At 63.5% G+C, this 114,277-nt stretch carries 101 protein-coding genes and 1 pseudogene (1 of these 102 cut by a window edge); 52 read left to right on the top strand and 50 right to left on the bottom strand.

Annotated features, from left to right (window positions below; all coding sequences use genetic code 11):
* Positions 1 to 530 carry the 5' end (the start) of a fructose-1,6-bisphosphatase gene (locus AB4Y32_RS26005; RefSeq protein WP_368724108.1) on the bottom strand. 649 nt of this gene lie to the left of the window's left edge, so the window shows 530 of its 1,179 coding nt (coding positions 1-530); the start codon lies at positions 528 to 530; its stop codon lies off the left edge, out of view.
* Positions 531 to 663: 133 nt separating this feature from the next.
* Here AB4Y32_RS26005 and AB4Y32_RS26000 point away from each other — a divergent pair, with 133 nt between their 5' ends.
* The 5 genes from AB4Y32_RS26000 (at position 664) to AB4Y32_RS25980 (ending at position 5,866) form a co-directional block, all read left to right on the top strand.
* Entirely contained in the window at positions 664 to 1,635 is a 972-nt protein-coding gene (locus tag AB4Y32_RS26000; protein ID WP_368724107.1) for a LysR substrate-binding domain-containing protein, read from the top strand.
* A gap of 193 nt (positions 1,636 to 1,828) precedes the next feature.
* Entirely contained in the window at positions 1,829 to 2,851 is a 1,023-nt protein-coding gene (locus AB4Y32_RS25995; protein ID WP_368724106.1) for a beta-ribofuranosylaminobenzene 5'-phosphate synthase family protein, read from the top strand.
* A gap of 23 nt (positions 2,852 to 2,874) precedes the next feature.
* Complete coding sequence (locus AB4Y32_RS25990) at positions 2,875 to 3,795, top strand: NAD(P)-dependent methylenetetrahydromethanopterin dehydrogenase (RefSeq protein WP_368724105.1); 921 nt, start codon at positions 2,875 to 2,877, stop codon at positions 3,793 to 3,795.
* A 78-nt stretch (positions 3,796 to 3,873) separates the two neighbouring features.
* Complete coding sequence (mch, locus tag AB4Y32_RS25985; protein WP_368724104.1) at positions 3,874 to 4,902, top strand: methenyltetrahydromethanopterin cyclohydrolase; 1,029 nt, start codon at positions 3,874 to 3,876, stop codon at positions 4,900 to 4,902.
* Positions 4,903 to 4,912: 10 nt separating this feature from the next.
* Positions 4,913 to 5,866, top strand: a complete 954-nt coding sequence (locus AB4Y32_RS25980) for a RimK family alpha-L-glutamate ligase (protein WP_368724103.1) — start codon at positions 4,913 to 4,915, stop codon at positions 5,864 to 5,866.
* Between the two features lie 93 nt (positions 5,867 to 5,959).
* On the opposite strand, the gene AB4Y32_RS25975 is transcribed toward AB4Y32_RS25980, so the two are convergent.
* Positions 5,960 to 6,373, bottom strand: coding sequence for a dihydroneopterin aldolase (locus AB4Y32_RS25975; protein ID WP_368724102.1), 414 nt, complete (start codon positions 6,371 to 6,373; stop codon positions 5,960 to 5,962).
* A gap of 194 nt (positions 6,374 to 6,567) precedes the next feature.
* On the opposite strand from AB4Y32_RS25975, the gene AB4Y32_RS25970 reads away from it, so the two are divergent.
* From AB4Y32_RS25970 to AB4Y32_RS25955, 4 genes and pseudogenes are all read left to right on the top strand, one after another.
* Positions 6,568 to 7,179, top strand: coding sequence for a flavoprotein (locus AB4Y32_RS25970; protein WP_368724101.1), 612 nt, complete (start codon positions 6,568 to 6,570; stop codon positions 7,177 to 7,179).
* Positions 7,179 to 7,376 (top strand): annotated as a pseudogene (locus AB4Y32_RS25965) (DUF6513 domain-containing protein); the annotation flags it as partial. The gene AB4Y32_RS25970 and the pseudogene AB4Y32_RS25965, both read left to right, overlap by 1 nt.
* 98 nt (positions 7,377 to 7,474) lie before the next feature.
* Positions 7,475 to 8,068 (top strand): DUF447 domain-containing protein, encoded by a 594-nt coding sequence (locus tag AB4Y32_RS25960; protein WP_368724100.1) that lies wholly within the window; start codon positions 7,475 to 7,477, stop codon positions 8,066 to 8,068.
* Entirely contained in the window at positions 8,065 to 8,835 is a 771-nt protein-coding gene (locus tag AB4Y32_RS25955; protein WP_368724099.1) for a (5-formylfuran-3-yl)methyl phosphate synthase, read from the top strand. Before AB4Y32_RS25960 ends, AB4Y32_RS25955 begins: the two co-directional genes overlap by 4 nt.
* Here AB4Y32_RS25955 and AB4Y32_RS25950 read toward each other — a convergent pair.
* The 3 genes from AB4Y32_RS25950 to AB4Y32_RS25940 are packed head-to-tail and all read right to left on the bottom strand — an operon-like array spanning position 8,817 to position 11,499.
* Positions 8,817 to 9,407 carry an amino acid kinase family protein gene (locus AB4Y32_RS25950; protein ID WP_368724098.1) on the bottom strand — a complete coding sequence of 197 codons (591 nt, stop codon included), beginning with the start codon at positions 9,405 to 9,407 and terminating at the stop codon, positions 8,817 to 8,819. The genes AB4Y32_RS25955 and AB4Y32_RS25950 overlap by 19 nt on opposite strands.
* 30 nt (positions 9,408 to 9,437) lie before the next feature.
* Positions 9,438 to 10,499, bottom strand: coding sequence for a hydantoinase/oxoprolinase family protein (locus tag AB4Y32_RS25945; RefSeq protein ID WP_368724097.1), 1,062 nt, complete (start codon positions 10,497 to 10,499; stop codon positions 9,438 to 9,440).
* Positions 10,489 to 11,499: an ATP-grasp domain-containing protein gene (locus tag AB4Y32_RS25940; protein ID WP_368724096.1), complete on the bottom strand. Its 1,011-nt coding sequence runs from the start codon at positions 11,497 to 11,499 to the stop codon at positions 10,489 to 10,491. Before AB4Y32_RS25940 ends, AB4Y32_RS25945 begins: the two co-directional genes overlap by 11 nt.
* A gap of 267 nt (positions 11,500 to 11,766) precedes the next feature.
* Between AB4Y32_RS25940 and AB4Y32_RS25935 the strand changes: the two genes are divergently transcribed.
* Genes AB4Y32_RS25935 through AB4Y32_RS25920 form a run of 4 tightly spaced genes read left to right on the top strand, consistent with a single transcriptional unit; the run spans position 11,767 to position 16,596 of the window.
* Positions 11,767 to 13,104 carry a formylmethanofuran dehydrogenase gene (locus AB4Y32_RS25935; protein WP_368724095.1) on the top strand — a complete coding sequence of 446 codons (1,338 nt, stop codon included), beginning with the start codon at positions 11,767 to 11,769 and terminating at the stop codon, positions 13,102 to 13,104.
* Positions 13,101 to 14,792 carry a formylmethanofuran dehydrogenase subunit A gene (locus tag AB4Y32_RS25930; RefSeq protein ID WP_368724094.1) on the top strand — a complete coding sequence of 564 codons (1,692 nt, stop codon included), beginning with the start codon at positions 13,101 to 13,103 and terminating at the stop codon, positions 14,790 to 14,792. The genes AB4Y32_RS25935 and AB4Y32_RS25930 overlap by 4 nt, the downstream gene beginning before the upstream one ends.
* Positions 14,789 to 15,775 carry a formylmethanofuran--tetrahydromethanopterin N-formyltransferase gene (fhcD, locus tag AB4Y32_RS25925; RefSeq protein ID WP_368724093.1) on the top strand — a complete coding sequence of 329 codons (987 nt, stop codon included), beginning with the start codon at positions 14,789 to 14,791 and terminating at the stop codon, positions 15,773 to 15,775. The genes AB4Y32_RS25930 and fhcD overlap by 4 nt, the downstream gene beginning before the upstream one ends.
* Positions 15,772 to 16,596: a formylmethanofuran dehydrogenase subunit C gene (locus AB4Y32_RS25920; protein ID WP_368724092.1), complete on the top strand. Its 825-nt coding sequence runs from the start codon at positions 15,772 to 15,774 to the stop codon at positions 16,594 to 16,596. Before fhcD ends, AB4Y32_RS25920 begins: the two co-directional genes overlap by 4 nt.
* On the opposite strand, the gene AB4Y32_RS25915 is transcribed toward AB4Y32_RS25920, so the two are convergent.
* Positions 16,593 to 17,516, bottom strand: coding sequence for a LysR family transcriptional regulator (locus tag AB4Y32_RS25915; RefSeq protein WP_368724091.1), 924 nt, complete (start codon positions 17,514 to 17,516; stop codon positions 16,593 to 16,595). The two genes, AB4Y32_RS25920 and AB4Y32_RS25915, sit on opposite strands and share 4 nt — an antisense overlap.
* Positions 17,517 to 17,783: 267 nt before the next feature.
* Here AB4Y32_RS25915 and glyA point away from each other — a divergent pair, with 267 nt between their 5' ends.
* The 7 genes from glyA to AB4Y32_RS25880 all read left to right on the top strand — a co-directional run bounded on the left by glyA (position 17,784) and on the right by AB4Y32_RS25880 (position 27,586).
* A complete protein-coding gene (glyA, locus tag AB4Y32_RS25910; protein WP_368724090.1) occupies positions 17,784 to 19,106 on the top strand; it encodes a serine hydroxymethyltransferase in 1,323 nt (440 codons plus the stop codon).
* A gap of 55 nt (positions 19,107 to 19,161) precedes the next feature.
* Positions 19,162 to 20,430: an aminotransferase class V-fold PLP-dependent enzyme gene (locus tag AB4Y32_RS25905; protein ID WP_368724089.1), complete on the top strand. Its 1,269-nt coding sequence runs from the start codon at positions 19,162 to 19,164 to the stop codon at positions 20,428 to 20,430.
* A 78-nt stretch (positions 20,431 to 20,508) separates the two neighbouring features.
* The gene (locus AB4Y32_RS25900) at positions 20,509 to 21,465 is read left to right on the top strand and encodes a D-2-hydroxyacid dehydrogenase (protein WP_368724088.1); all 957 of its coding nucleotides are present in this window, start codon (positions 20,509 to 20,511) and stop codon (positions 21,463 to 21,465) included.
* A gap of 86 nt (positions 21,466 to 21,551) precedes the next feature.
* The gene (locus tag AB4Y32_RS25895) at positions 21,552 to 22,739 is read left to right on the top strand and encodes a malate--CoA ligase subunit beta (protein WP_368724087.1); all 1,188 of its coding nucleotides are present in this window, start codon (positions 21,552 to 21,554) and stop codon (positions 22,737 to 22,739) included.
* 11 nt (positions 22,740 to 22,750) lie between these two features.
* Positions 22,751 to 23,656, top strand: coding sequence for a succinate--CoA ligase subunit alpha (gene sucD, locus AB4Y32_RS25890; protein WP_368724086.1), 906 nt, complete (start codon positions 22,751 to 22,753; stop codon positions 23,654 to 23,656).
* A complete protein-coding gene (locus tag AB4Y32_RS25885) occupies positions 23,634 to 26,546 on the top strand; it encodes a phosphoenolpyruvate carboxylase (protein WP_368724085.1) in 2,913 nt (970 codons plus the stop codon). Before sucD ends, AB4Y32_RS25885 begins: the two co-directional genes overlap by 23 nt.
* A gap of 59 nt (positions 26,547 to 26,605) precedes the next feature.
* On the top strand, positions 26,606 to 27,586 hold the full coding sequence (locus tag AB4Y32_RS25880; RefSeq protein WP_368724084.1) for a CoA ester lyase: 981 nt from the start codon (positions 26,606 to 26,608) through the stop codon (positions 27,584 to 27,586).
* 54 nt (positions 27,587 to 27,640) lie between these two features.
* Here the strand turns inward: AB4Y32_RS25880 and AB4Y32_RS25875 are convergent, their stop codons facing one another.
* The 18 genes from AB4Y32_RS25875 to AB4Y32_RS25790 all read right to left on the bottom strand — a co-directional run bounded on the left by AB4Y32_RS25875 (position 27,641) and on the right by AB4Y32_RS25790 (position 47,318).
* Complete coding sequence (locus AB4Y32_RS25875; protein WP_368724083.1) at positions 27,641 to 29,092, bottom strand: aspartate aminotransferase family protein; 1,452 nt, start codon at positions 29,090 to 29,092, stop codon at positions 27,641 to 27,643.
* Between the two features lie 28 nt (positions 29,093 to 29,120).
* On the bottom strand, positions 29,121 to 30,020 hold the full coding sequence (gene folD, locus AB4Y32_RS25870; RefSeq protein WP_368724082.1) for a bifunctional methylenetetrahydrofolate dehydrogenase/methenyltetrahydrofolate cyclohydrolase FolD: 900 nt from the start codon (positions 30,018 to 30,020) through the stop codon (positions 29,121 to 29,123).
* A complete protein-coding gene (locus AB4Y32_RS25865) occupies positions 30,017 to 31,384 on the bottom strand; it encodes an FMN-binding glutamate synthase family protein (RefSeq protein WP_368724081.1) in 1,368 nt (455 codons plus the stop codon). Before AB4Y32_RS25865 ends, folD begins: the two co-directional genes overlap by 4 nt.
* Positions 31,385 to 31,398: 14 nt before the next feature.
* Positions 31,399 to 32,097 (bottom strand): protein glxC, encoded by a 699-nt coding sequence (locus tag AB4Y32_RS25860; RefSeq protein WP_368724080.1) that lies wholly within the window; start codon positions 32,095 to 32,097, stop codon positions 31,399 to 31,401.
* A complete protein-coding gene (locus AB4Y32_RS25855) occupies positions 32,085 to 32,993 on the bottom strand; it encodes an amidophosphoribosyltransferase (protein WP_368724079.1) in 909 nt (302 codons plus the stop codon). The genes AB4Y32_RS25860 and AB4Y32_RS25855 overlap by 13 nt, the downstream gene beginning before the upstream one ends.
* 50 nt (positions 32,994 to 33,043) lie before the next feature.
* On the bottom strand, positions 33,044 to 34,372 hold the full coding sequence (gene glnT / locus AB4Y32_RS25850; protein ID WP_368724078.1) for a type III glutamate--ammonia ligase: 1,329 nt from the start codon (positions 34,370 to 34,372) through the stop codon (positions 33,044 to 33,046).
* Between the two features lie 80 nt (positions 34,373 to 34,452).
* Positions 34,453 to 35,127, bottom strand: a complete 675-nt coding sequence (locus AB4Y32_RS25845; RefSeq protein ID WP_368724077.1) for a hypothetical protein — start codon at positions 35,125 to 35,127, stop codon at positions 34,453 to 34,455.
* Complete coding sequence (locus AB4Y32_RS25840; RefSeq protein ID WP_368724076.1) at positions 35,124 to 38,090, bottom strand: FAD-dependent oxidoreductase; 2,967 nt, start codon at positions 38,088 to 38,090, stop codon at positions 35,124 to 35,126. Before AB4Y32_RS25840 ends, AB4Y32_RS25845 begins: the two co-directional genes overlap by 4 nt.
* Positions 38,091 to 38,351, bottom strand: a complete 261-nt coding sequence (locus AB4Y32_RS25835) for a sarcosine oxidase subunit delta (protein ID WP_368724075.1) — start codon at positions 38,349 to 38,351, stop codon at positions 38,091 to 38,093. It abuts the gene before it with no gap.
* Between the two features lie 11 nt (positions 38,352 to 38,362).
* The gene (locus tag AB4Y32_RS25830) at positions 38,363 to 39,550 is read right to left on the bottom strand and encodes an FAD-dependent oxidoreductase (protein WP_368724074.1); all 1,188 of its coding nucleotides are present in this window, start codon (positions 39,548 to 39,550) and stop codon (positions 38,363 to 38,365) included.
* 125 nt (positions 39,551 to 39,675) lie between these two features.
* Complete coding sequence (gene purU, locus AB4Y32_RS25825) at positions 39,676 to 40,539, bottom strand: formyltetrahydrofolate deformylase (protein WP_368724073.1); 864 nt, start codon at positions 40,537 to 40,539, stop codon at positions 39,676 to 39,678.
* 330 nt (positions 40,540 to 40,869) lie between these two features.
* Positions 40,870 to 41,514 (bottom strand): helix-turn-helix domain-containing protein, encoded by a 645-nt coding sequence (locus AB4Y32_RS25820; protein ID WP_368724072.1) that lies wholly within the window; start codon positions 41,512 to 41,514, stop codon positions 40,870 to 40,872.
* A gap of 137 nt (positions 41,515 to 41,651) precedes the next feature.
* Positions 41,652 to 42,311: a two-component system response regulator NarL gene (narL, locus tag AB4Y32_RS25815; protein ID WP_368724071.1), complete on the bottom strand. Its 660-nt coding sequence runs from the start codon at positions 42,309 to 42,311 to the stop codon at positions 41,652 to 41,654.
* A gap of 93 nt (positions 42,312 to 42,404) precedes the next feature.
* On the bottom strand, positions 42,405 to 42,650 hold the full coding sequence (locus AB4Y32_RS25810) for a hypothetical protein (protein WP_152758927.1): 246 nt from the start codon (positions 42,648 to 42,650) through the stop codon (positions 42,405 to 42,407).
* Positions 42,651 to 42,719: 69 nt separating this feature from the next.
* Positions 42,720 to 43,148, bottom strand: a complete 429-nt coding sequence (locus AB4Y32_RS25805; protein WP_368724070.1) for a hypothetical protein — start codon at positions 43,146 to 43,148, stop codon at positions 42,720 to 42,722.
* Between the two features lie 153 nt (positions 43,149 to 43,301).
* Positions 43,302 to 43,487, bottom strand: coding sequence for a hypothetical protein (locus AB4Y32_RS25800; RefSeq protein WP_439899844.1), 186 nt, complete (start codon positions 43,485 to 43,487; stop codon positions 43,302 to 43,304).
* Between the two features lie 776 nt (positions 43,488 to 44,263).
* Entirely contained in the window at positions 44,264 to 45,448 is a 1,185-nt protein-coding gene (locus AB4Y32_RS25795; protein WP_368724068.1) for an N-formylglutamate amidohydrolase, read from the bottom strand.
* Positions 45,449 to 45,515: 67 nt separating this feature from the next.
* Entirely contained in the window at positions 45,516 to 47,318 is a 1,803-nt protein-coding gene (locus AB4Y32_RS25790) for an alkaline phosphatase (RefSeq protein WP_368724067.1), read from the bottom strand.
* A gap of 589 nt (positions 47,319 to 47,907) precedes the next feature.
* Between AB4Y32_RS25790 and AB4Y32_RS25785 the strand changes: the two genes are divergently transcribed.
* Positions 47,908 to 48,597: an oxidoreductase gene (locus AB4Y32_RS25785; protein ID WP_368724066.1), complete on the top strand. Its 690-nt coding sequence runs from the start codon at positions 47,908 to 47,910 to the stop codon at positions 48,595 to 48,597.
* A 196-nt stretch (positions 48,598 to 48,793) separates the two neighbouring features.
* On the opposite strand, the gene AB4Y32_RS25780 is transcribed toward AB4Y32_RS25785, so the two are convergent.
* The 10 genes from AB4Y32_RS25780 to AB4Y32_RS25735 all read right to left on the bottom strand — a co-directional run bounded on the left by AB4Y32_RS25780 (position 48,794) and on the right by AB4Y32_RS25735 (position 62,885).
* On the bottom strand, positions 48,794 to 49,717 hold the full coding sequence (locus tag AB4Y32_RS25780) for a LysR substrate-binding domain-containing protein (RefSeq protein ID WP_368724065.1): 924 nt from the start codon (positions 49,715 to 49,717) through the stop codon (positions 48,794 to 48,796).
* 29 nt (positions 49,718 to 49,746) lie between these two features.
* Positions 49,747 to 50,472 (bottom strand): amino acid ABC transporter ATP-binding protein, encoded by a 726-nt coding sequence (locus tag AB4Y32_RS25775; RefSeq protein WP_368724064.1) that lies wholly within the window; start codon positions 50,470 to 50,472, stop codon positions 49,747 to 49,749.
* Between the two features lie 99 nt (positions 50,473 to 50,571).
* A complete protein-coding gene (locus AB4Y32_RS25770) occupies positions 50,572 to 51,645 on the bottom strand; it encodes an ABC transporter ATP-binding protein (protein ID WP_368724063.1) in 1,074 nt (357 codons plus the stop codon).
* A 38-nt stretch (positions 51,646 to 51,683) separates the two neighbouring features.
* Positions 51,684 to 52,526, bottom strand: a complete 843-nt coding sequence (locus tag AB4Y32_RS25765; protein ID WP_368724062.1) for an ABC transporter permease — start codon at positions 52,524 to 52,526, stop codon at positions 51,684 to 51,686.
* Positions 52,523 to 53,449, bottom strand: coding sequence for an ABC transporter permease (locus AB4Y32_RS25760; protein ID WP_368724061.1), 927 nt, complete (start codon positions 53,447 to 53,449; stop codon positions 52,523 to 52,525). The genes AB4Y32_RS25765 and AB4Y32_RS25760 overlap by 4 nt, the downstream gene beginning before the upstream one ends.
* A 5-nt stretch (positions 53,450 to 53,454) precedes the next feature.
* On the bottom strand, positions 53,455 to 54,552 hold the full coding sequence (locus AB4Y32_RS25755) for a PotD/PotF family extracellular solute-binding protein (RefSeq protein WP_368724060.1): 1,098 nt from the start codon (positions 54,550 to 54,552) through the stop codon (positions 53,455 to 53,457).
* Positions 54,553 to 54,666: 114 nt separating this feature from the next.
* Positions 54,667 to 56,172 carry an aldehyde dehydrogenase family protein gene (locus tag AB4Y32_RS25750; RefSeq protein WP_368724059.1) on the bottom strand — a complete coding sequence of 502 codons (1,506 nt, stop codon included), beginning with the start codon at positions 56,170 to 56,172 and terminating at the stop codon, positions 54,667 to 54,669.
* Positions 56,169 to 57,860 (bottom strand): 5-guanidino-2-oxopentanoate decarboxylase, encoded by a 1,692-nt coding sequence (locus AB4Y32_RS25745; protein WP_368724058.1) that lies wholly within the window; start codon positions 57,858 to 57,860, stop codon positions 56,169 to 56,171. Before AB4Y32_RS25745 ends, AB4Y32_RS25750 begins: the two co-directional genes overlap by 4 nt.
* Before the next feature lie 544 nt (positions 57,861 to 58,404).
* Positions 58,405 to 60,066 (bottom strand): Na/Pi cotransporter family protein, encoded by a 1,662-nt coding sequence (locus tag AB4Y32_RS25740; protein ID WP_368724057.1) that lies wholly within the window; start codon positions 60,064 to 60,066, stop codon positions 58,405 to 58,407.
* A 428-nt stretch (positions 60,067 to 60,494) separates the two neighbouring features.
* Positions 60,495 to 62,885 (bottom strand): PAS domain S-box protein, encoded by a 2,391-nt coding sequence (locus AB4Y32_RS25735; RefSeq protein ID WP_368724056.1) that lies wholly within the window; start codon positions 62,883 to 62,885, stop codon positions 60,495 to 60,497.
* Between AB4Y32_RS25735 and AB4Y32_RS25730 the strand changes: the two genes are divergently transcribed.
* Positions 62,865 to 63,068 (top strand): hypothetical protein, encoded by a 204-nt coding sequence (locus AB4Y32_RS25730; protein WP_368724055.1) that lies wholly within the window; start codon positions 62,865 to 62,867, stop codon positions 63,066 to 63,068. The genes AB4Y32_RS25735 and AB4Y32_RS25730 overlap by 21 nt on opposite strands.
* A gap of 159 nt (positions 63,069 to 63,227) precedes the next feature.
* Positions 63,228 to 63,443 carry a hypothetical protein gene (locus tag AB4Y32_RS25725; RefSeq protein WP_368724054.1) on the top strand — a complete coding sequence of 72 codons (216 nt, stop codon included), beginning with the start codon at positions 63,228 to 63,230 and terminating at the stop codon, positions 63,441 to 63,443.
* A gap of 466 nt (positions 63,444 to 63,909) precedes the next feature.
* Here the strand turns inward: AB4Y32_RS25725 and AB4Y32_RS25720 are convergent, their stop codons facing one another.
* The 5 genes from AB4Y32_RS25720 to bufA1 are packed head-to-tail and all read right to left on the bottom strand — an operon-like array spanning position 63,910 to position 66,648.
* On the bottom strand, positions 63,910 to 64,134 hold the full coding sequence (locus AB4Y32_RS25720; protein ID WP_368724053.1) for a GDCCVxC domain-containing (seleno)protein: 225 nt from the start codon (positions 64,132 to 64,134) through the stop codon (positions 63,910 to 63,912).
* A 22-nt stretch (positions 64,135 to 64,156) separates the two neighbouring features.
* Entirely contained in the window at positions 64,157 to 64,651 is a 495-nt protein-coding gene (locus tag AB4Y32_RS25715; RefSeq protein ID WP_368724052.1) for a DoxX family protein, read from the bottom strand.
* Positions 64,648 to 65,460, bottom strand: a complete 813-nt coding sequence (locus AB4Y32_RS25710; protein ID WP_368724051.1) for a DUF2063 domain-containing protein — start codon at positions 65,458 to 65,460, stop codon at positions 64,648 to 64,650. Before AB4Y32_RS25710 ends, AB4Y32_RS25715 begins: the two co-directional genes overlap by 4 nt.
* On the bottom strand, positions 65,432 to 66,322 hold the full coding sequence (bufB, locus tag AB4Y32_RS25705; protein ID WP_368724050.1) for an MNIO family bufferin maturase: 891 nt from the start codon (positions 66,320 to 66,322) through the stop codon (positions 65,432 to 65,434). Before bufB ends, AB4Y32_RS25710 begins: the two co-directional genes overlap by 29 nt.
* Positions 66,323 to 66,336: 14 nt before the next feature.
* Positions 66,337 to 66,648, bottom strand: a complete 312-nt coding sequence (gene bufA1, locus AB4Y32_RS25700) for a BufA1 family periplasmic bufferin-type metallophore (protein ID WP_368724049.1) — start codon at positions 66,646 to 66,648, stop codon at positions 66,337 to 66,339.
* Between the two features lie 127 nt (positions 66,649 to 66,775).
* Between bufA1 and AB4Y32_RS25695 the strand changes: the two genes are divergently transcribed.
* On the top strand, positions 66,776 to 67,432 hold the full coding sequence (locus AB4Y32_RS25695; protein WP_439899842.1) for a sigma-70 family RNA polymerase sigma factor: 657 nt from the start codon (positions 66,776 to 66,778) through the stop codon (positions 67,430 to 67,432).
* Positions 67,429 to 68,088 (top strand): NrsF family protein, encoded by a 660-nt coding sequence (locus AB4Y32_RS25690; protein WP_368724048.1) that lies wholly within the window; start codon positions 67,429 to 67,431, stop codon positions 68,086 to 68,088. Before AB4Y32_RS25695 ends, AB4Y32_RS25690 begins: the two co-directional genes overlap by 4 nt.
* Positions 68,089 to 68,573: 485 nt before the next feature.
* Here the strand turns inward: AB4Y32_RS25690 and AB4Y32_RS25685 are convergent, their stop codons facing one another.
* Both AB4Y32_RS25685 and AB4Y32_RS25680 read right to left on the bottom strand, forming a co-directional pair.
* Positions 68,574 to 68,873, bottom strand: a complete 300-nt coding sequence (locus tag AB4Y32_RS25685) for a hypothetical protein (protein WP_368724047.1) — start codon at positions 68,871 to 68,873, stop codon at positions 68,574 to 68,576.
* Between the two features lie 390 nt (positions 68,874 to 69,263).
* A complete protein-coding gene (locus tag AB4Y32_RS25680; RefSeq protein ID WP_368724046.1) occupies positions 69,264 to 70,505 on the bottom strand; it encodes a cystathionine gamma-synthase family protein in 1,242 nt (413 codons plus the stop codon).
* A 410-nt stretch (positions 70,506 to 70,915) separates the two neighbouring features.
* Between AB4Y32_RS25680 and AB4Y32_RS25675 the strand changes: the two genes are divergently transcribed.
* The 5 genes from AB4Y32_RS25675 to AB4Y32_RS25655 all read left to right on the top strand — a co-directional run bounded on the left by AB4Y32_RS25675 (position 70,916) and on the right by AB4Y32_RS25655 (position 77,408).
* The gene (locus AB4Y32_RS25675; protein ID WP_368724045.1) at positions 70,916 to 72,760 is read left to right on the top strand and encodes an assimilatory sulfite reductase (NADPH) flavoprotein subunit; all 1,845 of its coding nucleotides are present in this window, start codon (positions 70,916 to 70,918) and stop codon (positions 72,758 to 72,760) included.
* Between the two features lie 8 nt (positions 72,761 to 72,768).
* Complete coding sequence (locus tag AB4Y32_RS25670) at positions 72,769 to 74,502, top strand: NADPH-dependent assimilatory sulfite reductase hemoprotein subunit (RefSeq protein WP_368724044.1); 1,734 nt, start codon at positions 72,769 to 72,771, stop codon at positions 74,500 to 74,502.
* A gap of 64 nt (positions 74,503 to 74,566) precedes the next feature.
* Positions 74,567 to 75,778 (top strand): class I SAM-dependent methyltransferase, encoded by a 1,212-nt coding sequence (locus AB4Y32_RS25665; protein WP_368724043.1) that lies wholly within the window; start codon positions 74,567 to 74,569, stop codon positions 75,776 to 75,778.
* A 61-nt stretch (positions 75,779 to 75,839) separates the two neighbouring features.
* Positions 75,840 to 76,478, top strand: a complete 639-nt coding sequence (locus AB4Y32_RS25660) for a peroxiredoxin (RefSeq protein WP_368724042.1) — start codon at positions 75,840 to 75,842, stop codon at positions 76,476 to 76,478.
* A 204-nt stretch (positions 76,479 to 76,682) separates the two neighbouring features.
* Positions 76,683 to 77,408 (top strand): phosphonate utilization associated transcriptional regulator, encoded by a 726-nt coding sequence (locus AB4Y32_RS25655; protein WP_368724041.1) that lies wholly within the window; start codon positions 76,683 to 76,685, stop codon positions 77,406 to 77,408.
* Positions 77,409 to 77,541: 133 nt separating this feature from the next.
* Here AB4Y32_RS25655 and AB4Y32_RS25650 read toward each other — a convergent pair whose 3' ends face one another.
* The 4 genes from AB4Y32_RS25650 to AB4Y32_RS25635 form a co-directional block, all read right to left on the bottom strand.
* Positions 77,542 to 78,672, bottom strand: coding sequence for a 2-aminoethylphosphonate--pyruvate transaminase (locus AB4Y32_RS25650; protein WP_368724040.1), 1,131 nt, complete (start codon positions 78,670 to 78,672; stop codon positions 77,542 to 77,544).
* A 34-nt stretch (positions 78,673 to 78,706) separates the two neighbouring features.
* Entirely contained in the window at positions 78,707 to 80,437 is a 1,731-nt protein-coding gene (locus AB4Y32_RS25645) for a putative 2-aminoethylphosphonate ABC transporter permease subunit (protein ID WP_368724039.1), read from the bottom strand.
* Positions 80,434 to 81,525 (bottom strand): putative 2-aminoethylphosphonate ABC transporter ATP-binding protein, encoded by a 1,092-nt coding sequence (locus AB4Y32_RS25640; protein ID WP_368724038.1) that lies wholly within the window; start codon positions 81,523 to 81,525, stop codon positions 80,434 to 80,436. Before AB4Y32_RS25640 ends, AB4Y32_RS25645 begins: the two co-directional genes overlap by 4 nt.
* Positions 81,526 to 81,637: 112 nt before the next feature.
* Entirely contained in the window at positions 81,638 to 82,693 is a 1,056-nt protein-coding gene (locus AB4Y32_RS25635; RefSeq protein WP_368724037.1) for a putative 2-aminoethylphosphonate ABC transporter substrate-binding protein, read from the bottom strand.
* 248 nt (positions 82,694 to 82,941) lie between these two features.
* Here AB4Y32_RS25635 and phnA point away from each other — a divergent pair, with 248 nt between their 5' ends.
* The 3 genes from phnA to ald are packed head-to-tail and all read left to right on the top strand — an operon-like array spanning position 82,942 to position 86,830.
* On the top strand, positions 82,942 to 84,183 hold the full coding sequence (gene phnA / locus AB4Y32_RS25630; RefSeq protein WP_368724036.1) for a phosphonoacetate hydrolase: 1,242 nt from the start codon (positions 82,942 to 82,944) through the stop codon (positions 84,181 to 84,183).
* Positions 84,184 to 84,196: 13 nt separating this feature from the next.
* Positions 84,197 to 85,654: a phosphonoacetaldehyde dehydrogenase gene (gene phnY / locus AB4Y32_RS25625; protein WP_368724035.1), complete on the top strand. Its 1,458-nt coding sequence runs from the start codon at positions 84,197 to 84,199 to the stop codon at positions 85,652 to 85,654.
* A 57-nt stretch (positions 85,655 to 85,711) separates the two neighbouring features.
* Positions 85,712 to 86,830, top strand: a complete 1,119-nt coding sequence (ald, locus tag AB4Y32_RS25620) for an alanine dehydrogenase (RefSeq protein ID WP_368724034.1) — start codon at positions 85,712 to 85,714, stop codon at positions 86,828 to 86,830.
* 111 nt (positions 86,831 to 86,941) lie between these two features.
* Here the strand turns inward: ald and AB4Y32_RS25615 are convergent, their stop codons facing one another.
* Positions 86,942 to 87,373, bottom strand: coding sequence for a CBS domain-containing protein (locus AB4Y32_RS25615; RefSeq protein ID WP_368724033.1), 432 nt, complete (start codon positions 87,371 to 87,373; stop codon positions 86,942 to 86,944).
* A 522-nt stretch (positions 87,374 to 87,895) separates the two neighbouring features.
* Here AB4Y32_RS25615 and AB4Y32_RS25610 point away from each other — a divergent pair.
* The 9 genes from AB4Y32_RS25610 to AB4Y32_RS25570 all read left to right on the top strand — a co-directional run bounded on the left by AB4Y32_RS25610 (position 87,896) and on the right by AB4Y32_RS25570 (position 97,098).
* Complete coding sequence (locus tag AB4Y32_RS25610) at positions 87,896 to 88,621, top strand: ABC transporter permease (protein ID WP_368724032.1); 726 nt, start codon at positions 87,896 to 87,898, stop codon at positions 88,619 to 88,621.
* Positions 88,622 to 88,623: 2 nt separating this feature from the next.
* Positions 88,624 to 89,742: an ABC transporter ATP-binding protein gene (locus AB4Y32_RS25605; protein ID WP_368724031.1), complete on the top strand. Its 1,119-nt coding sequence runs from the start codon at positions 88,624 to 88,626 to the stop codon at positions 89,740 to 89,742.
* Positions 89,739 to 90,470 carry an ABC transporter permease gene (locus AB4Y32_RS25600; RefSeq protein ID WP_368724030.1) on the top strand — a complete coding sequence of 244 codons (732 nt, stop codon included), beginning with the start codon at positions 89,739 to 89,741 and terminating at the stop codon, positions 90,468 to 90,470. The genes AB4Y32_RS25605 and AB4Y32_RS25600 overlap by 4 nt, the downstream gene beginning before the upstream one ends.
* Before the next feature lie 36 nt (positions 90,471 to 90,506).
* Positions 90,507 to 91,403 (top strand): glycine betaine ABC transporter substrate-binding protein, encoded by an 897-nt coding sequence (locus AB4Y32_RS25595; RefSeq protein WP_368724029.1) that lies wholly within the window; start codon positions 90,507 to 90,509, stop codon positions 91,401 to 91,403.
* Positions 91,404 to 91,439: 36 nt separating this feature from the next.
* A complete protein-coding gene (locus tag AB4Y32_RS25590; RefSeq protein WP_368724028.1) occupies positions 91,440 to 92,318 on the top strand; it encodes a nitrilase-related carbon-nitrogen hydrolase in 879 nt (292 codons plus the stop codon).
* 13 nt (positions 92,319 to 92,331) lie between these two features.
* Positions 92,332 to 93,522, top strand: a complete 1,191-nt coding sequence (locus tag AB4Y32_RS25585) for an acyl-CoA dehydrogenase family protein (protein ID WP_368724027.1) — start codon at positions 92,332 to 92,334, stop codon at positions 93,520 to 93,522.
* Positions 93,523 to 93,540: 18 nt separating this feature from the next.
* Positions 93,541 to 95,130 (top strand): class I adenylate-forming enzyme family protein, encoded by a 1,590-nt coding sequence (locus AB4Y32_RS25580; protein ID WP_368724026.1) that lies wholly within the window; start codon positions 93,541 to 93,543, stop codon positions 95,128 to 95,130.
* A 2-nt stretch (positions 95,131 to 95,132) separates the two neighbouring features.
* Entirely contained in the window at positions 95,133 to 95,933 is an 801-nt protein-coding gene (locus AB4Y32_RS25575; protein WP_368724025.1) for a crotonase/enoyl-CoA hydratase family protein, read from the top strand.
* A gap of 61 nt (positions 95,934 to 95,994) precedes the next feature.
* Entirely contained in the window at positions 95,995 to 97,098 is a 1,104-nt protein-coding gene (locus AB4Y32_RS25570) for a GlxA family transcriptional regulator (protein WP_368724024.1), read from the top strand.
* 77 nt (positions 97,099 to 97,175) lie between these two features.
* Here the strand turns inward: AB4Y32_RS25570 and AB4Y32_RS25565 are convergent, their stop codons facing one another.
* A complete protein-coding gene (locus tag AB4Y32_RS25565; RefSeq protein ID WP_368724023.1) occupies positions 97,176 to 97,844 on the bottom strand; it encodes a helix-turn-helix domain-containing protein in 669 nt (222 codons plus the stop codon).
* 102 nt (positions 97,845 to 97,946) lie between these two features.
* On the opposite strand from AB4Y32_RS25565, the gene AB4Y32_RS25560 reads away from it, so the two are divergent.
* From AB4Y32_RS25560 to AB4Y32_RS25545, 4 genes are read left to right on the top strand one after another with little or no spacing between them, the layout of a single operon-like run.
* The gene (locus AB4Y32_RS25560) at positions 97,947 to 99,233 is read left to right on the top strand and encodes an MFS transporter (protein ID WP_368724022.1); all 1,287 of its coding nucleotides are present in this window, start codon (positions 97,947 to 97,949) and stop codon (positions 99,231 to 99,233) included.
* 28 nt (positions 99,234 to 99,261) lie between these two features.
* Positions 99,262 to 100,788, top strand: a complete 1,527-nt coding sequence (locus tag AB4Y32_RS25555) for an amidase (RefSeq protein WP_368724021.1) — start codon at positions 99,262 to 99,264, stop codon at positions 100,786 to 100,788.
* An 18-nt stretch (positions 100,789 to 100,806) separates the two neighbouring features.
* A complete protein-coding gene (locus AB4Y32_RS25550; RefSeq protein ID WP_368724020.1) occupies positions 100,807 to 101,160 on the top strand; it encodes a RidA family protein in 354 nt (117 codons plus the stop codon).
* Positions 101,161 to 101,185: 25 nt separating this feature from the next.
* Complete coding sequence (locus tag AB4Y32_RS25545; protein ID WP_368724019.1) at positions 101,186 to 102,418, top strand: NAD(P)/FAD-dependent oxidoreductase; 1,233 nt, start codon at positions 101,186 to 101,188, stop codon at positions 102,416 to 102,418.
* Positions 102,419 to 102,514: 96 nt separating this feature from the next.
* Here AB4Y32_RS25545 and AB4Y32_RS25540 read toward each other — a convergent pair whose 3' ends face one another.
* The 3 genes from AB4Y32_RS25540 to AB4Y32_RS25530 all read right to left on the bottom strand — a co-directional run bounded on the left by AB4Y32_RS25540 (position 102,515) and on the right by AB4Y32_RS25530 (position 106,481).
* Positions 102,515 to 104,920, bottom strand: coding sequence for a phosphoketolase (locus AB4Y32_RS25540; RefSeq protein ID WP_368724018.1), 2,406 nt, complete (start codon positions 104,918 to 104,920; stop codon positions 102,515 to 102,517).
* A gap of 199 nt (positions 104,921 to 105,119) precedes the next feature.
* Entirely contained in the window at positions 105,120 to 105,395 is a 276-nt protein-coding gene (locus AB4Y32_RS25535) for a hypothetical protein (protein WP_368724017.1), read from the bottom strand.
* A 30-nt stretch (positions 105,396 to 105,425) separates the two neighbouring features.
* Positions 105,426 to 106,481: a LacI family DNA-binding transcriptional regulator gene (locus AB4Y32_RS25530; RefSeq protein ID WP_368724016.1), complete on the bottom strand. Its 1,056-nt coding sequence runs from the start codon at positions 106,479 to 106,481 to the stop codon at positions 105,426 to 105,428.
* Between the two features lie 207 nt (positions 106,482 to 106,688).
* On the opposite strand from AB4Y32_RS25530, the gene AB4Y32_RS25525 reads away from it, so the two are divergent.
* From AB4Y32_RS25525 to AB4Y32_RS25500, 6 genes are all read left to right on the top strand, one after another.
* The gene (locus AB4Y32_RS25525) at positions 106,689 to 107,711 is read left to right on the top strand and encodes a TRAP transporter substrate-binding protein (protein WP_368724015.1); all 1,023 of its coding nucleotides are present in this window, start codon (positions 106,689 to 106,691) and stop codon (positions 107,709 to 107,711) included.
* Between the two features lie 93 nt (positions 107,712 to 107,804).
* On the top strand, positions 107,805 to 109,715 hold the full coding sequence (locus AB4Y32_RS25520; RefSeq protein ID WP_439899843.1) for a TRAP transporter large permease: 1,911 nt from the start codon (positions 107,805 to 107,807) through the stop codon (positions 109,713 to 109,715).
* Between the two features lie 91 nt (positions 109,716 to 109,806).
* The gene (locus tag AB4Y32_RS25515) at positions 109,807 to 110,346 is read left to right on the top strand and encodes a VOC family protein (RefSeq protein WP_368724013.1); all 540 of its coding nucleotides are present in this window, start codon (positions 109,807 to 109,809) and stop codon (positions 110,344 to 110,346) included.
* On the top strand, positions 110,343 to 111,629 hold the full coding sequence (locus AB4Y32_RS25510) for a ribulose-bisphosphate carboxylase large subunit family protein (protein ID WP_368724012.1): 1,287 nt from the start codon (positions 110,343 to 110,345) through the stop codon (positions 111,627 to 111,629). Before AB4Y32_RS25515 ends, AB4Y32_RS25510 begins: the two co-directional genes overlap by 4 nt.
* A complete protein-coding gene (locus AB4Y32_RS25505; protein ID WP_368724011.1) occupies positions 111,626 to 112,942 on the top strand; it encodes a four-carbon acid sugar kinase family protein in 1,317 nt (438 codons plus the stop codon). The genes AB4Y32_RS25510 and AB4Y32_RS25505 overlap by 4 nt, the downstream gene beginning before the upstream one ends.
* Before the next feature lie 223 nt (positions 112,943 to 113,165).
* Entirely contained in the window at positions 113,166 to 114,041 is an 876-nt protein-coding gene (locus AB4Y32_RS25500) for a hypothetical protein (RefSeq protein ID WP_368724010.1), read from the top strand.
* Positions 114,042 to 114,277 lie beyond the last annotated feature (236 nt).

Raw genomic sequence — 114,277 nt, 5'->3', positions numbered from 1 at the left:
CTTGCGGCACCCGCATGCCGAAGCGAGAAAACGGTGCCGAGCGCGTCGTTCGACTCTGCATTCGCTGCGCCGTCGAGCAGGTCGGCAAAGAGCACATAGCGGCCCGCCGACGTCGCGCGCGCGGATTCGACACCAGGCGAGACCATGCCCGCGATCTCTGCACTGCGTTCGCATGTCACGGCCAGCACGTCCTGTGCAGCGGCATTGAGCGCCGTGTGATTCGAACGCGAGTGTACTGCACGGACGTCCTGCTGTCCGGCGATCGCACCCTGCGCGATGCGCTCGGCGATGAGCTTCACCGCCTGCGCGACTTCGTCGATCACGGCGCAAAGCCCGGCAGCGTCCGCGGCGTGCACGACCCCTGGCGCCTGCGAGCGGCGAGGAGCCAGATGCGCGGCGAGGAAACCCGACAGCGTCGGTTGGATAGCGCTCCCAGCGGCTGCGAATTCGTCGTTGTAGCGCTCGCCGCAGCGATCGTTCGCGACGCCGACGGGGAGCGCCTGTTCGCCTGGTTCAATTCGTGCATTCATCCTGACCTCGATCGTCCGTTGCTTGCGATGACGGCTGACAACCACAGTAAGCCAGCCAACTCCCGAGAGAAATTCAGATATTTTTATTTGCGCTTTAAGCGACGCTTATCTGTCGCTGGATGGAGTGCCGATCATGCTCAACCTGCTTCGCAACCTCACGCTGCGCCAGTTGCAAATCTTCTCGGCGGCTTCTCAATACGAGAGCTTCGCCCGCGCCGCGGACGATCTGCATCTGACACAGCCCGCCGTCTCCATGCAGATCAAGCAGCTCGAAGAGGCGATCGGGTTGCCGCTTTTCGAGCGCATCGGACGGCGAATCACGCTCACCGAGGCGGGCGCGACGCTGTCGCATCACGCGAAGCGGATTCTGGGCGACATCAGGGACGCCGAAGATGCGATGCGCTCGCTCTCATCGGCCGATAGCGGAACCGTCTCCATCGGTCTCGTCAGTTCGGCGCGATACTTCGTCCCTCGCCAGATCGCGCGCTATGCGGAGCGCCATCCGAAAGTCGATATCCGCTTCCTGATCGGCAAACGCGATGTGCTGCTGCGCCAGTTGCAGGACAACGCAATCGATCTCGCCGTGATGGGACGACCGCCCGTCGACTTCGACGCGCACTGCGAACCGCTCGCGTACAACCCGCATGTGATTGCCGCGAGCGTGACCCATCCGTTCGTCGATGCAGCGTGCTTCGACTTGCACGAATTGCGCCATGACACGTTTCTGATGCGCGACCCTGGCTCCGACTCGGCCGTCGTCGCGACCGAGATGTTCCAGCATCATCTCTTCACACCGGCCCGCACGCTGGCACTCGACAGCCACGAGACCGTCAAGCAGGCTGTGATGGCCGGCATGGGCGTGAGCGTGCTGCCGCTGCACACGCTGCGGCTCGAACTGCTCGCGCGCGAGGTGTCGGTTCTGCGCGTGAACGGCACGCCCATCGATCGCGTCTGGCACGTCGTCCACATGAACGCCAGGCAGCTGTCGCCGACCTGCTCGGCCTTCCGGCGTTTTCTGATCGAGAAAACGGGCGCATGGCTCGAAGGCCAATTCGCGGAGCTCACGCCACCCGCGCACGCTGCGAGTCCGTTCGTGCAGACATGAAGCAGAATGTCACCGATTCTGCACAAGGTCCGACTGCACACTTCCCTTCGCGACGGATGTTCTTCTGGAAGCGCACACTGCGCGTGCACACGGTCTTGCAGGCGCACATCGTTGCGTGCGTCACGTATGGCATGACGCTTGCGTTTCAGATGTCCGAGAAAGATGACCCGTCTTGGGATTGGGGAACGCGCATATGAGCCGATATGGCATCGCTGATTCGACGGCGAAGCACACCAGCATCGTCACCGTGAATGCTCCCGGACGCTTGCATCTGGGATTCCTCGATCCGGGCGCGTCGCTCGGCCGACGCTTCGGCAGTCTCGGGCTCGTGATCGACGGCATCAGCACGACACTCGACGCGCGCCTTTCCTCGGACGATGAGGATCACTACACGGCCGTGCCTTCTGCGCGCGATGAGTTGCCGCGCGTTCAAGCCCACATCGAAACGCTGCGCGATCTGACGGGCATCGATGCACCCGTCGATGTGCGATTGCGGCGCACGTTGCCCACTCATGCGGGCCTCGGGTCCGGCACGCAACTGGCGCTCACCGTCGGCCATGCGTTCGCCCGCCTGCATGGTCTCGACATGAGTGCAGCGCAGCTCGCGCCCGCTCTCGCGCGCGGCGCGCGTTCGGGTGTGGGTATCGCCGGGTTCGAGCGCGGAGGACTGATCGTCGATGGCGGTCCACGCGGGCCTGGTGTCTTGCCGCCTGTGCTGTCCCGCTTCGACTTCCCGTCTGCGTGGCGCGTGATGCTCGTCTTCGACGATTCACGCACGGGGCTCTCAGGGCCGGCGGAACGCGAGGCGCTCGCCGCGTTGCCGCCGTTTCCGCAGGCGCTCGCTGCGCACGCGTGTCACCTGACCCTGATGCAGATTCTGCCCGCCGTCGCCGAACATGAGTTCGCGCCATTCGCGCAGGGCGTGAGCGCGCTGCAGGACGGCATCGGCCGCTACTTCGCGAAGTCGCAAGGCGGCATCTACACGAGCCCCGATGTCGGACGCGTACTCGACTGGATCAGCGCGCGCTATTGCGCGGGCGTCGGTCAGAGTTCGTGGGGACCGACGGGCTTCGCGATCATGGAATCGCAGGAAGAAGCAGAACACGCGTTGCGCTCAGCGCGTGACGCGAAAGCGAGTGGGGCCGGGCTGCGAGTCGAGATAGTCAGTGGACTCAACTCGGGCGCCACCGTCAGCTGGGCGTCCGCCCAGGATTGATCCATCCTGTTTGCCGAGGAAACATGGAACGCCAACACATTCTCCACATGTTCACGCCTGGACGGCAGATGAGCCCATTCGACGTGAACATGGCCATCGATGCCGGATACCAGGTCGTCGTGCCGTATACGGGTGTCGATGTAAAGATGATCGGTCCGCTCACCCAGGACGCGATTTTCTCGCGCGGCCCCAAGGGCGTCGCGCACACGGGCATCTTTATCGGCGGACGCGAGGTGATGCTCGCGACGGACATGCTGCGCCTGTCTCGCGAAGCGATGATGCCGCCGTTCGAAATCTCCGTGTTTGCCGACCCCAGCGGATCGTTCACGACGGCAGCCGCACTCGTCGCGAGCGTCGAATGGCAACTGCGCAGCGCCTTCGATACCGGCCTCGACGGCAAGCGCGTTCTCGTGTTCGGCGGAACGGGTCCCGTCGGCCTGATCGCGGGCTTGCTCGCTGTACAGGCGGGCGCGCGCGTGACGCTGGCGAGCAGCCGTGGGCTCGCCGCCGCGCGCGACGCATGTGAGCGCGCCGGGGCGCATTTCGGCGCCGCACTCGAAGGCGCCGATGCGAGCACGGCGGACGCGCTCGATTCGACCTTGAAGTCCATCGACGTCGTCTTCGCGACGGCCGCCGCCGGTGTCGAAGTGATGAGCGCTCAGCAGGTGAACCGCGCGGCGCGCCTGCTCGTCGCCGCGGATGTCAACGCGGTGCCGCCCGCAGGCATCGCAGGCGTCGGCGTGATGGACAACGGAAAGCGCATCGGTCAGCACGGCGCGCTCGGCATCGGCGCGCTCGCGATCGGCAACGTCAAATATGAAGTGCAGCAGCGGCTTTTCATGCAGATGCTCGCGTCGAAGCAAAAGATCTATCTGGGCTTCGAGGATGCGCTCGAGATGGCCCGGCGCGTCGTCACCGAACGTTCGTCGCTCGCTGCGGCTTGATGTCGACATGGCGCCCGCCGTCGTCGTCGCCGCGCGCGGCGACTATCACATCCATCGACACCATCAGGAAGCCAGGCCATGCAGACCTCCTCCTCCCTCGCTGAAGTAGCGCCAAGTTCGTCTTTTCTGAGCGTCAATACGCTCGTGCGGCCATTGATCGCCAGTCTGCTCGAACGGCAGGCGGAACTGGGCATCGAGGTCCGGCGCGACGAACGCGGCGTCACGATCGTCGATGCGGGCATCGATGCATCGGGCAGCGTCGCCGCGGGCATCGCGATCGGCGAGATCTGCATGGGCGGTCTTGGCCGCGTCGCGCTGCGTACCGCCGCGTCACGCAACGCGGCCGACGAATGGCCGACGTTCGTCGAAATTGCCAGTGCGCAACCCGTTCTCGCTTGCCTCGCGTCGCAATACGCGGGCTGGAGTCTCGCGGCGAGCAAGGACGAAACGGGCGGCAAGCAGTTCTTCGCGCTCGGCTCGGGACCGGCGCGCGCGCTCGCCTGCAAGGAACCGCTTTTCGACGAACTGGATTACCGCGACGTCGTGGCCACGGGCTGTCTCGTGCTCGAAGTGGACCGTATGCCGCCCGCCGTCGTCATCGACAAGATCTTGCGCGACTGCAAGTTGCAGCCGCGCAATCTCACGTTGATCCTTACGCCGACCGCGAGCCGTGCGGGCACCACGCAAGTGGTGGCGCGTGCGCTCGAAGTCGCGCTGCACAAGGCGCACGAACTCGGCTTCGCGCTCGACGGCATTCGCGAGGGCTGCGCGAGCGCGCCGCTGCCGCCGCCCGCGCAAGACCCCGTCGATGCGATGGGCCGCACCAATGACGCGATCCTGTACGGTGGCCGTGTCCATCTCACCGTGACGGGCGGCGACGACGCCGCGCGAGATCTCGCGCGACGCCTGCCCTCATTGGCATCGAAAGACTTTGGCCGCCCGTTCGCGGAGGTATTCAAGGAATACGAATACGACTTCTACAAGATCGATCCCGCGCTCTTTGCGCCTGCCGAAGTGTGGGTGAGCAATCTCAGCACAGGCCGAACCTTCCACGCGGGTGCTACGCGCTTCGATCTTCTGCGTCCGCTGTGGCTCGATGAAGTCTGAGAGGTTTGACATGACAGGCACCCCGCTCGCTGTCGCGATCATGACGGATGAGACCGGCTGGCATACGTCGCGCCTCAAGCGGGCGTTGCGTGAGCGTGGCGCGCTTGGCCGCTGCGTCGATCTGGCCGACTGCCGCTTCGACACTACGCACGCGCCGCATGGCCTCGCGATACCCGGCTACGGACGCGGACTGCCCGATGCCGTCATCGTGCGCGGCATCGCGGGCGGCACGTTCGAGCAGGTCACCGTGCGGCTGGGCATCCTGCACGCGCTTCGGGAACTCGGCGTGCCCGTCTACAACGACGCGCGCGCGATCGAACGCAGCGTCGACAAGTCGATGACCACGTTTTTGCTGCATCGCGCGGGCATTCCGACGCCGCCAACCTGGGTCAGCGAATCCGCGCCGTTCGCGCAACGCGTGCTGATGCGAGAATGCGCGAAAGGCCACGACATCGTAATGAAGCCGCTATTCGGCTCGCAAGGAAAAGGCATTGCGCGAGTCGGCGCAAGCAGCGAAGGTTGTGAACCGCTGCCTGCATTGAACGCGTATGGGCAGCTTGCGTATCTGCAGCGTTTCGTCAGGCCCGTCAGCGAGCCCGGCTATGACTGGCGCGTGATGGTGATCGGCGGGAAGGCCGTGACCGCGATGCGCCGGATCAGCGAACATTGGGTGCATAACGTCGCGCAAGGCGGACGTTGCGAAGCGGCAGCGCTCAGCGAACCGCTCGCCACGCTCGCCCAACGCGCGAGCGCCGCGCTCGGACTCGACTATGCGGGCGTCGATCTCATTCCATGCGACGACAATCCACTAGGCGCGACCGTCATCGAAGTCAACGGTGTGGCTGCCTGGCGCGGGCTGCAGTCGGTGACGCCGTTCGATATCGCCAGCCGCATCGTCGACGATCTGCTGAGCCGGCGCATGGCGCTCGTGCAAGGCACAGGCAACGTCAAGGAAGTCGCATGATGCCCGACACGGACATCGATACGATCGCTGACGCCTGGGCGAGCGCATCGAACGCGCAGTGAGCATGTCGCTGCTTCCTCTCGTGCGTTGACGTCACGGCCAGCGCACAGTCCGTTCGATCGTCACGCCCACCGCCTTCACGTTGGCAAACTTGCGAGGCTTCGCCAGCGAAACGCGAACCCAATGCGCGCCGAAGTCGACGAGCAGCATCTGCGCGATCGTTTCCGCCAACGCCTCCAGCAATTGCAGCTTGTGCGTCGCGAGCAGCGATTGCAGCGCCGTGTGCACCTTGCTGTAGTCGATGGTATCGCCGATGCGATCCGTGTCGCACGCGTGACTGTGCGGCACGCCTGCCCACAGGTCGATCCGCACCGGCTGCAGATTGGTCAGCTCGTCCGGGTCGATGCCGATGACCGTATCGCCCTCGAAGCCTTCGATAAAGATCACATCCATTTCGGACGCAGCGAGATGTGGCCGCTCAAGCACGTTTTTGTCGATGACGTTCATCTGGGTTCCTTATGGTCGGTTCGTCGGTCGCTGTCATGCAAGAAGCGGCCCAGGCATGAATGTCGCAAGCGATCGGTGTAAATGCACTCGCACGAGCCCATGCGCATTGCGCGCACGGGCCGCAGCCCGGCAGTCGGCTGATCGAGAGGCGTCGCATTCTGTATCGCAAACTGAACAACCTGGCTGCATGATCGATGATGACGACGACGACCCACATCCTCCATACCGATACCGATGATGCCCCCGTCTCTGCCCGCTTCGCGTGGGCGATCACAGGCTCCGGACACGGGCTGGCCGAATCGCTTGACATCGCGGCCACGCTGCTGCCCCACGTCGATCTGTTCCTGTCGCGCGCGGCAGAAGAAGTGCTGCCGTTGTACAAGCTCGATCTCGCGCAACTCAAGGCGCGCTTTCGCGTGTTCCGCAATAACAGCGCGAGCGCCGTCCCCGTCGGCATGCTGTATGACGAGGGCCGCTATCACACGGTCGTCGTCGCGCCCGCCACCAGCAACACAGTCGCCAAATGCGCGTTCGGCATTGCCGACACGTTGCCGACCAACATGTTCGCCCAGGCCGGCAAGCTCGGCATCCCGGGCATCGTGTTCGCTTGCGACACAGAGCCCGTCGTCGTCACGAAGAGTCCGCTCGACTGGGTGGAACTGCGGCCACGCAATATCGAACTCGATAACGTCGAGCGATTGGCGCAGATCGACCATTGCCGTGTCGTGCGCTCGCTCGACGAATTGCGCGCGTCGCTCGACGCGCGCGTTGCCGAAAACCACATGACGTGCTGTGCGAGCGCCTGATGGAACACACCGTCTTTCTCACCGGCCGCCTCGCCCAGCCCGCGCTCGAACGCGTGCTGCACAGCCTCGCGCCCACGCCATTCAGTTGGGAGATACGCGAAATCGGCCTGCAGGTCGCGGCGCTCATGACGGCGGACATGATCCGCCGCCGCGTCGCAGCGCCGCTCGCGGCCGATCGCATGATCGTTCCCGGACGCGGGGGCAGCCACTCGAATGGGGATGCGCAACCCCGCGCGACGCAACCAACCTGCTCATGCAATGCGCCCGGCACCACTCGCAGAAAGGAAGCCTGACGATGATCCACGAAACCGTAGTCACGACGGTAACGCCCGACGGCACGCCGCACATCGCGCCGATGGGCGTACGCCATGAAGGCGACACGTTCATCCTGATGCCGTTTCTGCCGTCGGCCACCTACGACAACGTTGTGTTGACGGGCTGCGCCGTCGTCAACTTCACGACAGACGTCAGCGTGTTCGCCGGCTGTGTCACAGGCCGCCGCGCGTGGCCGACAGTCCCTGTCCACAACGTGCCGTGCGTGCGGCTCGACGATACGCTCGCACACGCCGAGCTGCGCCTCGTCTCGATCAATGGCGACCCGCGGCGCCCGACGCTCGTCATGCAATGCGTCGCGATGTGCACGAATGCGCCGTTTACCGGCTTCAACCGCGCGCAGGCCGCTGTGATCGAAGGGGCGGTCCTGGTCAGCCGGCTCGCGATGTTGCCGCGCGAGAAGATCGAGTCGGAAATTGCTTACCTTTCCATCGCCATCGGCAAGACGGCCGGTCCGTGCGAACAGCAGGCGTGGCAATGGCTAATGGAGGCAGTGAACGTCTTTTACGCGAGATCGGCTGCGGCCGCTCGAGTCTCAACCGAGGAGGCCTTATGATCCGTATGCTCGCCAGTGTGCGCAACCTCGACGAAGCGCGCGACGCCGCCAGAGCCGGCGCCGATCTGATCGATCTGAAAGAGCCGGCGGCGGGCGCGCTCGGCGCCGTTTCCGCGCCCCGGATCGCGCATCTCGTGCAGTCGCTGCGCGCGGAATATCCACACCTGCCCATCAGCGCGGCCATCGGCGATCTGCCGCCTGGAGATGACGCGTCGCTGGAATTTCGCGCGTCACAGGCGGGACGTTGCGGCGTCGACTATGTGAAGGCAGGCGTACCCGCCGATAGCGCTTCATTCGATACCGCATGCCGAACCCTCGCGTATATGCGCGGCCTTCACTGGAACATGGTGCCCGTTCTGCTGGTCGACAATGGCCTCGATCTGCGGCTGGTCGAACACGCGTGCGAACTGCGTTTTGCAGGGGTGGTGGTCGATACGGCCAGCAAGAAGCGCGGGAATCTCTTTCAATGCGTGCCGCTTGCCGTGCTCGACAGCATGGTGCAGATCGCGCGCGTGCACGACGTGATGGCGGGGCTGGCGGGCGCGCTGCTCGGCAAGCATGTACCGTTGATCCGCGCGCTGAGTCCCGACATCGCCGGTTTCCGCACGGCACTGTGCGATGGCCCGCGCACCGGCCGGCTCGATGCCGCACGCGTGCGCGATCTGCGTGCGCTCCTCGCAGGGTCGACACGTATGGCAAACCCCGCGACAAATCCAGCCACCAACGATCCGGGCGTCGAAGTCGCCGCTCAGTCCGCGGTTGCATGAAGCAGCCGGTCGCGTACGCGCAACGCGTCGCTCCTGTTGACGAGATCGACGGGATACGACGCGTCGCGGGTGAAGCCGGCAAATGACGCGTCGACGATGCCGAGCGCCGCGTATTCGTCGATCGAACACGCGGGTTCGATCTCGCACGACTTCACGATCACCAGACGCTCTGCATTCAGCCGGTTCGCGAGCCATGCAGCGAGGCTGTCGGAGGTCACGTCCCAGCTGGTCAGCCGGTTGGCTTCCTGGAATAGCAGATCGAGCGGCGCCCACACGGCGGCGCGGCCCGCGTGCAACGCGGCGCGAATCTGCGCGTCCGTCGCGGCGATCACGAGACGCCGGCACAGGCCCCGCATCATTACCGCGTATTGCGCCATCCCCAGCACGGCCATGTTGTGCGCGGCGACGTCGTCGAAACCCCAGATGTCCTGATGCTCGCGTGTCTGATCCGCGAATCCGCCACCGCCCGGCACGATCACGACCCGTCCGCGGCCGAACTCGCTCAGATGCGCGAGCCATTCTCCCAGCAATGGATCGCGGCTCAGACTGCCGCCAATCTTGACCACCCACATAGGCGCTCCGTGTGCGCAAGTGCTGAGATTTCAAACGGCCGCGTCGGCAGTGCGACGTTCGTCCGCACGCAGCAGCGCGACAGCCACGGCGGGCGCGCAGACCTGTGCCCAACGAGCGGCCGTCTCGTCGGCTTCCGTGAGCGACGCAAACGTAATCACGTCGCGCCCGAACTGGGTCGCCAGTTCATCCGCGAGGAATGCGCCGCAGCCTGCCGATACGAGCACGACGTCATGCGCGAGGCCGACGCGTCCGAGCACTTGCGCGAGATTCGTCGACAGATGCGCAAGCTGCGCGTTGCGCCATTCGCGGGCGAAGCTGTCCCAATCCGCCATCGACGCGTCGCGTGCATCGCGCCCGATCATCCGTGCAAGACGCTGGCAGCTCGCGATGGGGTCCTTCGCGGCACCGTCGGCGGCGGGATGCTGGTCGTGCAGCGGATCGAGTTCGCCTGTCAGCCGGTAGACATCGGCCGTCGTCGCGAAAAGTTCATTCATCACGTTGTGAGGCTCGCCACGAAAGCGGATGCGCTGCGAGAGCGCGCACAACGGCGTGCGCACAACGCCCTGATAAACGAGTTCACGGGATCTGAGCCGCGCCGCGTCGTCCTTCCCGCGCGAGACGAGCACGCCGTCGCGGACCGCGATGAAATCCGTGGTGGTGCTGCCGATATCGACGAGCACGGCGGCAGGCACGCGCGCCGCGATCAATGCCGCCGTCGCATGCCAGTTCGCGGACGCAACATCGGCCCAATGGTCCGCGACGGTTTCGTATGGCTGCCATCCCGAGCGCCCCGCGTAGAACGACGCACGCTGACCGAAACGGCTTGCAAATCTCTGCGCCAGCGCGGCCACACCTGCCTCGCGGTTGGCGAAAACGTCCGCCATTTCGCCGCTCATCGTCACCGCATGTTCGGCGTCGCCGTGATCGGTCCAGCGTTGCGCCGCTGCGTCGAATACGGCATCCAGATTCGCGACGCCTTGCCAGAGCGGACAGGCCCATTGCCTCACCTCGCACACGCGCCCCGCCTCGACGCGCGCCGCCTTCACATGCGCGCCGCCGATGTCCCAGCCGATCACGAGGTCACGCGGCATAGCGTCTCCGATCGAAGTCATCGCCCAGTCCGAAATGTTCCGCGACCACGCTCGCGGCGATGTTGGTATCGAGGAGGTCGGCAAGCGCCGGGTAGGCGCACGTCACCCGCGGATTGATCTCGATCACGATCGGCCCGCGTTGCGGATGCCACACCAGATCGATGCCGACGAACCCCGCGAGCCCTGGCAGCGCGCGCGCCACACGCGCGGCGAGCGACCTGAACGCCGACGCTTTTTCGCTCGACAACGAAACGGCGTTCGCCGTCAGTCCTTCGTAGGCGACCTGTCCATCGCATATGCCGATATGTTGCCGGTTGATGCCGATAAGCTCGGCATGACCGCGCGTGCAAAGCAGCGAAAGACTGAGCGCCTCGCCGCTGATCCACTCTTCGAGCGTGACGCGCTCGCGCGCCGCGACACGGCGCAGGAATACATATTCGGCCATCCGATAGTCGTGAAAGAGAAGAGTATCGACGGCACCCGCGCCATCGTCGGGTTTGACGACCCAGGCGCTTGCGTTGCACGCGACTTCGAGGGGCGCCTCCACCGACCACGCGCGCGGCGTCGCGATGCCAGCCAGCGCAAGATAGCGTGCCGTGCGTCCCTTGCTGCTCGCGATATGCAGCGTCGCCGCGTCGCAGCCGATCCATCGTGAAGGCTCGACGGCCTCGCACAGCGTGCTCAACACGCCGTCCGTCTCGGGCGCGATCACCCATACGGCGTCGTGACGGCGCGCTTCGGCTGCGAGAAAGCGCGATAGCGGTATCGCAAACGGCGCGGGACACCAATCGATTGCGAGCGCCGCGTCCGTCGCGTCGTGCGCTTCATCATGGCCTGCAACGCAGGTCAGCGCGACATGGCCGGAGCGCGCCAGATCGCGCGCAACGGCATCGCGCATCGCCCTGCCCTGCATCCGCAGTTCCACTGACACGCATCGATCGGCGTAACGATCGGCATAACCATTGCCGCTGAGATATTCGTACAACAGGATCTTCTTCATCGCTCGCTTCCCGTGCAGGTCAATGCGCCTCGCGTTCGGCACATTCATGTTCCATGCCACCGGTCGGCGCGCTGCGTGCGTGCCATGGCGCTCGTGCTGACCTCGCCCTTCGCGATCACACGACGCGTGACAGTCTGCATCGCACGCGGCGCAAAACACATCGCATTCGAGCTATGCATCCATGTCGCCGGAATCGCGCTGGCTGATGCAATCGAAGGCACGATGCCGCTTCAACGCCGATGGCATATGAGTTGCTGATAGGCGGCCATGACCTCGATCAGTTCTCCTACCTCCTGGACGTGTCCGTTCTGCCCGCTTTTATGCGATCGGCTTTCGATCGGCGCGGACGCGACGTTGACGCTGAACGGCACCGACTGTCCGCGTGCCACGCGCTCGCTTGCGCAGTTCGGCACACGTCCTGCTCACGTGCAGCCGGTGCGCGACGGCAAGCGCGTGGCTCTCGACGATGCGATCCGCGTCGCGGCCCAATGGCTCGCCGTAGCCAGGCAGCCGTTGTTCGCGGGCATGGCCACCGATGTGGCAGGCACGCGCGCGCTGTATCGGCTCGCTAACGCAAGCGCTGCCATCATCGATCATGCACATGGCCGCTCGTTGATGCGTGCGCTGACGGCGATGCAGGATCGTGGCGCGTTCACGACTACGCTATCCGAAGTGCGCGCGCGCTCGGACCTGATCGTCTGTTTCGCGTCGACACCCACGGCGAGATACCCGGACTTCTTCAAGCGCTGCGGGATCGGCGTAAAGCCTGCCGATGCAACGGGTCCAACGCAACGCGACGTGATATTCGTCGGCTGCGATGTCGATGCGGACCTCGCACGCATCGCGCAGCCAGCGACGGTTTCGCAACGCGCGATTCCGTCGCAAGGCGATCTGTATGAGACCGTTGCGCTTCTGAACACGCAAATCGATTGGCTTCTGAAAGACAGGCCGATGCCGGGCAACGCGTGCGCGCTCGAATCATTAGCCGCTCAGATGCTTGCGGCGCGTTACGTCACGCTCGTCTGGAATACGGCCGATCTGCCCGGCGATCATGCGGCACTGCTGGTCGAAGCACTGGACCGTCTCACGAAGTCGATCAACGTCAAGACGCGCGCAGGCACGCTCGCGCTTGGCGGAGACGACGGCGCGGCCACCGTCAACCAGACGCTGACGTGGATGTCGGGTCTGCCGTTACGCACGGGCATTCATCGGAGCGGCCTCGAACACGATCCGCATCGCTATGACACGGCACGGCTGCTGGACGAGCGTGCCGTCGATACGCTCGTGTGGATCGCCAGTTTCAACGCCGATCTGCCGCCGCCGCAGACCGACATGCCGACGATCGTGCTCGGTCATCCCCGCCTCGCGTCGGTGTGCGCGGATCGCCACGGGCCCACGCTGTTCATTCCCGTGTCGACACCGGGCATCGGTTCCGCCGGTCATCTGTTCCGCGCGGACGGCGGTGTCGTACTGCCGCTCGTGCCCATTTATGACGATACGTTGCCCACTGTCGCGCACGTCGCCGGACAGATCGCCCGAGCCCACGCCGCGCTGCATTCCACAGCGCGATCGGTGCCACTAGTGCCAAAGGAGCCCGCCCGATGAGCACGTTCCGCTTGCGCGGTGGCCGCGTGTTCGACCCCGCTTCATGCATCGAAGGGCAGATCAAGGACATCTGCGTGCGCGACGGCAAGATCGTCGATTTGCATGAACAGGAGCCCGTCGATTGCGAATACGACGCGTCGGGCATGATCGTCATGGCGGGCGGCATCGACATGCACTCGCATATCGGCGGCGGCAAGGTGAATCTCGCACGCCTGCTGATGCCGGAAGATCATCGCGGCCGCATCGCGTCCGACAATGCGCTCGAACTTGCCTCGTGCGGCGACTGCACGCCGGGCACGCTCGCAACGGGCTACCGATACGCAGAGATGGGCTATACGGCCGCGTTCGAGCCGGCGATGATCGCGTCGAACGCGCGTCATACGCACCTCGAAATGGGTGACACGCCGATCATCGACCACGGCGCCTATGTGATGCTCGGCAACGACGACCTGTTCCTGCGCATGCTGGCCGGAAACGCCGACTACGAGCGCATGCGCGATTACGTCGGCTGGTCGATCAACGCGAGCCGCGCGCTCGGCGTGAAGGTCGTCAACCCTGGTGGCATCTCGGCGTTCAAGTTCAACCAGCGCAGCCTCGATGTCGACGAACATCACGCGCACTACGGAGTCACGCCACGCGACGTGCTGCGTGTGCTCTCTCGCGCGCTCACCGACCTCGGCGTGCCGCATCCGTTGCATGTTCATGCGAGCAATCTCGGCGTGCCTGGCAATATCGACTCGACGCTCGCCACCATCGACGCGCTCGAAGGTCTTCCCGGCCATCTCACGCACATCCAGTTCCACAGCTACGGCAACGACGGGCCGAGGAAGTTTTCGTCGGCGGCACATCGCATCGCCGAGGCTGTCAACGCGAATCCCAACATCTCGATCGACGTCGGCCAGATCATGTTCGGTCAGACGGTGACGGCGTCGGGCGACACGATGAAGCAGGTCAGACAGGCCGCGTTCGCATCGCCGCGCAAGTGGATTGCGGGCGATATCGAATGCGATGCGGGCTGTGGCATTGTGCCGTTTCGCTACCGCGAGACGAGCTATGTCAACGCGCTGCAATGGACGATCGGCCTTGAACTGTTCCTGCTGGTGAAGAACCCGTGGCAGATCACGCTCACGACCGATCATCCGAACGGCGGTCCCTTCACCAGCTACCCGCATCTGATCCGCCTGCTGATGGACAAATCGTTCCGCGACGAACAACTGGCGAAGCTCCATCCCGATGTCGCGACGCAATCGCCGCTTGCGAGCCTCACACGCGAACTCGATCTCAACGAAATCGCGATCCTGACACGCGCCGCCCCCGCCCGCCTGCTGGGCCTCGCCGATCGCGGGCGGCTCGACGCGGGCGCGGCCGCCGATATCGCCGTGTACCGCGAGCATCCCGACCGCGAAGCGATGTTCCGCACGCCCGCCTTCGTGTTCAAGGACGGCGAACTGGTCGCGCGCGAAGGCCGCATCGTCGCGACGCCCGTGGGCGGCACCCATTACGTCGAGCCCGAGTTCGATCGCTCGATCGAAAAGGTGATCGAAGACTACGGCGACGCCTATCTCGCGACCAACCTTCGGCGCGCGCCCATCAGCCGCGATGAACTGTGCCTGTGCGGCAACGGCGGACGTCTGCTGCCCGCCGCGTGCGGCATGCACCGACAACCGCGTGCGGAGTCTGCGTCATGAGCATCGCGTCATCAGACACGGCATCCGTTGCCGAACGGCCGGCTGCGCCGCGCATCGTTCGGGGCATCTCGATCGACGACACGTTCGCTGAAGCATTTCCGATGAAGGCGACGCGCCTCATCGTGACGGCGCGCAATGCCGCTTGGGCGCGCAACGCGGCCATCGCGGCAACCGGCTTTGCGACATCGGTGATTGCATGCGGATGCGAGGCGGGCATCGAGCGCGAGTTGCCGCCCGACGAGACACCCGATGGACGGCCCGGCGTCGCCCTGCTGCTCTTTTCGATGTCCGGCAAGGAACTCGCGAAACAGGTCGAGCGACGCGTCGGACAGTGCGTGCTGACGTGCCCGACGACGGCTGTGTTCGGCGGTATCGCGGATGGCGAGCCCATTGCGCTCGGCAAGAATCTGCGCTTCTTCGGTGACGGCTGGCAGATCGCGAAGCTGATCGACGGGAAGCGCTTCTGGCGCGTTCCTGTGATGGATGGCGAATTCGTCGCGGAGGAAACGACGTCCGTCGTCAAGGGCGTGGGTGGCGGCAATCTGCTCTTCCTTGCGCGCGATACGGACGCCGCGCTCGTGGCTGCGCAAACCGCCGTGCAGGCGATGCGCAACGTGCCGAACGTGATCCTTCCGTTTCCTGGCGGCGTCGTGCGCTCGGGGTCGAAGGTCGGTTCGAAGTACGCGGCATTGCCCGCTTCGACCAACGACGCCTTCTGCCCCGGCCTCGCCGAACTCGCGCAACGCACGGAACTCGACCCGGACGTGCGCAGCGTGCTCGAAATCGTGATCGACGGATTGAGCGAGCCGGACGTGGCCGAGGCCATGCGCGTCGGCATCGACGCCGCGACGGGCGCAGAGGCCGGCGTAGAAAACGGTCTGGTGCGGATTTCCGCAGGCAACTACGGCGGCAAGCTCGGGCCGTTTCACTTCCATCTGCATCAGTTGTGCGATCAGTTGCCGGAGCCGCCGGAGGGCCGATGAAGCGCATCACGTTACGTCTGAAGCACGCACCCGCGTTGCGCATCGATGCACGCGAGCTTCTGCCCGCACGGCTCGTGCAGCTCGATGCAGGCGCAATCAGTGCGATCACGCTTTGGCACGGCGCAGAGCGGATCAGCGTCGGAGACCTGTTCGCGGTCGATATCGGCGAAACGAAGCGCGACGCCGCGCAACTTGTGTTCGAAGGCGATATGCAGCGCTTCGACCGGCTCGGCTCGCGCATGGATGCGGGCCATATCCTCGTCGATGGCAATGCGGGCGACTATGCAGGCACGCAGATGAGTGCGGGGACGATCATCGTCGAAGGTCATTGCGGGAGCTTCGCGGCCTGCGAACTGTCGGGCGGGCGTATCGAGATTCGCGGCAATACGGGCGATTTCGCGGGCGCCGCGCTGCCGGGCGACATGGACGGCATGCGCGGCGGCACGCTCGTGATTCACGGCGACGCGGGCGCGCGACTCGGCGACCGCATGCGTCGCGGAACGGTCATGGTCTTCGGTTCGACGGGCGCGTTCGTCGCGTCACGGATGGTCGCGGGCACCATCGCCATTGCGGGCGGCATCGGCGAACATCCGGCTTACGGGATGCGGCGCGGCGCCCTGCTGCTGCTCGACCCCGGCTGGTCCCCGACCCGGCGCTTCGCGGAAAACAGCAGCGATATCGACGTGTTCTGGCGGCTCCTCGTGCCGACGCTCGCGCGCGAGGGCGGTGCTTTTGCGATGCTGTCGCGCGATCAAGCGCCCCGGCGGCTGCGCGGCGATGTATCGGTTCAGGGCAAGGGAGAAATTCTGTTGCCCGGCTAAGCCTCCATCAATACCTGCTCGCCCGCCTCGTGCGCGCCGCTCACCAGGCTATCCCTGAACGCGGACGCGGCAGCAGAAAGCTGCTTGCTCTCGCGATGCACCAGGTACAGATACCGTACGATCGGAAAGTGCTCGACGTCGAGCACCTTGAGCCGCAGCGTTTCGAGTTCGGCCATGATCGTCGCGAGCGGAACGACTGACAGACCCATGCCCGCCTGCACGGCCCATTTGACGGCCTCGTTGCTGCTCACTTCCATACCCGGACGAAAACTGATGCGGTGTTCGGCAAAGAAGCGCTCCATCGCGCGGCGCGTGCCGGAACCGGACTCGCGCACGAGGAACGTCTCGCGTTCCAGCGCATCGAGCGCGATACGGCGCTCGCGCACGAGCGCGTGATCGGGCGGCGCGATCATCACGAGCGGATTCTTCGCCACACGCATGGCAGCGAGCCCTTGGCCTTCGGGCGGAAGCCCCATGATCGCGAGATCCGTCTGGTTGCTCGCGAGTTCGTTCAGCACGCACTCCCTGTTGCCGACCGACAGGCTCACCCTCACGCCCGGAAACGCGCGCGTGAACTTCGCGATCAACTGAAGCGCAAGCGGGTTGGCCGTGCCGCTCACCAGCGACACCTTCAGCTTGCCCTGCTTCATGTCGCGCAACTGGTCGAGTGATTCTTCGAGGACGGACAACTGCTGCTGGAGCAGCCGCGTATGGCTGTACAGCTCCTTGCCCGCCGCGGTCAGGAAGACGCGCCGCCCGATCTGCTCGAACAGCGGCATGCCGATGCTCGTTTCGAGCTGCTTCAGTTGTGACGAAACGCCGGGTTGCGTCAGGTGAAGCTCCTCGGCTGCGCGCGAAAAGCTCAGGTGGCGCGCGCTCGCTTCGAACACCCGTAGCTGACGCAAAGTCAGGTGCAGCATCTCGCTCTCTACCCTCCCGAACGCTCGGCCAAAACGACTTGATTTCACGCCTCAACTGTATCAGCCGGGTCTACGTCCGCAATGCCCAAGAGGAGGTACTCCGCGAGGCGCCACGCCCGTCCCGCAAGGCTCACAAACGAGGTTATGGGTCGGATAAGTAACCCGAATGAGTGTTTTGCGCGGCACGCCTCTACCATCGTTTCAACAGGAATGCAAAACGGACGAAACACAATCGGACGAACACACGGACGAAAGAGAGAGGTTCAAATGTTCAGCTACAAAAGCACGCTCGCCTTCACCGACCCGGAATTGAGCCATGCCATCGCAGCGGAAACGCAGCGTCAACAGGACCATATCGAACTGATCGCATCGGAAAACTACACGTCGCCCGCCGTGCTCGAAGCACAGGGATCGCAGCTGACCAACAAGTATGCGGAGGGCTATCCGGGTCGCCGTTATTACGGCGGATGCGAACACGTCGACGTCGTCGAGCAGCTCGCAATCGACCGCGCGAAGCAGCTGTTCAACGCCGAATATGCGAACGTGCAGCCGCATTCGGGATCGCAGGCGAATCAGGCCGTGTATCTGTCCGCGCTGAAACCCGGCGACACCATTCTCGGCATGTCGCTCGCGCACGGTGGACACCTCACGCATGGCGCGTCCGTGAACGTCAGCGGCAAGCTGTTCAACGCCGTTTCGTACGGCCTCAATCCCGATACGGAAGAAATCGACTACGAGGATGTGCAGAAACTCGCGCAGACGCATCGGCCGCGCATGATCGTCGCGGGCGCGTCCGCGTACTCGCTCGTGATCGACTGGCAGCGTTTTCGCACAATCGCCGACAGCGTGGGCGCGACCCTGCTCGTCGATATGGCGCACTATGCAGGGCTCGTCGCGGCGGGGCTTTACCCGAGCCCGGTCGGCATCGCGGACTATGTGACAACCACCACGCACAAGACGCTGCGCGGCCCGCGCGGCGGCCTGATTCTCGCCGGCGCGCAGCGAGCGAAGGCAATCGATTCGACGATCTTCCCCGGCATCCAGGGCGGCCCGCTGATGCATGTGATCGCGGGCAAGGCCGCCGCGTTGCGCGAAGCGATGACCGACGACTTCCGCGAATACCAGCAACAGGTGCTCGTCAACGCGCGGACCATCGCGCAGACGCTCCAGCAACGCGGCTTGCGGATCGTGTCGGGGCGCACCGATTCCCATGTGTTCCTCGTCGATCTGCGCGCGAAGAACGTGACGGGCAAAGAGGCGGAAGCCGCGCTTGGCCGCGCGTTCATCACGGTCAACAAGAACGCGATTCCGAACGATCCGCAAAAGCCCTTCGTCACGAGCGGCGTGCGCATCGGCTCGCCCGCCATCACGTCGCGCGGCCTGCGCGAAGCGGAAGCAGAACAGCTCGCGCATCTGATCGCCGATGTGCTCGACGCGCCGGGCAACGATCTCATGATCCGCCGCACAGCCGACGCCGTGCTCGCGCTCACCGCGAAGTTCCCCGTCTATCGCGACGCACCCGACGCGCTGCGCCACGACGCGCCCGCATCGCTGGACGACAGCGCGGCCGCAAGTCACACGGCCCGCTGAAATACGCAAGCCCTTCGAACGGATTCTCAAAGCCCATCACTCAAGGAGACAAACCATGTCGAATACTTCAGCCACGCGCATCCCCGGACGCAACATCCTCGCCGTCCCCGGCCCGACGAATATTCCCGACGCCGTGCTGCGCGCGATGGTCGTGTCGATGGAAGATCACCGCTCGACGAAATTTCCCGAACTCGCGCATGGACTGCTCTCCGATCTGAAGAAGATCTATCGGACAGACGAAGGCCAGCCGTTCATTTTCCCGTCGTCGGGCACGGGCGCATGGGAGGCGGCCCTCACGAACACGCTGTCGCCCGGCGACCGGCTGCTCGTGCCGCGCTTCGGCCAGTTCAGCCATCTGTGGGCCGACATGGCGCAGCGCCTCGGCTTCGATGTCGAGATTCTCGATGTCGACTGGGGCGAAGGCGTGCCCGTCGAACGGATCGCGGAGATTCTGAAGGCGGACCGCCAGCACACGATCAAGGGCATTCTCGCGTGTCACAACGAAACGGCAACGGGTGTGACGAGCGATATCGGCGCGCTGCGCCGCGCGATGGATGACACCCGTCATCCCGCGTTGCTGTTCGTCGATGGCGTGAGTTCGATTGGCTGCATCGACTTCCGCATGGACGAATGGGGCGTCGATCTGGCCGTGACGGGCTCGCAGAAAGGCCTCATGCTGCCTGCGGGCCTCGGCATCCTGTGCGTGAGCCAGAAGGCGCTGATGACAATCGGGCACGCGAAATCGCGCCGCTGCTACTTCGATCTCGCCGACATGGTGCGCGCCAACGCAACGGGCTACTTCCCGTACACGCCCGCCCTTTCGCTGATGTACGGGCTGCGCGCCGCGCTCGATCTGCTGTTCCAGGAAGGACTCGAAAACGTCTTCGCGCGGCATCACTATCTCGCGTCGGGCGTGCGCGCCGCCGTCACGGAGGGCTGGGGACTCGACGTGTGCGCGAAGGCGCCGAAGTGGCATTCGGATACGGTGTCCGCGATCGTCGTGCCGGAAGGGTTCAACGCCGCGCAGGTGATCGACACGGCGTATCGCCGCTACAACCTCGCGCTCGGCGCGGGGCTTTCAAAGGTCGCGGGCAAGGTGTTCCGCATCGGCCACCTTGGCGACCTCAACGAATTGATGCTCACGAGCGCGATCGCGGGCGCGGAAATGGCGATGCTCGATGCCGGTATCGACGTGCGTCCGGGCAGCGGCGTCGGCGCGGCCGGACAGTACTGGCGCACGCATGCGCCGGGCGCGCAGGCAGCGGCACAGCCTGCAACGCAGCCGGCCGCACAGCCCGCCGTGCGCCGCGTCGCCGCTGCCTGACGGCAGCGACCGCGGCGATCCGATGCACATGCGTCGGGTCGCGACTCTTCCCGCTCACATCACGGCACCCACGACATCATGCAACACGACATCGTCTTTCTCGACCGTTCCACGCTGAATGCCGACGTCCGGCGCCCGACGTTCGCGCATCGCTGGGTCCAGTACGCATCGACCTCGGAACACGAGGTCGCGCAGCGGCTCGAAGGCGCCAGCATTGCGATCACCAACAAGGTGCCGCTGCGGGCCAACGTGCTCGACAGGCACCCGTCGATCAGGATGATCGCGGTGGCGGCGACGGGCTACGACTGTGTCGATACGACGTACTGTCGCGAGCGCGGCATCGCCGTCGCGAACATTCGCGGCTATGCGACCCACACGGTGCCCGAGCACACGTTCGCGCTGATCCTCGCATTGCGGCGCAACCTGCTCGCCTACCGCAGCGACGTGCAGCGCGGACGCTGGCAAACGACGAAGCAGTTCTGCTTCTTCGATCACCCGATCCGCGATCTGCACGGCTCGACGCTCGGCATCATCGGCGGCGGCGCGCTCGGTCAGGGCACGGCTGAGATCGCGCGCGGCTTCGGCATGCGTGTGATCTTCGCCGCCCACGACTCAAAGCGCGCGCGCACGCCCGGTCTCGACTACGTGCCGCTCGACACGCTGCTGCGCACGTCCGACGTGATCTCGCTGCACACGCCACTCACGCCCAGCACACGCAATCTGATCGGACTGGACGAGTTGCGCATCATGAAGCGCGACTGTCTGCTGATCAATACGGCGCGCGGCGGGCTCGTCTGCGAGGCCTCGCTGGTCACGGCGCTCAAGGAAGGGCTGATTGCCGGGGCAGGCTTCGACGTGCTGAGTCAGGAGCCGCCCGTCGCGGGCAATCCGCTGCTCGAACTCGATCTGCCCAACTTCATCCTCACACCCCACGTTGCGTGGGCCTCCGACGACGCGATGCAGTCGCTCGCCGACCAGCTCATCGAGAACATCGAGGCATTCGCGCGCGGCGAGGCTCGCAATCTCGTGATCTGACGGCCACGGAGCCACGCAGGAACACGCAACGGAAAACAGCAACGGAAACGAGCAACGGAAACGAGCAATACCACGGAGACATCGACATGGACATTCACGAGTATCAGGCCAAGGATCTGCTGGCTGGCTTCGGCGTGCCGATCCAGCGCGGCGCGGTCGCCTACACGCCGGATCAGGCGGTCTATTGCGCGACGGAACTCGGCGGCTGGCACTGGGCCGTCAAGGCGCAGATCCATTCGGGCGCGCGCGGCAAGGCGGGCGGCATCAAGCTGTGCGAGACCTATCACGACGTGCACGAAGCGGCGACCTCGCTGTTCGGCAAGCATCTGGTGACGGCGCAAACGGGACCGGAAGGCAAGGTCGTCGAGCGTGTGTACGTCGAAGTCGCGGAGAAGTTCGAACGCGAGATCTATCTCGGCATCGTGCTCGACCGGAAGGCGGAACGCGTGCGCGTCATCGCTTCGTCGCAGGGCGGCATGGATATCGAAGAGGTCGTGCGGACGAACCCGGAAGCCGTGCTTCAAACGGTGGTCGAGCCCGCAGTCGGCTTGCAGCTCTTCCAGGCGCGTGAGCTCGCTTTCGGCCTTGGCCTGAGCATCAAGCAGGTGAGCCGCGCCGTCTCCGCGATCATGGGCGCGTATCGCGCGTTTCGCGATCTCGACGCGACGATGGTCGAAATCAATCCGCTCGTCGTGACGGCTGACGATCGCGTGATCGCCCTCGACGCCAAGGTCTCGTTCGACGACAACGGCCTGTTCCGCCACCCGCACGTGTCGGAGATGCGCGACGCGGCGCAGGAAGATCCGCGCGAAGCGGAAGCCGCGCAGTTCGGCCTGAACTACGTCGGGCTCGACGGCGACATCGGCTGCATCATCAACGGCGCCGGCCTCGCGATGGCGACCATGGACACGATCAAGTACGCAGGCGGCGAGCCGGCCAACTTCCTCGACGTCGGCGGCGGCGCGTCGCCCGAGCGCGTGGCGGCCGCGTTTCGCCTCGTACTGTCCGACCAGAACGTGTCGGCCGTGCTCGTCAATATCTTCGCCGGCATCAATCGCTGCGACTGGGTCGCCGAGGGCGTCGTGCTGGCGGCACGCGGGCTGAGAGTGCCCCTCGTCGTGCGGCTCGCGGGTACGAACGTCGAAGAGGGACGACGCATCATCAAGGAAAGCGGCCTGCCCATCATCGCGGCTCAATCGCTGCTGGAGGCGGCGCAAAAGGCCGTCGAGGCCGCCAAGGCGCATCGCGCACGCCAGGCCGGCAATCACAGATAAGGAGAACGGACATGAGCATCCTGATCGACGAAACCACCCGTGTGATCGTGCAAGGCTTCACGGGCGACAAGGCATCGTTCCACGCGAAAGAGATGATTGCGTACGGAACCAACGTGGTCGGCGGCGTGACGCCGGGCAAAGGCGGGCATCGGCATCTCGAGCGCCCCGTATTCGACACCGTGAAAGACGCCGTGCGCGAAACGGGCGCGACGGCAAGCCTCGTGTTCGTGCCGCCGCCCTATTGCGCCGATGCGATCATGGAAGCCGCCGACGCAGGGCTGAAGCTCGTCTGCGTCATTACGGACGGCATTCCGGCTCAGGACATGATGCGCGTCAAGCGCTATCTGCTGCGCTATCCGAAGGAAACCCGCACGATGGTGGTCGGCCCGAACTGCGCGGGCATCATCAGCGCCGGACGCGCGATGCTCGGCATCATGCCGGGGCACATCTACGGGCGCGGCAATATCGGCATCGTGTCGCGCTCGGGCACGCTCGGCTACGAAGCCGCCGCGCAGCTCAACGCGCTCGGCCTCGGCGTCACGACGAGCGTGGGCATCGGCGGCGATCCCATCAACGGCAGCTCGTTCCTCGATCATCTGAAGCTGTTCGAGCAGGACCCGGAGACCGAGGCCGTCGTGATGATCGGCGAGATCGGCGGACCGCAGGAAGCGGAAGCCGCGAAGTGGGTCAGCGAGCATATGACGAAGCCCGTCGTCGGCTATGTGGCCGGTCTCACGGCGCCGAAGGGACGGCGCATGGGGCACGCGGGCGCGATCATCTCGGCAGCGGGCGACAGTGCGGCCGAGAAAGCGGAAATCATGAAGTCCTACGGCCTCTCAGTTGCGCCCAGCGCATCCGAGCTGGGTTCCACCGTTGCCTCCGTGCTCGAAGACAATGTCGCGCGCCGCGTTGCCTGACTGGGGCTACGGCATCGACACACAGCCCGACTCGCCGCGCGTCGAGGCTGTGCGCCCCCTCCATGCGGGCAGGCACGCCGACGCCGACGGGCTGCACAAGCTCTCGGCTGCGTCGGCGTCGCTGCCCACGCTCAGCGCGGACGACTATGAACACGCCGTGATCGACCTGCTGTCGGAACTGTTGCGCGACATTGCGCGCGTCCGTCAGCCTGAAGTCGAACGCACGCTGCGCGGCGAGTCCGCGCACGAATCGATGAGCGAGCTGATGCGCGAGCGGATGGACGACCGCACCGCGCGCGTCGTGCTGCGGCGCATGCTGCAGGCACAGGGCATGTGGTTCCAGCTGCTCAGCATCGCCGAGCAGAGCACCGCAATGCGCCGGCGCCGCGAGATCGAAATCGATGGTGGCTATGACCGGCTGCCCGATTCGTTCGCGCGCGTGATTGCCGAAGTCGCCGGCGCGGGCGTTCCCGCCGGCGAAGTGCGCGACGCGCTCAGTCATATGAAAGTGCGCCCCGTGCTGACGGCCCACCCGACGGAAGCGAAGCGCGTCACGGTGCTCGAAATCCACCGGCGCATCTACCGGCGCCTGATGGAACTCGAATCGCCGCGCTGGACGCCTCGCGAACGCTACACGCTGATCCTCGCGCTCAGGAACGATATCGAGCTGTTGTGGATGAGCGGCGAGTTGCGGCTCGAAAAGCCCACGGTTGCGCAGGAAGTCGCGTGGGGCCTGCACTTCTTCGGCGAGACGCTGTTCGAAGCCGTGCCGCTGCTGTTCGACAAGCTGCAGGGCGCGCTCGAGCGCCACTATCCGGGCGAGCGCTTCGACATGCCGCGCTTCTTCCAGTTCGGTTCGTGGATAGGCGGGGACCGCGACGGCAATCCGTTCGTCGATGACGGCGTCACGCGTGCGACGCTGCACGAGAACCGGCTGGCGTGTCTGAAGCGCTATCGGCTGCGTCTCGCCGAACTGGCGCAGATGCTGAGCATCACATCCGAGGCGCTGCCCGTGCCGGACAGTTTCCATGAGGCACTGGCGCGCGCGCTGATGGCGAGCGGCGAACCCACGTCGATTGCATCACGCAACCCGGGCGAACTGTTCCGCCAATATCTGACGTGCATCTTGCGCCGCCTCGATGCGACGCTCGCCAACGCGAGCCGTCCTGCCGATGGCGCGCCCGTTCAGGGCGGCTACACGAGCGCCGACGAGCTTGCGGCCGACCTGCTCGTCATCGAGCAGACGCTCTTCGCGACGCAAAGCGGTCAACTCGCGCGGATGCTCATACGGCCGTTGCGGCACGAAGTGGAGACGTTCCGCTTCAGCACCGTGCAGCTCGACCTGCGTCAGAACACGACGATCATCGAGCAAACGCTGCGCGCGTTGTGGCGCGCGACCTGCGGCACGTCCGGCGAGCCGCCCGCGAGCGATTCGCTTGAATGGAAAGCGTGGCTCCTCAGCGAACTCGGTCAACCATCGGACAGCGAAGCGGAACGCGAGCGCCGTTTCCAGTCGCTGCCGCCCGAAGAGGCACAGACGCTGCAGATTTTCCGCACCGTGCGGGAGATGCGCCAGCAGGTGGATCGCAACGCGTTCGGCGCGTTCATCCTGAGCATGACGCATCGGGCGAGCGATGTGCTCGGCGTCTATCTGCTTGCGAAGGAAGCCGGTCTCTTTTCCGACGCAGCGGGAACGGAAAGCTGCACGCTGCCCGTCGTGCCGTTGCTCGAAACCATCGACGACCTGCGCCGCGCGCCTGAAATCCTGCGCGAACTGCTGGCCGTGCCGATGGTCCGCCGCAGCATCCGCGCGCAAGGCGGCGTGCAGGAGATCATGATCGGCTACTCGGATTCGAACAAGGATGGCGGATTCTTCGCGAGCAACTGGGAGCTGTCGAAGGCGCAGACGAAGATCAAGCGGCTCGGCGACGAACTCGGCATCGCGATCGCGTTCTTCCATGGACGCGGCGGTTCCGTGAGCCGGGGCGGCATCCCTGCCGGCCGCGCGATTGCCGCATTGCCCGCCGGTTCCGTCAACGGACGTTTTCGCGTGACCGAACAGGGCGAAGTGGTGTCGTTCAAATACGCGAATCGCGGCACGGCGCAGTATCACGTCGAGTTGCTGGCGTCGAGCGTGCTCGAACACACGCTGAAGTCCGAACGCGAAGAAGCGCTGCTGCCCAAGGGCGAATTCGACGAGGCGATGGAAGCGCTCTCTGGCGCGTCGCGGGCCGCGTACGCGAAGTTCATCGAGCAGCCCGGCATGCTCGCGTATTTCCAGGCGGCGAGCCCGCTCGAAGAACTGTCGATGCTCAACATGGGCTCGCGCCCTGCCCGCCGCTTCGGTGCAAAGAGCTTGCAGGATCTGCGCGCGATTCCGTGGGTGTTCGCCTGGGCGCAGAACCGTCACGCGCTGACGGGCTGGTACGGCGTGGGCAGCGCGATCGAAGGCTTTCTTTCCGTGCGTCAGGACCGCGGACTCGATCTGCTGCGGCGGATGTTCGACGAATCGCGGCTGTTCCGGCTCGTCATCGACGAAGTAGAAAAGACGCTGGCCCAGGTGAACCTCGACATTGCGCGCGAATACGCGAGCCTCGTACGGGACGAGCAGATTCGCGACAGGATCTTCGCGCAGATCGAAGCCGAATACCGGCTCACCGTGAAGATGGTGAATCGGGTGACGGGTTCGTCGGGAGTGGGCACGCGCTTTCCTAAGTTCAGCGCCCGCCTCGAGCGGCGCCTGCCCGCCATCGACCTCGTCAGCCGCCAGCAGATCGAACTGCTTCGCCTCTACCGTTCGGCGCAGACGGAACGGCAGCGGCGCGCGTACCAGGTGCCGCTGCTGCTGTCGATCAACTGCATCGCATCGGGGTTCGGCGCGACGGGCTGAACGCCCGTTGCCCGTCGTCGATACCCGCCCTCCATAACGTGCCCATAGGAGAAACCCATATGAGCTTCACCGCCATCGAGCCGGCCAAAGCGCGGCTGCATCGTTCCGAACTGGCCGTCCCCGGCTCGAATACCGCGATGTTCGAAAAGGCCGCGCGCTCGGCCGCCGACATCGTCTTCCTCGACTGCGAAGACGCCGTCGCGCCGGACGACAAGGAGCAGGCGCGCAAGAACATCATCGAAGGGCTCAACGAGATCGACTGGGGAACCAGGACGATGATGGTTCGCATCAACGGTCTCGATACGCACTACATGTATCGCGACGTGGTCGATATCGTCGAGGCATGTCCGCGTCTCGACATGATCCTGATTCCAAAGGTCGGCGTGGCCGCGGACGTCTACGCCGTCGACATGCTCGTCACGCAGATCGAAGCCGCGCGCGGGCGCGCGAGGCGCATCGGCTTCGAAGTGCTGATCGAAACGGCGCTCGGCATGGCGAACGTCGAGAGCATCGCGCAATCGAGCCGGCGTCTGGAGGCGATGTCGTTCGGCGTCGCGGACTATGCGGCATCGACACGCGCGCGCACGACGGTAATCGGCGGCGTGAATCGCGACTACGGCGTGCTCACCGACAGGAACGAGCGCGGCGAGCGCGATTACTTCTGGAGCGATCAATGGCATGCCGCGCAAACGCGCATGATGGTCGCATGCCGCGCTTATGGGCTGCGTCCCATCGACGGTCCGTTCGGCGACTTCAGCGATCCCGACGGCTACGATGCAGCCGCGCGCCGCGCAGCCGTGCTGGGCTACGAGGGCAAGTGGGCGATCCATCCGTCGCAGATTGAACTCGCCAATCGCGTGTTCACGCCCGCCGAAGCCGAAGTCACCAAGGCGCGCCGCATCATGGATGCGATGGCGCAAGCCGCGAAGGAAGGCAAAGGCGCCGTGTCGCTGGATGGCCGCCTGATCGACGCCGCAAGTATCCGCATGGCTGAGGCGTTGCTCGCGACGGCCGATGCGATCGGCAATAACAAGCGCTAGTGGTCGTGAAAAGGGCGGCCTGCGGGCCGCCCTTTTCTATTTTCAATCGACGCATCAGCCAAAAGCCAGCGCCATCGCCTCACGCTCCTGACACAGGTAGTCGCCATGCACCTGATCCCAGCTCGACAGAATCGCATCGGCGGCCCGATCCGCGTCGTGTTCCGTCGTGGCCCATGAGATGACCGACAGGCGCATCACGGCACGTCCCTGCCAAAGCGCCGCCCGCACGTCGCAGATGCCCTGCGCCTGGATGCGCGCAATCGTGCGCAACGTCAGTTCGTCCGCGAGCGGGTCGTCGTAGGCCGAGCCGAAGCGCACCATCATCTGGTTCAGTTCGACCTCGTTGAGCAGCGCGACACCCGGTCCCAAAGCAAGTCGCCGCGCGATGCGGCACGCCAGCGCGCAATGTCGTCCGATCATCGCCGCGATCCCTTGCCGGCCGAGCGTACGAAGCAGCGCCCACAACACAAAGCCGCGCGCGCGTCGCGAAAGCTCGGGCGTGTAGTGGACCGGGTCGCGCACGCCGTCGTCCGCTTCAGGCAGATAGCTCGCGCGAATCGACATCGCGCGTCGGTGCGCGTCTGCGTCGCGCACGAACGCGCAGCCCGTTTCGTAGGGCGCCTGCAGCCACTTGTGCGCGTCGGCCGCCCATGAGTCGGCGCCTTCGATGCCTGCGGCAAGATGCATGCGCTCAGGGCACGCCCTGACCCATAAGCCGAGCGCAGCATCGACGTGAACCCATCCGCCTCGTCCATGCGCGCACGCCGCGATTTCGCCGACGGGATCGAACGCGCCCGTCATCATGTGTGCCGCCTGGGCAATGACGATGAGCGGCCCCGACTGCTGCGCGAGCGCGTCGCGCAACGCGGATACCTGCATCCGGCCCGCCTCGTCGGCTGCGACCTCGATTACGCGCCGCTCGCCGATGCCCAGATAGCGCAGCGCGGCCAGCACGCTCGCGTGCACGCCTTCGCCGACATACACGGAGATGGGCGGCGCGCCGCACAGTCCGTCGGCTTCGACGTCCCAGCCTACGCAACGGAGCACGGCATCGCGCGCGGCCGCGAGGCAGACAAAGTTGCTCATGGTCGCGCCCGTGGTGAAACCGACCGAGCACTCGCGCGGCAGGTCCAGCACGTCGACGAGCCAGGACGCGGCCACCTGCTCCGCGACAGCCGCGGCCGGCGCGCCATGCGCCGTCGCGGCGTTTTGCCCCCAGATGCTCGTGAGCCAGTCCGCCGCGACGCCGGCGGGATGAGAACCGCCCGCGACCCAGCCGAAAAAGCGCGGCCCCGCCGTGCCGAGCAAGCCTGGCTCCGCGATGGCCGCGAGCCGCGCGATCACGGCATCGGCGGGCTCGCCTTCTTCGGGCATCGGCCCGCCGAACGCCGCGCTCAGTTCGCCGAAGCTGGCCGTGGGACACGTCGGGCGCGCTGCGCGCGCGTCATGGAACGCGAGCGCGAGCCTCGCGGCCGTTTCGAGTGCGTTGCGTGTATCGTCAGCCATCCGCGGTCTCCTGCAATCGTCAACGTCCCTAACCCGCCGGCACCTGCCAGAAAGGCTGAGGCGGGTGAAATGCCTGCCCGTCTGCAAAACGCTCTGCCGAGCGCAAGGTGTTTTCGATCAGCATCGTAACCGTCATCGGTCCGACGCCGCCAGGCACGGGCGTGATCCACGAAGCCCGCTCGCGCACGGGCTCGAAGTCCACATCGCCGACGATGCGCCCATCCGGCATGCGATTGATCCCCACGTCGATGACGATCGCGCCTTCCTTGACCATCTCCGCCTTGATGAGGCCGGGCTTGCCCGCTGCGACGACCAGAATGTCGGCGTGTATCGTGTGCTGCGCGAGGTCACGCGTCTTCACGTGGCAGATGGTGACGGTCGCTTCCTTCTGCAGCAGCATCAGCGCCATCGGCTTGCCGACGATATTGCTCGCGCCGACCACGACGACGTTCTTTCCCGCTACGTCGATGCCCGTCGTCTCCAGCAGAAGCTGGACGCCATACGGCGTGCAAGGCGGAAAGATCGAATTGCCGACGACGAGCGCACCGACGTTGTACAGATGAAAGCCGTCGACGTCCTTGTCGACGACGATGCTTTCCAGCACGCGCCGCACATTGATCTGCGGCGGCAACGGCAGTTGCACGAGAATGCCATGCGTGCCGCGCTCGACGTTGAGGGCGGCAATGCGGTCGAGCAGTTCTGTCTCTCTGCAATCGGCATGAAAGCGGTGCATGAACGAGCGCACGCCGCAATCCTCGCAGGCTTTCACCTTGTTTGCGACGTACAGCTCGGACGCGGGATTGTCGCCGACCAGCACCACGGCGAGACCCGGCACGACACCGCGCGCGGACAGGGTCGCGACGCGCTCGCGAAAGCGCGCGCGCAGACGCCGCGCGAGGTGTCGGCCATCGATCAGTTGCGCTGTCATCGTGCGCCGTTGAAGCCAGGAATCCAGTTGGTCCCGGCGAGCGGCACACGGGCCATCGCCGCGGCTTCGACCGTGAGCGCCACGAGGTCTTCCGGCTCCAGATGGTGCACGTTCTGCTTGCCGCACGCGCGCGCGATCGTCGTCAACTCCATGTTCACCGTCTTCAGATAGTTCTTCAGACGCTTCGCGCCGACTTCAGGCTTCAGACGCTCCTGCAACACGGAGTCCTGCGTCGTGATGCCGACGGGACACTTGCCGGTGTGGCAGTGGTGGCAAAATCCGGGCGCGGTGCCGAGATTCGCGTAGTCGTCGAGCGCGGACACGTGCTGGCCGTTCTCGATGTACGACGCGCTATTGCAGCCGAGCGACATCAGCACGCCCTGGCCGATCGCGACGGCATCCGCGCCCATTGCCAGCGCCTTCGCGACATCGGCCCCGCTGCGGATGCCGCCCGAGATGATCAGCTGCACCTGCCCCTTCATGTTGAGATCTTCGAGCGCGTCGACAGCCTGGCGCAGCGCGGCGAGCGTCGGAATGCCGACGTTCTCGATGAAGCAGGTCTGCGTCGCGGCCGTGCCGCCCTGCATCCCATCGACGACGATCACATCCGCGCCCGCATGCACCGCGAGCTTCACGTCGTTGAACGTGCGGGTCGCGCCCACCTTCACGTAGATGGGCGTCTGCCAGTCGGTCAACTCGCGCAACTCGAGAATCTTGATGTGCAGATCGTCCGGACCCGTCCAGTCAGGATGACGCGATGCCGAGCGCTGATCGATGCCTTCCGGCAGCGTGCGCATCTTCGCCACGCGCGGCGAGATCTTCTGGCCGAGCAGCATGCCGCCGCCGCCGGGCTTCGCGCCCTGTCCGATCACGACCTCGATCGCGTCGGCCTTGCGCACGTCGTCGGGATTGAAGCCATAGCGCGACGGCAGGCACTGGTAGACGAGGGTCTTCGACGAGCGCCGTTCCTCGGGCGTCATGCCGCCGTCGCCCGTCGTCGTCGAGGTGCCGAGTTCCGTGGCCGCACGGCCGAGCGACTCCTTCACGTTCGCCGATAGCGCGCCGAAGCTCATGCCCGCGACGGTGATGGGAATAGCGAGCTCGATTGGCTTCTTCGCGAAGCGCGTGCCGAGCACGGTCTTCGTCACGCATTTCTCGCGGTATCCCTCCAGCGGATAGCGCGACAACGACGCGCCGAGAAACAGCAGATCGTCGAAGTGCGGCACGCGCCGCTTCGCACCGAGGCCACGGATCTCGTACAGTCCGTGTGCCGCGGCGTTCTGGATATAGTCGATCGTCTTGCGGTCGAAGCCCCAGGACTCTTCAGTGGCGATGTGTTTCATATGTACGGGCTTGATTTCCATGGCGGGTCCCCGGTTCAATATTCCTGATTCGCGTCGGCATTCCAGTGATACAGCGAGCGGGCTGACGCAACGCGCCTGAATTCCTTCGGGTCGAACTCGGCGAATGCAGGCCCCGCTGCGCGCAGCAATTGCGCAACGGCTTCCACATCGGCGGCCTGCATCGGCTCCTCGCGCGCGTCGGCGCCCAGCGACTTGACTTTGCCGCGCACGTAGATCACTGCTTCGTACAGCGAGTCGCCGAGCGCGTCGCCGGCATCGCCGCAGATCACGATCCTGCCTGCCTGGGCCATGAACGCCGTGAAGCTGCCGACCGAACCCTTCACGACGATGTCCGCGCCTTTGAGCGAAATGCCGCAGCGCAGGCCCGCATCGCCTTCGATGACGAGCAGCCCGCCATGCGCCGATGCACCCGCCGCGTTGGAAGCGAAGCCCTTCACGTGCACGCGGCCGCTCATCATGTTCTCGGCGACGCCCGTGCTGGCACTGCCCGCGATCGTTACCTTCGCTTCCTTGTTCATGCCGGCGGCGTAATAGCCCGCGTGGCCGTCGATCTCGATTTCGATGGGCAGATCGAGCCCCACCGCGATGTTGTGCGCGCCGTCGGGATTCGAAATCAGCACCTTGCGCGTGCCCGCTTGCGCGGCTTCGCGGTGCAGGAAGCCATTCACATCCGTCACCGAGGCGGACGCCAGGTCGAAGTTCACACTGTCCATACGTACATCTCCTCCGGAGCCGGTTCAAAAACGCGGGCATGCTTGATGTCGGGCAGATGCGCGAGCGAGCGGAACTCGGAAGCGATCGCCACCAGATCATCGGTCTCCGCGACCACGGCCGGCTTGCACGCGAACGGATCGCGGATCAGCGCGAGCTTGTCGGGCGTGCCCATCAGGAACGTGTAGAAGCCGTCGAGCTGCTCAAAGCCCTTTTGCAACGCAATTTCGAGGTCGTCGCCTTCGCGCAGCCGGTATTCGAGGAAACGGCACGCGGCTTCCGTATCGTTGTCGGTATCGAAGCGGATGCCGTGCGGTTCGAGCATGCGCCGCACGCCGTTCGGGTTCGACAGCGAGCCGTTGTGCACCAGGCAGAAGTCTTCGCCCGCCGTGAACGGGTGCGCGCGATCGGGCGTCACGGCGGATTCCGTCGCCATCCGCGTATGACCGACCAGATGCGTGCCCGTCAGGCCGCTGAACGCGTAACGGTCCGCGACCTGGCCCGGCGTGCCCGTGTCCTTATACAGATCGATCATGCGGCCCGTCGACAGCACATGCAGCCCCGGATGCGCTTCACGAATCCAGTGCTTGACCGTCTCGGGATCGACGGCCACGCTCAACACGGCGTGATTGTCCCTGGCCTGCACCGAGGCCTTTGCGCCAAGGTGCTGGTTCAGTTCATGCACGAGCCCTTGCCAGTTGAAATCCGCACCGTCTTCCGTCAGGCCCGAGTAAAGGCTGATCTTGCGCACGCCGTCCGCGACGGGTTCCGTGAACACCGCAAGCCCTGCGGAGTCCGGTCCGCGCTCCGTCATGCCCAGCAGCATGGGTACCATCAATTCGCCGAGACGCTCGCGCATCTCGGGCTTCTTGACGAGTAGTCCGACAATTCCACACATCGTTATCTCCTCGCGCTCGATTCAAGCGAAAAGCTGTTTAGGATTCTTGATCAGAAAAATTCGAGGTAGGTCTTCTGTTCCCAGTCCGACACGTGGCGCATGTACTCGATCCACTCCATCTGCTTCAGACGCAGGAACTCGCTGCCCGCCGGGCCGAGCGCCTCGAGCATCAACTCGTCCTTTTCCAGTGCGCGCAACGCGGCTTCGAGGTTCTGCGGCAGGATGCTGATGCCGTTCTCCTTGAGTTCCTGCGGCGACATCTCGTAGAGGTTCGCATTGCACGGCTTGCCGGGTTCCAGACGGTTCTCGACGCCATCGAGCCCTGCCGCAATGACGGCGGCCGTCGCGAGGTAGGCGTTGCAGGCTGCATCGGGCAGTCGGAGTTCGATCCGGCCGCCGGGAATGCGCACCATCGACGAGCGGTTGTTGTCGCCATAGCTCACATACGCGGGCGCCCAGGTCGCGCCCGTCAGCGATCGCCCAACGACGAGGCGCTTGTACGAGTTCACCGTCGGCGCGCAGATCGCCGCGAGCGCGCCCGCATGCTTGAGAATGCCTGCCGTCCAGTGGTACGCGAGCTTTGAAAGGCCGAGGCCGTTCTCGTCGTGATCGTCGGCGAACAGGTTCTTCTTGCCGTCGGAAATCGACATGTGCATGTGCATGCCGTTGCCGGGACGATTCGCGAAGGGCTTCGGCATGAACGAGCAGATGAGGCCCAGTTCGTTCGCGATTTCCGCTGCCGCCATCTTGAAGAACACGTAGTGATCGCAGGACTTGAGGCAATCGGTGTACGTGTAGTTGATTTCGAACTGGCCGTTCGCATCTTCGTGATCGATCTGATAGACGTCGATGCCCGCCTTGATCAGCGCGTCCGTCAGCCGCTCCAGGAACTCGCGCGAACGCGACAGGCCCTTGTAGTCATAGCAGGGCTTGGGCAGCGCATCGGTGTGGTCGCACGGCACGATCGCGCCGTCGGGGCCCTTGCGCAGCAGCGAGAACTCCGGCTCGAGACCCGTGTTCAGAATCCAGCCGCGCTCTTCGAGGCGTCGCACCTGCTTTTTCAGCGTCACACGGCTTTCGAACGGCCAGGGCTCGCGCTTCACATGTCCGTCGCAGACGATGCGCGCGTAGCCGGGCTGCCAGGGCACGAGCTGCAGCGTATCGATGTCGCCGACGGCCATGAAGTCAGGCCCCTGCGGATCGATGCCGAGCCCCCACACAGCAAAGCCCGCGAAGCCGGCGCCGGCCGTGAGAATGCTGTCGAGGTGGGCGGCAGGCACGGACTTCGTCTTCGCGACTCCGTGGATGTCGACGAACTGCGCGAGGATGTACTTCACCTCGTTGTCTGCGAGAAATTTCCGGGCGTCTTCGGGGGTCATGTGAATGTCCTCAAACGTGATAAGTCCATGGTTTCGAAAAACGCCGGCCCGTCTTCGCGCCCGCGTCGACTACTTGCTTGCTACCGGATGGACGACTGATCGATATCCGTGACGGCATCGACCCCGACAGGGCCGCCACCCAGCTCGGCAGCGATGCCAGAGAGGGTTTCCCACAGATACAGACCGTATGTGCCGTCGGCCCAGATCCGGTAGTAAGGCCTGCCCGCCCGGGCGCCTGGCATGACGGTGACGGCGACGCCCGCCATCGAAGTCAGCACGACTGGCCGGGCTGCCAGATCGAGCGCGCCGAAATTGACATTGCAGGTTTGCAGCAACAGCTCGCTCACGGCGTCGCCGCACAGCACGAGCGCGACGTCCTGATGAAGCACGGGATACACGTGCACGGGCGTGTCGAGGTGCGCCATCTTCGCGGAGCTGCCTTGCGTGAGGCCGTCTTCGATCAGGTACTCGGAAATGCCGAGCCGCAACACGACACCGCCGCCAGCGAGGGGAGCCCAGCTGTTCGGCTGCTCCGGCACAGGAATGTCCTGGGCCTCGAGCCATGCCGCCGCGCCCTTGCCCTTGAAGCCGGCTCGCGCCAGCCACGACACATCGGCGATCCCGAGCGTCGCCGCGCGCGTGCTGTCGGCGGCATCGACCTGTTCCTCGACGCGCATGTTCTCCCGCGCGCCCGATCGCAGGCGCGGCGCCTTCCATGCGTCGCATACGGGGCTCATTCGAAGTGGCGCGTTCATGCTGTCTCCTTCCTCGGCGCAGCCGCCTTTGTTGTTACGGCGTCTTTCTGACGCTCGCTCTCAGGGTCATAGAACGGTGTCGGCACGACGGTGGCGGGCACCATCCGGCCATCGCTCAAACGGAAGGTGATGCGAGTGCCGGGCTCGGCCTGCGCGGGACGCACGAACGCAAGACCGATCGTCTTTTGCAGCGTCGCGCTCCACGCGACGCTCGTGACACGCCCCGCAATCTCGCCGCGTTCGATCACGAGATGGCATTCGCGCAGGCCGGTATCGCGCGCGCCCGCATCCAGCGCGAAGCCCACCAGACGCTGTTTGGCCGGCAACTGGTCGATGATCTGCAGGCTGCGCTTGCCGACGAAGAACGGCTTGTCCATCTTCACGGCCCATTCCATGCCGGCGTCGCGCGGCGTCGTCAGACCGTCTGTGTCCTGGCTCACGATCACATGCCCTTTCTCGAGCCGCAGAAGACGCTGCGCTTCGACGCCGAACGCCCGGATGCCGTGTTCCTTGCCGGCTTCGAGCAGCGCGCGCCAGAGCGCCGCGCCGTACTCGGCGGGAATATGAATTTCGTAGCCCCATTCGCCGACGAAGCCCACGCGCATCAGACGCGCCGGCACACGGTTCGGGCCGAGCGCGACGCCCGTCACGCGCACGCCGAGGTATGGGAACGCCGCCGACGACAGATCGAGATCGACGAGCTTGCCGAGCACCGCTCGCGAGATGGGCCCCGCGAGGTTTACCGCTGCGAACGCGCCCGTCACGTTGACGATGCCGCAATCGAGCTGCCAGATCGTGTTCAGGCGCGAAAGCTCGCGATAGATGACAGCCGCGCCCGACGTCGTGGTCGTGAAGTAGAAGTGGTCGTCGGCGAGGCGCGCGATCACGCCGTCGTCGATCACGACACCGGACTCGTCGCACATCACCGCATAACGGGTCATGCCAGGCTTCAGGCCCGCATACTTAGACACGTACACGCGCTCCAGAAACTCGGCGGCCTGCGGTCCGCGCACTTCGATCTTGCCGAGCGTGCCCACATCGATGATGCCCACGCCGTTGCGCACGGCGAGCGCCTCTTCCTCGATGCACGTCGCGCGCTCCTTGCCCGCGACGGCGTAGTACTCCGGCCGCTGCCAGACGCCCGCCGGCATCCACACTGCGTCGAGCAACTGGTGCTGCGCATGCAGCGGCGTGCGTCGTTCCGGATTGAAGCCGCGTCCGGCGAGATGCGACATCGGCACGGGATGGAAGAACGGCCGCGCCGTCGTCGTGCCAACCTCCTGTGGCTCTTTCCCTGTCAGCCGCGCGAGGATGCGCAGGCCATTCATGTTCGAATGCTTGCCCTGGCTCGGCCCCATGCCATTGGTCGAGAAGCGCTTCAACAGCTCGATGTTGTCGAAGCCTTCCTGCACGGCATTTTCGAAGTCTTTCAGTTGCAGGTCTTCGTCGAAGTCGACGAAATTCTTGCCGGATGTATGACCCACGATCGGCCACGGATGTGATGGCGACTCCCGTTCGGCGAGACGCGCCGGAGCAGCGCCCGTGTTGCCTTCGCCAAAGCCGCAGTGGGCCGCGGCCTGCGTGCCCGCGCGCGCGCCGTCGCGAAGCTTGCTGTCGAGCGTGTACACGCCGTTGACGCGGCCGCATGCGAACACGCCAGGCGGCAATTGCTCCGGCACGAACTGTTCGACAGCGTGATCGAACTGCATCTTCGTGCCCGCCTGATACAGCAGATTCGCGGCGGGCGCCCAGCCGACGCTCATCAGCAACGTGTCGCATTCGATCAGACGCGTCGTCGCCGTCGAGTAGCGCAAGCCGTTTTGCGTCGAGAACGCGCCGACGCGCACACCCGTCAGCCGTGAGCCCGACCCATCGGCGACGGCCTCGACGACGCAGCTCGATGCGATCACGTCGACGCCCTTTGCGCGCAGGTCGCGCTCCATATCTTCACTCGCATGCGATGCGCGCAGGTCCACCACGGCAATCACTTCGATGCCCCGCGCGTGCATGTCTAGCGCCGCGCGATACCCGTCGGCGTTCGCCGTCAGCACCACGGCCCGCTTGCCGGGCGCGACGGCATAACGATAGACGAGCCGCTGCGCCGCCGACGCCAGCATCACGCCGGGCACGTCGTTGTTGCGGAACACGGCGGGCTGCTCGAACGCGCCGCTTGCGACGATTACCGCTTTCGCGCGCATCTTCGTGATACGCGTCGCATCGACGAGGGGCACCCACAGATCAGCGTAATACGCGGCTGCGAGCGTGCCCGTCATCACGCGGATGCGCGGATGTTCGAGCACGGACGTCTGCAGTTCGCGGACCATGTCGAAGCGCCTGTCGTCGTCGCCGCCCAGCTGATAGCCACCGCTGCCGCCAGTGCGCGCATTCTCGTCGACGATGACGACGTCCGCGCCTTCTTCGGCCGCCGCGAGCGCCGCCGACAGACCCGATGGCCCGGCGCCGATCACCAGCACGTCGCAAAAGCCATAGCGCTTCGGCGTGCGGATATGCGGCGCCTTGAAGTCGACTGTCCCGAGGCCCGTCATCGCACGGAACATGCGCTCCCAGCGCGGGAACCAGCGCTTGCTATGAAAGGCCTTGTAGTAGAAGCCGACGGGCAGGAACGCGGCGAGCTTGCCGACGATCCGCGCGCGATCCCCCTCGACGCCGCCGAACGTGTTGACGGAATGCCAGTTGCCGCCGGGCGTCAGCGCCGTCACGTCGGCACGCACGTTCAGCCGTGCGCCGTCCTGAAACATCACATTGACATCGTGATTGGCGAGCGAGAGCACGCCACGCGGCCGGTGATACTTGAAGCTGCGGCCAAGCACGTGCACGCCCGAAGCCCACAATGCGCTCGTGAGCGTGTCGCCGACGAGGCCGCTGTAGTGCTTGCCTTCGTAAGAGAAATCGACGCGTGTGTTGCGCTCGATCCATTCGCCGCGGTGAGGAGTCAGACGCATTCAGGCCTCCTCGCCGGCAAGCCACGTGCGCAGCACGAGATCTTTCGCGGTGTCGCGTTCGGCGATGAACCATGTGTTGCTCGGCGTGTGGCACCACCATTCGCGCTTCACGCCTGGTGCGCCGTTGCGGCAGAACACGTAGTCGGCCCATTGCGCGTCGCTCGCGGTCATCGGGTCGGGCATCGGGCGAAGCTCACCCCAGTACGCGAATTCCGACACTGGGCGCGCGCCATTCACCGGACAGGTCATGATCTTCATCATCAATCTCCAGGTCAGTGGCCAACGGAGGCCGCGCCCTTTTCGCCCGTCAGCGAGAAGCGGCGGAACCGGTCGAGCGAGAAGCCCTCGATCAGCGGATGGGTGGCATCGTTCGCAACGGTGTGGGACATCGTCTTGCCGCACACGGGCGTCGCCTTGAAGCCCCAGGTGCCCCAGCCCGCATCCAGATAGAAGCCTTCGACGGGTGTCTTGCCCATGATCGGCGCGAAGTCCGGAGTCATGTCGGCCATCCCCGCCCATTGACGCATCACCTTCGCCTGCGACAGGAACGGGAACATCTCGAGCATGTGCGCCGTGAGCCCTTCGACGAAATCGAGCGTGGAGCGGGTCGCATGCAACTCGTACGGATCGAGCGATGCGCCCATCACGAGTTCGCCTCGCGCCGACTGGCTGATGTACACGTGCAGGCTGCCCGACACGAGAATGGGATCGAGCCAGGGCTTGAGCGGCTCGCTCACCATCGCCTGAAGCGGATGGATGAAGATCGGCGTGCGAATACCGACCATGTCCGTCACGCGCGGCGTCGAACCCGCCACCGCGCACAGCACCTTGTTCGTCGAGATATAGCCGCGCGAGGTCTTCACACCCTTGACCTTGCCGCCCACCACGTCGATGCCGAGCACTTCCGTCTGCTGGTGGATCTCGACGCCGCGCTGGTCCGCGCCGCGCCCGTAGCCCCAGGCGACGGCATCGTGCCGCGCGACGGCACCCGGCGCGTGATACAGCGCGCCCATGATGGGCGCGACGCCGCCGCACGAGATGTCGATCATCGGCGCGGCCTTCCTCACCTCGTTCGGACCCACGACTTCCGAGTCCACCCCGTAGTGCTTGTTGACCTCGGCACGCCAGCGCATCGTGCGCATCGCCGAATCGGTATGGGCGAGCGTGTAGTGACCGCGCGTCGAATAGAAAAGGTTGAGGTCGAAGTCCTGCGACAGGTCTTGCCACAGCTTCACCGACTCGTCATAGAACTGCACGCCTTCGGGCGTCAGATAGTTCGAGCGGATGATCGTGGTGTTACGCCCGGTATTACCTCCTCCGATATACCCCTTCTCGAGCACGGCGACATTCGTGATGCCGTGCTCCTTCGCGAGATAGTAGGCGGACGCGAGACCATGGCCACCCGCGCCAATGATCACAACGTCATATGAACGACGCAAAGTGTCGTGTCTCGTGAACATCCTCGGTTCCGGATGTTTCTTCGAGAGAGCGAAGCGGACGAGACGCCATGGCATAAAACGCTCCTTTGTGCGGCCCCCGCCGGGGCGACACTACGACGGTGTTCGAAGGGGAAGCAGCCGCGTGCTCAGCGCAGCACGATGGTCTTGTTGCCGTGGATCAGCACGCGATCCTCGAGGTGATAACGCAAGCCTCGCGCCAATACGGCTTTCTCGATGTCCCGGCCAAGGCGCACGAGATCATCCGGCCTGTCGGAGTGACGCACGCGAATCACGTCCTGCTCGATGATCGGCCCCTGGTCCAGCTCTTCCGTCACGTAGTGGCAGGTGGCACCCGTCAGCTTCACGCCGCGGCCATATGCCTGGTGATAAGGCTTCGCGCCGACGAAGCTCGGCAGGAACGAGTGGTGAATGTTGATGATTCGCCCCGGATAAGCGGCGCACAGCTTCGGAGAGAGAACCTGCATGTAGCGCGCGAGCACCATCGTGTCGGCACGCGCGTCCTCGAACAAACGCTGCACCTCGTCATACGCCTGGGCCTTGTTGTCGGGCGTGACGGGCACGCAATGAAACGGAATGCCGTGCCACTCGACGAAGCTGCGCCATGTTTCGTGGTTCGAGATCACGCACGGAATCTCGATGTCGAGCTCGCCCGCTTTCCAGCGCGCGAGCAGGTCGTACAGACAATGCTCCAGCTTCGACACGAGAATCACGACCCGCTTCTTCACCGAGTTGTCGGAGATCTTCCAGTCCATCGCAAACTCTTTCGCGATGTGGGCAAAGCGCTCGCGAAAGCCGCCGATACCGAATGGCAGCGACTCGGCGGCAATCTCGTGGCGCATGAAAAAGCGCTGCTCGATCTCGTCGGCGTGATGGGTAGCCTCGATGATCCACCCGCGATGCTCGGCAAGGAATGTGCTTACCGCGGAGACAATGCCGATGCGGTCGGGACAGGAAAGCGTCAGCGTGAAACGGTGCGTATTGGTGGACATGGTGTGTGCGTCGATTCGAAGAGGAACCATTGAGCACAACAGTAGCCAGGCGAAATTCAAGTGTCAATGTGAATCAACTTTTTTTCCTGTCAGGAAACACCCGTACTTCTTTTCTACCTCACCGGGGGTACTGCGCGGCGCTTATCACGGGATGCACGGCGGATGACCGCGCATTTTTCCGGAATACGCTTTGCATTCCGAACCAGATAGCGCGCAGGAAACGATACGGGACAGACACGGTCCTCCGTCCCGACGGGACGGCTGCAAGCTGCTCGCGCGTGAATGTGCGAGCAGTTGTCGTCGGCGTGGGTCAGATGGGGAAATGCAGGTTCAGGCGTCCAGTTCCGGCGACTGGCCGTACATGATCACCGTGATAAAGCGGATCGGCAGCTTGATCAGGCGCTCGGGTCCGTGCGCGACGGAACCGCGGAAGGTCAGCGCGTCGCCCGGCTGCAGCAGATAGCTGCGATTGCCGTGGCGATATTCCATTTTGCCTTGCAGCATGTAGATGAATTCGGTGCCGGGATGCTCGAAGGTCGGGAATACCTCGGCTTCATCGTCCATCGTGATGAGGAACGGCTCGAACAGCTTGACGGGCCCCTGGTCATAGGCGAGCAGATGATAGGTGTGTCCCTTCGTGGTCCCGCGCCGCACGACCTCCATGCCTTTGCCGGCCTTCACATGCTGCGCATTGCCCTCGCGATGCTCGAAGTTCTTGAACAGGGCGGAAATCGAAATGCCCAGTGCGCGCGCAATGCTGACGATCGAATCGAGGCTGGTCGATACCTGTCCATTTTCGATCTTCGACACCATGCTGCGCGAAAGGCCGCTTTGCTCCGCAAGATCGGCGATCGTCAGTCCCTGGTTCGTACGGTGCTCCTTGACGACCTTGCCCAGGAAGGACTCGATCGACCTTCCGTCGGCCGCCTCCTCAAGTTGGCTGCTGGGCAAATCGGACTCTGACTCGCTTTTCATCGCTCGGCTCTGCACGTGACTATCGACTATGGGCAATCGGATATTCGGCCGCGCCCCTTCGGGCGGCCGCAGTGCGAATAGTACCAGTGGACGGCGATGACGAGGACTGGCCGCCAGATGTATTCAACGATGCGCTTTCAAGCGTGTGGCGGATTGCGGCGCGCGAGGTGCTCGTGATGCCATACGACGGCTTCAATCCTCGAATGCAGATCGAGTTTGTGCAGAAGGTGCTTGACGTGCACTTTGACGGTTCCCACGCTGATATCGAGCTTGCGCGCAATCTCCTTGTTGCATAGCCCTTCGACGAGATAATCGAGCACCTCCTGCTCGCGTGCCGACAGTCCTGCCTCGTTGGCTTGCAAAGGCTGCCCGGCCGACAGTGCATGAAACAGCCTGCCCGTTACCGCCTCGCTGAGTACAGCCGTGCCTTGCAGCGCCTTCTGCAGGTTGAGGCACAATTCTTCCGGCTCCATATCCTTGAGGAGATAACCGCTCGCACCCGCGCGCAACGCAGCGACGACATCGCGTTCGTTGTCCGACACCGTCAACATCAGAAAGCGGGCGTCGACGCCGTGTTGCCGCATCGACTCCAGCGTCTCGATCCCGTTCATTTCCGGCATGTTGAGATCGATCAGGACGACATCTGGCTTGAGCCGAACCGCCAGATCGACGCCCACGCGTCCCGACGATGCCTCGCCAACGACGCGAAACGCCGGGTTCATCTGAATCAACTGCGCGACTCCCTTGCGAAACAGCGCATGATCGTCGATCAGCAATACGGTGTTGACTGGCTCCACGTCCTTTTCCTCATACCTCGATCGGCCCCGGATGCTGCAGATGCCGCGGATACCGACGGTTTCATCATAGGTCAAACGGGTTGATGCAGTGCGTCACGCGGCTTCCGGATAGGTCATCACCGGATATTCGCGGCGGGGCGGAAACACGCGCCAGGAGCCGTCGTCATGCCGAAAGAAGACAATGGCCACTGAGCACGCCGGCCGCGCGACCTCGATGCAGACATAGCGCCGGTTGCCATCTCGCGTGCGGCTGAAGCGGGTCACGCGAACGGGTGTTGTCGGCGTCGGCGACAGCCATTTCTCGACGAGGTCACGTAAAGAGTGTTGATGGGTGTTCATGATCTCTGCCCTATCGCCCGTTCATGATTGCTGTTTCCTTCTCTCCCGATGCATCCTGCAGGGCGCCGATCAGGCCGCCGCCTTCAGCGGGCCGACCGAGAGACCAAACTGGCGCGCGATCGACTGCAGGCGCTCGTGCCATTCCCATTTGCCGAACACATCGTGTACGTTCTGCAGACAACTGAGCAATTCGATCGTCACGGGATCGTAGACATTGATGCGGGCGCGCAGCAGTGCCTTCCTGAGCGCCGCGACGCCCACGTCCATGTACGCGGGTATGACGTCGGACGATTGTTCGCGGATATAGCGGACGGGCACTCCTTCCATCGCGGTCATGTAATCCCGAGGCTTGATGAAGCTGCCGACGGGACATCCTCCACAGTAGCCACGATATGCACCGCCGCCATGTGGCAGCAACGCGGCGCGGCCCTGGCAGAACAGATGCTCGACTGCCCGGTCGAAGATCTGCTGATGGGTCAGAAAATTGTGGCTTTCCATGATGCTGCTCCGCTGCAAGGTTTCGATGATTCGTGTCTGTAGTATGGACGGTCAACAGCGCCTTGCAATCCGCCAGAGGGGGCTCCCTCTCTGGGGGTATCCGGTGCAATCAATGGGGAAGGCTGGACGGATTGCGCGCTACCATCTACAGATCTACAGATAGTGCGGCCTGCGTTCGGGCAGCTCGCCGGGCACTTCCGCATCGGCCTGCACGCCGATCAACGCGGCGAGTCGACGCGAGCAGTGATCGCGTACCGACAGATGCCTGCCGCACTGCTGACAGCTCACCAGCTTGCTCGTCACGTCTTCGTTCGTGCAACGGCAATCAATGCAATACACGCGGCAATACACGCGGCGTCGAAGGCTGCCGCTATGCGCGACTTGCACCGCCTCGAGCGCAATCGCGAATCGGGCAGCCAATTGCCGAACGGTAATCGGGGATAAGAGTTGGTCGCGATCAGGTCATCTACTACCCACCAGGCGGTATCTCCACATGGGGGTTGCCATACGTTTGTCTGAAACCGACACTGTGAGCCGACGAAACACATATCTCTGCTCTGCGCCCGGTACGGTTCCAGATGAAACGATCTGACACGCGAAATCTCGTCGAGGATGTCGGAAAGGAATCCGACGCTATGGCTGCGCTGGCGCTATACGACCACAGCATCCAATGCGGACATAGAAAAATCGCTCTGCTCCGATACATGGACGCGAGAGACCTTGCAGCACCGCTTACGGAACGGCACCACGCTTACGCGCGGACTGTTGCTGAGTCGCTAGGCATGGGCGCGATGGAATCCATTGCAAGGCAGGCTGTCGAGCGGAGCCGGCAACGGCGGTACGCAGTGACGAACCGAATACGTTAGAAGAGAACGTACCAGCACCTGGAATCACGCCCAGTGTCATCGTCATGAATTGACACCCAGGCTGTCACGTTCGCGTCAAGCCGACGAACCTCCGAACGCCGGCGGTTTCATGGGTATCCAAGGGTCATCGTCATCTGCCGTTGGAGATGGGCTGTCTCCACAACGGTCGGTCAGGGTGGCGATGTTTGCGGCCTCGGCTTGTTCAGGAAGTCGAGGTCATTTTTTTTGGTGCGCTGCTTTCGGGCGTTGCTAGTCTGCTTCTCCGGGCGACATGAAAGCCGTCTCCGAAAGACAAGCCGCGCGAGGCAACGATGACATCGCATCCCGTAGATTGGCGATGAGGCTGCTCATTGCCGGATCTTCGCGTGCCGGACCTGATGCATCGGTCAAATTCAGTTCAGCCCTCCATCGAGCGGCAATCTCGACTTCTATCACGTGAATTCCGCTGACTGGCAAGCCATAGCGCTGGGCAGCGAATGCATCCGCGATGTTGCCGTTCACTACCCACGAACGGCCATGAGCTTCGACTGATCTGGTCAACGCAGAAACGAGTCGCCTGTCACACGAGCGTCCGCCATTCGTCCCGACGTTGCAGTCAGACACACCGGGCGAGTCACGATAGGGAGAGAGCCACGCGCTCGCATGCGATACGAGCAGCAGGACGTTATCGTGCATGCGCCTCAAACGTAGAAGTTCAGCAACCAGTGCGGAATGAAATGGCCGCCAGTAAGCGGAGACACGGCGACCGACTTCGGCTTCCGTGGGCTCGGAACCGGGCGGATACAGCGCTTCGCCACTCGAAGTTCGCGTCCGGCACAGAGACCCGTAGACAAGAGATTTCGGCAGACTGACGTCGCTTGCGACGTTGAGGTCGATCGCGCACGGATGATAGACGGCGGAGATGCAAGATACAGAGTTCGATTTAGCCGCCCGTTGAAGCTGCACCCCGGCAGGATCGGCGAGTCGCCCATTGACGGGAACCCACTCGGGATATTCAAGCAGTTCAGCCGGTACGATGGAACCGGTATGAGGGGTGGCCACCAGTACCGGCGAGTCGGTACGCAATAGATGCTCATAAGCGAGGTCGCACATCTGCTTACCCTCATGCGTGAAGTCGGGGAACTCTGGACGGTGGCATGGACCCGCGCGCCATGATCCCGAAATGGCGACTGGACTTCGTGGGCCGTCTGGCAAGCCGCTTATTGGCAATCCGTAAGCATCGCCGGAGGATTGAGAAAAAATACAATGCCCCGCAGCCAATCCAAATACCCAATGCGGGGTATTCCAACGTCGATGTCCGCATCGACTATTCAGTGGAGCTGCTCCCACAGCTTCGTCAAAAAAGCTTTGCATGGAACTGCGGGTCTGCGCATCCAATGCGCCGAATAGCCGCTCTGCTTCAACGTCGATCGCTTGCGAAGCGGCAGCAACCATCTACCTGTGGGAATACGATCGCGACAATGCGATGCGATCGCCGACATCATGCCTGCGTGAATGGAAGCTAGAAACGCTCGACGCGTACCTCGACCGAGTCCCTGGGCACGGTCAGCCGCGTGCGCTCGAGCAGGGCGTCCGCGGGCGCGGTGCCGTCCGGGTTCAACGGCCTTACTTTGTTGAACACCACGGAAAAGCTCTCCGGCGTAACGGTGGCTGACGCATAGCCTTGCGCGTCGTGGTCGGCGTGGCGGAGATCGGGGTTATTCGTCAACAGGAAGGTGTCGAATTTGGCGGGAGTAGCCACCAGCGACGCGAGCGGTGTGCCGCCCCATGCCGCTTTCATGTAGGAATAGAAGGACGTGCTGCTGATGCCGGCGCAGACGAAATCGACGATCACGGGTGTACCCGATGCGGGGTCCGGGTTGTCCCGCACGACGCCGCACTGAAACGCATGCAGGTCCCCGCTGATGGCGACGACGTTATGGATGCCCTGCTCCTTCAGGTATGAGAGCAGTTCGTGCTTGTGCGCCGGATAGCCGTCCCATGCATCGCAATCGATCACGAGGCGCGCCGCCGGTGTCTCTGGCGCGCCCGGCATCACGGCCCATAGACGGTTTAGCATCACCTCGTTGCCCCACACCTTCCAGGTCGCCGGCGAACCCTTCATCGTGGTCTTCCACCATTGCGTCTGCTCCGGGCCGAGCATCGACGGCGCGCGGCCGAGCTGCGCGGTATCCCGTGCCTCGAAGCGCTGCAGCACATCCTGCTCGACAAAGTAGCGCGAGCCGGCTGCGTCGTCGCCATGGACCGGATCGTGGCCGTGCGCGCGGGCGACAGCCGCCTCGCTCACGACGTGATCGTCGCGATACAGCCGCTCGTCCGTCATCACGAGATGCATCAGCATGCCGAAGCGAAATTCGCGGTAGATACGAATGTTGGTGTATGACGGATTGTGCGGCTCGAAACGCACGTCGCCCCAGTCCACCGGCATATACTCGGCCCACGCGCGGCTGGCGTTGCGGCGGCGCTGTGTCTCCTGCGTTTCCGCGTTCGTGTAGACCTGGTGATCTTGCCAACAGTCGTCGGAAAATTCGTGGTCGTCCCATATCGCGATCATCGGCAGGCGCTGGTGCAGCGTCTGCAAGCGCGGGTCGGTACGATAGGTGCGATAGAGCATCCGATAGTCTTCGAGCGTATTGGCATATACGCTGCCATCGGCGAGCGGCCTTCCGTCAGGCAGCCGCAGCGAAGGATGCGCTGCCTCGACTGCGCCGGGCCTCGCGGCCCCGACCGTTTCATAGATGTAATCGCCCACATGCACGACGAAATCGAGATCGCTTTCGGCTGCCAGCAGGCTCATCGCTTGCCAGTGGTTAACACTCCAGTCCTGACAGGTGAGCCACGCGAAGCGAACCCGGTTGTTGGCCTCGTATGCATCGGGAGCCGTGCGCGCGATACCCGTGACGCTCATGTCGTCGCCGGCGACGAACCGATAGTGGTACGTGGTCTTCGGTGAGAACCCCGTCACCTTCGTTCGCACGGTGAAATCGTAGGTGGCCAGTGCCTTCAACGGTACGCTGGCGACGAGAGCCGAGAAATCCGGCCGCGTCGATACCTCTAGTCGTAACGGCACTGCGCGCGCAACGCTTTTTGCGCGTTGCTTTGCGTCGCCAGGTACTGGCACGCACCGCGTCCAGAACACGATGGAACGATCGCGCGGATCACCGCTGGCGACGCCCTGTGGAAACTGATAGCGGCCTTTGCGCAAAGCACTGGCCGGTGAGACCGGCCGCGGAGCGCCAAACGTGCCGGTGGCAGCCGCAATCGTGAAAAAAGCCGACGATTTGAGGAAATGGCGGCGATCCATCGATCCTCCTCATCGATACACTGTGGATGTCTGAAGAGCATCGCGGTACGGCAGCACGCGATCGCCTCTCTCGCCCGGCAGCGTTGCCCCCCGCCATCGAGCACGAGTGATGGAACAGTCGACGTGAAAGACTACCTCGGAGATCTGCTTCTGAAAAGTCGTGACAACCCCGTTTCGAGGGCCTGCACGCTACCGCTCGGCCGTGGCAAGTCCGTCATGACGCACACCGACGTGACTATCGGCGTGCGCGACCCTGTTGATGATCGCCGGAAGTCCGCAGTTTACGGCATACGATGTCTGCCCTTTTCGACAACTCATTCTCATCGAAAGAATAAATTTCCGTTTTCGCGCAGTCCGCATGTCCGGCACGCAGACGTCTGAGAACACGCCGCTGCGCAGAGCAGCATTGAACGACTATTAGCCTGGCCGAATGAGTGATATTCGACTACAGCGGCTTGCTGGCGACCCCCGTCCGCCCTACTCTCAACCATAGCCGCCCTTCCAATAGTTGCCGGGTCGGCCATTTTCTGCGATCCATACACTGACACGCCTTCCGATTGCGGAAGATGCCAGCCCTATCGGAGAAGACATGCACGACAACCTGATTCCCGTCATCGTAAGCCGGAAATGGCAGATTGCTGAGGGATACCACGCCGTTGAACTTCGACCAACGCATAAATCGGTGCTTCCGCCATTCGACGATGGGTCGCGCGTCACCCTCTGTCTGAATAGCGCAGGCGGCAAGGAAAGGATTTATCCTCTGCTCGGGTTCTCGTCCCTGTCCGATGGCTACGTGGTCGGCACGAGACAAGGAGGCGATGGCAGAGCGAATAATTTGCGGTCCGATTTTCCGTTGAATGAACGAGACGAAGTATTTGTCGGCATCCCCGAAAGCCCGCCAACGATTGTGGACGAACGTGTGCGATCCATTCTTTTTGCGGGTGGGCTAGGCGCAGCACCGATCGCGGGAATCGCAAAGCGGCTTGCATCGGCGGGGCAAAGGTTCGAGGTGCACAACTTCGCGCGATCGGCCGACCGCGCAGTTCTACGGGAAGAACTTCACGCACTGCGACGTCATGGTGAGGTCAATCATTATTTCGGCTTGTCCGACGATCTAATCGCGCAGAAGAGTTCTCACGCAATGAGTCCAACTCATGCCAACACTCAGATTTACTGCAGTGGTCCCCCGGCTTTCATGGATTGCATTGAGCGCCAGGCCCGCGAATGGGTGTACGCCGGGAACATTCATAAAATCGTGCTCGGTGACCATACCGCATAGCCTGCGGCGGAGCGACGGCACGCGTTGCCAATATGAACGGATCGCGCGAGACAACACGATGAGAGAAAGCGCGCAGGAGGCGCTCGAACAGAAGGAACGGCGACTGCGTCTCATCGTGCGGAGGTAAACAGCATCGAAACGCGTCGCACGGCTATGGCACGATGCGACTCGCGTGCCGTCGCTCCTTGCCGTCACTTCAGGCGTGAGCGTCCCCGCGAGAATCGGCCACGTCAACTGGATGCGCCGGTTGCGCCCGGTTCACGGCGATCCACTCGCTCAGGATCTTCATCTTTGGCTGACCGGCAACACAGTCAGGATACGCAAAATAGTAGCGCGACCCTGTCTCGACAAAGGTATCGAACGGCATGACGAGGCGCCTCGCCGCCACGTCTTCACTCACCAGCGTCCGGTCACTGATGGCCACACCGAAGCCCTGCATGGCCGCGTTCGTTGCCAGATCGAGTGTGTCGAAACTCGGCCCAAGGTTCGCATCGACCCCGGATGCGCCGGCATGATCGAGCCACAACTTCCAGTCCCGATGGTCGCGCGTCGGATGCAGCAGAGTGAATTGAGCAAGATCGTCAACGCATTTGAGCGGCGTTTTGCCCAGCAATTCAGGAGCACAGACGGGTGTGATCTGCTCCTCGAAGAGCGGCACGGCGTGAACATCGACTCCGGGCGACGAACCATAGATGATGGCGGCATCGAACGGCTCGGCCTGGAAGTCGACGTCATGCTGCCAGGTCGTCGTGATCTGAAGCTGCAGGTCGGGATGTTCGACCTGAAAACGCATGATCCTGGGCAGCATCCATCGCATGACACACGTCGGCACCTTTAATGCGACATCCGTGCGCTGGCGTGTGAGTCGCAGCGAGACTTCTTCGATGCGCCCAAAGCTCTCCCTGACCGTCGGCAACAGCATCTCGCCTTCAGCCGTCAGCGTGAGTCCTTTCGGGCCACGGATGAACAGCGGAAACTGGTAATAGTCCTCCAGCGCGAGAATCTGGCGGCTGACGGCCCCTTGCGTCAGGTATAGATACTCGGCCGCGCGGGTGAAACTGCGGTGTCGAGCCACCATTTCGAAAACCTGGAGTGCGTGTAGTGGAGGAAGTCGTCTCATGGATGCAGCCGTCCCGTACGAAGGGGCGTCTAATGCAGGATCTTGCCCAGAAAATCTCTCGCCCGCTCGGACCTGGGATTCGCGAAAAACGCTTCCTTCAGGTCATCTTCGACAATGCCTCCGTGATCCATGAATATCACACGGTGCGCGACCTTCCGGGCAAAGCCCATTTCGTGCGTCACACACATCATCGTCATGCCTTCCTGTGCGAGTTCGACCATCACGTCGAGCACCTCGTTGATCATCTCCGGATCGAGCGCCGAGGTTGGCTCGTCGAACAGCATCGCGACCGGGTCCATCGACAGCGCGCGGGCGATCGCGACGCGCTGCTGCTGGCCGCCGGAAAGCTGGCCGGGATGCTTGTCGGCGTGGGCACGCAGGCCGACCCGGTGAAGCAGTCGCAGCGCCTTGTCGGCTGCCTCGTCCCTCCGCCGTCCGAGCACCTTCACCTGCGCGAGCGTCAGGTTGTCTGTGATCGACATATGCGGGAAAAGCTCGAAATGCTGAAATACCATGCCAACCTTCGAGCGCAGTTTCGACAGATTCGTTTTTGCGTCACCGACCGACTCACCGTTGATCGTGATCTCGCCGCCCTGGAACGGCTCGAGTCCATTGACGGTCTTGATCAGCGTCGACTTGCCCGAGCCCGACGGACCGCATACCACCACCACTTCGCCTTTCTTCACTTCGGTGCTGCAATCAGCGAGCACCTGGAACTGACCGTACCATTTCGATACGTTGCTGATGGAAATCATGTTGAATCCTGTCTTCCGTGATGTCGTGCTGCCGCCGTATCCGTTCGCTCGGGCGATCGCGGCTTGCATCGCCGCGGCGCCCAGGAAGTGAAAAATGATTCAGTGCGCGGTGCGTGCCGCGATCAGCCGGCAGGCATGGGCCGGCATCTCCGCCAGCACCTGTACGCCGACCGCAAGGGAAGGCGTCTCGCGCGGCGTCGTAGCCGCTGTCAGCATGAAGCCGTCGCAGTCGATGGTGGCCTCGATCGAAGCTCCGACGTCGCGCACGAATGTGACCTTGCCGGCAAGAACGTTCGGTCCCGGCGTCGCGTCGATGGGCCGCACGCACACGTCCTCCGGCCGGATCAGCAGACGGATATCGCCCGCTGTGCGCGCCACGCGGGAAGCGGCATGCACGACGATCGTCCGGCCGCCCGGCAAGCCGATTCTGTCCTCGCCATCGAAAGTCACGGGCAGGATGTTGCCGAGCCCGATGAAGTCCGCCACGAACTCGCTCACGGGATCGCGGTAGATATCGAGCGGCCGGCCGACCTGGGCGATGCGCCCTTTTTCCATCACTACGATCTCGTCTGCCATCGTCATGGCTTCGCGCTGATCGTGCGTGACCATGATCGTCGTAATGCCCAGGCGCTGCTGCAGCACCCGGATCTCCACCTGCATGGCTTCGCGCAGCTTCGCGTCGAGCGCCGAGAGCGGCTCGTCGAGCAGCAGCAATTTCGGCGATGACGCAATGGCGCGCGCAATCGCGACGCGCTGACGCTGTCCACCCGAGAGCTGGGTAACGGGCCGGTTGGCCATATGCGGCAACTGGATCAGTTCGAGCAGTTCGCCAACGCGTCTTGCCTGAGCGCCACGCTCGACACGGCGCAACCGCAACGGATACGCGACGTTTTCCGCGACGCTCATGTGCGGGAACAACGCGAGCGACTGGAACACCATGCCGAAATCGCGCCGGTTCGCCGGCACATGGGTGAGGTCGCGGCCCGCAAACATCACCGAGCCGGAAGTCGGCGTTTCGAGCCCGGCAATCATCCGCAACAACGTCGTCTTGCCGCAACCGGATGGCCCGAGAAAGCAGACGAGCTTGCCGTCGGGCACGCTCAGATCGACATGATCGACGGCGAACGTGTTGTGAAAGCGCTTGGTGACGGCCTGAAGTGTCAGATGAGTCATGAGCATTCCTTATCCCTGTGATCCTGTAATGGCGAAGATCAGAGCGCCACGCCTTCGTCGCCGACGAGCTTTTCGAGCAGCCAGATCAGGGCAAAGTCGATCAACACGATGACCACCGCGAACGAAAACACGGTCGGGTCCAGCGACGAGACCGTGCGGCTGTAGAGCCAGACGGGCAGCGTCATCGTGTTGATGCTGTAAAGAAAAAACGTCACCGTGAACTCGTTGAACGAGATGATGAACGCGAACAGCATTCCGGCGAGGATGCCCGGGCGCATGAGGGGCAGCACGACATCGAAGAGCGCGCGATGCGGGCTTGCGCCCATCACGCAGGCGGCTTCTTCGAACTCCGGCCCGACGGACGCGACGGACGCCGCGCAGTTCTTCACCGTGAACGGCAGCGCGAGAATCACGTGCGCGATGATGAGCCGCAACACGCCGAGTTCCACCGGCAATGCGTTGAAGACGAGCAGCAGCGAAAGCCCCAGCATGACGAGCGGATAGACGAGCGGCAGCGCAACCAGTTGCTCGATGATCGCCTTGCCGCGGAAGCGGTAACGCGAGAGAGCGTACGCGGCCGGCACGGATATCGCGGTGGCGATCAGCATCGTCGAGATGGCAACGACAAGGCTCGTCGTCAGCGCGGCGCCCATCGACAGCACGTCGCCCGCATCGGGCGACACGAACGCATGCCACGCCGCGCGATACCAGTGCAGACCGAAGCTTTGGGGTGGAAATTCGAGCGTGTCCGAATTGCCGAATGACATCGTGATCATCGTCAGGATCGGCAGCGCGGCGAGAAACAGCACGACTGTCGCGAGCAACCCTGTTAGCCGGCCGAGCCGGCCGGGCATGGCCGCGGGAATACGCAAGGTGCTCATGAGCGGGACTCCCCGTGACGTTGCAGCGTGCGCACGAGCCGTTGCGAGATGGCCATCACGGTGAGTGTCGCCACCATCAGCACGACACCCGATGCGGATGCAGCGGGCCAGTTCAGCAACGGCGCAATCTGGTCGTGCACCAGTACGGCGAGCATCGGCACGCGGCGTCCGCCGAGCAGCAGCGGCACCGCAAATGCGCTCGCGTTATAGGCGAACACGAGCAGCGCCCCGGACACGAGCCCTGGCATGGCCAGCGGCAGCACCACATGACGCATCGTCTGCCAGCGTGTCGCGCCAAGCGTGGCGGCCGCCTCTTCGTACGAGTGCGATATCGCGCGCATCGCGCTCGATATCGGCAGCACGGCGAGCGGAAACGCCGTCTGGATCAGGCCAAGCAGCACGCCGTTCTCGCGATACAGCCACTGCAACGGCCGCCGGATGACGCCTGCCGCGAGTAGCGCGTGATTGACGAGGCCCGCGGGTCCGAGCATCACGAGCCATCCATAGCCTTGCAGCAGCAGGTTGACCAGCAGCGGCAACAGCACGCCAGCAAGCAGAAGCCGCCGCGCGAGGCGCGATTGCGTGCGCGCCAGCGCGAGCGCCACGGGAATCGCGAGCACAACCGCACAGACCATGCTCTGCAATGCGAGCCGCAGCGTCAGCCACAGAGAATGCAGGAAGTACTCGTCCCTCAGCTCCACATAGTTTTGCAGCGTGAACGCATGCCACTCGTTGCCAGGCTCGCCGAAGCTCATGCGCAGCACCGCGACGGCGGCCGCGACCAGCACCGCGAGAAACGCGAAGATCGGCGCGAGCAGCAACCACGGCGGCACGCGAGGCAACGCCGGAGGAACACGGCGCTGCCCTGCGGCCTCGTCTGCGGATGCCGCCTGCCCGGCGCGGCGTGATGAGAGCGCAGGCATGTCCATCACGCCGCAAAGAGCGCGGTGTAGCGCTTGATCCATGCAGGCTGGACGGTGGCCAGCGTCTTGTCGTCATGCAATATTGCCTTCTCGGCGATCTGCTGCGGCGACGGCACGAACGCGCGGCTCTGAGCCGGGATGACGGCCTTCCCGTTGACGGGACCGTTGAGCACGTCTGCGGCCATGCGCCCCTGGACGCCCGCATCGAGCGAATGATTGATGAACGCATGGATCAGATCGAGATCGCCGGGATGTGCTTTCGGAATCACGGTGAACATCAACTGCGTCGCGAAGCCCTCTTTCATTCCGTAGGTCACGCCCATCCGGTATTCCGGTTTGCGGATCTGATCGGGGAAGAATGCCGGGGCGTAGATGCCGCCGATATCGAGCGAGCCCGTACGGAACAGATCGGCGACCTGGTTCGGGTTTTCTCCCAGCGTCAGCACGCGTTCCTTCAACTGTGCAAGCCGCGCGAATCCCGGCTCGATGTTCTGCTGCGAGCCACCTGCCATCTTCGCCGCGATGATCGCGAGATCGACAGCCTCGGCCCATTCCGGCGGCGGCAGGAAAAGCCGGCCCGCGTACTTCGGGTCCCACAGCGCTTCATAGCTTGCGGGCGGCGTCTTCACGGTCGATGTGTTGTAGATCAGGCCGTCCGACCAGAGCAGATAGCCGACGCCAAAGCCATTGGCGCCCGTGCGGTACTGCGGGGCGACGTCCTTCAGGTTGGGAAGCTTGTCCAGATCCGGTTTCATCAGCAGGCCTGCGTCCGCGAGACCCGACGCACCGACACCCGCTAGCGTGATCACATCGTACGTAGGCCGCTCGCCGGCAGCCTTCAGCTTCGCGACCATCCCGGAGGTGCCGTCCGCGCGATCAGCGATGACCTGGGCACCCGTCTTCTGGCTAAACGTATTCGCGATGTTGCGCAACGCCGCCGCGCCCGTGTCGTCGGACCACGTCAGGAGCCGCAGCGTCTTGCCGGCGAAGCTCTTCTCCTGTGCCCTGGCAGTACTGATGAATGGCATCGGCAGTGCCGATGCCGCCAGCGCCGCGCCAATCGTCTTGATAGCCTGCCTTCTGCCCCGTTTGATGTCTTGCATGGTCGTCTCCAGTTTCAGTCGCGTGGCCGCGTGTCGGCGTGGTGGTGAATCAACTGTAGGTTCGTCAAAAACGCGCAACAAACGAAATCTCTGCATGCGCATCATGACGTGAACTCATGGGTAGCCGATGCGCTGCGCCGCGGGTGGTTGCCCTTTTGGCATCAGGATCTGCTTGATTTCCTGGAAGGCAGCGAGGCCGAACGGACCGAGTTCACGGCCGATGCTGCTGCGCTTGTAGCCACCCCACGAGGTCTGCGGAAAGATCAGCTGCGGTGCATTGATCCACACGACGCCCGCTTCCAGTTCGCGGGCGACTCTGCTGCCGCGCGCCGCGTCCTCCGTGACGACCGTTGCAACGAGGCCGAACTCGGTGTCGTTGGCGACCCGGACTGCCTCTTCCTCTGTATCGAAACTGCGCACGCAAAGTACCGGACCGAAGATCTCTTCGCGCCACAACACGCTGTCGGACGGGACATCGACAAACAACGTCGGTTTCACGAAGTATCCTGGCCCGGACGGCACCGAGCCCTCGATCACCAGACGTGCGCCGGCGGCCTTGCCCTGTGCGATGAACCGCTGCACGCGCTCATACTGGCCGCGGTTGGTGAGCGGCCCCATCTGCACTCCCGCCGCGAACGGATCGCCCACTACGGTCTGCGTGACGCGCTGCGCCAGTCGTGCGACGAGCTCGTCGGCGACTTGCCGCTCGACCAGTACCCGCGACGTGGCAGAACACATCTGGCCTGCGTTGAAAAATCCGCCCGCCGCGACCAGATCGGCAGCCAGTTCGAGGTCCGCGTCCGCGAACACGATAATGGCCGACTTGCCGCCCAGCTCGAGCCCCACACCCTTGATGGTGTCCGCCGCCGTCTTCATGACCTGCGCGCCCACCGCGGTACTGCCCGTGAATGAGACTTTCGCGACGAGTGGATGCGCAACAAGCGGAGCGCCGACGTCAGTGCCCGTGCCCGTCAGAACGTTCACCACGCCGCGCGGCACACCGGCTTGCGCCAGGATGGCGGCGAGCTCGAGCTCGGGCAGCGGCGTTATTTCCGAAGGCTTGAGCACGACGGTGCACCCGGCCGCGAGCGCGGGCGCAAGCTTCCAGGCCGTGGTGACCATCGGGAAATTCCATGGCACGATCAGCGCAACGACGCCGGCCGGCTCGCGGCTGATCTGCGCGTGATAGTCGCTGCTCGGGATCGCAACGCTGGATAGGCCCGTCCGATCCATGCTGTCGGCCAGGTCCGCGTAGTAGTCGAAGGTGGCAATGACATCACCCACATCGGTCTGCGCTTCGGCCAGCGGCTTGCCGTTATTGAGCGACTGGAGCGCCGCCAGATGTGTGCGGCGCGCCTCGACGCCGCGCGCGATAGCACGGAGAAGAGCGGCACGAGCGGCCCCCGTCGTATTCTTCCAGCTGCGCAGGGCCCGGGCCGCGGCTTGCACCGCACAGTCGACGTCAGCGGCGTCGGCCGCCGCTACCTCCGCAATCTTCTGCTCCGTCGACGGGTTGACGACGCACAGACGGCGTCCCGTTTCTGCTGCTCGCCAGCAGCCATCGATGTACAGTTCGGTGCGCAACGGGATGCCCGACGGGAGGAGGTTGTCCGGTTTCATGCAGGCACCCGTGCGAACCAGTCCGCTTCATCGATCTCGATCACCGTCGGGATGTCCCGCCGCACGGCATGACGCAGTTGCGCCGCAAGCGCGAGCGGAGTGTCGGCCCGGCAGGCTGCGCATCCGAAACCGCGCGCCAGCGCCATGAAGTCCGGTGTGTGAATGTCGACGCCGACGGGAACAATGCCGCGTGCGGCCATGTACTTGCGGATCTCACCATAGCCGAAGTTGTTCCACAGCAGCACGATCGCGGGAACCCGTGCTTCGACGGCGCTCGCCAGTTCAGGCAAGGTGAACTGCAGGCCGCCGTCGCCGATCAGACATACGACAGGGCGCTCGGGCGCCGCGAGCTTCGCGCCTATTGCAGCGGGCAGACCGTAGCCGAGCGTGCCATAACCGGTCGACGAATTGAACCAGGAACGCGGAGCCGGAGCGTCGTATGCAAAGTTGCCCGCATAGACGGGACTCGTCGAGTCACCCGCGATGATCGCATCCGGCAGCATGCCGATAATCGTGTCGATCAGATGCATCTGTGAGCGCGTCGGCCGGTCGTAGCCTTCCATCAGGGCCTCTCGTACGGCCGCAACACGCGGAGCGCCCCAGTCGGACTGCGGCGCGTGCGCGGCGCATTCGTGCAGTCGCGTCGAAAGGCTGCCGAGCGCGTGCCTCGCGTCGCCTGCGATGGCCACATCCGGGCGCAGGTTGCGCATCAGCTGCTGACCATCGATATCGATGCGGATCAGCAGGCCCTCGATCGCGAAGCCGCCGTCGAACATCACGTCATAATCGGTTTCCCCCAGCTCGGTCCCGACGGCGAGCACGACATCCGCTTCGCGAACCATTGCCCGCGTTGGCGCCAACGATTGTGTCGAGCCGATGAGGAGCGGGTGACCAGCGGGCAGAAGGCCTTTGGCATTGATGGTCAGTGCGACGGGCGCCTGCAGGCGTTCGGCGAGTTCACGGAGCTCGACGGGTGCATCCGACGCTCCGCCGCCAGCAAGGATCAGTGGCCGTCGCGCCCCGGCGAGCAGGTCTGCAGCCGCAGCCAGGGCATTTGGGCAGGCAGCGGGCTTTGCGGGCAGCGCGGTGGATATGAGATTCATGCCAACCGCTGGCGCCACGATCACGTCGAGCGGAATCTCGATGTGCACCGGTCGCGGTCGGGCACTCCCAAAAACCGCGAATGCACGGGCCAGCACCTGCGGCAGTTCCGCGGCATCGAGCAGCGTGTGCGAGAACGCGGTGAACCCGCTGAACACATCCTGCTGCGATGGCAACTCGTGCAGACGTCCGTCCCCTGTGCCCAGTTGGCGTCGCGCGTTCACACTTGAGATAACGAGCATTGGAATGGAGTCCGCATAAGCCTGCGCGATCGCGGTCGCCATGTTGGTCATGCCAGGCCCGGTGATGACGAAACACACGCCCGGCTTGCCGGTCACGCGCGCATATCCGTCCGCCATGAAGCCCGCGCCCTGTTCGTGGCGCGGCGTAACGTGCCGGATCGTCGAAGCGCCGAGTCCCCGATAGAGTTCGACCGTATGTACGCCCGGGATACCGAACACGTACTGGACACCATATCCCTCCAGCAAAGCGACAAGCGCTTCGCCACATGTGAGATTTGTCGCAGGCCGCGCGGGCGGCCTTGTTCCCGCTTCATCGAAGTGGGCAATAGTTTCGGGAAAGTTCATCGCCTGTCACGTTCCTGGTTGGTACCGTCCCAAACGGATACGGTAGCTGTCACCTGTGAAGACACTGCGTGGTCCAGATCATTGTTGGGGTTCGTGCGACGTCGAACAATCGATAAGTTTTCATGGCGCGCATGACCGTCGCGCATGACCACAGGAAAACCCTCATGCGGTCCACGCGACCGGGAGACAGCGCAAAACTTTGTCCGAATACAGACCGCGGAATTCGGGCAGCCGAAAACGCGCAGGCCGCTGGCGCAGTGCGATTCGACGAAGTTGGATCAACGGGTGTGCAGGACAGCGGCGCGGATGTGTGGGGTGCAAGCGGCAGCGCCGGACCTTTCTCCGCGCGCCCTGTCGACGCATCTTCCAAGATCAGCCGATAGCCGATCATGCAGAACGAGCGGCAGGCTCGCGCCGCGATCGAAGGCGCGATCAGAGTGTCGTCGCGAGCCCATCCTGCGCCCGTCACGCCCTCACGTCGGCTTGTTCTCCCCCGGGGGCTGTCGGGCCATCCCACACAGCGTGTGAGCTCGCTTCTTTCGGACTACATTTCGTTCGCGGCGATCCGGCTGGGCAACAGGGCTCCCGTCCGTTCGAGGACCGGGTACGCGGCGGCAGCCACGATATGTGAATTAATGAGCTTCAGGTCACGCAGCAGATCGAGGTGCAGTGCGCTGGTCTGGGCGGTGTCGATGCGACCGGAGCGCAGCCGCTCGAAGTGCGAAGCCGTCACAGTGGTTTCCGCTTCCCTGAAGGCCACCTTCTCGTCAGCCAGCATGCGTGCCGTGCCCGGGTCCTCCGTCATGAACAGCGAAGCGGCCGTACGGAGATTGGCCATCAGGCGGTCCAGCATGGCCAGCAGTTCCGCTTCCCCTTCCTTTGAAAACGCGAGTCCGCGCTTCACGCGCTTGGTGGCGTGCGGGAGCAGGTTCCGATCCACCACGTCGCCAGCCTGCTCGATGTTGATAGCGAACGTCAGGATCTCGTGCAGCCGCCGATGGTCGTTCTCAGAAAGCTGTTCGGGATCGAGCGACGTCAGGTACGTCTTGATCGCGGTATTCAGGTGGTCGAGGATGTCATCGCGCCGGCGGGTTTCCACAATCAGTTTCCGGTCGCCGTCCACCAGCGCGGCGCGGGCACCCGCCAGCATCTCGCCGAGCACATCGGCCAGACGCAGTGCTTCACGTGCCGCATTGCCCAGCGCCACCATCGGCATCTGCCGTGCGGCCGGGTCCAGATACAGCGGCCGCGACGGATCGGCTGGGTCGACGCGCTGGGGCAGCAGCCGGGCCAGCAGTCGCGCGTAGGGAGACAGCACCGGCAGGAACAGGCAGGCGAGCACCAGGTTGAAGAGCGTATGAAAATCGGCAACCACCCGGGCATTGTCCGGTTCCATCGCGACCATGAGCTGGCCAAGCGGCCCGAGCACGGCGAGCACCATCACGACGCCCACGGCCCGGGAGAGCAGATTGCCCACCGGCAAGCGCTTCGACGCCGGATCGCCTGCGGTGGTCCCTTCCAGCAGCGGGTTGATGGCGGTGCCGAGATTCGCGCCCAGCACCAGTGCGAATGCGGCCTCGGGCGGCACCACGTTCTGCGCACACAGCGACATGATGAGCAGGACGATCGCCACGCTCGAATGCGCGGCCCACGTGAGACCCGCCGCCAGCAGCACGTCCACCACCGGCACAGTGGATGCGGCACCCAGGAGCATGCGCAGACTGGGCGCGTCATCGTAGTCTGACATCAGCCCGAGCAACTGATGCAGCGCGAGCAGCATCAGGCCCAGCCCGATGACCGCGCGACCCAGATCGTGTGCGCGGGTGTTCGACGCTTTCCGGAACATCAGCACGCCGACGAGTATCAGCGCCGGCGAGGCCGCTGCAACATCGAACGACAGCACCTGCACGATCAGGGTCGTGCCGACGTTCGCGCCGAGCATGACGGCGAGCGCGGGGATCAACTCGACGAGGCCGCCAGCAGCGAAGCCGGCCGTCATGAGTCCCGTTGCCGTGCTGCTCTGCAATACCGCGGTGACGCCCATCCCGGCGAGGAACGCGCTCAGTCGCCCGCGCAGGGCACGACCGAGCAGTGAGCGAAGGCTGGCGCCGAATGCACGCTGGATGCCCGTCTGCACCATGTGGGTACCCCACAGCAGCAGCGCAACGGACCCAGCCAGATCAATCAGCGTGAACGTCAACGTCATAGCGCCCTCCGTGCCGAACGACGGGTCATTTGACTCTTCGTACGGGCGTGTCGCGCCTCGCCTGCACGTTCGCATAAGAGCCTGAACCGTTACCGGCTGAACCCGGAGCGAGACTTCCTCTCGCAAGCCCCGGTTGTTGCCGCTATACCGTGCAAATATCAGGCCACGCGCGGTTCACTTCGATTTTGGTGGCCTGCCAGTCTTGACCGGCTCGCCACGCTAGTCTCGCGCAACGCCGATGCCGCGCCCATCGCACCCGACTGCATCGCCCAGATGACGGTTCGGCGCGTCAACCTCAAGCGTTGTTGTGGTTATCTCGTCCCGCAGGGCCGGCTATGCTGACTCGCGTCAGAAAGCCTTACATTTGACGTCCGACTCGCGGCGGCGCGATGGTGTCGCCGCACCGCCACATACGGCCTGCTCGCCCCTCACTCCTTTTTCTCCCGCTCGACCGGTCCGCGCATCGCCGCGATGAGCGCATGCAACTGCCCGATCGTGAATGGTTTGCGAAGCGACTTGCAATCGAACCCAACCTCTTCCGGCGTCGGTGCGTCACGACCCGATGCAAAAACAATCCTGATGCCCGGATTGCGCTCGATAGCCGCCCTCGCCAGCTCAACGCCCGACCGCCCCGGCAGGGCGATGTCCGTGAGAAGCACATCGGTTTTCCCGGTCATCAATGCACGCAATCCTTCTTCTGCATCCGCAGCCTGACGCACGTCGTAGCCCATGCTGGTCAGCAGTTCACTCACCACCTCCCGCGAGCCGTTGTCATCATCTACGACAAGGATTGCGAGGCTTGCCGCTGCATAAGACGGCTCGGACGACGGCGGAACTGCAGACGACGGTGCGAGCGGAGGCTGCACGTCAGTCGTGCCGGCCGGTCCCAGCAGCCGGCGGATTTTCGATGCGAGCTGCTCGCGGCTGTAGGGCTTGCTCAGCAGATGCACACCTGGGTCCAGTCGGCCGCCATGCACGATTGCATTCTGCGTATATCCCGACGTAAACAGGACTTTGAGGTGCGGCAGCATCCTTGTCGCGAGTTTCGCGAGTTCGGTGCTGCGCATCGTGCCGGGCATCACCACGTCCGTGAACATCAGATCGATATGAGTCCCGCTTTGCACGATTGCGAGTGCGCTCTGGGCGTCGTCCGCCTTCAGTACCGTGTAACCCAGTTGTCTGAGCGTTTCGACGGCGGTTGCCTGAACACGTTTGTCATCCTCAACGACGAGAATGGTTTCGGCCCCGCCCGTAGGCACTACCGGTTCTCTGGGTTCGAGGTCGACCGCTTTCTCCATCGAGCGGGGCAGATAGATCTTCACGGTCGTCCCGTGTCCAGGTTCGCTGTAGATCCTGACGTGACCACCGCTTTGCTTGATGAAGCCGTACGCCATGCTCAGGCCTAACCCCGTGCCCTGGCCTTCCGGCTTGGTGGTAAAAAAAGGCTCAAAAGCGCGCTCCAGGACATCGCGGGTCATGCCCGTTCCGGTGTCGGTGATCGCGAGCAGCACGTATTGCCCCTCCTGAACGTCAGCGGCCAGCGCAGTGTAGTGCTCATCGAGCATTGCGTTCGACAGTTCCAGCGTCAGCTTGCCGCCCTCAGGCATGGCGTCGCGGGCGTTGATGGCCAGGTTCAGCACAACATTCTCGAGATGGTTCGGGTCGACGAGCGTATTCCAGAGGCCACCCGCGATGACGGTCTCGACGTCGATTACTTCGCCCAGCGCCCTTCTGAGAAGATCATCCATGCCCCGCAACATCACAGCCAGATTTACGACAATTGGCTGCAACGCCTGACGGCGTCCGAACGCGAGCAGCTGAGAGGCGAGATTGGCCCCGTGCTCGACCGCTTCAATTGCCTTGTACAGACGTTCTCCTGTCCAGGCATCGCGGCCATGGCGGCCTTCGAGCAATTCAAGGTTGCCGCGCAACACCTGCAGCACATTGTTGAAATCGTGTGCGACACCGCCGGTCAGTTTTCCGAGCGCCTCCATCTTCTGGGACTGGAGCAGCGCCGCCCGTGCCTTTTCCAGTTGCTCCTGCGCGGTCTTGCGTTCCGTGACGTCCCGGGTGATCTTGGCGAACCCGACCAGCTTTCCGTCTTCGTCGCGGATTGCGTCAATTACGACATTGGCCCAGAACCGGCTGCCATCTTTCCTGACCCGCCAGCCCTCGTCCTCAAACCGGCCTTCCCTCTCAGCGGTCTGCAGGCCACGTTCTGGCAGACCCTGAGCGGCGTCTTCGGCCGTGTAAAACCGCCTGAAGTGCGTTCCGATCACTTCACTGGCCTCATAGCCCTTGATACGTGTCGCCCCCAGGTTCCAGTTCGTCACGAGTCCCACAGGGGACAGCATGAATAGTGCGTAGTCGGTTACCCCTTGCATCAGCAGCCGGAACCGCCGCTCACTTTCGATCACGGCTTCATGGGCCATGCGTTTGTCGGTTGTGTCGCGCACGATCTTTCCGAAGCCGATGAATGTACCGTCAGCGGTGTGCAGCGAGGTAATCACGATACTGGCCCAGAAACGCGTGCCGTCCTTGCGCACCCGCCAGCCTTCCGTTTCGTATTGCCCGTGCTCCCGCGCGGCCCGCAGACCTGCTTCCGGGACGCCGTTGCGCCCGTCCTCGTCCGTGTAGAAGACGGAAAAATGGCGGCCGATGATTTCGTCGGCGTCGTAGCCTTTGATACGTCTGGCACCAGGATTCCAGCTGGCAACCTCCCCTCGCTCCGTGAGCCTGAAGATCGCATATTCCGAAACGCGCATGACCAGGGACTGCAGCCATAAAGAATCGATATCGTGGTACTGCTCGCCTTTCATCAGACCCCCTCGTCGATGTTGACGTCCGATAAAGTTGAAGTCTGCACTCTTGCAACAGATATCCCGGCGACCATTGCGCGTTCCGTCGTACCCGGGCTGACCAAACCGGTGCTGTGGGGCGATGTTCTCCCCCGCGAGCCCGCCGACCTTCAGGATTATGCATCAGGCGAAATCCGCACCTGATGTGCACTGCGTTGCCCGTCGACTTTTTGCGAAGGACGGACGTGCTGCGATCGGCCGCGTGGCGTAGGATCAGGTTGGACCGTTGGGGTATTCCATGAACGCAGCGGCCGGAAATTTGGGGGCACCATGGCGCAGACGAGTCCGATAGACGAACTTGCCATGATCAACGCGAACATACGCGATTGCGAACGACGAATAGCGGAACAAAAGCGCCGCCTGGAGTCAATCAGCAAAAGCCCATCCACTCGCCAGGATTCTGAAGAGCTGCATAAAAACCTGACAGTCAGCCTGGAGGTACTTCAGGAGCTTCGAAGACTGGTCATGATGGAAGTGGAAGAAGCCGAAAAGGGGCATGGCAGATTTTTCTGGCAATAAGTTCGTGCCCGCAGGGCTGGATACCGTTTCGTCCGCACGATCCTCATTGGCCCAAAAATCACAGCTTCTGACGCGCTGGGGCGACGCGGCGCATTCCATCGACATGCGTATGGCCGCCACGTAGCGTTGGGCGTCCATCTGACATGAAGTGACAAGCGTCTCTTGCTGGCCTGCAATACGCGTTCACCCACCCGCCGAAAGCTGCCTTTGAAGACTCCAACGTCGGCTCTGTAGAACGTTCACGGAACTGGTGCTCCCGGCCATCTGCGGTCACTGGTCCTTGCATTTTCACTGGCATTCGAGCGTCGGCAATGCATCGCACCGCGGACATCGGCTCATCTACCGTGTTTAAAGTCTCGTTGGTCTCCTGCGAAGAAGGGACTACAAGGACAACCTCCAGGCGGGCAACCTTGACGACGTGAGATTAACTTGTTCGATCGATCGACCGCTGAGTTCGTATCTATCGTCACCTTGTCTGAGGTTCGCAGCACGCGCGCTTGTGCTGAACAGGCGGACACGGTACCGAGCCGAATGAACAGAATACGCAGCAGTCGCCCGGCTTCGGACGCAGCAGCGCATGACAGGCTGGACACCCGTAGTACAACTGGCATGCATCCGTGGGCATGATTTCGGGCGTAGCAGCTCCGCATTGCGGGCAGGTCAGGACAGATGTGAGAACGATTGTGCTCACGGTGGGGGTCTTCCTGTCGAGTTCAACTGTCACCGCGCTGACGCCCGGGGACTTCCGACGAAGCGTCCCTCCACCATCGCTGACGTATCAGATGGTCAAGCGACAAGGCTCCGGCTCCCCGGCACAGCAGGACGAGCAGCATGGCTGCCCACTGAATATGCGTCGGCCACGCCTGCGGGTAGACAAAGATCTCGATCACGGAGGTCATCCCGAGCAGAACCAGCGCGGCGGGCCTGACGCCCAAGCCGAGCACCAGCAACACCGGCATACTCAGTTCTATCGATACCGCAATGTATGCCGCCACATCCGGCGGCAATACCGGTATCCGGTATTCGTCGCGAAACAGTTCGAGTGCCGCATCCCAGTTCGCGAGCTTGGTCATCGCCGAATTCCAGAAAATCGTTGCGACCGCGAGGCGCAGCGGAATGGCCAGCAGCCAGTATGGCACGCGTTGCAGCAACTGAACTGCGCACTGAAAGACGTTGCGGCCGTCTGCAGAGTTGGAGAGGCGAGTCATGTTGATGTTCTCTGCTTGATCCGGATGCAGCTTGCAGTTTTCGACGTCTGTGCGAAGCATCCGCGCGCCAGGTATGCACCGACGAGTGCAAAACCATCCGCTTCGGGCGCGCATGCCAGCGCCGCGTCGAGCGCCTCGCCCGCAAAAAGCGCCTTGCTGATGTGCCACTCTCCAACGCTCAAGCGCAGCGTATCGACGCCTTCGGTCACGCGTTGCACGAGCAGATAAACCGGACCGGCCGCAAGCTCGATCCCGCGCAGCGCAGCGTCGTCCTGCTGAAGCACGGCGCGCCAGATAGCGTCGGCGGGAGCGTCGCAGCGCAGCAGCCGCGTGGCAGGGTGAGGCGACAACCGCAGCGTGCCGAGCGCGTCCTCGTCGAGCCGTTCGAGACACGCGGGATCGAGAGGCGGGACGTCGGGGGCGTGCAGTACGCCATTCACCTGCCATTCGAACTGCGCGACGTCGGCCACATACGACACCGATGAGAGCTGCGGCATCTTCCCGAGGAAGGCCGGAAACTGTGCGCCATATTCGTCGAGCCATGCGCTGCGCGGCGGCTCGGCGCGCACGAACAGGCGCACCGCGCCCTCAAAGAAGTCCGCGCCGACCAGGCGTTGAACGGCGGGAAAGGCAAGCCGCAGCGCATTGACCAGCACACCTTCCGCCGTGTTCCGGTAAATGTTCAGGCGGGTTGGCGTATCGAGACCATCGGCGAGCACGACGGCGTCCGCGCCTTCATCGGCACCTTCCAGCAGGCTCCGGCGCATTGTCCGTTGAAGCTCAGCCAGCGATGGCGCGTGCATGTTCATGTCGAACTACCTCCAATGCCGATTCCGCTATTGCGGCCTCCTCGATGAGAACATCGAGTGACGGCACGTCGGTGTCCCATTCGATCAGCGTTGGCACGGGCCCGAAGCGTTGCAGCGCAGCTGCGTAGAGCGCCCACACTGGCGGCGCGACACGTGAGCCGTGATCGTCGATGCGCAGCGCGCGGCCGCCCTCGAGTTGCCTCACGCTGTGGCCTGCAAGATGAATTTCGCCGATGGCCGCCGATGGCAGCGCGTCGATATACGTGTGTGGATTCCAGCCATGATTGCACGCGCTCACGTAGATGTTGTTCACGTCGCACAGGAGTCCGCATCCCGTGCGTTGTGCGAGATGCGCGAGAAACTCCCACTCCGGTATCGTCGAATGCGAAAAGCGAAGATAGGTGGACGGGTTCTCCACGAGAATTCGCCGTCCTAGTGCCGTCTGCACCTGATCGACGTTCCGGCACACGACGTCGAGCGCTTCTTCGGTCATCGGCAACGGCAGCAGATCGGCGAGGTACGTGCCGCCTGCCACGCTCCAGGCAAGATGCTCGGACACAAGGCCAGGCTGCACACGCTTGATGACCTGACTCACGCGTGCAAGATGGGCGGCGTCGAGCCCATCGGCACTGCCGAGCGACAGGCCCACGCCGTGCAGGGACACCGGATAGTCGCGGCGTATGGCATCCAGACAGCGTGTAGCGGGACCGCCGCCCATGTAGTTTTCAGTGTGTACCTCGAACCACGCCGCGGCCGGACGTTCATCGAGCACGGCACGATGATGGCGAAAACGCAAACCCACGCCGGCCGCTGTGGGAATCGCGCCGGTCGGCACGCGTGCGCGGCTGACGGTTGCGCTCATGGCCGCGATGCCTCTCAACCCGCCTTGGTATGGCCGCCCGCGATCTTGCTGCAATCACCTGCCGGCAACAGCACGAATGACTTCGGGTCGCGCGCCTGCGTGGCCTGGCCGGCGCACGAGTGAGCCCCTTCGGCGCAGTCGTTCTTCGCCGCCGCGTTGATGCCGTAGCACTTCTCGAGGTGGTTCTGTGCCATTCTGGCCATGTTGTCCTTCACGACCTGCGGCGGGTTGCCCATACCCTGCGCCTGCACGGGGAGCGCCTGTATGGCGAGCGCCATGCCGACCGCGGCGGACAGCGACGATATGGTCAAAGCGGACTTGCTCATAGTATCTTCTCCGAGGGTTGGGATCGCGAAGACGCGACCACACAACCAGATTCGGTCCGTCGCGGCCAAAGGTTACCCCGCGCGCCGAAAATATTTGGGCCGCTTGCCTCATCCACGAACTGCAACGATGTCCGACTACCGAGACAGCCGCGCCGCGCACATGCAGCCCGACCAATCTGCACCGGCCGGCAAGGGGCCGCGCGCCGCCAGGCTGGATGACGCGATCCGGCCCGATGGCACGCCCGACTGGTCCGTTTTGATGGCGCGGGCGCAGCAAGGCGACCGCGACGCCTACCGACACCTGCTACAGAGCATGACACCGTACCTGCGCAGTCTGGCGAGCCGCCATGGGGTCCGTCACGACACCATTGAAGACGTCGTGCAGGACGTTCTCACCACCGTGCACCTCGTACGCCACACCTATGACCCCGGGCGACCGTTTGGCCCGTGGCTGCTGACGGTCGCGATGCGCCGCATCGTCGATACGCTGCGCCACGATGGACGCCTTGACGCCCGCGAACTGCCGCTGGACGATGAGCACGAAACCTTGGCCGACCCCACAGCGAATCTGATGGAAGAGGCCACGGATGCGCGCATGCTGCGCGAGACGATCGAGCGCTTGCCGCCCGGGCAGCGCGACGCGATACGCATGCTCAAACTCGAAGAAATGTCATTAAAAGAGGCGGCTGTGGCGAGTGGAATGACCGTTGCCGCGTTGAAGGTCGCGGTGCATCGCGGGCTGAAGGGCCTGCGCAAGCTCCTGACGCAGGGAGACCGCAAATGAGTCAGACCTCCGATCTGATCGAATCGCTGGTTGCCGACGCGAAGCCGGTGCGCCCGCTGCGCGCGCCCGCGATGCGCGCGGCTGGCTGGCTGCTGTTCGCCGCATTCGTGCTCATTCTGCTCGGCGTGGCGCACGGTGTGCGGCCCGACCTCGCGGCGAAGCTCCAGCAGCCGGTATTCGTGACCGGTGTGGCTGCGGCCGCGTTGACGGGGATTCTTGCTGCCGTCGCGTCGTTCGTTGCCAGCGTGCCGGGAAGGTCGCTGCGCTGGCTGCTGTTGCCGCTGCCCGCGCTCGGGGCGTGGGTATCGACGATCGGCTATGGATGTCTGACGAACTGGGTGGAGATCGGCCCGGACGGCATGTCACTGGGGGAAACCGCGCGCTGTTTTGCGACGCTCGGTCTCACGGGTATTCCTCTCTCGCTCGCCCTGCTGATCATGCTGCGCCACGTTGCGCGGCTCGCGCCCGCTCCCGTGGTGATGACTGGCAGCCTGGCCGTCGCCGCGCTCACGGCCGTGGCGCTGTCGATGTTTCATCCGCTCGACGCGACGGTCATGATCCTGGTCTGGAATTTCGGCGTCGCGACGATACTGTTGCTGATCAGCGCGTGGTACTCAAACCGATTGTTCGCGTGGGTGATATCGCCTGTCCGATGACAGCACTGGCGGCCCACTTGTGGTATCGAGCGCACGCGAATCGCCCATCAATATGACGCGCTTATGGACGAAGACGATACTGGCGATTTTCCGGAACCGTACGACTTTCGTACCATTGCTCGTGGCCGCTCCGGTGTCTGACATGCGTGCCATTGCGGACACTCACGAAGTCGAGCACTGAATGATGGAAACGGGTCGGAAGTGTGAGTTCGCGGATGCAGGAAGCTGCCGTTCGGCTGTTCGATGCCGCCACCGTCAACAATCTCCTACATTGCCGACGTCGGAACGGGCCCATCCCAATGTCCGCTAAGGCGGAACTGCTTCCGGTCGGCATCCGGCAGGTTCCGTGTTGAGTTGCAGCATCCTGTCGTGCAGCGCAAGAGGTTCGAGATATTTCTCGTCACAGCCACGGAAATCAGTTCAGCGCTACATGACGTGGCTCACCCGATGCCAACTGGCGATCGGCTGGTATGGGCCAGAAATCATCAATGGAGGGTGTGGACGCTGCTGATGGCCTCATCGTCATCCTCATCGGACGATGCTTGATCAAGGATCGCGCACCGAAAGTCCAGCTTGACGCGAAGAATGGCTGATTCGATACGCGCATCGCCGCGATGGCCGCTCAGGCGAGTATTGATCGCCTCCTCGACGGCGAGAATTGCCTGCTCGATGCTATCCGGATCATCGCTGTCGAACCCGACCTCAACCTCAATGCTCTCCAGCAGGTTCAACGCTGCTGCAATGTCCTCGGAAGCGACGAACAGCGTCTTTGCGTTTTCTCCCATCTTCCCTCCCGGTTGCGTTGTCTAGCGTGTTCAGACACGTGCGAGTTGCACGACTATCCTTGCACATCCAGAGCAAACCTGCCGGGCGATGAACGCGGGTGTTGGGTTCGAAACAACGGAAGGTTTGCTGCAAGTAGTGAAGCGAATAGAATTGACTGTTCCACCTTGATGTTCATTGTGTTCGAGAAACAATTCCGCGGGCCTGAAACCGTCGTGGAACGCTCAGCGACACAAGCATCGTTCTCAGAGCTTCCGCTTGGGCGGACGCTTTTTTTTCGGCCTTTCTGCCGCGCATTGTCGACCGCCTCACTCTGACGAACGAGAAAGCGCGGTCCGCCGCCACACAGAGTTTTTGCAAACGAAACAGGCCGGAACCTGTCCCACAACGCTTTACACCGCCAACGTGAGCGCTTGAGAGAAATCCTTGATCAGGTCGTCGATATCCTCGATGCCCGCCGACAGACGCAGCATGCCGTCGGAAATGCCCATCGCCTTGCGTGTTTCCGGGCCGGCTTCGAAAAAGATCGTCGGCGCAACGGGAATGATCAGCGTGCGCGTGTCGGCGAGACCCGTCGCCTTGATCGGCAGCTCAAGCGCGTTGACGACTTCGATCATGCGCTCCGCGTGAAGCAGTTCGAACGACAACAGCCACGATGCGCCCTTGAATAGCGCTTGCGCGATCCCGTATTGCGGATGGCTCTTCAGGCCAGGATAGAACACCTTGCCGATGGCTTTGTGCCCTTCCAGAAACTGCGCCAGTGCGAGCGCGTTGTCGCTGCTTTGCTTCACGCGCAAGGCGAGCGTTTCCGCGCCCATCGCGATCGAGTGCGCCTGCTCGGACGACAACGACGCGCCCATGTCGCGCAACCCCTTCTTGCGGATCTGCAAAAGCCCCTGTTCCTTGGCCGCCGAACGCCGATAGTCATCGGCGATGTTCGGATACGCGCTCCAGTCGAACAGGCCCGTATCTGTCACCGCTCCGCCGAGCGCGGCGCCATGACCCGCGATCGTCTTGGTCAGGGAGTTGATGACGAGGCTGGCACCGACCGCCTTCGGCCTGAACAATGCCGGCGAGGTGATCGTGTTGTCGACGACATACGCAATGCCGCGTTCGCGGCACACGTCGCCGATGCCCTGCAGGTCGGGAATCTGCGTGCCCGGATTGGCGATGGTCTCGACGAACACCATGCGTGTATTCGGCCGGATTGCGTTCTTCACATTCTCGACATCGCATGCATCGACGGTCGAGACTTCGATGCCGAGCATCCTCAATGTGCCGAACAGGCTGTTGGTATTGCCGAACACGTATCGGCTCGATACCAGATGATCGCCCGCTCGCAAGAGCGTGAGGAACGTCGCCGTGATCGCGGCCATGCCGGTACTGAAGCAGACCGTGCCGACACCTTCTTCGAGGCCCGTGATCTTGCGTTCGAGCGCGGCCGTCGTGGGGGTGCCTTGCCGCGCGTAATTGAAGCCGCCCTTCTTTGTGCCCTGGAATACGCCGATCAGATCCTCGACGCGCTCGAAACCATATTGCACTGACGTATGAATCGGTTGACGCACGCCGCCGTGCTCAGTGCCCGCGATCCTGTCGCCGTGAACGATGCCTGTGGTGAAGCCTTGCTTGTCCATCCCTACTCCCCTTCTTAAGTCGTTGCTTCCGGCCATTATCTCCGGTAACCCGTGGTGCGCGAAATCTTCAGCGCCGCTTGTTGCATCACCGGCGAGCCCTTTCATGCGGCTGACGCCCAGACACTCCAGCGTGCCGCATACGCCGATAGCCGCGAGTGGTGCGCTCCACGCACCGAAGACAGGCGCCGCCACGCTATCTCGCCATGCTCCGCGACTATCGACGAGATCTCCAGAAAGCCATCCTTTCATATCAACTTTTTTGCATTCATTTGCAATGACAATGAATTTGCCTGCTGAGAACGGCTGCCGGAAAATGGCCATGGAACGACGCATGCTGCACTGTGCAGACGCGCGTGAATTCGTACTGGCACGGGCCAGCGCGGCGTGCACATCGGGAGCCGACACGAGAGATGACTGTTGCGGAATTTCGGGGCCCGGGGCTGACCGACGCCCAATGGGAACACATCAAGGCCCTCACCAATTCGCTGGATTCCAGGCAGCTCACGTGGGTCAGCGGATTTTTAGCGGGGTTCGAAAAGGCTAGTGCATCACCACAAGCAGCAGCGTCCCAACTGCCTGCTGCTGACGACGACACGGGCGGTACGGCCGCACGTCGGCTGACCGTGCTCTACGGCAGCGAAACCGGCAACAGCGCGGCGCTGGCCCGCACGCTCGCCGAGCGAGCGGCGCAACGCGGCCTCGCCGTATCGTTGCATGACATGGCCAGCTACAAAGTGCGCCAACTGAAGGACGAGCAGGATGTTCTCGTCGTCGCGAGTACATATGGCGAAGGCGATCCGCCGCAGCCGGCAGCGGACTTCTTTGAATTCATCGAAGGACGCAAGGCACCGAAGCTGTCCGGCCTGCGATTTGCGGTGCTTGCTCTGGGCGACTCGACCTATGAACGCTATTGCGAGGCCGGCAAGCGCCTCGACCGCCGTTTCGAAGAACTCGGCGCCGAGCGTCTTACGCCGAGAGTCGACTGCGACGTCGACTACGAACAACCAGCGAATGCGTGGATCGAAGAAGCCCTCGCGATCCTCGCGAAGAGTTCGCCTGCGGGCGGCCATGTGCAAAGCACAGTGCGGCGTGCGCCCTCTCCCGCTTCGTCGCCGAAACGAGCGGCCATCGACAGGCACAGCCCGTTTTACGCGCGCGTCATCGAGAACATTGCGCTGACAGGGCGCGGATCGTCGAAGGAAACGCGGCATATCGAGCTGTCGCTCGAAGATTCGGGGCTCAGCTTCGAACCGGGCGACGCGTTGGGCGTCGTGCCGACGAACGACCCTTCCGTAGTCGATGCCGTTCTGCGCGCGCTCGATCTCGACGGGTCGCAGATCGTCAATGTGAAAGGCAAGGACATCTCGATCGGCGATGCGCTCGGCGCGAGCTTCGAAGTCACCGCGCTGACGCCGCGCTTTCTCGAGCATTGGGCACGGCTTTCCGGCGCGCACGCGCTCGAACGCCTGACAAGCGATGAACATGCCGACGAGCGGGCCGCCTACATGCGCGGCCACCACATCATCGACGTGATGCGGCAGTTCCCCGTCGGCGGTATCGATGCCGGGCACTTCCTCGCTGCGCTGAGGCCTTTGCAACCGCGCCTCTATTCGATTGCATCGAGCCTGGCCGCCGCGCCCGACGAAGTGCATCTGACCGTATCGGCGTTGCGTTATGAGCTGCATGGCGAACGGCGCGCGGGCGTGGCATCGGGTCAACTGTCCGATCGCATCGAGCTCGATACCGAATTGCCCGTGTATGTGCACCGTAACTCGAACTTCAGACTGCCAGACGACGGCATGCCGATCATCATGATCGGTGCGGGCACAGGCGTCGCGCCGTTCCGCGCCTTCATGCAGGAGCGCGAGGTACGCGGTGCCAACGGACGCTCGTGGCTCTTCTTCGGGGAGCGCAACTTCCGCACCGATTTTCTCTATCAGACGGAGTGGCAACGGCTGCTGAAAGACAAGGCACTGACGCGCATGGTCGTTGCGTTCTCGCGCGACCGTCGCGCGAACGGCGCAGCAAAAGTCTACGTCCAGCATCGTATGCAGGCCCATGCCCGCGATGTCTTTGCATGGCTCGAGGAAGGCGCGCATCTGTACGTCTGCGGCGATGCAAGCCGCCTCGCTCCCGATGTCCATCACGCGCTGCTCGACATCGTCGGCAGCGAGGGTGGGCTCGATACCGAGTGCGCGCAAGCGTACCTGCAACAGTTGCAACGCGACGGGCGCTACCAGCGCGACGTCTACTGAGTACCACGATGAGCAACCAACCTACTGACCCCGATCGCAGCCGAGACCTGTCGCAGCCCATCGAAAAGTTGAGCGCGGACGAGCGCCTGAAAGCCGCGAGCGATCAGTTGCGCGGCACGATTCGCGAGGGACTCGCCGATCCACTGACGGGCGCAGTCTCCGAAACGGACACCAAGCTGCTGAAATTCCATGGCATCTATCAGCAGGACGATCGCGATCTGCGCGACGAGCGTCGGCGGCAGAAGCTGGAGGCTGCGTTTCAGTTCATGATCCGCGTGCGGATGCCGGGCGGCGTCTGCACGCCCACGCAGTGGCTCAAACTCGACGAGCTTGCGCGCGCGAGCGGCGGCGAAACATTGCGGCTGACGACGCGGCAGACGGTCCAGTTCCACTGGGTGCTCAAGCATGATCTGCGCTCCGTCATCGAAGGCTTGCGCGAAGTGCAGCTCGATACGATCTCGGCCTGCGGCGACGACGCACGCGGCGTGATGTGCTCGGTCAATCCGCATCTGTCGCCGCTCCACGCCGCCGTGTACGACCTCGCGCACCGCGCCAGCGATCAGGCGATTCCGCGCATGCCCGCCTATCGCGAGATCTGGTACGGCGAGGCACCCGGGCAAAGCGCGCAGCCCGAAGAGCCGTTCTACGGCAAGACGTACATGCCGCGCAAGTTCAAGATCGGCTTCGCGGTTCCGCCCGTCAACGACATCGATGTTTACTCACAAGACCTGGGATTCATCGCCATCGCCGAGCACGGCGAACTGAAGGGATTCAACGTCGCGATAGGCGGCGGCATGGGCCGCAGCGATCAATCTGCGGCGACCTATCCGCGGCTCGCCGATGTGATCGGCTTCGTCACGCCCGACAAGGTGCTTGCCGCCTGCGAGGCCGTGATGGGCGTTCAGCGCGATTATGGCGACCGTCTGGATCGCGCGCATGCGCGCTTCAAGTACACAGTCGACGATCGCGGCCTCGACTGGATCAAAACGGAAATCGAACGCCGGCTTGGCTTTGCACTCGACGCTGCGCGTCCGTATGTGTTCATATCGAACGGCGACTCGCCTGGCTGGAACACAGGCGAAGACGGCATGCATCACCTCACGCTCTTCGTCGAGAACGGCCGCCTGAGCAATCGTCCGGGCCATGCGCTGCTCGACGGCTTGCGAGCAATCGCGCGAGTGCACGTCGGCACGTTCCGGCTGACGCCCAATCAGAACATCGTGATTTCGCAGATACCCGACGCGAACCGGCAACAGATCGAGCGGCTCGCCGAAGAATATGGTCTGCTCGCTCGCGCTTATGGCAGCGCGCTGAGAGTGAACTCGATGGCCTGCGTCGCGCTGCCGACGTGCGGTCTGGCGATGGCCGAAAGCGAGCGCTATCTGCCCTCTCTCGTCACGAAGATCGAAGGCCTGCTCGAAGTGCACCGGCTCATGGACGTGCCGATCACGATGCGCATGAGCGGTTGCCCGAACGGCTGTTCCCGGCCTTACATCGCCGAGATCGGGCTATCGGGACGTGCACCGGGCAAATACAACCTCTATCTCGGCGGCGGCTTTCACGGCGAGAGACTCAACCGCATGTATCTCGAGAACGTCGGCGAAGAGGCGATTCTCGAAGCACTCGACACGACGCTCGGCCACTTCGCGCGCGAGCGTCGCGAGCACGAGCACTTCGGGGACTTCGTCATTCGCGCAGGCTACGTCGATGCCGTCCGTACAGGACGCGATTTCAACCGTTGATCCGGCGTCTTGCACTGTCTGCATCGGCGATACGGGTTCGTTGCGGTCCATGAAGGAGAAGTTGATGTTTTGGGAAAGAAAGCTGGCCTCGTGGGCGGCCGATGTGCGCGAGCGGACCAATCTTCCCGCACGCGTTTCACTGTGGAACGGCCAGTCGCATGACCTTGGCACCTTCCGGCAGCCGGCCGTCACGCTGCACGCGAAATCGGCGGCCGCCATGCCGTTGCTGCTGTCGCATCGGCTCGACAGTCTGGGAGAAGCCTACGTGCAGGGAAAAATCGACATCGAAGGCAACCTGAATGACATCGTGAATTTCGGCTATGCGCTCGCGATGACGTCGCCGGATGTTCACGGAAAGCTGCATCGCGTCGCACGCTATTTCAACCATTCGAAGGCATCCGACGAGCGCGCGATCCAGTATCACTACGATATCTCAAACGACTTTTACCGGCTGTGGCTGGACCGCCGCATGGTCTATTCGTGCGCGTACTTCGAGAATGGCAACGAGGATCTGGAGACGGCCCAGCAAAAGAAGATCGACCATATCCTCGCGAAGATCCAGCTTCGGCCTGGTCAAACGTTGCTCGACATCGGTTGCGGCTGGGGCGCGCTCGTCATTCGAGCCGCGCGCAAGTTCGGGGCGCGGTGTGTCGGCATCACGCTGTCCAAAAACCAGTTCGAGTGGGCGACTGAACTGGTCAACGCGGCCGGTCTGTCGGACCGCATCGAGATCCGCTTGCAGGATTACCGGGACGTAAGCGGACGCTTCGATCGGATCACCAGCGTCGGCATGTTCGAGCATGTGGGCTGCCGGAACCTTCCCGAGTACTTCAAGCACGTGCAGGACCTTCTTGCCGAAGATGGTGTCGTGATGAATCACGGCATTACGTCGACGGACCACGAAAGCGGTGAGACGGCATACGGCGGCGGCGTGTTTATCGACAAGTACGTGTTTCCCGATGGCGAGTTGCCTCATCTGAGTCTCGCGCTGAATGCAATGCAGGAAGGCGGGCTCGAAGCCTTCGACGTGGAAAATCTTCGCCGGCACTACGCGCAAACGTTGCGGCTATGGAGCGCCAACTACGAGGCGAATGCGACGACGCTGCGCGAACTGGTCGACGAGAAGACGTTCCGCATCTGGCGAATCTATCTCGCTGGCTGTGCCTATGCGTTCGAAAACGATGACGTCGCGATTTACCAGATCGTCGCCCGCAAGGCGGGCACCCGAGCCAGCAAGCTTCCGTGGTCGCGCCGCTACATTTACGCACCGAACTGAGCATGTCCGGCACCGCGATCATTCCCGCCGCGATGGCGAATTCACTTGAGAGGACAACGCAATGAGCCTTCATCTGGGCGATACCGTGCCCGACTTCGAGCAGGAAACATCGATTGGCCGCATCCGTTTTCATGAGTGGGCGGGCGACGCATGGGTCGTGCTGTTTTCCCATCCCGCCGACTTCACGCCCGTCTGCACGACGGAACTGGGGCTGACGGGGAAATTGCAGCCGGAGTTCGAGCAACGCAACGTCAAGGCGATTGCCCTTTCGGTGGATGACGTCGCATCGCACAAGGCATGGACGAAGGATATCGAGGATACGCAAAAGACCGTGGTCGGATTTCCCATCATCGCCGACAAGGACAAAAAAGTTGCCGCGCTGTACGACATGATCCACCCCAATCAGTCGGGAACGGCGACGGTGCGCTCCGTCTTCATCATCGATCCGCGGAAAACGCTGCGTCTGACGCTTACCTATCCGCTCAGCATCGGCCGGAACTTCGACGAAATTCTGCGTGTCATCGACGCGCTGCAACTGAGCGATGCTCACCAGGTCGCCACGCCCGGCAACTGGAAGAATGGAGACGACGTCATCATTCCGCTCACGTTCCAGGACGAGGATGTCATCGCGAAGAAGTTTCCGAAGGGCTATCGTGCGGAGCGCGCTTATCTGCGCTATACGCCGCAACCTGACAAATAACGTATGAAGTCGTTGCACCGCCGACGCGCGTCGGCGGTCAGGCAGTTCCTCGCAACGGCGCATCCACTGCACGCACGACGATGTTGGCTTGCAAGGCGATCTCGGTGAAATCCGGCTTTCGGTATTGTTGACAATAAACAAACGCGTACGTTAGTGTTTGACAGGTCTGACGTTCATTCGTCGCCCTTGCGTCCATCGACTGCCATGACCAGCTCTAGCCTGCCCGACGCCTTCGAACTCTTGCAACGACATTCGCTCGCGATGCTCGTGCAAGAGAGTCTCGAGCACAGCATTCTTTCGGGCGAGCTTGCGCCCGGCGAAAAGCTCAATGAAGTGGAAGTCGCCACGCGGCTGAACGTATCGCGGGGACCCGTGCGCGAAGCCTTTCGTGCGCTCGAACAGGCAGGCCTGCTCAAAACGGAAAAGAACCGTGGCGTGACGGTGCGGGTGGTTTCGCTGCGCGAAGCGCAAGAGATCTACCAGGTCCGCGCGATGCTCGACGAGTCCGTCGCGCGCTGGCTCGCGAATCACATGACGCCCGAAACGCTCGACACGCTGAAAGCCATCATCGCCGCGATGAAGGCCGCGAGGAAAACGCGCGATCTCGCACGCTATACCGAACTGAACGTCCATTTGCACGATGCGATGGTCGCGGGCGTCGGCAATCAGCATCTGATCTCGACCTATCGGCATCTCGTGCGCCAACTCGGCCTGTTGCGGCAGGCGGCGATCGAATCGGATGACAGCGCACTCAGCGAATCCGTCACCGAACACGAGAAGATCGTCAATGCGCTGGCTCGCGGCGAAGAAGAACACGCGGTCGCGCTCGTGCGCGAACATGTCGCGCACGGTGTTGCAAGGATGCAGCGCGCGCATGAGCGCTGGGCCGAGACGGCCAGTCAGGATCGCGCATCCGTTACCGGGTCTTGATGGCCCCGCTACGTGCGGCCATAGAACTGGCCGCACGAGTGCTCACCTGAAAGGCGCGAGAGCGAACCACATCAACGCTTCGAAGATTTCGCGCCCATCATGCGCACGAAATCTTCGAGCGTCGCTGCGTTCGTCACGCAAGCGCTTTCGGCGACACCTGCGTGATGCCCATTGCCTTCAGCGTATCGGCGATCGCGGCGACCGCGCCGGGAATGCCCGTTTTGCCGAAGTGCCCGATACATCCGACGCGGAACGTTTCGATCTGCGTCAGCTTGCCCGGATAGAGGATGTATCCGCGCTTCTTCACCTCCTGATAGAACGTCTTGAAGTCGTAAGCGGGATCATCGGGCGCATGGAATGTGACGATGATGGGCGCCTGGATCGACTGATCGAGAAATGGCCGGAAGCCCAGTTTGCCCATGCCTTCGATCAGCGCGCGGCAGTTGCCTGCATAACGCGCGCCCCGCGCTTCGAGACCGCCCTCCTCGTTGTACTGCGCGATGGCCTGATCGAGCGCGGCGACGACATGCGTCGGCGGCGTGAAGCGCCATTGCGTCGTGCGATTCATGTACACCCATTGATCGTACAGGTCCATTGCGAGCGAGTGGCTATTGCCTTCGCAGCGCTCCAGCGTGCTGCGCCTCACGATGACGAAGCCCATGCCGGGCACGCCTTCCAGGCATTTGCCCGACGCGGCGACGACGGCATCGAATGGCGTCTGCCGCGCGTCGATATCGATCGCGCCGAATGAACTCATCGCATCGACGATCAGACTGCGTCCGTGCTTCGCGACCACCATCGCGATCTCGTGCAGCGGATTGAGCACGCCCGCGCCCGTTTCGCAGTGAACCAGCGCAACGTGCGTGATGCCCGGATCGGCGGCGAGCGCGCGGTCGATGTCGGCGGGCTTGACCTGCGTGTCTTCCGGATAGTCGATGGTCTGATGACGCCGCCCCAGCGCGCGGCAGATCTTCGCGATGCGCTGGCAATAGGCGCCGTTGTTCGGCACCAGCACATGCCCGTCGCGCGGAACGATTGTGCCGATCGCCGCTTCGACGGAAAACGTGCCGCTGCCCTGCAACGGCACGCACTCGTGCGTCGCTTCGCCGTGCACGATGCGCAGTGTCTCGCGGCGAATGCGCGCGGTGATTTCGTTGAAGTCGCTATCCCACGATCCCCAGTCGCGCAGCATCGCCTCGCGCGTGCGGTCGGATGTCGTGAGCGGACCGGGGGTGAGCAGAATCGGTTGGCTGGACAGGTTCACATGAGCTCCTTGATAGACGCGGTGAAAGTACGATTCAGCCACGGCGCGAAGTGCGCCATGCCTGAGTTCTACGCAACACGCCGTGCGAGACGCCGGCGAACAGCAGACATGCAAACGAAGCCGTCACGAGCACGAGCGTCGCCATCGCGGCGGCGGGCCCGATCTGTCCGGCGTCGTCGAGATTCAGGATCGCAACGGATGCAGGCTGCGTGTCGGGCGAATAGAGAAACGCGACAGCCGACACCGTGGTCATGCCGTTGACGAACAGATAGCGCGCGATCTGCAGGATCGACGGCAGGCACACGGGCACCGTGACGCGCCAGAACGTCTTGTAGAACGGCACTTTCAGCGATGCCGAAACGGCTTCGAACTCGTTGTCGATTTGCCGCAACGCGGTCACGGCCGTCAGATGACTCGACGAGTAGTAGTGCACGACCGTCACGATCGCGAGCAGCGCAAGCGTCCCATAGAGGCCGTTGAGCGGGTTCGCGGGCGCATTGAAGAGAAAGATGTAGCTGATGCCGAGCACGAGCCCCGGCACACCCATCGGCAGGATCGCGCAGAGATTGATGAAGCCGCGCAGCCAGCGCGGACCGCGCGTCTTTTCCACAAGATACGCACCACCGAACACGATCGCCGTGCCGCCGATCGCCACGCATACCGCCATCTTCAGGCTGTTCTTGTACGCATCGAAAATGCCGGCCGCGATCAGGCCCATCTTGTAGTGCTGCAAGCCGAGGCTCATCTGATACGGCCAGAACTTGACGAACGATGCGAACACCGAAATGCCCACCACGGCCATCATCAACAGGCACACGACGGCGCAATACGCGAGCATCGCCGTGTCGAAGCCGCGTGACTGCTTGGGCTGGAACGGCGTCGAGCGCGCGCCGAGCTGCGACTGCTGCTTGCGGCGAATGAAGAAGTCGACGGCGAATGCAACCAGCGCGGGACACAGCAACAGCAAACTGACCACCGCGCTGCGATTGAAATCCTGCAAGCCGATGATGAGCTTGTAGATATCCGTCGACAGCACCGTGTACGGCCCGCCGATCACGACGGGAACACCGAAGTCGTTGATGCAGATCGTGAACGACACCATCGTTGCGCTGATCAGGCCGTACTTCGCGCCCGGCAGCGTGATCGTCATGAACTTGCGCAGACGGCTCGTGCCCATCGCGTCGGCGGCTTCATACAGGCGTCCGTCGGATAGCGACAGCGCCGTCACGAGAATCATCAGCACGTGCGGAAAGGCTGCATAGACGAGGCTGCATACGATGCCCCCGAAACCGTAGATCGAGTGTCCGTGCAGCAGCGGCTTCAGGATTCCAGAATTGCCGAACCAGTAGATGAAGGACACGGCGGACAGCAACGTCGGTGCAAGCAATGGCAGCAACGCGACCGTGCGCACTGCGTTTTTCATCGGCATGCACGAGCGCGTGAGCGCATAGGCAAAGGTGAACGCCATCGGAATGACGATCGATGTGACCGTGCAGGCGACGGCTACCGAATGGGCCGCCGACGTCCACACGGCACTGTTCGCCAGATAGCCGCTCAAGTTCGCAAGCCCGATGAAGCGCCCGTCCGCATCGACGAAGCATTTGCCGATCACGAGCGCGAGCGGCAACAGGAGGAACACGGCGAGCAGCGCGCACATCAGCAGAAGCGCAAGCTGCCCGATCCGGTCATGCCAATGCGTGATTTGCCGCACTTCGGCGTGCGCTTCGTCGCCGCCACGGCGGCGTTCGATCAGAACGGCGCTCATTGCAGACGCTCCTTCGCGGCCGTGAACACGCACACGTTTTCGCGGTTGATGGCGAGATCGAAGCGCGCGCCCGTTTGCAGACCCGTACGGCGCATTTCATGAAACGAAAGATCCGCGACGATCTCCTGACCGGCCAGTCCGTCGATCTTGAAGCTGACACGGCAGAATGCGCCGAGGAATTCGAGCTTTTCGACGCGAGCGGCAAGCAGGTTGTCCGGCGCGCCGTCGGGCATGAGGATGTGAATGTCCTCGGGGCGCACGAACGCGGAAACCTTCGAACCCGGCGCAGGCTGTGCCGTGCCGCATCCATAGCGCAAGCCGATCTCGCCCGCCTTCAGCGTGCCGTCGTTCATCACCTCGGCGGGAATCATGTTGACCTTGCCGATGAAATCCGCGACGAAAGGCGACGCGGGCTCGCGATAGATTTCATGCGGCGTGCCGATCTGCTCGATCACGCCATGATTCATCACGACGATGCGATCGGCCATCGACAGCGCCTCTTCCTGATCGTGCGTGACCATGATCGTCGTGACGCCGAGGCGCTGCTGCAACTGGCGAATTTCCTGGCGCAGCCGCACGCGAACGCGCGCATCGAGCGCGGATAGAGGCTCGTCGAGCAGCAACAGCCCCGGTGAAGTTGCAAGCGCACGCGCGAGCGCGATGCGCTGCTGCTGGCCGCCCGACAGCTGGTTCGGATGCTTGCGATGCGCGTCGGGCAAGCCGACGAGCGCGAGCAGTTCATTCACCCGCTCGGCAATCGCTGCGCGCTTCATCTTGCGATTCACGAGGCCGTAGGCGACGTTGTCGAAGATCGTGAGATTCGGAAACAACGCGTACGACTGGAACACGATGCCGTAGTCGCGAAGCTGCGGCGGCAGACGCGAGATGTCGCGGCCGTCCTGCATGATGCGGCCGGTGCTCTGCGTCTCCAGTCCCGCGATGATGCGCAGCAACGTCGTCTTGCCGCATCCCGACGGCCCCAGAAAACAAAGCATCTCGCCCTTCTTCACGCCGAGATCGATATCCGTCAGAACGGGCGTATCGTTGAACCGCTTGGAAACCTGCTGCACGCTCAAATAGGCTGTCATCTGTTCCTCCGCCTTCGCTTCTTCTGCCTGCATCGCAGCGGCACGCGCCGCTGCGTCGGTCGAAGCGCGCGAATCACACACGATTCACGCGCGCTTCACGCGAGACCCGGTGCTACTTCTGCTCCTTGCTGCCGTAGCGCTTTTGCCAGTCGTCGAGAATCGCCTGGCGGTTCTTCGCGGACCACACGAAGTCGTTTTTCACGAGCAATTGCGAATAGTTGTCGGGGATGCCGGAGAGCTTCTTCGCGACGCCCGGATAGGCAACGATCGCCCACCATTGCGCGGTGATTTCATTTGCCTGCCGGCTTGCCATGAAGTCCGCGAGCTTCTTCGCTTCGTCGGGGTGCTTCGTCGTCTTCATCACGCCCGTTGCTTCCATGTCCCAGCCAAGCCCTTCTTTCGGGAAGATCAGATCGATGGGCGCGCCCTGCGCCTGCAACTCATGCCCGCGAAACTCGAATGAAATGCCGATCGGGAATTCGCCCGTGCCCGCCAGCGTGCAAGGCTTCGAACCCGAATGCACGTATTGCGCGACGTTCTTGTCGAGCGCATCCATGTACTGCCAGCCCTTCTCCTCGCCGAAGGTTTGCAGCCACGAGGTGACGTCCAGATAGCCCGTGCCCGACGAGACCGGGCTCGGCATCACGATCATCCCTTTGTAGATGGGCTTCGCGAGGTCTTCCCATGAAGTCGGCTTCGGCAAGTGGCGCTTCTCCGCTTCGACGCGGTTGTAGCAGATGGTTGCGCCCCACACGTCCATGCCGACCCAATGCGGCGGATTGTTGCTGTCGCTGTACTTGCGCGTGAGGCTGTCGAAGCCCTTCGGCGCATACGGCATCAGCATGCCTTGCAGGTCGAGCAGCGTCAGGCTCGATGCGGCGAGGCCGAGCACGACGTCGGCGCGCGGATTGTTCTTTTCGGCGAGCAGCTTCGCCGTGACGGCGCCCGTCGAGTCGCGCACCCAGCGAATCTCGATGTCCGGATTCGCTTTCTCGAACGCATCCTTGTACGGCTTCATCGCCTCGTCTTCGAGCGCCGTGTAGACGAGCAATTGCGTCTTCGCGTGCGCCAGCTGCACCGCGCCGAACGCCAGCGACGCCGCCACGACACAGCGCGCGGCCACGTTCAGAAGACCCTTGCAACCGTTGAATCCCGCTTGTTCCTTCATCTCCAGACCCCTTGATAAATGGCGTCGCGGCCAGCGACGGAAACGGCCAGTGCTGCTTTTTGCGGTTCCACTGCGGCGGTCCTGCAGTGGTTCTGCTGCGGCTCGATGCTGCAACCTCGTCGACTGCTTTGTTGTTGTCTGTTGTTGACAATCTACAAAACGTCAATTTTAATGTCAAGTATTGCCACACTTTGCCACACAACGCCGCATCCCGATTCCCGGATTACCCTGGTCAAAAGGAGAAACCCATGAGTGAATCCCCTGTATCCATCGAAGTGAACGGCCGTCGCTACAACTGGATGCGCCGACCCGTCGTCGTGGTCTGCGTCGACGGTTGCGCGTACGAATATCTGGAGATGGCCGCTGCGGCGGGCGTCGCGCCCTTCATCAAGAAGCTGTTGAAGCCGGCGACCGCCTTCACGGGCGACTGCGTCGTGCCGAGCTTCACGAACCCGAACAACCTGTCGATCGTGACGGGCGTGCCGCCCGCCGTGCACGGCATCAGCGGCAACTACTTCTTCGATCGCGAGAGCGGCACGGAAGTGTTGATGAACGACCCGAAGTACCTCGTCGCGCCCACGGTGCTTGCGCGCTTCGCCGACGCGGGCGCGAAGGTCGCCGTCGTCACGGCCAAGGACAAGCTGCGCCGCCTGCTCGGCAAAGGCTTGAAGGGCATCTGCTTCTCGTCGGAGAAAGCGGACGAGGCCACGCTCCACGAGAACGGCATCGACGATGTGATCGAACTGGTCGGCAAGCCGGTGCCGAGCGTGTACAGCGCGGACCTGTCCGAGTTCGTCTTCGCGGCGGGTGTGCGTCTGCTAGAGACGCGCGACATCGACCTGATGTACCTGTCGACCACCGACTACGTGCAGCACAAGTGCGCGCCCGGCACGCCCGGCGCGAACGCGTTCTATCAGATGATGGACGGCTATCTGCAACGGCTGGACGAACTGGGCGCCGTCGTCGCGATCACGGCCGACCACGGCATGAACGCGAAGCACAACGCAGACGGCGAACCTAATGTGATCTATCTGCAGGAGCGCTTCGACGAATGGCTCGGCGAGGACAAGGCGCGCGTGATCCTGCCGATTACCGATCCGTACGTCGCGCATCACGGCGCGCTCGGGTCGTTCGCGACCGTCTATCTGCCCGCGCTCGCGGACACCGATGTCGATGCGCTGCGCCGCAAGCTCGCCGCCGAGTCCGGCATCGAACTGGTCTTAACGGGCGCTGAAGGATGCGCGCGCTTCGAATTGCCGCCCGCGCGAATGGGCGATCTGATCGTCATCTCGAAGCGCGACGTCGTGCTCGGCACGCGGCGCATCAAACACGATCTTTCGGGACTCGACGCGCCGCTGCGTTCGCACGGCGGCCTTGCCGAGCAGACCGTTCCGCTGATCTTCAGCAAGCCCGTTGCAAAGTCGGCTGCGCAACGCGAACGGCTGCGCAACTTCGACATCATCGACATCGCGCTCAATCATCTTCAGTGACGAGGACACGCCCATGAACGCCATTGCAGACACGACGAAAGGACAATCACAGGTTCGCCACGAAGCGCTGCGCATCGACGGCGAAAAGGTCTATCGCGACGAGGTGATCGATGTTCGCAACCCGTATGACGGCACGCTGGTCGGCACCGTGCCGAAGGCGACGCTCGACGACGTGCGCCGCGCGTTCGATGTTGCGCGCGCGTATCGTCCGACGCTCACGCGCTACGAGCGCTCGGCGATCCTGCGGCGCGCGGCCGATGCCGTGCACTCGCGCACGCATGAAATCGCCGCGCTGATCACGGCGGAAGCCGGCTTGTGCATCAAGGACTCGACGTACGAAGCGGGCCGCGTCGCGGACGTGCTCGTGTTCGGCGCAGGCGAGGTGCTGAAGGACGACGGGCAGATCTTCTCGTGCGATCTCACGCCTCACGGCAAGAAGCGCCGCGTCTATACACAGCGCGATCCGCTGCTGGGCGTGATCTCCGCCATCACGCCGTTCAATCACCCGATGAACCAGGTCGCGCACAAGATCGTGCCGTCCATCGCGACGAACAACCGGATCGTCGTGAAGCCATCGGAGAAGGTGCCGCTGTCGTGCTATCTGTTCGCCGACATCCTGTATGAAGCCGGCTTGCCCGTTCAGATGCTGCAAGTGATCACAGGAGACCCGACCGTGATCGCCGATGAACTCATCACGAACCGCGCGATCGATCTGATCACGTTCACGGGCGGCGTATCGATCGGCAAATCGATCGCGTCGCGCATGGGTTATCGGCGCGCGGTGCTCGAACTGGGCGGCAACGATCCCATCATCGTGATGGAAGACGCCGATCTCGACGAAGCCAGCACGCTCGCCGTCTCGGGCTCGTACAAGAACTCGGGGCAACGCTGCACTGCCATCAAGCGGATGCTGGTGCACGAGGCCGTCGCCGACCGCTTCACCGATCTCGTCGTCGACAAGACGCGCGCGTGGAAATACGGCAATCCCGCCGACACATCCGTCGATATGGGCACCGTGATCGACGAAGCCGCTGCGCGCTTCTGCGAGCGCCAGGTCGACGATGCGATCGCACGCGGCGCGCGCCTGCTCGCCGGCAATCAGCGCGACGGCGCGCTCTATTCGCCGACGGTCGTCGACCGTATCACGCCGGATATGCCGCTCGTCAAATATGAAACGTTCGGTCCCGTATCGCCGATCATGCGTTTCCGCACAATTGACGAAGCGATCCACATGTCGAACAGCACCGACTATGCGCTATCGTCTTCCGTGTGCACGAACCGCTTCGACTACATCACGCGCTTTATTTCGGAGCTGGAAGTCGGCAGCGTCAACGTGCGCGAGGTGCCCGGATACCGGCTCGAACTCACGCCGTTCGGCGGTGTGAAGGATTCGGGATTAGGCTATAAGGAAGGCGTGCAGGAGGCGATGAAGAGCTTCACCAATACCAAGACCTATTCGCTGCCGTGGTGAACATCTGACGAATGAGATGGCTTTGCGGCCGGCGTGAAGTTCCACATAGGAGGCAATATGCACATAGGCGTTCCGAAGGAAATAAAGAACCACGAATATCGCGTCGGCCTCACGCCGTCATCCGTGCGCGAGATCGTCGCGCACGGGCACACGGTGAGCGTCGAAACGGGCGCGGGCGCGGGCATCGGCGCATCCGACGACGCCTACCGTGCAGCGGGCGCGCAAGTGGCGCCAAGCGCCGCGGCGATATTTTCCGCAGCCGACATGATCGTCAAGGTGAAGGAGCCACAAGCGCGCGAGCGGGCGATGCTGCGCGAAGGGCAGATTCTCTTCACCTACCTGCACCTCGCGCCCGATCCGCAGCAATGCGCCGATCTGGTGGCGAGCAACGCCGTCTGCATCGCCTACGAAACCGTCACGCAGCCGGGCGGCGGGCTGCCGCTGCTCGCACCGATGTCCGAGGTCGCGGGACGCATGTCGATTCAGGCGGGCGCCTTTTGCCTGGAGCGCGCGCACGGCGGCAAAGGCATTCTGCTCGGCGGCGTGGCGGGCGTTCCGTCCGCGAAGATCGTGATCCTCGGCGGCGGCGTGGTCGGCTCCAACGCCGCGCAGATCGCCGTCGGCACGGGCGCGCAGGTCGTCGTCATCGACCGGAACGTCGACGCGTTGCGCCGCATGGACCGGCTGCTCGGTGCGCGCGTGGTCACCGTGTATTCGAACCGGGACAACATCGAACATCATGTGCTCGACGCCGATCTCGTGATCGGCGGCGTACTGGTTCCCGGCGCGGCCGCGCCCAGGCTCGTGACGCGCAAGATGGTCGAAGCGATGCGTCCGGGCTCGGCGATCGTCGACGTCGCGATCGACCAGGGCGGATGCTGCGAGACAGCAAAGCCTACGACCCACGCGGAGCCGACGTACAAGGTCGGCGAAGTGGTTCACTACTGCGTCGCCAATATGCCCGGCGGCGTGCCGCGCACGTCCACCTACGCGCTGAACAACGCGACGCTGCCCTTTGTCCTCCAGATCGCGGACAAGGGCTGGCGTAAGGCGCTCACCGACGACGAGCATTTGCGCCGCGGCCTCAACGTGGCCTTCGGCAAGGTGACGTGTCCGGAGGTTGCGAAGGCATTGAGCTACGCATGCGAAGACGCAGGGGCCGTCGCCGCAGGATAACGATGGTGTGGACCGGGTCGGCGGACGGATGCTTCGGCCGCTGGCCCGGAACGCTTGAACAGGCATCTACATGCGCCGACTGTGGGCATCGACCGCCCGTCGGCCGTGGCTTCATTCCGCGTCGCCCGTTTGGATCGTATCTGCCGCTGGCCAGGCCTTGAAAATATCCCGCCAGCTGACAATCCCGACCGGCCTGAATTCGCCATCGACAATTGGAATGCACGAGATCCGCTTGTCGAGAAACAGGCTGATTGCCGCTGAAACCTCCGCATCGGGCATGAGCGCGGCGGGCTTGCGGCTCATGATCTGATGCACCCGCTTGTTGAGCGTCGCGATGTCTCGCGGCGACTCGACGACGCTATCTATGAACGGGCTCATCGCGCGCAACAAGTCCCGATCCGACACGACGCCTTGCAGTTGACCGTCTTCCACCACCAGCAAATGGTGAAAAGCGACTGAGTCGAAGATCTCTTTTACGGTGGCCAATGTGTCGTCAAAACCAACCGTCACGACGCGACGGGTCATGATCTCTGCGATTTTCATTTGATGTTCTACCCCGTTCGCCGCCCGCCTCATCGTCATTGCCTTCGGATACTTGCCGAATAAGCGCGGCGGGCAGGCGTGCGATTTAAAGAACCGAATTATAGGGTTTTGTTTGCTTTGGAATTGAAAGAACGCCTGAGAGAAAAGAAACCGACACGCCCGTCGGCAATCCCCGGATGCCAACGCGAGACGTTTCCCGCGCAAATGCAAACGTTCAACCCCCTGTCGCTTTCAAGCAAGGGATAACCCGTAATCATCTGGGCTGCTCTCCTTTCCCTATAAGGGAATTGCACCGCAGCAAAATCGCGATGTCGCATTTGTGACAAACAAGGTCGACTACAGATGAGAACCTGTCGATTTTGTCCGGCTATCTTTTGCTCAACGCAAACAGAACAAGAAGCGGATGAATACGCCGCCTTGCATGGGACCGGAGTAAGTGCTCTGCACTAACTCCGGCCGACCGCTCTGCATGGGGCCGGAGTAAGTGCTAAAGCACTAACTCCGGCCGACACAGGAGAGAACGTGGAAACGCTTGCTTTTATCGTCGACAACTTCGCGTCGATCGTCCGGCTCACCGTCGAACACATCGAGATCGTCGGCGTCGGTGTCGGTTTCGCGATCCTGACTGGCGTGCCGCTCGGCATCGCGATCACGGCCAGTCCGCGCGCCGCGAAGATCGTGCTGTACACGGCCGCCATCGTGATGACGATTCCATCCGTCGCGCTGTTCGGCGTGATGATCCCGATTCTTTCCGTGATCGGCCAGGGCATCGGCTTCCTGCCGACAGTCATCGCGCTCTTCCTGTATTCGCAACTGCCCATCGTGCGCAACACGTACACGGCGATCACGAACATCGATCCTGCTTTGCGCGAAGCGGCACGCGGCATCGGCATGACGACGCGTGAGCGTCTGTGGAAAGTCGAGATTCCGATCGCGCTGCCCATCATCATGGCGGGCGTGCGGATGGCCGTCGTGATCAACGTCGGCATTGCAGCCGTCGCCGCGTACATCGGCGCGGGTGGCCTCGGCAAGCTGATCAGCCGCGGCATTTCGCAATCGGACCCGCGCCAGTTGATTGCCGGCGCGATTCTCGTCAGCGTGCTCGCCATCGCCGCCGACTACGGCCTCGCCTGGGTGCAGCGCCTGCTGACGCCGAAAGGCCTGCGCGGCCCGTCGCGCACTGCCGCGCTCGCGCTGCGTCTCGGCGCATGGGCTTTCCTCCGTAAATCTCCTCGTCACGCGCAATAACCATGATCAAGCTCTCCAACATCACGAAGCGCTATGAAGGCGCAAGCGCCCCGGTGGTCGACGGCATCGACATGGAAGTCGGCGCGGGCGAAATCTGCGTGCTGCTCGGCCCTTCCGGCTGCGGCAAGACGACCACGCTGAAGATGATCAACCGCCTGATCCAACCGACCTCGGGCAAGATCTTTATCGACGGCCGCGATACCGACGAGTTCGATGTCGTCGAACTGCGCCGCCAGATCGGCTATGTGATCCAGCAGATCGGTCTCTTTCCGAACATGACGGTCGAGGAGAACATCGGCGTCGTGCCGCGTCTGCTCGGCTGGGACAAGGCGAAGGCAAAGCGCCGCGCCGCCGAGCTGCTGGAGATCGTCGCGCTCGACCCGTCGATCTACCTGTCGCGCTATCCGAAGGACCTGTCGGGCGGGCAGCAGCAGCGCGTCGGCGTGGCGCGCGCGCTGGCAATCGACCCGCCCGTGATGCTGATGGACGAACCGTTCGGTGCGATCGACCCTATCAATCGTGAGCTGATCCAGGACGAGTTTCTGCGCATCCAGCAACAGGTGAAGAAAACGATCATGTTCGTGAGTCACGACATCGACGAAGCGGTGAAGATGGCCGACCGCATCGCGATCTTCAGCAGTGGCAGGCTCGAACAGTTCGATACGCCGGACACCATCCTCGCGCGGCCCGCGAGCCAGTTCATTGCAGGCTTCGTCGGCGCGGATCGCGCGTTGAAGCGTCTGCGTCTCGTGCGTGCGAGGGATGCGCTGTCGGCGTGCGAGTGCGCGGCACGCGTGGGCGAAAGCAGCGATCGCGCGCGTGCGTTGCTCGAACAGCACGGCATCGATCAGATCATATTGCTCGATGCCGCCGACAAGCCGCAAGGCTATCTGAGCGCCGCCGAGCTGCGCACGATCGACGGCAAGCTGTTGGCGGCGCATGCGAATCCCGTGCAGGGCTTCGCGCGTCAGAGCGACGATCTGCGCAGCGTGATTTCGTCGATGTTCGCGCTCGGCCAGTCATGGCTGCCCACCGTCGACGACGACGGCCGCTTTGTCGGCTATGTCAATCAGGCGCATATCGTCGACATGCTGCGGCTGCCCTCGGAGACACGTGCATGAACACCTGCAAGAAAGCGCTCTTTTCACGCTGCGTCGCGCTCGCGGCAGGCACCGCACCCGCGCTCGCGCACGCTGACAACCTGCTCGCCTCGATCGGACAGTATCGCAGCGACATCGTCTACCAGTCGATTCAGCAAATGACGATGGTCGCGATTGCAGGAGGACTCGCGATTGTCGTCGCCGTGCCGCTCGGCATCTATCTGAGCCGCGCGTCGGGCAAGCAGGCGCGCGTCGCACAAGCCGTCCTGCAGACGATCAACGTGGGCCAGGCGGTGCCGAAGCTCGCGTTGCTCGCGCTCGCGATGAGCGTGCTCGGCATCGGCCGCTGGCCGTCGATCTTCGGGCTCTGGGTGGCGACCTTGCTGCCGATCGTGCTGAACACGCTCGAAGGCTTGCGCGCCGTGCCGCCCGCGCTGATCGAAGCAGCGACGGGCATGGGCATGACGCCCACGCAGATTCTGCTGCGCGTCGAATTGCCGAACGCGCTGTACGTGATCTTCGCGGGCATCCGCACGGCGCTCGCGATCACGGTCGGCACCGCGCCGCTCGCCTTTCTCGTCGGCGGCGGCGGGCTTGGCGAACTGATCTTTACCGGCATCGACATGAACGACTTTTCGATGCTATTGGCGGGCGCGATTCCCACTGCGCTGCTCGCAATTCTCACTGACTTGCTCGTCGGCCAGATGCAGGCGCATCTCGTGTCGCGCGGCGTCAATCCGCAACGGTAGTTCAACCACACGCTAACGCGTTTCTTCGAGGACATCATGAAGACTGCCTTTTTCAAGCGAGTCTGCGCGCTCGTCGCCCTTTCTTTTGCCTCCTCCTGGGCCATCACGTGCGCGGCGGCGAATGTCGTCGTAGGAGGCAAGAACTTCACCGAACAACAACTGCTCGCCGAAATGACGACCGAGCTTTTGCAGGCCAAGGGCTTCAACGTCACGAAAAAGGACGGCATGGGCAGCGCCGTGCTGCGTCAGGCACAGGAAAACGGGCAGGTCGACGTGTACTGGGAATACACGGGCACGTCGCTCATCACATACAACAAGATCAACGACCGTCTTTCGCCGGAAGATACCTACAAGAAGGTGAAAGAACTCGATGCCGCGAAGGGTCTCGTGTGGCTCGATCCGTCGCGCGCGAATAACACCTACTCGTTCGCGATGAATCAGGACGAAGCGAAGAAGCTCGGCATTGCGACACTCAGCGATCTCGCGAAAGCGATCAAGGCGGGCAAGACGCTCACCTTCGCGTGCAACTCGGAGTTCTATGCGCGCCCGGACGGTCTGCGTCCGCTGCAAAAGCTCTATGGCTTCGATTTCTCGCAGGACGAAATCAAGCGGATGGATTCGGGCCTCACGTATCAGGCGCTCAAGGACCGTCAAGTGGACATCGCGCTCGTGTTCGCCACCGACGGCCGCGTGCCCGCGTTCAACTTCGTGATTCTCAAGGACGACAAGGGCTTTTTCCCGTCGTATGCGCTGACGCCCGTGATCCGCAAGGCGACGCTCGATGCCAACCCGAAGCTCGGCCCGATCCTGAACGCGCTCTCGGCGAAGCTCGACGCTCCGACCATGGCGCGCCTCAACGCTTCCGTCGACGTGCAAAAAAAGTCGTTCAGCGAGGTCTCGCATGACTTCCTGAAGGAAGCGGGTCTGCTCTAACGCATCGCGAACACGCAACCCTGAAGAGACAACAACATGCCTTCCCCTTCTTTCGATACGGCGCGCGACGGCACGCTGACCGTTGCCGCCGCGCAGATCGACAGTTCATACGGCGATCTCGATGCGAATCTCTCGAAGCATCTGCGCATGATCGACGATGCGCGCAAGCGCGGCGTCTCGATGCTGCTTTTCCCCGAGCTGTCGCTATGCGGCCATAGCGCCGGAAAAGACGCATTGCGGCTCGCGATGCGGCTCGATCACCCCGCCCTCGCCGCGCTTGCCGAAGCGAGCGTCGATCTGCATACGTCGTTCGGCTTTATCGAAGAAGCGCCCGGCGGCCAGTTCTACAACAGCCAGGCAACCGTGACGCACGGAAGGATCGTGCATGTGCATCGCAAGGTGCAACTCGCGACATACGGCAAGCTGCGCGACGGCCTCTATTACGCGCCGGGCGCGCAGCTCGGCGCATTCGATATCGACAGCCGCTGGCGCGTCGCCACGCCGATCTGCAACGACCTGTGGAACCCCGGCCTCGTGCACGACCTGATGTGCGACGGCGTCACGCTGCTCGCGGCACCGATCAGTTCGGCACGCGAGGCCGTGGGCGGCGGGTTCGACAATCCGTCGTCGTGGGAACTGAACCTGCGCTTTTACGCGGTGACCTACGGCGTCGCCGTCGTGATGGCAAATCGCATCGGCACGGAAGGCATGCTCGGCTTCTGGGGCGGCTCACGCATTCTCGATCCGTTCGGCAACACTGTCGCGACGGGCTCCACCACCGAAGAGGAACTGGTTGTCGGCGAGCTCGACTTTGCGTCGCTACGCGAGGCACGCTTTCTGCTGCCGACCGTACGCGACTCGCGCGTATTCGCCGAGCGCGGCATTCGCGCCACACGTCAACCTGCCACGAACTGAAGCGTCGTCAGCCATGCAAGACTTTCTCCTCACCGAAGAAGACCGCGCGTTTCGCAGCGAAGTGCGCGCCTTCCTGCAACGCGAGCTTGCGCCGCGCGCCGCCGATATCGAAGACCGCCAGGACTGGAATGCCGTCAAACATGTCGTGCGCGCACTGGGCGAAGCGGGCTACTTGCGGCTGATGTTCGCGGATCTCTATCGAGGCTCGCTGAAGAAGCCGGGCCTTACGCACGCGACGATCCTTTCCGAAGAAGCCTCGACGATCAACTACGCCTTCGAAACAACGATTGCGACGGCGCTGAGCTGCGCGTATCCATTGCATCGCCATGCGAGCGCCCGACTGCGCGACGCGTACCTCGAACCGATCCTCGATGGCCGTGCAATCGGCGCGATCTGCGTGACGGAGCCCGGCACAGGCAGCGATTCGGCGGACATGCAAACACGCGTCGAATTTGATGCGCGCACCAACGAATGGGTGATCAATGGGTTCAAGCGCTACATCTCGAACGCATCGGTCGCGGACGTGTATATCGTGTACGGCGTCACGCCGCGCGATGACGGCGCGAAGCCGCGCGTTACCGCCGTCGCCGTGCCGAAAGACGTGCCCGGCATCAGCTTTCCGCGTAACTACTCGTTCATGGGACGACGCGGCTGCATCGTCGGCGAAGTGAAGTTCGATGATTGCCGCGTCAGCGCCGATCATCTGCTTGGCGACGAAGGCGACGGCTTTGCGATCATGCGCGGCATGTTCAACTTCGAGCGCGCGATTCTCGGCGGCTCCGGTCTCGGCGTCGCGCGCAGCGCGTTCGAAATTGCGCGCCAGCATGCGCAAAGCCGCAGGACGTTCGGCCAGTTCCTCGGCTGCAAGCAGCTCATCTGGGACAAGATCGCGCAGATGAGCTGGCGCATCGACGCAGCCGAACTCATCACCTATCGCGCAACGAAGATGTACGACGCGGGCGCGGACGGCAAGGCGCTGATGAAGGAAGCGGCAATGGCCAAGCTCGTCGCGACCGAGACCGCGAATTTCTGCGTGAACGAAGCGGTGCAGATTCTTGGCGGCGACGGCCTGACCAAAGAATACGGCCGCACCGAGCAGCTCTATCGCGACGCGCGTGCGCTGACGATCGTCGGCGGCACATCGGAAATGGTGAAGTACCTGATCGCCTCACGCGATCTTCCGGAACTCAAGATCAACCTTTGACCGTATTCCATTTCCATCATGCTGACTATTACCTCGCTGTTCGACAATACGGTCGCGAAGTACCCGGAGCGTCTCGCGCTGGTCTGCGGCGACACGCGCCTCACCTACGCGCAATGGGACGTGCGCGTGCGCGGATTCGCGCAGGCGCTGTTCGATCTCGGCGTGCGGCAGACGGACCGCGTCGCGATCTTCCAGAAGACGTCTGACGCCACGGCAACCGCCTACTTCGCGTGCCAGTTGCTCGGTGCGATTGCCGTGCCGATGAACTATCGTTTGTCCGCGAACGAAGCGGCGTTCATCATTCGCGATTCCGGCGCACGCGCGCTGATCTACGACGACTCGATGCTGCCCGTCATCGCCAAAACGGAGCAGACGCTCCCCGATCTGCGCATCTACATCTGCGTGACGGGACACGGCGAAGAAGCCGTCGATGCGTACGCGCCGCTGCATCATCACAACTTCGACGCGCTGATCGACAGCACGCGCCATCGCGACGCGCCGCTGCCCACGCTCTCACCCGACGACATCTCGGCGCTCGTCTACACGTCGGGCACGACGGGCCGCCCGAAAGGCGCGATTCACACGCATGGCAACGACGTCGCGATCGCCACCAACTGCGTGATGGAGTACAGCCTGACGAGCACGGATGCCGCGTTGCATATCGCCCCGCTCTATCACGTCGGCGGCATGCAGGCGTATTTCATGCCGCATCTGATGGTCGGCGCGGCGAACATCGTGCTGCCCCGCTACGACCCGCAGCGCACGCTGGCCGCGATCGCCCGGCATCGCATCACCACGCTCTTCGCAGTGCCGACGCAGATTCAGGACATGTTGTTTCACCCCACGTTCGCCCAGACGGATCATCGCAGCCTGCGCATGATCACGACGGGCGGAGCGGCCATTCCCGCCGCGACGATGCAGCGCGTGATCGACGAGTTCTGTCCGAACATCTTTAACGGTTACGGGATGACGGAAGCGAGCCTCACGTTGCTGCTGCATCCGCGCGATGCGCTGTCGCGCCTCGGCTCGTGTGGCAAGCCGACGCTGATCAGCATCTGCCGCATCGTGACGAACGACCCGGAGCGCGCGGTGCCGCCGACCGAATGCGTCGACGCGGGCGAAGTCGGCCAGTTGATCGTGCGTGGCCCGCAACTGGCGCGCGCATACTGGAACAACCCCGTCGAGACCGCGAAGAAGTTTCGTGACGGCTGGCTCTATACGGGCGATCTCTTCAGCGTCGATGCGGGCGGCTACTTCCACTTCCACGGCCGCGCCGACGACATGATCGTGTCAGGCGGCGAAAACATCTATCCGCGCGAAGTCGAGGAAGTGCTGTATCACTGCCCCGGCGTTCAGGAGGCCGCGGTGATCGGCATACCTGATGCGAAGTGGGGGCAGGCCGTGACGGCGTTCGTCGTGCGTAGCGACACGCAGTTGACGGAAGAGGCAGTCATCGCATTCTGCAAGGCCAGCGACGACCTCGCGCCGTACAAGCGGCCGAAGAAAATCGTGTTCGTCGACCGGCTACCGCTGAATCCGAGCGGCAAGGTGCTTCGGCGCGAGCTCGCGGCTTCCGTGGCTCAGGACCTTTTGCAAACGGGAACGTGATCATGAATGAACCAGTGCTCTACGAATTCGACGGCGGCGTGGCGACCATCACGCTCAACCGTCCCGAAACGCGCAATGCGTTGACGGAGATGGAAGTGGTCGATGCGCTCGTCGCGAGCCTCGAACGCGCGCAAGCCGATCGGTCCGTGCGCGCGATCGTGTTGACGGGAGCAGGCCCGGCATTTTCGTCGGGCGGCAACATCAAGCACATGCGCGACGAGGTCGGCACCTTCGGCGGCAACTCGGCGCGGATACGGGAGAACTACCGGCGCGGAATCCAGCGCATCCCGCGCGCGTTTCATGAACTGGACGTGCCCTGCATTGCCGCCGTCAACGGCCCGGCGCATGGCGCGGGCTGCGATCTCGCGTTGATGTGCGACATCCGCATCGCCGCGCAAAGCGCGCTGTTCGCGGAAAGCTTCGCGAAAGTCGGCATTATTCCCGGCGACGGCGGCGCCTGGCTGCTGCCGCGCGTGATCGGCCTGTCGCGCGCCGCCGAAATGATCTTCACGGGTACGCCCATCGACGCGCAATGCGCGCTCGAATGGGGCCTCGTGTCGCGCGTCGTGCCCGATGCGCAGCTGCTGTCCGCGGCAAATGAACTGGCGCAACGGATCGCGAGCAATCCGCCCAACGTGCTGCGCATGAGCAAGCGCCTGATACGCGAAGGTCAGCGGATGGATCTGCCGAGTCTGCTGGAACTGTCGGCGGCGTTTCAGGGGATCGCGCATCGCACGGCGGATCACCGCGAGGCGATCGCCGCGACCTTCGAGAAGCGCGCACCCAACTACACGGGCGAATGACGCCGGCGCCGGCCTGAGCGCCCAACGGCACGCATGACGCGATGGACCCGCGCAGCGCGATATGCGACAGTCTCCTTATCCCGGTTCATCCATCATGGACATGCGCAGGAAAAGCAACGAGGCGCCGAAGCTGGCCGCGGCGCTGCATCTGGAACGGCGGACGGCCGACGCGGGCGAGGCCGGCATCGCGCGCGGTGCGCATGAGCGTCCCGTCGTCACGCAACGCATCGGCTTTTTTCTGGTGCCGAACTTTTCGATGATGGCGCTCAGCTCCGCAACCGAGCCTCTGCGCGCCGCCAACCGGATGAGCGGCAAGCCGCTCTATAGCTGGCATCTGATCAGCGCCGACGGTGAGCCCGTGTCGTCGAGTTCGGGTTTTTCGCTGCTGCCGGAATCGGCGATGACGTCGTCGATTGCCGTCGATCAGCTATTCGTGGTGGCAAGCATCGATGTCGAGAACTACCGGAACGCGTCGGTGTTCGATTTTCTGCGCCGCTATGCGGCAAGTGGCCGGCCGCTAGGCGGCATCAGTCTCGGCACGATGATCCTCGCGCGCGCGGGGCTGCTCGACAAGCGCCGCTGCACGATCCATTGGGAGGCGTTGAAAGCGCTCGCCGACGAGTTTCCGTCATTGACGGTGACGCGCGACCTCTATTGCATCGACGGCGACCGGCTCACGTGCGGCGGCGGCACGGCCGCCATCGATCTGATGCTCGACATGATTGCTCGCGCGCATAGCCACCGGCTCGCTGCCGACGTCGCCGATCAGTTCCTGCACACGCGCATTCGCGCATCGCAGGAAAGCCAGAAAATGGCGATTCAATGGCGCTACGGCATCGAGGACCGGCGCATCGTCAATGCGATCACGTTGATGGAACAGAATATCGAACGGCCCGTGCCCGTGCAGACCATCGCTTCGCTGGTGGGCATTTCGCCGCGTCAGATCGAGCGCATGTGGCTGAAGCACTTCGGCATGGGACCATCGCAGTTCTATCTCGACGTGCGCCTGAAGGCCGCGCAAAAACTGCTGCACGAATCGACCTCGTCCATCTTCGATATCGCCTTGCAGTGCGGGTTCACAAGCGCGTCCCATCTCGGACGGTGTTATCGCAAGGCATTTTCTATTACCCCCGGACAGGAGCGCGCGTCGAAGACGAAGGTCTGAGGCCTTGGACATCCTGTCGAATCGTTGCCAGAAAAAGCGGTAGCGGCCGCAAACGCGGCGCGTCAACTGAACTGCCATCAGATCGCGTCAGCAGGCCGATGCGCATCCGTGTCCACGCAGCACACCAGCACTTCGGCGGGCTTTTTGCCGGTGCTCAGATACACGTGCCCAACGGAACTGTCGAAGTACAGGCTGTCTCCCGGCTTGAGTTCGAATACGGCGCCCGTCTCGAACCGCAGTTCAAGCGAGCCATGCAAAAGAAACACGAACTCTTCGCCGCTGTGACGAATGAAGTCGGGGAAATCGGATAGCTTGCGCGCCCTGACATGCGCGCGCATCGGCACCATGCGCTTGCCCGTCAGATCGTTCGCGAGCATGCCGTACTCGTAGTTCGGCGTGTCGTAGATCATCTGCTGGCCCGATGCCGTAAAGATCGGCGTGATGTGACTCATTGCGGGACTCGCAGCGGAACTCGCGGCGGCCCGTCGTCCGCGTCCGAAGATGGCGTCGAATTCGAGTCGCAGCGCGTGCGCGAGCGCGGCGAACTTGTCGTAGGTCAGCGCGATGTCGCCGCGCTCCGCCTTCGAGATCGTCGACACGGCAATGCCCGATTGCTCCGACAACTGCATCAGCGTGAGGCCGCGCGCCTTGCGCGCGTCGCGTAGTCGTGCGCCGACCGCCTTGTGATCGATCTGCGACGAAGCCTCGGCGGCTGCGGGCTCTTTTCGCCCGACGGATCTGGCCATGGGACACGCTCTGCGATGGTGAGGGTTTTGTCGTATACGAGAATTTATTTTTTCTCGTATATGATAACCCGCATCGATGCCAGTCCCTGAGGAGCGGTCGCCGTGTCAACGCTTGCATTGGAAAAAGCCGGCCTGTCGAAGACCCAGGTCATCGCCGCGACGACGCTCGGCACGGCGCTGGAGTTCTACGATTTCACGATCTACAGCTTCTTCGCGATCCAGATCGGACAGTTGTTCTTTCCGTCCGCGTCGCCCGTGAACCAGTTTCTGCTGTCGATCGGCGTGTTCGGCGTGGGTTTCGTGGTACGGCCGCTAGGCGGCATCGTGATCGGCGCCTACGCAGACCGCGCGGGCCGCAAGAAAGCGATGGTGCTGACCATCATGCTGATGGCGCTGAGCTGCGCGCTGATCGCCTGCGCGCCGACGTATGCGGTGGCGGGACTGGCCGCACCGTTTATCGTGCTCGCGGCGCGCTTGATCCAGGGCTTCGCGGCGGGCGGCGAGTTTGGCCCCGGCACGACACTGCTCGTCGAATACGCATCGGATTCGACGCGCGCCTTCTTCGCCAGCTGGAACTTCGCTGCCACGGCACTCGGCCTTGCGCTCGGCGCGGCCGTCGCGACGCTCGTCAACGTCACGCTGCCGAAGGATGCCGTGCTCGCATGGGGCTGGCGCATTCCGTTCCTGCTGGGCATTGTCGCGGCACCCGTCGGCATGCTGATCCGCCGACGCCTCGAAGAGACGCTGAGCGACGCGTCGCCCGGCAGCACGCATCGGCGCGGCGCGTTGAAAGCGGCGCTCACCACGCATCTGAAGCTGACGATACTCGGCACGTTCGCCGAACTCGGCGGCTCGGTCTCGGTGTACATCACAGCGTTCTTTCTGCCGAGCCACGCGGTGCGCACGCTGCATCTGTCGTCGACGGCATCGGTCGCGTCGGGCGTAATCAGTTCGCTCGTGCTGTTCGTCGCCGCGCCCATCGCAGGCAAGCTCGCGGACCGTTTCAGCCGCAAGCGCGTGCTCGTCGTGTCGCGCGTGATCCTGCTGCTCGCCATCTACCCTGCGTTCGCGTGGCTGTCCGCAAAGCCCTCGATGTTGATGCTGTGCGCCGTGTCCGCTTTTCTCGCGTTGTTCGTCGCCGGGCAGATCGTGCCCGTGCTCGTGATGATCCCCGAACTGTTCCCCAAGCACGTACGGGCGACGGGCATCGCGCTAACCTATGTCGTGAGCGCTTCGTTCTTCGGCGGCTTCTCGCCGTTCGTGGCAAGCTGGCTCGTCGCGCTGACGGGCAATCCGCTTGCGCCCGCGTGGTACGTGGCGGCCGCGTGCGCCATCTCGCTCGTCCCCGTGATCTGGCTGCGCGATCGCACGGGCGAAGCGCTTAACTGACCTTACTTCGCCTCGAGGATTTCGAATCATGTCTGCTCACGACGATCTCGTCAGCCGCAATGCCGTCGAATTGCGCCGGATGATCGGCGCGAAAGAGATTTCGCCCGTCGAACTGCTCGATGCTTGCATCGAGCGGATCGAAGCCATCAACCCCGCCGTCAACGCGATCACGGCAACCTGTTACGACGATGCGCGCGAAGCCGCGAAGGCTGCCGAACGCAAGGTCCTCGCGGGCGAGCCGCTCGGACTGCTGCATGGCCTGCCGCTCGGCGTGAAAGATCTCGAAGATACGGCAGGCCTGCTCACCACCTACGGCTCGCCGATGTCGCGCGGCCACGTGCCTTCGCGCGATGTCACGCTGGTCGAAAGGCTGCGCGCGGCGGGCGCGATTCTCGTCGGCAAGACGAATGTGCCGGAACTCGGCGCCGGCGCGAACACGCGCAACGCGGTATGGGGCGCGACGGGCAATCCGTTCGACACCGAACTGAACGCGGGCGGTTCGTCGGGCGGCTCGGCGGCGGCCCTCGCGTGCGACATGCTGCCCGTCTGCACCGGCTCCGACACGGGCGGCTCGCTGCGCATTCCGGCATCGAAGTGCGGCGTGGTCGGCTTCCGCCCCTCTCCCGGACTCGTGCCGAACTCGCGTCGTCTGCTCGGCTGGACGCCGATTTCGGTAGTCGGTCCGATGGGCCGCGATGTCGACGAGACGGCACTGCAACTCGCGGCGACGGCGGGCCTGTCGGTGAGCGACCCGCTCAGCTACGAAACCGATCCGCCTGGCTTCGCGGCGCTGCCCGCGCTCGATCTCGCGACGCTGCGCGTCGGCTACACGGAAGACTTCGGCTCGTGCGATGTCGACGACGATATCCGCGCGCTGTTCCGCTCGCGCATCGGCGCGCTCGAAAGGATGGTGCGCATTTGCGAGCCCGTCAGCTTCGATCTCGGCGACGTGCACCGCGCGTTCGACGTGATCCGCGCGGAAAGCTTCGTCGCGGGGCTGCGCGATGTGTATGCGCGCGACCCGGGCGCGCTGGGGCCGAACACGCGCGCGAACTACGAAATCGGCGCGTCGATGACGCTCGCCGACAGCGCATGGGCGCAGGCGGAACAGACGCGCATCTTCAGGCGCTTTCAGTCCGCGTTCGAGCGCTACGACGTCATCGTGTCGCCGACTACGCCCGTTTCGCCGTTTCCGTGGCGCGAGTTGTACGCGGCGCAGATCAACGGCCGCGCGCAGGAGAACTACTATCGATGGCTCGCGCTGACGTACGTCGTGACGCTGACGACGCATCCTGCGCTATCGCTGCCATGCGGCGTCGATCATGCGGGCATGCCGTTCGGCTTGCAGATCGTCGGGCCGTATCATGGCGATCTGAAGACACTCGCCGTCGCGCGTGCGATGGAGAAAGCCTTCGACAAGGAGCCCGCATTGCGCCGTCCGCGCCCCGATCTGTCGCGTCTCACGCAGCCGAACCCGGCGCTGAAGTCGATCGTTACCGCGCCGCCCGTTTTCGACTCTGCTGGCGGCGGCGATGCCAGCATGTCTTCCATGTAACTCACTCGTCAGAACATCATGTCCAGCGAAATCAAAAGACTGCAAACCAACGCACGCATGAGCCAGGTGGTGATCGCCAACGGCATCGTCTATCTGTCCGGCCAGGTGCCCGATACGGCCGGCGCGTCGATCACCGTGCAGGCGACGGAAATTCTCACGCGTATCGACACGCTGCTCGCATCGACAGGTGTCGACAAGACGCGCGTTCTCACCGCGAACGTGTGGCTGAGCGATCCGAAACACTTCGACGAATTCAATGCCGTGTGGGACGCCTGGGTGCCGTCGGGCCATGCGCCTACGCGCGCCTGCGTGCAGGCGTTGCTGATGAGGCCCGGCCTCGATGTCGAAGTCGCCGTGACCGCGCTCGCATGACGTCATCGGCGAGGACAACGCTGCGATGAAGTTCGATACCGTCGTACTCGGCGCGGGCATGGTGGGCGTGTCGGTGGCCGTGCATCTGCAACAGCGCGGACTGTCCGTTGCGCTCGTCGACCGCAAGGCGCCCGGCAACGAGACGTCGTTCGGCAACGCGGGACTGATTCAGCGCGAAGGCGTGTATCCGTACGCGTTTCCTCGCGACCCGGCGACACTGCTGCGCTATGCGCGCAACCGCTCGCTCGACGTGCGCTACCACCCGCGCGCCATGCCGAAGCTGCTGCCGTTCCTGTATCGCTACTGGTATCACTCGCGCGCGGACCGGCATTCGGCGATTGCGCGCTCGTACTCGACGCTGATCGAGCATTGCGTCAGCGAGCATCGCGCGCTGATCGCGGCGTCGGGTGCGCAGGCCTTGCTGCGCACGGGCGGCTGGCTGAAAGTCTTCCGCAGCGCGCGCAAGCAGGACTCGGAACTACGCCAGGTCGAGCGATGGAGCGCGGAATATGGCGTCGCATTCGAGGCACTCGATGCAGCCCGGCTGCGGCGCGAAGAGCCGTCGTTGAGTCACGCATTGCTGGGTGCGCTGCGCTACACCGATGCCGATTCCATCAGCGATCCCAATGCGCTCGTCACCGCTTACGCACGCTACTTCGAGCAACTGGGCGGGCGCATCTTCATCGGCGATGCGATGACGCTCGAACCGCAATGGAGCGTGAATACGGAAGCTGGCCGCATCGACGCGCGTTCAGCCGTTGTCGCGCTCGGCCCGTGGTCGGATACCGTCAGCGCACGGCTCGGCTACCGTCTGCCGCTCGCCGTCAAGCGCGGGTATCACATGCACTACTCGACAGTCGATGGTGCGCGCCTGAACCAGCCGGTGCTCGACACGGAGATCGGCTACATGATCACGCCGATGGCGCGCGGCATCCGCCTGACGACGGGCGCCGAACTGGCCGCGTGCGACGCGCCCGCAACGCCCGTTCAACTCGACGCAATCGAACCCATCGCGCGGAATACGTTTCCGCTCGGCGCGAGACTCGACGAGCGTCCCTGGCTCGGCCGGCGTCCCTGCACGCCCGACATGATGCCGATCATCGGGCCGGCGAAACTTCACAAGGAGTTGTGGTTTGCGTTCGGCCACGCGCATCACGGATTGACGCTCGGTCCCATTACAGGGCGTTTGCTCGCGGAGATGATGGTCGGCGCCGAACCGGTTGCAGATCCGTTTCCGTTTCGCGTCGATCGCTTTTAGGTGCGGACGCTGTTCCCGGTGACGGACCGGCCGCGATGCAGGCGTGCCCCCGCGACGCAGAACTACGTCGACTGGCGGAAAGACGGCTTCCAACACTCACACCTTTTTAACGGCATCGCTGCCTTTCCACGTCCAGTTGCGAATTTCTTCTCGGTCGATTCCTTCGGCATGCGCATACGTGACGTGTTCGATCCGCTGATCGCGCAAGCGCTCTTTCGCATGGTCGCCCACGCCGCGCAGCGCCGGCACACGGTCGATCACGTCGATGGCGAGCGTGAAGCGATCGATGCCGTTGATGATCGCCAGTTCGAGCGGCGTGTTGATGTTGCCCTTCTCCGCATAGCCATGCACGTGAATGTTCACGTGGTTCGCGCGGCGATATGCGAGCTTGTGAACGAGCGATGCATACGAGTGAAAATTGAATATCACCGGCTTGTTCGTGGTGAACAGCGAATCGAAATCGCGCGATGACAGTCCGTGCGGATGATCGGTGTCCGGCATCAGACGGAACAGATCGACCACGTTCACGAAGCGCATTTTCAGATCCGGAAAGAGCCCCATGAGGATTTCGACGGCGGCGAGTGCTTCCATCGTCGCGATGTCGCCCGCACTCGCCATCACGACATCAGGTTCCTGCCCCTGATCAGTCGACGCCCAGTCCCAGATGCCGACGCCTTTCGTGCAATGCGTGATCGCGGCCTTCATGTCCAGATACTGCAAATGCGGCTGCTTGTCCGCGACGATCACGTTTACGTAATCGCGCGAACGCAGACAATGATCGGCAACACTCAGCAGGCAGTTCGCATCGGGCGGCAGATAAATGCGCACGACGTCGGGGCTCTTGTTGGTCACGACATCGAGAAAGCCGGGGTCCTGATGCGTAAAGCCGTTGTGATCCTGCCGCCATACGAGCGACGTGATCAGCAGGTTCAGCGACGGCACGGGTTGCCGCCAGCGCAATTCGCGCTTTGCTTTTTCCAGCCACTTCGCGTGCTGATTGAACATCGAATCGATCACATGCACGAACGCTTCATAAGTCGCAAAGAGTCCGTGGCGGCCCGTCAGCGTGTAGCCTTCGAGCCAGCCTTCCAGCGTATGCTCGCTGAGCATTTCCATCACGCGACCGTCGACGGCCAGTTCGCCGCCGTCGCTATCGCTTTCTTCCGTGAGCGCAAGCCACGTCTTCTTCGAAGCCTCGTAGATCGCCGAGAGCTTGTTGCTCGAGGTTTCGTCAGGACCGAACACGCGGAAGCTCGTCATGTTCCGGCGCATCACGTCACACAGGTATTTCGCCAGCGCACCCGTCGAAGACAGATAGGTCGTGGCCGGAATCTTCACGTCGACGGCATGATCTTCGAAGCGCGGCAGATCGAGTGCCTTGCACAACGCCCCGCCGTTCGCATGCGGATTCGCACTGATCCGGCGATCGCCCCGCGGCGCCAGCGCGCGCAGTTCTTCGACCAGCCTTCCCGACTCGTCGAACAGTTGCTCCGGCTTGTAGCTGCGCAGCCATTCTTCGATCAGCTTGAGGCTCTCAGCGTTGCTCTCCGGGTCCGCGATGGGGACCTGGTGCGCACGCCATGAACCCTCTACCTTGTGCCCGCCGACTTCGCGCGGGCCTGTCCATCCCTTTGGCGTTCGCAGGACGATCATCGGCCAGCGCGGACGGCTGAGGTCGCCGTCCGTACGCGCATGCGTCTGGATCGCGCGGATTTCCTCGATGCAACGATCGAGCGTCGCAGCCATCTGCTGGTGCATCGTCTGCGGATCGTCGCCTTCGACGAAATACGGCTTGTGACCGTAACCCGTCATCAACGCGGCGAGTTCTTCGTGTGGAATGCGGGCGAGCACAGTCGGATTGGCGATCTTGTAGCCGTTCAGATGAAGAATGGGCAGTACGGCGCCGTCGCGGACGGGATTGAGGAATTTGTTCGAATGCCATGACGTGGCGAGCGGTCCCGTCTCCGCTTCGCCGTCGCCGATCATCGCCGCGACGATCAGATCGGGATTGTCGAACGCGGCACCGTACGCATGCGAAAGGCTGTAGCCCAGCTCGCCGCCTTCGTGAATCGAGCCTGGCGTTTCAGGCGTACAGTGCGATCCGATGCCGCCCGGAAACGAAAACAGGCGGAAAAAGCGCCCCATGCCTCCTTCCGTTTCAGCGCGGTCCGGATAGATTTCCGAATAGCGCCCTTCGAGGTAGCTGTGCGCCAATGTCGCCGGCGCGCCGTGGCCCGGCCCGGAAATAAAAATGACATTCAGGTCCTGCCGCGTAATCGACCTGTTCAGATGCACGAGCACGAAGCTTTGCCCGGGATCGGAACCCCAGTGGCCGAGCAACCGTCTTTTGATGTGCTCTTTCGAAAGCGGCTCCCGCAACAGCGGATTTGCACGCAGGTAAATCATGCCGGCCGACAGATAGTTGCACGCCTGCCAATACCGGTCCATGTTGCGCAGCTCGTCGGCGCTCAACGGGGTCGCATCGAGGAGAACATCGTCCATTTCGAGCATCTCCATAGTCGTGGTTTCCGCGAGTGCAACATGGCCACCGCTCGTTGACGCATCTGGCGATGCACCCGGCCGCGTCGGACCTTCGTATCATAGGCGGCAATGTGGAATTTTTCATTTTCACGGCCACGGACGACGTGCGCTCTTGCGCGCGCATCCATCGATTCGGCACGCTTTTGCGCGGCCTTGCCGCTCAGCTTTTGCCTGAATGGCGTAGATGTTTAATCGCCAATACGCACGCCGCCGGGACATGAACCACGCCGAATCCGACGACCAGCACGAGCCACGGCGAAGCAACCGACCCGAATACCATCGCGCTGACCGCGCCGAAAAGAATGCCCACGACCGCCAGCGACAAATGGGCGATCGCCCTTCTCGATCCCCCGAGCGTATAGCGCGGAATGGTTGCGTGAACGTATATGACGACCAAAGCAGATGCCATCGCGGCGGCTGCATGACCCGATTGCATGGTTGCCTCTCCTCTGCACTGAAGATTGCTTCAGGGAAGATTCTCGCGCAACACGATGCTGAACTGCACGGGCTTCACGCCGTCGAGTGCATCGCGGCCTTCGTGCACGTTACGGAAAATTTTCAGGGAGTTGCCGACCATCGACTGCGGCGTCTGCGTGATGAGCGCATCCATTGTTCCGTCGATCAGCAAGGCGCGCGTATCGGGCGTGAGTCCATGTCCGACGAAGAGAATCTTCTGCTCGGTCTTTGCCTCGACGATCGCGCGCGCGACGCCATCTGAGCCGCCGCCGCTGTTGTAAATCCCGGCAAGATCGGGATGCTGCGCGATCAGGTTGCGCGTCTGCACGTAGTTGCGCTCGCTGTCGTCCTGCCCTTCGCGCAGCCCGATCACCTTCACTTGCGGAAACGTCGATTCGATGAGATGCAGAAAGCCGATCTCGCGTTCCTCGTGCCCGCGATAGTTGAGGCTGCCCGCAAGCATCGCGATCTTGCCTGACGGACGCGGACCCATGAAGCGTCCCAGCAGCAGCGCCGCCGTGCGTCCCGCCGAACGGTTGTCGATGCCCACATAAGCCAGCCTGCGAGAATTCGACAGATCGGAAATTAGCGTGATTGCGGGCACGTTCTGTTCCGCGAGCGCGTTCACCGCATCGCGCACCACGGGATGTTCGAGCGCCATGAACACCACGCCATCCGCGCGCTGGCCATAATGCAGCAGACGCGCGGCGAGTTCATTGGGATTGAAGCTCTCGACATAGTGCACGCGGCAGCGCATGCCTTGCGCGGCCCACTGGTTGTGCGCGAACTCGATGTAATCGCCGAGCATGCGCAGATAGCGGTTCGTGCCGGCCGGCACCAGAAACTCGATCTTCAATGGCCGCGCAGTTTTGGTCTCGGGTGCCGGCGCGTCGATCACATAGCCCGCCTGCGCGGCGGCCTGCATCACGCGACGCGCCGTCATCGGCCGCACGCCGTCGCGGCCGTTCAATACGCGATCGACGGTCGCCGTCGAAACGCCCGCCGCAGCGGCGATGTCCGCGATCCGCGCACGCGGCGGAAAAAGAGGAATGGGCGCGTCAGCCATGCTGATTTCTGAGGGCGTAGTCCATCAAAAACAATCAGGATTGCGGTTTGACACGGCGAGTGGCCGTCCCTAGTCTTGCAGCAACATCATGCAGACAGCACAGAGCGTAACGAAAAAGACGCATCGGCGCCCGTGCGAATCATGATGGTTTTTGATTGAGCATGATGCCACAGCGGCACACACCAAACAAAACCTGGAGACATTCGAATGACCAACCTTGTCAGGCGCTCGCTGCTGCGCGCTGCGGCGGCCGCGCCCGTCGCCGGTGCGCTGGGTTTTCCCGCCATCGTCCGTGCCGCTGCGCCACAGTACGTGTTCAAGTACGGCAACAACCTGCCGCTCACGCACCCGCTCAACGTTCGCGCGAAGGAAGCAGCGGACCAGGTGAAGGAGCAGTCCAAAGGGCGGATGGAAATCCGCATCTTCCCGAACAACCAGCTTGGCGGCGATACCGACATGCTCGCGCAGGTGCGCAGCGGCGGCATTGAAATGTTCACGCCGTCCGCGCTCGTCGTGTCGACGCTCGCGCCCGTTGCCGCGATCAACGCGATCGGCTTCGCGTTCAGCGACTACTCGCAGGTGTGGAGCGCGATGGACGGCAAGCTCGGCGCGTATGTGCGCGCGGCGATGTCGAAAGCCGGTCTCGAGTCGTTCGAGAAGATGTGGGACAACGGCTTTCGCGAGACCACGTCCAGCTCGCGCGCAATCGCGAACGCATCGGACATGCGCGGCCTGAAGATTCGCGTGCCCGTCAGTCCGCTGAGCATCGATATGTTCAAGGGCCTGGGCGCCGCGCCGACGAGCCTTCAGTTCAGCGAGGTCTATTCGTCGCTGCAAACGCATATCGTCGATGCGCAGGAAAACCCGCTGCCCATCGTGCAGGTGGCGAAGCTGTACGAAGTGCAGAAGTACTGCTCGCTGACGAATCACATCTGGGACGGCTTCTGGTTCGTGCTGAACCAGCGCGCGTGGCAGAAGCTGCCGAAAGACCTGCAAGGCATCACGTCCGATGCGTTCAACCAGGCGGCGCTGCGTCAGCGCGACGACGTGCACAAGCTCAACGATGCTGCCGTCGCCGATCTGCAAGGCAAGGGACTGTCGATCAACCGGCCTTCGCCCGACACGTTCCGCGCGGCGCTGCGGCAAGCGAACTTCTACTCCGACTGGAAGGGCCGCTTCGGCAACGAAGCGTGGTCGCTGCTGGAAAGCTACACGGGCAAGCTCGCTTGAATTCACACAAGCACGCGCAACTTCGCGCGCGATGCCGTGCGGCACGTTCAGGAGCGTAACGTGCCGCGCGCATCGCGGACTGGAGAGATCGACATGACGGATCAGGCGCTGCCGCATGCAGCCATCGCCGATGCCACGGCCGCTTCATCGTTCGACACCGCGCTCGCCGCAAGCGGTCCGAGGCGCTGGCTGCGCCGCTTCGACCGCGCGTTGATCGCGCTCGTCGAAAGCGCGTGCGCGTTGCTGCTCGCCATCGAAATCGTCGTGCTGCTGGCGGGCGTCGTGTTCCGCTACGCGCTGCATCAGCCGCTCGTGTGGTCGGACGAACTGGCGGGCATGCTGTTCCTGTGGATGTCGATGCTCGGCGCAGTGCTCGCGCTGCGTCGCGGCGAGCATATGCGGATGACGGCCTTCGTCAGCCGCCTGTCGCCGCAGCGGCGCGCGCTCGTCGATACGCTCGCGATCGTGCTGTCGATTGCGTTGCTCGCGCTCGTGCTGTGGCCCGCGTACGACTTCGCCGCCGCCGAAATCGTGATCCTCACGCCCGCGTTGCAGATCAGCGACGCATGGCGCGCGTTCGCGCTGCCCGTCGGCGCGGCGCTGATGCTGCTCGTCGGGCTGATCCGGCTCGCGCAGGTGGGCCGCATGCGTGACATCGCGATTGCGCTCGCGTTCGTCGGCATCGTGGCGGGCGTCATCGCGTGGGCCGCGCCCGCGCTGCCCGATCTCGGCAAGGCGAACCTGCTGATCTTCTTCGTCGGCGTGGTTGCAATCGGCATCTTCTCCGGCGTGCCGATCTGCTTTTCGTTCGCGCTCGCGACGTTCGGCTATCTGAGTCTCACGACGGATACGCCGCTCGAAGTGATCGTCGGACGCATGGATGAAGGCATGTCGCATCTGGTGCTGCTCGCGGTGCCGCTGTTCGTGTTCCTCGGCCTGATGATCGAAATGACGGGCATGGCGCGCGCGATGATCCAGTTTCTCGCGAGCCTAGTCGGTCATGTGCGCGGCGGGCTGTCGTATGTGCTGATCGGCACGATGTATCTCGTGTCGGGCATCTCGGGCTCGAAGGTCGCCGACATGGCCGCGATCGCGCCCGTGCTGTTCCCCGAAATGAAACGGCGTGGCGCGGACGAAGGCGATCTCGTCGCGCTGCTGTCGACGGCGGGCGCGCAAACGGAAACCGTGCCGCCCAGCATCGTGCTGATCACGATCGGCTCGGTCACGGGCCTGTCGATCTCCGCGCTCTTCACGGCGGGCATGCTGCCCGCGCTGGTGCTCGCGCTGATGCTGTGCTTCGTCGTGTGGCTGCGCTATCGCACGGAGGACCCGAGCCGCGCGCAGCGCTTCAACCGGCGCGAGATCGGCCGCATGTTCGTCGTCGCGTTCCCCGCGCTCGCGTTGCCGTTCGTGATTCGCGGCGCGGTCGTGGAAGGCATCGCGACGGCGACGGAAGTATCGACGATCGGCATTGCGTATTCGGTGCTGATCGGTCTCTTCGTCTACCGGCGCTTCGCGTGGTCGCGTCTGCCGCGCATGCTGATCGACGCGGCCACACTGTCAGGCGCGATCATTTTCATCATCGGCTGCGCGACGGCGATGGCGTGGGCGCTCACGCAATCGGGCTTCTCGCAGGATCTCGCGTCGCTGATGACGGCGCTGCCCGGCGGCTCATGGAGTTTTCTCGCGCTGTCGATCGTCGTGTTCATCGTGCTCGGCAGCGTGCTCGAAGGCATTCCGGCGATCGTGCTGTTCGGCCCCCTGCTCTTTCCGATTGCGCGCGCTGCAGGCGTCAACGAAGTGCATTACGCGATCGTCGTGATTCTCTCGATGGGCGTCGGGCTGTTCTCGCCGCCGTTCGGCGTCGGATATTACTCGGCGTGCGCGGTGAGCCGCATCAATCCCGATGCCGGCATGCGGCGCATCGTCGGCTATATGAGCGCGCTCGTGCTCGGGCTGATTCTCGTTGCGTTCGTGCCGTGGATATCGACCGGCTTTCTTTGAGCGACCGTCTTTTCCCGGCCGTTCGCATCAACCATTTCCAACCATTTCGCAGTTTCGTCGCTATCCCTTCTCTGGCATTGGGAGTGTATTCATGAGTCGTTTTTTTGGCGAGATCCGTCAGGCCGGTTATGTCGTGCGCGACATCGAGGCGGCGATGGACCACTGGAGCCGTGTGCTCGGCGTCGGTCCGTGGTTCTATAACGAGCGCGTGCCCATCGAGGATTATCGCTATCGCGGCGAGCGCTACGAGGTCCACAACTCGGTTGCGCTCGCAAACTCCGGGGACTTGCAGGTCGAACTGATCCAGACGCGCAACGACGCGCCGTCGATGTATCGCGACTTTCTCGCAGCGGGCCATACGGGATTGCAGCACAACGCGTACTGGACGACTTCGTTCGACGCCGATCTCGAACGTCTGCAGAAACAGGGCTTCACGGTCGCGATGAGCGGCAACGTCGGCAAGAACGGACGCTTCGTCTACTTCGACACGGAGCAGCATCCGGGCACGGTGATCGAGCTGTCGGAGATCGCGGGCCCGAAAGGCAAGCTCTTCGACATGATCCGCGAGGCGTCGCTGAACTGGGATGGCCGCGATGCAGTGCGTCCGTTTCCTGATCTGAGCACGCTATGAGCGCGCCTTCATCACGCGACGACAGCATCGAAGCCGATTACCTGATCGAGACGCCCCTCGATCTCGCGAAAGTAGCGGACACGATGGCGGGCGAACAGTCGAGCGGCACGTTCGTGCGCGTCGCCGGCGAAAGCGACGAACTGCGCGCGCGCAGCCGCGCAAGCGTGCTGCGCATCGACGAACGGGGGCCCATACCTCACGCATCGCTGCCGAGCGCATGGCTCATGCGCCAACGCGTGAACGGGCCATTCAGGCGCGCGCGTGTGACGCTGTCGTTTCCCGTTGCGAACATCGGCGCCAATCTGCCGACCCTCGCGGCGACGGTCGCCGGCAATCTGTACGATCTCGGCGAAGTGACGGGCATGCGGCTCGTGTCGCTGCGCGTGCCGCGCGCCTATCGCGAGCGCTTCGATCTGCCCGTGCACGGCGTTACCGGCACGCGGCGTCTGACGGGCGTCCGACAAGGGCCGATGGTCGGCACGATCATCAAGCCGAACGTCGGGCTGTCGGCGCAAGAGACCGCGCAACTGGTGCGCACCCTCTGCGAAGCGGGCATCGATTTCATCAAGGACGATGAAGTGTGCGCGAATCCATCGCATGCGCCCCTCGATGAACGTATTCGCGCCGTGATGCGCGAAGTCCGTGCGTTCCGCGAGCGCACGGGCAAACGCGTGATGGTCGCGTTCAACATCACCGACGATACGGATGCGATGCGGCGTCACGCGGAACTCGTCGAACGCGAGCAAGGCGACTGCGTGATGGCGAGCATCAACTGGTGCGGGTTCTCCGCGATCCGGACGCTGCGCCGCTCGACGCCGCTCGTTCTGCACGCGCATCGCAACGGCTTCGGCATGATGTCGCGCGATGGAGCACTCGGCATCGGCTTTCAGGCGTATCAGACGCTGTGGCGGCTCGCGGGCGTCGATCACATGCACGTGCATGGGCTCGCCGGCAAGTTCGCGCAAAGCGATGCAGAAGTGACCGAGTCCGCGCGCGATTGCGCGACGCCTCTCGCCAACGGTCTCGACGATTGCGTGCTGCCCGCGTTCTCGTCCGGGCAATGGGCGGGCACCGTGCCCGCGACGTTCGACGCGACAGGCAGCGCCGATCTGCTTTTCATGTCGGGCGGCGGCATTCTCGCTCATCCGGACGGACCGGCTGCCGGCGTGCGAAGCGTTCGGCAGGCATGGGATGCCGCGCAATCCGGCACGCCGCTGCACGACCATGCGGCCCATGCGCCGGAACTGCGCGCCGCGCTCGCGTTCTTCGGTGCGCGCACATGAGCGCATCGAGCGCTGCGCCGTACGGCTTCTACGGCGACGATTTCACGGGCGCGACCGACACGCTTGCACATCTCGCCCGCGCCGGTTTGCGGACGCTGCTGTTCCTCGCGCCGCCGACTAGCATGCGCCTCGACAGCGTCGGCCCCCTCGACGCGATCGGCATGGCGGGTGCTGCGCGCGCGATGCCGCCCGCCGCGATCGCCGACGAACTCACGCGCGTCGGCGCATGCTTCGCTGCGCTCGGCGTGCGCGTGATGCACTACAAGGTCTGCTCGACATTCGACAGCGCGCCGCATACCGGCAACATCGCGACGGCCATTGCCACGCTGCGTCGTCATTTCGCGAATCCATTCGTGCCCATCGTCGGCGGTCAGCCTGGACTGCTGCGCTACTGCGCGTTCGGGCAACTGTTTGCGGCAGCGGGAAGCGACACGCGTGACGTTCATCGGATCGACCGTCATCCGACGATGAGCCGCCATCCCGTCACGCCGATGAACGAGGCCGATCTGCGCATGCATCTCGAACGTCAAGGCATGCGCGATGTGGCGCTGGTCGACTGGCGCGCGTATGCGTTGCCGTTCGCCGAGGTCGACGCAATGGTCGATGCGAGGCTGTCGGCGGGAGCGTCCGCGATACTGTTCGACGCGCTGCGTGACGATGACCTCGCGACGATCGGCCGGCTGATCGATGAACGCTCGCGCTGCGCGCCGATGCTTGCCGTTGGTGCGAGCAGCGTCGCGCAGGCATGGTGTGCCGCGGCGACTTCGGATGCGGCGACTTCGGACGCGCTGCATGCGGATGCCGGATCGCAAGCGCTCGGCCGCGCGCAAGGCCCTGTGTTTGCGCTCGCGGGCAGCCTGTCACCGCTGACGGCCGCGCAAATCGAAGCCGCTCACTCGTACTGGAAGATCGAACTCTATCCGCGTGGGCGCGACAGCGACACATTGCGATTCGACGCGGCACCCATCGTCGATATGTTGCGCGAAGGCCGGCATGTGCTCGCCTTCACGCGGCGTGCGCAAAATCAAAACGACGCAAGCCGCGCGCAGACCGCGCATGCCACGGCAGCACTTCTGCGCGACGTGGTCCGGGCAGCTCGCCCACGGCGCATCGGCATTGCGGGCGGCGATACGTCGAGCCACGCGGCACAGGCGCTCGACGCATGGGGCCTTTCCTATCGCGCGCCGCTGACGACGGGCGTGACGGTGTGCCGCCTGCATGCCGACGAGCCTTCGCTCAACGGCACTGAGATCATGTTCAAGGGCGGCCAGATGGGCGGCACGGATGTCTTAGAGCGGTTGATCTCGGGCTGAGTGTCCAAACGCTATTGCACCGCGTCGCACGCCTTGCGGCATCGGCGTGCGCGCTGTCGCTTGCATCAGGTCAGCATTGAATTGCAGACCGTGTTTCCAGGCTGAGCGCCATTTCATCGAAAAGGCCAAAAGCAACGCTTGGCGTTAACCGCCCTCCTGCGCTATTTTTCGACAACGGGCCGGCAATTCATGCGTCCAATGCCGACCGGGAGGGTGGATACAAATGAGGTTCACTCGTCGAACTCGTGCGTGTGCGCTATCCGGGCTGCTCGCACTGCTTTGCGCCGACTCGTCGGTCGTCGCGAAGCACGATTGCGTGCGGTGGCCGCCGCAATTGCAAGAGGCAACCGCGCGCGTCCCGGTTACGCCACCCAGTGCGGGTGTCCTGATCGAGCGTGTGAATTTTTTTCTGGACCAGGATGCGCAGACGAAGGAAGAAGAGGCACAAAAGAAACACAAGGCCGAGCAGCAGCACCGCGCCGCAACGGCCAGGCCGAAGCCCAATCCAAAGGCTGCTTCCGCCGCTGCAGCGTCGAACGCGCGGCCGGAAGCGAGCCAGCCACAGGTGTCCTCCAGTTCGGCCGCCGCCACGCGGACGGAGCATGGCGTTCAATCAGCCGCGTCCGAACCCTCGCCGTCGCAGGGCGGTGCATCCGCGACGCCTGCGTCATCCACTGTGTCTTCTCCCACAGTCGCGACCGCACCGGCGCCCGCATCGTCGCATGACGGGAATCAGCGCACATCGCCTGCGCGGTTGACGAGGGAGCAACTGATCCCGTTGATGCGTGGCGCCACAATACTGAGGACAAACACTTCGGGCGCCCTGAGACAATGGGTCAATGGCCCCGACGGTACGCTGACGGTTTACTGGGCGGGTGGCGGTTTTGTTCAGCCACACAGTGCTAGCGGCAAGTGGAGCGTGACCGAGGATGGCCACTTTTGTCTTCAGATCGATTGGCCGGAAATGCCCGAAAACTGGTGCCGCTTTCTGGAACGGACAGCCAACGGCGCGTATCAACCCATCCCCGACTCCGCCGACGCAACCTGGACTCCCCCGAAGGACAAGACCGAGTGGAGACCCATGACCATTCGCCGCTAGCACAACTATGATTGGACACGACGCTAGCGAACCGCGCGATGTATATAAAGCGGGATAGCGGATCTCTTCATCGATTCAGAACTGCTCCCATATCCTCTGCTTCATTGGGAGGGAAGGTCTGAACAACCCGTTTTTTTATCGCACTTCTGCCGAGCGCCCGAGACAGGGATCGCGGTATCACTGGCACGGCGTCAGACCACTACCGGTCGCGTCTTTTACCCAGCGGCTCGACATCC

This window comes from Paraburkholderia phymatum (assembly GCF_040965635.1).
GTDB classification, from domain to species: domain Bacteria; phylum Pseudomonadota; class Gammaproteobacteria; order Burkholderiales; family Burkholderiaceae; genus Paraburkholderia; species Paraburkholderia phymatum_B.
Note: the sequence above shows the minus strand (reverse complement) of the source record. Positions and strands in the feature narration are given on the sequence as shown.

Bases quoted from the DNA above. Each gene is read 5' to 3' on its own strand.
- AB4Y32_RS26000 (WP_368724107.1), top strand. From the start codon at position 664: ATGCTCAACCTGCTTCGCAACCTCACGCTGCGCCAGTTGCAAATCTTC.
- AB4Y32_RS25995 (WP_368724106.1), top strand. From the start codon at position 1,829: ATGAGCCGATATGGCATCGCTGATTCGACGGCGAAGCACACCAGCATC.
- AB4Y32_RS25990 (WP_368724105.1), top strand. From the start codon at position 2,875: ATGGAACGCCAACACATTCTCCACATGTTCACGCCTGGACGGCAGATG.
- mch (WP_368724104.1), top strand. From the start codon at position 3,874: ATGCAGACCTCCTCCTCCCTCGCTGAAGTAGCGCCAAGTTCGTCTTTT.
- AB4Y32_RS25980 (WP_368724103.1), top strand. From the start codon at position 4,913: ATGACAGGCACCCCGCTCGCTGTCGCGATCATGACGGATGAGACCGGC.
- AB4Y32_RS25975 (WP_368724102.1), bottom strand. From the start codon at position 6,373: ATGAACGTCATCGACAAAAACGTGCTTGAGCGGCCACATCTCGCTGCG.
- AB4Y32_RS25970 (WP_368724101.1), top strand. From the start codon at position 6,568: ATGATGACGACGACGACCCACATCCTCCATACCGATACCGATGATGCC.
- AB4Y32_RS25960 (WP_368724100.1), top strand. From the start codon at position 7,475: ATGATCCACGAAACCGTAGTCACGACGGTAACGCCCGACGGCACGCCG.
- AB4Y32_RS25955 (WP_368724099.1), top strand. From the start codon at position 8,065: ATGATCCGTATGCTCGCCAGTGTGCGCAACCTCGACGAAGCGCGCGAC.
- AB4Y32_RS25950 (WP_368724098.1), bottom strand. From the start codon at position 9,407: ATGTGGGTGGTCAAGATTGGCGGCAGTCTGAGCCGCGATCCATTGCTG.
- AB4Y32_RS25945 (WP_368724097.1), bottom strand. From the start codon at position 10,499: ATGCCGCGTGACCTCGTGATCGGCTGGGACATCGGCGGCGCGCATGTG.
- AB4Y32_RS25940 (WP_368724096.1), bottom strand. From the start codon at position 11,499: ATGAAGAAGATCCTGTTGTACGAATATCTCAGCGGCAATGGTTATGCC.
- AB4Y32_RS25935 (WP_368724095.1), top strand. From the start codon at position 11,767: ATGACCTCGATCAGTTCTCCTACCTCCTGGACGTGTCCGTTCTGCCCG.
- AB4Y32_RS25930 (WP_368724094.1), top strand. From the start codon at position 13,101: ATGAGCACGTTCCGCTTGCGCGGTGGCCGCGTGTTCGACCCCGCTTCA.
- fhcD (WP_368724093.1), top strand. From the start codon at position 14,789: ATGAGCATCGCGTCATCAGACACGGCATCCGTTGCCGAACGGCCGGCT.
- AB4Y32_RS25920 (WP_368724092.1), top strand. From the start codon at position 15,772: ATGAAGCGCATCACGTTACGTCTGAAGCACGCACCCGCGTTGCGCATC.
- AB4Y32_RS25915 (WP_368724091.1), bottom strand. From the start codon at position 17,516: ATGCTGCACCTGACTTTGCGTCAGCTACGGGTGTTCGAAGCGAGCGCG.
- glyA (WP_368724090.1), top strand. From the start codon at position 17,784: ATGTTCAGCTACAAAAGCACGCTCGCCTTCACCGACCCGGAATTGAGC.
- AB4Y32_RS25905 (WP_368724089.1), top strand. From the start codon at position 19,162: ATGTCGAATACTTCAGCCACGCGCATCCCCGGACGCAACATCCTCGCC.
- AB4Y32_RS25900 (WP_368724088.1), top strand. From the start codon at position 20,509: ATGCAACACGACATCGTCTTTCTCGACCGTTCCACGCTGAATGCCGAC.
- AB4Y32_RS25895 (WP_368724087.1), top strand. From the start codon at position 21,552: ATGGACATTCACGAGTATCAGGCCAAGGATCTGCTGGCTGGCTTCGGC.
- sucD (WP_368724086.1), top strand. From the start codon at position 22,751: ATGAGCATCCTGATCGACGAAACCACCCGTGTGATCGTGCAAGGCTTC.
- AB4Y32_RS25885 (WP_368724085.1), top strand. From the start codon at position 23,634: ATGTCGCGCGCCGCGTTGCCTGACTGGGGCTACGGCATCGACACACAG.
- AB4Y32_RS25880 (WP_368724084.1), top strand. From the start codon at position 26,606: ATGAGCTTCACCGCCATCGAGCCGGCCAAAGCGCGGCTGCATCGTTCC.
- AB4Y32_RS25875 (WP_368724083.1), bottom strand. From the start codon at position 29,092: ATGGCTGACGATACACGCAACGCACTCGAAACGGCCGCGAGGCTCGCG.
- folD (WP_368724082.1), bottom strand. From the start codon at position 30,020: ATGACAGCGCAACTGATCGATGGCCGACACCTCGCGCGGCGTCTGCGC.
- AB4Y32_RS25865 (WP_368724081.1), bottom strand. From the start codon at position 31,384: ATGGAAATCAAGCCCGTACATATGAAACACATCGCCACTGAAGAGTCC.
- AB4Y32_RS25860 (WP_368724080.1), bottom strand. From the start codon at position 32,097: ATGGACAGTGTGAACTTCGACCTGGCGTCCGCCTCGGTGACGGATGTG.
- AB4Y32_RS25855 (WP_368724079.1), bottom strand. From the start codon at position 32,993: ATGTGTGGAATTGTCGGACTACTCGTCAAGAAGCCCGAGATGCGCGAG.
- glnT (WP_368724078.1), bottom strand. From the start codon at position 34,372: ATGACCCCCGAAGACGCCCGGAAATTTCTCGCAGACAACGAGGTGAAG.
- AB4Y32_RS25845 (WP_368724077.1), bottom strand. From the start codon at position 35,127: ATGAACGCGCCACTTCGAATGAGCCCCGTATGCGACGCATGGAAGGCG.
- AB4Y32_RS25840 (WP_368724076.1), bottom strand. From the start codon at position 38,090: ATGCGTCTGACTCCTCACCGCGGCGAATGGATCGAGCGCAACACACGC.
- AB4Y32_RS25835 (WP_368724075.1), bottom strand. From the start codon at position 38,351: ATGATGAAGATCATGACCTGTCCGGTGAATGGCGCGCGCCCAGTGTCG.
- AB4Y32_RS25830 (WP_368724074.1), bottom strand. From the start codon at position 39,550: ATGTTCACGAGACACGACACTTTGCGTCGTTCATATGACGTTGTGATC.
- purU (WP_368724073.1), bottom strand. From the start codon at position 40,539: ATGTCCACCAATACGCACCGTTTCACGCTGACGCTTTCCTGTCCCGAC.
- AB4Y32_RS25820 (WP_368724072.1), bottom strand. From the start codon at position 41,514: ATGAAAAGCGAGTCAGAGTCCGATTTGCCCAGCAGCCAACTTGAGGAG.
- AB4Y32_RS25810 (WP_152758927.1), bottom strand. From the start codon at position 42,650: ATGAACACCCATCAACACTCTTTACGTGACCTCGTCGAGAAATGGCTG.
- AB4Y32_RS25805 (WP_368724070.1), bottom strand. From the start codon at position 43,148: ATGGAAAGCCACAATTTTCTGACCCATCAGCAGATCTTCGACCGGGCA.
- AB4Y32_RS25795 (WP_368724068.1), bottom strand. From the start codon at position 45,448: ATGGTTGCTGCCGCTTCGCAAGCGATCGACGTTGAAGCAGAGCGGCTA.
- AB4Y32_RS25790 (WP_368724067.1), bottom strand. From the start codon at position 47,318: ATGGATCGCCGCCATTTCCTCAAATCGTCGGCTTTTTTCACGATTGCG.
- AB4Y32_RS25785 (WP_368724066.1), top strand. From the start codon at position 47,908: ATGCACGACAACCTGATTCCCGTCATCGTAAGCCGGAAATGGCAGATT.
- AB4Y32_RS25780 (WP_368724065.1), bottom strand. From the start codon at position 49,717: ATGAGACGACTTCCTCCACTACACGCACTCCAGGTTTTCGAAATGGTG.
- AB4Y32_RS25775 (WP_368724064.1), bottom strand. From the start codon at position 50,472: ATGATTTCCATCAGCAACGTATCGAAATGGTACGGTCAGTTCCAGGTG.
- AB4Y32_RS25770 (WP_368724063.1), bottom strand. From the start codon at position 51,645: ATGACTCATCTGACACTTCAGGCCGTCACCAAGCGCTTTCACAACACG.
- AB4Y32_RS25765 (WP_368724062.1), bottom strand. From the start codon at position 52,526: ATGAGCACCTTGCGTATTCCCGCGGCCATGCCCGGCCGGCTCGGCCGG.
- AB4Y32_RS25760 (WP_368724061.1), bottom strand. From the start codon at position 53,449: ATGCCTGCGCTCTCATCACGCCGCGCCGGGCAGGCGGCATCCGCAGAC.
- AB4Y32_RS25755 (WP_368724060.1), bottom strand. From the start codon at position 54,552: ATGCAAGACATCAAACGGGGCAGAAGGCAGGCTATCAAGACGATTGGC.
- AB4Y32_RS25750 (WP_368724059.1), bottom strand. From the start codon at position 56,172: ATGAAACCGGACAACCTCCTCCCGTCGGGCATCCCGTTGCGCACCGAA.
- AB4Y32_RS25745 (WP_368724058.1), bottom strand. From the start codon at position 57,860: ATGAACTTTCCCGAAACTATTGCCCACTTCGATGAAGCGGGAACAAGG.
- AB4Y32_RS25740 (WP_368724057.1), bottom strand. From the start codon at position 60,066: ATGACGTTGACGTTCACGCTGATTGATCTGGCTGGGTCCGTTGCGCTG.
- AB4Y32_RS25735 (WP_368724056.1), bottom strand. From the start codon at position 62,885: ATGAAAGGCGAGCAGTACCACGATATCGATTCTTTATGGCTGCAGTCC.
- AB4Y32_RS25725 (WP_368724054.1), top strand. From the start codon at position 63,228: ATGATCAACGCGAACATACGCGATTGCGAACGACGAATAGCGGAACAA.
- AB4Y32_RS25715 (WP_368724052.1), bottom strand. From the start codon at position 64,651: ATGACTCGCCTCTCCAACTCTGCAGACGGCCGCAACGTCTTTCAGTGC.
- AB4Y32_RS25710 (WP_368724051.1), bottom strand. From the start codon at position 65,460: ATGAACATGCACGCGCCATCGCTGGCTGAGCTTCAACGGACAATGCGC.
- bufB (WP_368724050.1), bottom strand. From the start codon at position 66,322: ATGAGCGCAACCGTCAGCCGCGCACGCGTGCCGACCGGCGCGATTCCC.
- bufA1 (WP_368724049.1), bottom strand. From the start codon at position 66,648: ATGAGCAAGTCCGCTTTGACCATATCGTCGCTGTCCGCCGCGGTCGGC.
- AB4Y32_RS25695 (WP_439899842.1), top strand. From the start codon at position 66,776: ATGTCCGACTACCGAGACAGCCGCGCCGCGCACATGCAGCCCGACCAA.
- AB4Y32_RS25690 (WP_368724048.1), top strand. From the start codon at position 67,429: ATGAGTCAGACCTCCGATCTGATCGAATCGCTGGTTGCCGACGCGAAG.
- AB4Y32_RS25685 (WP_368724047.1), bottom strand. From the start codon at position 68,873: ATGGGAGAAAACGCAAAGACGCTGTTCGTCGCTTCCGAGGACATTGCA.
- AB4Y32_RS25680 (WP_368724046.1), bottom strand. From the start codon at position 70,505: ATGGACAAGCAAGGCTTCACCACAGGCATCGTTCACGGCGACAGGATC.
- AB4Y32_RS25675 (WP_368724045.1), top strand. From the start codon at position 70,916: ATGACTGTTGCGGAATTTCGGGGCCCGGGGCTGACCGACGCCCAATGG.
- AB4Y32_RS25670 (WP_368724044.1), top strand. From the start codon at position 72,769: ATGAGCAACCAACCTACTGACCCCGATCGCAGCCGAGACCTGTCGCAG.
- AB4Y32_RS25665 (WP_368724043.1), top strand. From the start codon at position 74,567: ATGTTTTGGGAAAGAAAGCTGGCCTCGTGGGCGGCCGATGTGCGCGAG.
- AB4Y32_RS25660 (WP_368724042.1), top strand. From the start codon at position 75,840: ATGAGCCTTCATCTGGGCGATACCGTGCCCGACTTCGAGCAGGAAACA.
- AB4Y32_RS25655 (WP_368724041.1), top strand. From the start codon at position 76,683: ATGACCAGCTCTAGCCTGCCCGACGCCTTCGAACTCTTGCAACGACAT.
- AB4Y32_RS25645 (WP_368724039.1), bottom strand. From the start codon at position 80,437: ATGAGCGCCGTTCTGATCGAACGCCGCCGTGGCGGCGACGAAGCGCAC.
- AB4Y32_RS25640 (WP_368724038.1), bottom strand. From the start codon at position 81,525: ATGACAGCCTATTTGAGCGTGCAGCAGGTTTCCAAGCGGTTCAACGAT.
- AB4Y32_RS25635 (WP_368724037.1), bottom strand. From the start codon at position 82,693: ATGAAGGAACAAGCGGGATTCAACGGTTGCAAGGGTCTTCTGAACGTG.
- phnA (WP_368724036.1), top strand. From the start codon at position 82,942: ATGAGTGAATCCCCTGTATCCATCGAAGTGAACGGCCGTCGCTACAAC.
- phnY (WP_368724035.1), top strand. From the start codon at position 84,197: ATGAACGCCATTGCAGACACGACGAAAGGACAATCACAGGTTCGCCAC.
- ald (WP_368724034.1), top strand. From the start codon at position 85,712: ATGCACATAGGCGTTCCGAAGGAAATAAAGAACCACGAATATCGCGTC.
- AB4Y32_RS25615 (WP_368724033.1), bottom strand. From the start codon at position 87,373: ATGAAAATCGCAGAGATCATGACCCGTCGCGTCGTGACGGTTGGTTTT.
- AB4Y32_RS25605 (WP_368724031.1), top strand. From the start codon at position 88,624: ATGATCAAGCTCTCCAACATCACGAAGCGCTATGAAGGCGCAAGCGCC.
- AB4Y32_RS25600 (WP_368724030.1), top strand. From the start codon at position 89,739: ATGAACACCTGCAAGAAAGCGCTCTTTTCACGCTGCGTCGCGCTCGCG.
- AB4Y32_RS25595 (WP_368724029.1), top strand. From the start codon at position 90,507: ATGAAGACTGCCTTTTTCAAGCGAGTCTGCGCGCTCGTCGCCCTTTCT.
- AB4Y32_RS25590 (WP_368724028.1), top strand. From the start codon at position 91,440: ATGCCTTCCCCTTCTTTCGATACGGCGCGCGACGGCACGCTGACCGTT.
- AB4Y32_RS25585 (WP_368724027.1), top strand. From the start codon at position 92,332: ATGCAAGACTTTCTCCTCACCGAAGAAGACCGCGCGTTTCGCAGCGAA.
- AB4Y32_RS25580 (WP_368724026.1), top strand. From the start codon at position 93,541: ATGCTGACTATTACCTCGCTGTTCGACAATACGGTCGCGAAGTACCCG.
- AB4Y32_RS25575 (WP_368724025.1), top strand. From the start codon at position 95,133: ATGAATGAACCAGTGCTCTACGAATTCGACGGCGGCGTGGCGACCATC.
- AB4Y32_RS25570 (WP_368724024.1), top strand. From the start codon at position 95,995: ATGCGACAGTCTCCTTATCCCGGTTCATCCATCATGGACATGCGCAGG.
- AB4Y32_RS25565 (WP_368724023.1), bottom strand. From the start codon at position 97,844: ATGGCCAGATCCGTCGGGCGAAAAGAGCCCGCAGCCGCCGAGGCTTCG.
- AB4Y32_RS25555 (WP_368724021.1), top strand. From the start codon at position 99,262: ATGTCTGCTCACGACGATCTCGTCAGCCGCAATGCCGTCGAATTGCGC.
- AB4Y32_RS25550 (WP_368724020.1), top strand. From the start codon at position 100,807: ATGTCCAGCGAAATCAAAAGACTGCAAACCAACGCACGCATGAGCCAG.
- AB4Y32_RS25545 (WP_368724019.1), top strand. From the start codon at position 101,186: ATGAAGTTCGATACCGTCGTACTCGGCGCGGGCATGGTGGGCGTGTCG.
- AB4Y32_RS25540 (WP_368724018.1), bottom strand. From the start codon at position 104,920: ATGGACGATGTTCTCCTCGATGCGACCCCGTTGAGCGCCGACGAGCTG.
- AB4Y32_RS25535 (WP_368724017.1), bottom strand. From the start codon at position 105,395: ATGCAATCGGGTCATGCAGCCGCCGCGATGGCATCTGCTTTGGTCGTC.
- AB4Y32_RS25530 (WP_368724016.1), bottom strand. From the start codon at position 106,481: ATGGCTGACGCGCCCATTCCTCTTTTTCCGCCGCGTGCGCGGATCGCG.
- AB4Y32_RS25525 (WP_368724015.1), top strand. From the start codon at position 106,689: ATGACCAACCTTGTCAGGCGCTCGCTGCTGCGCGCTGCGGCGGCCGCG.
- AB4Y32_RS25520 (WP_439899843.1), top strand. From the start codon at position 107,805: ATGACGGATCAGGCGCTGCCGCATGCAGCCATCGCCGATGCCACGGCC.
- AB4Y32_RS25515 (WP_368724013.1), top strand. From the start codon at position 109,807: ATGAGTCGTTTTTTTGGCGAGATCCGTCAGGCCGGTTATGTCGTGCGC.
- AB4Y32_RS25510 (WP_368724012.1), top strand. From the start codon at position 110,343: ATGAGCGCGCCTTCATCACGCGACGACAGCATCGAAGCCGATTACCTG.
- AB4Y32_RS25505 (WP_368724011.1), top strand. From the start codon at position 111,626: ATGAGCGCATCGAGCGCTGCGCCGTACGGCTTCTACGGCGACGATTTC.
- AB4Y32_RS25500 (WP_368724010.1), top strand. From the start codon at position 113,166: ATGAGGTTCACTCGTCGAACTCGTGCGTGTGCGCTATCCGGGCTGCTC.